The organism is Hwanghaeella sp. LZ110 (assembly GCF_048892525.1).
Taxonomy (GTDB): domain Bacteria; phylum Pseudomonadota; class Alphaproteobacteria; order UBA8366; family Aestuariispiraceae; genus Pacificispira.
Window position 1 is genome coordinate 228,784 of record NZ_JBLZHT010000003.1, and the last position, 115,343, is coordinate 344,126.

Here is a 115,343-nt window from a genome sequence, read left to right on the forward strand (position 1 = left end):
TTATCATCCTTATAGAGTTGTTTTATCGGCGTTTAGCATTACGGGCGTTTGGCATTACAGGCGTTTAATCGTGCGAATCTCATGGCCTTCGATGCGGATAATATGCGCCTCAAAATCGCTTAAGGTCCAGACCCTTACAGCCATGTCGGTCGCATTGGCATGGATCATCCTGTCACGATCCATCATCATCCCTACATGACCTGGCCAGAATATTAAATCTGTTGCCTGCAGGTCTGCGCGGTCAATCGCGCTGCCCAGTTCTGCTTCCTGCATGTCACTGTCGCGCGGGCAGGGGATGCCGCAGGCTTCCAATGCGAATTGTACCAGGGCGGAACAGTCCATTCCGTCACTGGACCGGCCCCCCCATAGATACGGGACACCCAGGAACCGCATGGCTTCTGCAACCGGGTCCTTGGCTGTTTGTGAAGCCGGTACCAGATGCGCCAGGGCAACCCATTGTCCATCGGCCAGTTTCGCCCATTTTTCGGTTCTATCAATCACTGTCACCAGCGCACCATAGGGCAATGCGGCAAGGGCGAAGCGTTTCAATTCCGGTGCGGGATACAAATGACTGCGGATCGTGTTGACCCGGTGGGTTGGGGCAGGTGCCCCGAATATCAGTGCCCCCTGATCAATATAGCCGACATAGCCATCGCGCTGGGACTTAACCCAGGCCCAATTATCGGCCCGGTCAAAGACCAGGACAGGTTCCCCCATTAAAAATTCAGTGTCTCGGGGTTTTGCGTGATTGGGCGTCAGGCGGGCAGGGACGATCGGTTGGCAGATTCGTGCTGGCGCACCTGTAACATAGCGGTCAGCGGGCACAACCCCTTCCAGGCCAGCTTCTGCAAGGTCGCTGCGATAGAGATTGCGACGTCGATCCGGTAAGGGCGATACGGTTTCAGCCACCGCCGCCTCAGAAGGCCTTGAAGGCCAGTGTCGTGAAAGTATCGCGAACACCGGGCAGTTTTTGAATCTGGTCGGTCACAAAATGCCCGACATCGAGCTCTTCCGGCAAATAGCATTTCATCAGCAGGTCATATTGTCCGGACGTCGAATAAACCTCAGACACATGCTCCACTTCCTCAATGGCGGCTGCAGCGGTGGTATAGGCGACCCCAAGGTCGCATTTTACCTGAACAAAGAGCGTGCGCATGGATGACTCACTTTCCTAACAATCCAAAAATCGGCCCGGCGATTACCAGCAATACCAGACAAAACAAGAATGCCCCGCACCAGGGTTCCGGTGCAAGTGAAACCCTGTTAAGGGACTTGGATTATCGTGCGCGCAGCAAAAAGGCCGGGACCTGCTCTGTCTTACCAAAAGGTTGATCAGAGATATCCGGCAGCGGATCTTCATTCGCCTCTACGCCCGGATTGCGGGACCGCCCACGACCACCCTGGCGGTTTGAGGTCGAGTCAGATTTCGACTGACTTTCCTTCGCCGGACGGTCATTGCCCGAACGGTCATTATTTGAGCGCCCCTGACGTGGAGACTCGGACGCATCGTCAGATTTTGCCCGGCTTCGTCCTCGTTGGCCACGGGTGCGGCTGGGGGCTTTGTCTTCGGGTTGATCCTGCGAGGCTGGATCCTGGGCACCTGAATTCTGGGCGCCTGTATCTTGATTACCGGCATCATCGTTGGACGATGCACTCTGCGACGACTCTGTCTGTTCGTCGGAGGCACGCTTGCTGCGTGATCTGGACCGGCGTTTGGGGCGGTCTTGTGATGGTGCATCATCTTGCTGTTCGGGGGATGCTTTTGTCTCGTCGACAGGTGCATCGCTGCCCAACGCTTCCGTGACCTCAGTCACAACCGGAATTTTCTTACCGATCAGCTTTTCAATACCACCGACAAGGCGCATTTCCGATTCTGTCGCCAGTGTAATTGAAATGCCGGATCGTCCTGCACGGCCCGTGCGACCGATGCGATGGACATAATCCTCCGAATGGGTTGGGACGTCATAATTGAAGACGTGGCTGACGCTTGGGATGTCCAGGCCTCGGGCGGCGACATCGGAACAGACCAGAACCTGGATTTCGTTGTTCTTGAATTTCTCAAGCCATTCCAGGCGCTTGTACTGATCCATATCGCCATGCAATGCGCCAGATGAAATCCCAGCCTCTTCCAGGGCGCGATACAGGGTCGCGACATCACGCTTGCGGTTACAGAAAACCAGCGCGTTGGAAATGGTTTTATCCTGCAACAGGCGATACAGAACCTTGCGTTTCTGGCGGCCATCCACTTTCAGCAGGCGTTGTTCGATTGTGTCTGCGGTGCTGGCCGGGGCGGATACGGTGATTTCTTTTGGATTGCTTTGGAATTTAGAGGCCAGCTTGCGAATTTCCGGCGGCATGGTCGCGGAAAACATCAAGGTCTGGCGTAGCGGCGGCATCAGGGATACCAGCTTTTCCACATCAGGAATAAAGCCCATATCCAGCATCCGGTCGCCTTCGTCGATGACCAGAATTTTCACGTCGGTCAGGATTACCTTGCCGCGTTCGCAATGGTCCATCAGGCGGCCCGGGGTTGCGATCAGAACGTCAACGCCGCGGTTGATCTTGGCTTCCTGTTCACTGAACGATACGCCACCAATCAGCAGGGCCATGTTTAGTTTGCAGTATTTGCCATAGGTTTCAAAATTATCCGCAACCTGTGCCGCCAGTTCGCGCGTCGGTTCCAGAATAACCGTGCGTGGCATCCGGGCGCGGCCGCGGCCCTGGCTTAGAATATCAATCATTGGCAGTGTGAAGGAAGCCGTCTTGCCAGTTCCCGTCTGGGCACAACCCAGAATGTCCCGATTCATCAAGACATACGGAATTGCCTTTTCCTGGATCGGCGTCGGATGTTCATATCCTGCATCGGCAATGGCCCGCAGGAGTGCATCACTTAAACCTAAATCTGCAAATGTTGTTGTCATGCTTTCCTTCTTCGTCGGCCCTCAAAAAGGCCGGGATTTCTGCGCTTTCGATTGCCGCGGACTATAGGCCTCATGCTTACCCTGTCAATCTATGCCGACATCAGGAGGCCGCAATTACCCGGCGAGTTGCCCAACTGTTGCCGGAAGGCTACGTTTTCACCAATATTTGGGCCTTTTGGGAACAGGAGTGACGAAAATGCTGATGAAACGAGAACGCGCGTCGCTGTGCGTCATAGACATTCAGGAACGGTTGCTACCCGTAATGCATCAGGGCGACCATGTGCTGAACGCCAGTTTGAAGCTGATCGAAGCCGCGCGGCGTCTCTCAATCCCAGTTTTGTGCAGCGAACAATATCCAAAAGGACTGGGTCCTTCCGTTGCGCCCCTTGCAGCGGCCCTGACAGAGGTGGAGATTTTCGCCAAGACCCATTTCTCCTGTGCCGATGAACCGCTGATAACGGAGGCCTTAAGCCGGTCGCGGCGGCGTCAGCTGGTGCTGTGCGGGGTTGAAGCGCATGTCTGCGTCCTGCAATCCGCCCTGGGCTTTCAAGCCGCCGGATATGAAGTCTTCGTTGTCGGTGACGCCATATCCAGCAGGTCGCCCGACAGTGTTCAGGCAGCAAAGGCCAGGCTATTGCAGGCCGGTATTTCTGTCGTCACCTTGGAAATGGTGGTGTTCGAGTGGCTGGGCCAGGCCGGAACACCAGAATTCAAGGACCTCCGTGGATTGATTTCCTAACTGCCAATCATCTGCTGGCAATTGAAATCGCACCGATCCCGTCCTTCTGGATTAACAGGCAGAAGCATGCGCGTTGCGAATGCAAAGGCATCTTCAAAGGCCTTGTCCCCCGGCTTTGCGCCCGCAGGAATTGTCACCCAGACATCGCTATACGGTTTGCCATAGCGGCAATAGGCCAGCAGGGCGGTATTGGGATCGCCTTTCGCACTGGAAACGGCGGTTCCGTCACACAACTTAAAGGCCAGGGCATCCGGGGCGGGCTGAAACAACACCGCAGCATGATGATCCTTGTCCCAGTTTTCCACTGTTCTGGCGTAAAAGCGCAGGGGCGGGCCTTCATTGTGTTGATCCATCGCAGAGGCCACAGATTGGCCTAAATCTGGCGAGGACATACCCGCAAAACTGCCGATTGTCTCAACGCTGACCCCGGTCTCGTAATGCTTGGCGATGATTTCCTGTTGGCGATACAGCGCGGCATAGCTTTGTTTGTAAACCGTGGCCCCGGTTCCTGCGCAAGACGCTAGAATCATAGCAGCACAGAGAAGTGAGACAGTGCGGGAGGTCAGACGAATCACATCGATTTCCTTTCGGATTGAGCCCCCCAACAGAATAACGATCTGGGCGGTCGAATGGATCACGTCAAGGGCAGGGTGCTGTCAAATCCCCGATCAGACATCCAGATCATCGATAAAGCGGGCGTGATCCTGGATATATTGGAAGCGTAATTCCGGCTTTTTCCCCATCAGGGTTTCCACCAACCGCGCGGTGCGGCGGCTTTCCTCCAATTCGTCTTCCCGGCTGCGATCTGGCAATTGAACGCGCAGCAGGGTGCGACGCGCCGGGTCCATTGTGGTTTCCCGCAATTGCGCCGGGGGCATTTCGCCAAGACCCTTAAAGCGGCTGATATCGACCTTGGAATTCGGTTTGAATTCAGATTTCAGCAGCGCGTCTTTCGACACGTCATCCATGGCATAAACCGACTTCCCGCCCTGGGTCAGACGATATAGCGGCGGTTGCGCCAGGAACAAGCGCCCGGATTCGATCAACCCCGCCATTTCGCGATAGAAGAATGTCATCAACAAAGAGGCGATATGTGCGCCGTCGACATCGGCATCGGTCATGATCACGACCCGTTCATAGCGCAGCTTGTCCAACTGGAAATCCGCCCGCGTGCCACAGCCCAGCGCCTGGATGATATCTTTAAGTTCCTGATTCTGCTTTAACTTATCCGCAGAGGCGGAGGCGACGTTCAGGATCTTGCCCTTCATTGGCAGGATCGCCTGGGTCTTGCGATCCCGGGCCTGTTTCGCACTGCCGCCCGCGCTATCGCCCTCAACCAGGAAGATTTCCGTGCCTTCAGCACTTTCAGAGGAGCAATCGGCCAGTTTGCCCGGCAGGCGCAATTTGCGGGTCGGGGTTTTGCGGCGCTGTTCCTTCTGGGCCTTGCGCTTCTGGCGCTCATCCACCCGCTCCAGAATCCGCTCCAGCAGGTCATTGGCAGAGGCGGGATCTTCCGCCAGCCAATGGTCAAAACGATCCTTCAGCGCCGGTTCCACCATCTTACCGGCATCGGCGGAGACCAGTTTTTCCTTGGTCTGACCCTGGAATTGCGGATCGGGGATAAAGACTGACAGCATGATGCTGGCTTCGCCCGTGATATCATCGCCGGTGATCTGTGTGGCGCGCTTGTTGCCAACCAATTCGCCATAGGCCCGCAATGATTTCGCCAGGGCAGAACGCATCGCGCTTTCATGGGTGCCGCCCTGGGGCGTTGGCACGGTGTTGCAATAGGTGTGGCAGAAGCCGTCGCCATCGGCGGGCCAATGCATCGCCCATTCCATCTGGCCGACGCCATCGCTGGCCTTCCAGGCACCGGCAAAGGCGCGCGGTGTTATGGTGACCCGGTCGCCCAGCGTATAGGTCAGATAGTCCTTCAAGCCACCAGGGAAATGCAGGACACCTTTTTGTGGAACCTCTGATCCTTCCCGCAACATGGAGGCGGGGCAGGACCAGCGAATCTCCACCCCTTTGAACAGATACGCTTTGGACCGCGCCATGCGATAAAGCTGTTCCGGTTCAAAGTGGATCTTGGTGCCGAAAATCTCTGTATCCGGGGTAAAGGTGATCGTCGTGCCGCGCCGGTTCTGCGCATCGCCAACCTTTTCCAGCTTGCCCAAAGGCAGGCCGCGGCTGAAGGACTGGCGATAGACAACGCGGTCCCTGGCAACTTCAACCATCAAGCTTTGAGACAGGGCATTTACGACAGAAACACCAACCCCGTGCAGTCCGCCCGATGTGGCATAGACCTTGCCGGAAAACTTACCCCCGGAATGCAGCGTGGTCAGGATGACTTCCAGCGCGGATTTGTCTTTGTATTTCGGATGCGGATCAATCGGAATGCCACGCCCGTTATCCCGGACCGTGCAGGACCCGTCTTCGGACAGTTCCAATTCGATCCGGCTGGCGTGACCGGCCACAGCTTCGTCCATGGAATTGTCCAGGACTTCGGCGACCAGATGGTGATAGGCGCGCTCGTCCGTGCCCCCGATATACATGCCGGGGCGGCGGCGCACAGGCTCCAATCCCTCAAGAACTTCAATGTCCTTGGCGGAATAGTCGTCTTGCTGCTTAACAGTGCTTTGGAATAGGTCGCTCATAGTGTCATTATACGGGCTGGACGGGCGCTCGCAAGCTTATAGAGTGTAGCGAATGGCATTTAACCACAAGATATAGGATTTGACAGAGATGACCACTGATTCCAAGGCGACTCCGCGCGGTGAATTGCAGATTCGCACAATCGCTATGCCCGCTGATACAAACCCTGCGGGCGATATTTTCGGGGGCTGGGTCCTGTCTCAGATGGATGTCGCTGGGGGCATCGCCGCGCGGGACTGCGCCAAGGGACGCGTGGTCACGGTCGCTGTCGATACGATGACCTTTTACTTGCCGGTCTTTGTTGGCGATGTCGTGTGTTGTTACACGAGCATTCTAAAGAAAGGCCGGACGTCCATTTCGGTCAATATTCAAACATGGGCCTTGCGCAGCGAAACCATGGAACGGGTGTTGGTGACGGAGGGGACTTATACTTATGTGTCCATCGGCAGTGACCGCAAACCCCGCCCGATGTCGGAATAGGCCGGTGTTCGTTTTGGCCTATACCCACATATGCTGGTCCTAGGCTGGTTGCAGGTCTTCGACAGTCTCCGTCTTTGGGTCTGGCCCGAATCTGTTGGGGCCTTCCGTACCGTTAAGGCAGAACAGGACCAACAGCGCGAGCCCGCCCAGAATTGGAATAAAGATCAGAAGATACCACCATCCGCGGCGATCTGTGTCATGCAGTCGACGGACGGAGACGGCAAGTGTTGGGATAAAAAGACCGAGCGAGAATATGACGTAAAACAGGCCGACACTGTACTGATAGTCATAGGTACCAACCACCATATCGAAAATCGTTACGATAATAGTGGCAACCATAAAACAAAGATAATACAGCCAGAATTCTTTACGGCGGGCGCGGCCTGAAAAATCTGCGTATTTCTTCAGTGGTTGAAGTGCGTAATTCATGGTTTTGTCCTCCCCAATGCCATGGTGTTCTGATGCTACATTGTTTATCTTTAAAAGATCAACAATGATTGTATTTTATTCATATTCACTATTTTTAAAACAGGTGGGGTTCAGAATTAAGGTTAGAGAAATGCCGAGATCCTAACCAAAACTGTAATAATTCATAAATACCACCTTTTCGCGTTTTTTTGATATAATCACAGTGAAAACGACAGCGAATGGGGTGGGCCATGCCGTTTTATCATCCTTTGAAAACCATGAACCAGGTGGATCGTCGACGTACAATTGCGGGGATTGAGCGTTTGCGCGCTGCATTGGATGCCAATATTCCAGAACGCACAGATTCCCGAACGCTGATTCTGGGCACCTGGAATTTGCGCAATTTCGACGACAATCGCTTTGGCAATGGCTATCGGACTCTGGAGGATTTCACCTATATCGCCGAAATCTGCGCCCGGTTCGATGTCATTGCGCTGCAGGAGATATGCGACGACTTGCAGCCATTGAAGGAACTGATGCGGTTGCTGGGGCATTGGTATGATTACATCATCACCGATGTGACCGAAGGCACGGGGGGCAATGGGGAGCGGTTGGGATTCGTCTATGACACCCGTAAAGTTCAATTCAAGGGCGTGGCGGGGGAGATTGTCCTGCCGGACTCGCAATTGATCAAGGATGGGGAGCGCACGCTGCAATTTTCCCGCACCCCCTTTATGTGTGCATTCCAGGCCGGATGGTTCAAATTTGAATTCGCAACGGTTCATATCTACTTCGGCAATGATTCCGGACAGAAGTACCGACGCCGGGTTTCGGAAATTGATGGCATCGCCAAGTTCCTGAAGAAGCGGGCCAAGGCATCGGATTCAAACTATATTCTGGTCGGTGATTTTAACATCAAGGCAGCGGGCAGCGATGGCTTCAACGCACTGGAGAAAAATGGGTTTACGGTCGCTCTTAATCACAAGGGCAGCACCAAGGATCAGACAAAATTCTATGATCAGATTTCCTTTCTGACGCGCAAGGACGAATTACGCCCCGCAAATCCAGATCATTTTCATGATGTTTTTCAATTCTTTGACTGCATTTTTAGGGAAGAAGATTTCCCGGCGCATCGTGCACGAGTCAAAGAGACCATTCGCGATAAACTGGCAGGTTTCGCGGAAGAGCAAGCGGAGGCACAGGGGAAGTTGGATGCGGGTGAGTTGTCATCTGCGGCAACCACACGCTGGCAGAAAAAACTGCAGACGGCACAGGATAATATCGCAATGTGGAGCGCTCGCCTCGACAGTGATACCGATCTCAAGGACTATTATATGGATGATTGGCGCACCTTCCACGCCAGCGATCACTTGCCTTTATGGGTTGAATTGGAAATCGACTTCAGCGATGCCTATCTGGAAAAATTGAAAGAGTAAGGGGAGAGCGTTCGCCAAACAGGCTGCTTTTTTTACGTGGGGTCCTGGTCTAGGGTTTCTGGCAAGAAACCGGAGGACCCCCATGCCCCAACCCTTGAAAATGACAAGCGCCCAGATGGTTGCCGACGCCAAGGCCCGCATTCGGGAGATCGATGCGCCCGAAGCGATTGAAATGGCACAGCGCGATGACGTGGTGATTGTCGATCTGCGCGACCCCAGAGAGCGGGAGCGGATTGGATATATTGAAAATGCCTTCCATTGCCCGCGCGGCATGGTGGAATTCTGGGTCGATCCCGACAGCCCTTATTTCAAGCCGATCTTTGGGGAGGATAAGACGTTTATCTTCCACTGCGCGTCCGGCTGGCGGTCTGCGATCACGGTCGCGACCTTGCAGGATATGGGCATTGAAAATGTCGCCCATATCACTGATGGCTTCACATCTTGGATTGACGCCGGCGGCCCTATTGTGGGTCCGAAGCCCAAAGAGGGATAAGCCTCACCCTGCCTTCTTTTGAGAGGCCTTGTTCAGGTAGGGGGCCAGATAGGTCCCGGTGTGGGAGCGGGCGACCTTGATGATTTCTTCCGGGGTGCCCTGGGCGACGATTTCGCCGCCGCGGGTGCCGCCATCGGGGCCCAGATCAATGATCCAATCGGCGCATTTGATGACTTCCAGATTGTGTTCGATCACCACGATTGTATTGCCGCTGTCGACCAGGGTTTGCAGCACTTCCAACAGTTTGCGCACATCATGGAAATGCAGACCCGTGGTGGGCTCGTCCAGCACATACAGGGTGCGGCCCGTGGCTTTTTTGGAGAGTTCCTTGGCCAGTTTGACCCGCTGCGCCTCGCCGCCCGACAGTGTGGTCGCCTGTTGTCCGACCTTGATATAGCCCAGCCCCACGCGCTGTAGCGTGATCAGCTTGTCGCGGATGGCGGGGACGGCCTTAAAGAAATCCGCGCCCTCATCAACGGTCATGTCCAACACATCGGCAATCGACTTGTCGCGATATTTGATTTCCAGCGTCTCGCGGTTATAGCGATGGCCGTGGCATTGATCGCATTGCACATACACATCGGGCAGGAAGTGCATTTCGATCTTGATCATGCCATCGCCCTGACAGGCCTCACAGCGGCCGCCCTTGACGTTGAAGCTGAACCGGCCGGGCTGATAGCCCCGCGCCTTGGCTTCTGGCAGGCCGGAGAACCAATCCCGAATGGGGGAGAAGGCCCCGGTATAGGTCGCCGGGTTGGATCGCGGCGTGCGCCCGATGGGCGATTGGTCGATATCGATGATCTTGTCCAGGAACTGCGTGCCCTCGATCTTGTCATGCAGGCCGGGATGCGCCCGCGCCCCCATCAGGCTGCGCGCCAGGGCCCGCTGCATGGTCTCGATGATCAGGGTGGATTTGCCAGACCCGCTGACCCCGGTCACCACAGTCATGGTGCCCAGCGGGATCGTCGCGTCGACGGTTTGCAGATTGTTTTCCCGCGCGCCAAAGATCTTCAGGAACTGATTCTTGTGTCCCTTGCGGCGCGCCTTGGGGATCGCGATTTCCTGCGCCCCGGTCAGATATTGCGCGGTCAGGCTATTGGGATTGGCCAGCACTTCCTGAGGGGTCCCGGCAGCCACAACATGGCCGCCATGGATGCCCGCGCCGGGACCCATATCGACAAGATAGTCGGCAGCGCGAATGGCGTCTTCGTCGTGTTCCACAACGATCACGGTATTACCCAGGTCCCGCAGGCGCCTCAGCGTCTCCAGCAAGCGATCATTGTCCCGCTGGTGCAGGCCGATGGAGGGTTCGTCCAGCACATACAAAACGCCTGTCAGGCCCGACCCGATTTGCGAGGCCAGTCGGATGCGCTGACTTTCCCCGCCGCTCAATGTGCCGGAATTCCGGCTGAGCGCCAGATAGTCCAGGCCGACATTGTTCAGGAATCCCAATCGCTCATTAATCTCTTTCAGGATGCGATAGGCGATTTCTTTCTGCTTCTCGCTTAGTTGCTCGTTGAGGGCGGAAAACCAGGTTCCAGCCTCAGCAATCGACATTTGAGAGACTTCGCCGATATGACAGCCGCCGACCTTCACGGCCAGGGCTTCTGCCTTCAGGCGATAGCCGTTACAGGCCGGGCAGGGGGTGACAGCCTGATACTTTGCCAGTTCTTCCCGGGACCAGCTGGATTCTGTTTCCCGAAAGCGACGTTCCATATTCGGGATAACGCCTTCGAACGGCTTGGTGGTCTTGTAAGAGCGCAGGCCGTCGTCGTACCTAAACTCGATTTCCTCGTCGCCGCTGCCATGCAGGATGCAGGTCGCAACCTTCTCATCCAATTCCCCAAAGGGCGTTTTCAGGGAGGCGTTGTAGTGCCGTACAATGGCTTCCAGTGTCTGCTTGTAATAGGGGGAAGTCGAGGTGGACCAGGGCGCAATGGCGCCTTGCCAAAGAGATTTCGTCTTGTCGGGCACGATCAGTTCAACATCAAATTCCATATCCGTGCCCAGACCGTCACAAGTCGGGCAGGCACCGAAGGGATTGTTGAAGCTGAACAGACGCGGCTCAATCTCCTCAATCGTAAAGCCGGAGACGGGGCAGGCGAATTTGGCTGAAAAGATCACCTGGTCGCCATCATCGGCATTTTCTGCGAACAGCAATCCATCTGAAATCTGCAAGGCAGTCTCTATCGAATCGGCCAAGCGCGATTGCAGGTCATCGCGCACCACAACGCGGTCCACGACCACATCAATCGTATGCTTCAGCTTTTTGTCCAGAGCGGGGACTTCTTCGATCTCATAGAATTTGCCATCGACTTTCACGCGCTGGAAGCCGCGCTTCTGCAATTCAGCGAATTCCTTGCGGTATTCTCCTTTGCGCCCGCGCACCAGCGGGGCCAGCAGATACAGCCGCTTGCCGTCGCCCATATCCATGATGCGATCCACCATCTGGCTGACCGTCTGGCTTTCAATCGGCAGGCCTGTTGCCGGGGAATAGGGGATACCCACCCGCGCCCAGAGAAGGCGCATATAGTCATAAATCTCGGTTACGGTGCCGACGGTGGAACGCGGGTTTTTCGAAGTTGTCTTTTGTTCAATGGAGATTGCTGGCGACAGCCCTTCGATCAGATCCACGTCCGGCTTCTGCATCATTTCCAGAAATTGCCGCGCATAGGCAGACAGGCTTTCGACATAGCGGCGCTGACCATCGGCATAGATCGTATCAAAGGCCAGCGAGGATTTTCCAGACCCGCTGAGCCCCGTGATCACCACCAGTTTGTCCCGGGGCAGGTCGACATCCACATTCTTTAGATTGTGCTCACGTGCGCCGCGCACGGAAATTGTCGTATTGGACATGGAACCCCGCTGTTGGATTTTCATCGTCGGAAGAGAGGGAATATAGGCTGCCCAAGGGGGAACTTCGAGTCTTGATCTGCGGATGATGGAAATTACTTGCTGCAGCGCGGCATTGTTCCGGGGTGACCAAAATTTTTCGACAAAGGGGATGCTATTTCAGCGATCCTATGGTCATCTAGGTACAGAGTTTGGTGAAAAGTTTTCGTGAAGGAGAGAGCAATGAAGGGTCACCCAGCCGTCATTGAGCATTTGAACAAGATTTTGAAGAATGAGCTGACTGCGATCAATCAGTATTTCCTGCACGCCCGCATGCTGAAAGACTGGGGCTTCAAGCGCCTGGCCGAAACGGTATATGAAGAGTCCATCGGCGAGATGAAGCACGCGGACTTGATTGTCGAACGTGTGCTGTTGCTGGATGGCCTGCCCAATCTGCAGGATCTGGGACGCTTAAGGATCGGTCAGACGGTACCGGAAATGCTGGAAAGTGATCTGGGACTGGAAACGACGAATCAGACCGAATTGAAGGCTGCCATTGTCGTGTGCGAGGAAAACCAGGATTATGTATCCCGGATCATTTTCAGCAAAATCCTGGATGACACCGAAGAACATATCGACTGGTTGGAAACTCAACAGCATCTGATCAATCAGACCGGTCTGCAGAATTATCTTCAGGAACAGATGTTCGATAACTCCTGAACGGGTTCTGGTCTAAGCGTCAGGGTATCAGTGTTTTGAAGGCGACTTCTCAGGAAGGGCACGCGGGGCTTTCGCGCGCTGTGTTTTCGTGTCCGCCTGTTCAGAATGGGCATTGTCTTTGGTCAGTCGTTCCGCCAAGGAGACCCATTTGCTCATGGATTTGACCAGAAACATCTGATTACTCCGCCGCGACCGGCATGCGTGATTTACAACGGTGATCGAAAATCATTTCTTCTATGGTTTCTACGCATTGACCGCATTGCGGCGCGACGCCCAGAGCCTCATAAACGGCGTCCGGATCGCAATGACCATCATTGATGGCCTTGGATACGCATTTGTCACCGATCGCGTTGCACACACACACAAACATAATCCGTCCTTTCACACATCGCGTATTAGAAAGATGATGATGTTAAGAATGATTGTCAATCGCATTTTTTAGAATATTTTCTGTTTCAGCCATTCAAAAGCAGCGTTTCAATTGGCTCCATAGACCTGCCCGCGCGTATGACGGGGAGTGGAGGTCCCATTCTCATCCTGAGGAGGCGCTGCATATGCGTGCTTCCAGCGGGCTCCCCCTTCGAGACGCTGCGCTCCTCAGGGTGAGGGTGCATTTGTTGATACATCGTCACCCCGGACCTGATCCGGGGTCCAGGGCGGCAGGCGCGATTGGTGTTTGTGGCTCAGGGTACCCGCCTGCGCGGGTGTGACGAGATGGTAAAGATTAACCGCAAAGAGCGCAGAGAAGGCGCGAAGGACGCTGAGGGGATGGTGCGTTATGGCGTTGCACGTCTGACCTTCAGCTTCGTTCTCATCCTGAGGAGGCGCGATAGCGCCGTCTCGAAGGATGCGCTGTAAGTGCGGTGGTTACAGTGGGCTCACCCTTCGAGACGCTGCGCTCCTCAGGGTGAGGGCGCGTTTGTTGACACATCGTCACCCCGGACGTGATCCGGGGTCCAGGGCGGCAGGCGCGATTTCTGCGTGTGGCCCTGGATATCCGCCTACGCGGGTGTGACGAGATGGTAAAGATTAACCGCAAAGAGCGCAGAGAAGGCGCGAAGGACGCTGAGGGGATGGTGCGTTATGGCGTTGCACGTCTGACCTTCCGCTTCGTTCTCATCCTGAGGAGGCGCGGTAGCGCCGTCTCGAAGGAGGGGCTGTAAGTGGGGTGCTTCCAGCGGGCTCCCCCTTCGAGACGCTACGCTCCTCAGGGTGAGGGTACATTTGTTGACACATCGTCACCCCGGACGTGGTCCGGGCTCCAGGGCGGCAGGCGCGATTTCTGCGTGTGGCCCTGGATATCCGCCTACGCGGGTGTGACGAGATGGTAAAGATTAACCGCAAAGAGCGCAGAGAAGGCGCGAAGGACGCTGAGGGGATGGTGCGTTATGGCGTTGCACGTCTGACCTTCCGCTTCGTTCTCATCCTGAGGAGGCGCGATAGCGCCGTCTCGAAGGAGGGGCTGTAAGTCCGGTGCTTCCAGCGGGCTCCCCCTTCGAGACGCTGCGCTCCTCAGGGTGAGGGTACATTTGTTGACACATCGTCACCCCGGACCTGATCCGGGGTCCAGGGCGGCAGGCGCGATTGGTGCGTGTGGCCCTGGATAACCACCTGTGCGGGGGTGACGGGGATGTTTTGGGTGTTTCCGGTACAGCCGGCTATAGGGGGCTCACCCCGCCAGATAATCCCCAATGCGATCAATGGCCTTTAGGATGTTTTCCTTTGAATTGGCATAGGAGACACGCAGATAGCCCTCTCCGTAGGCGCCAAAGCTGGTGCCGGCGATGGTTGCGACATGGGCCTGTTCGATCAGGTCGTTCTGCATCTGCTTGGCGGATTTTCCGGTCTTGCTGATATTGGGGAAGGCATAGAAGGCACCGCCCGGCTCGATACAGCTGACGCCGGGCAGGTCATTCAGGGCGTCGACGGTGGCGCGGCGGCGCGCGTCAAAGGCCTGAACCATTGCGATGGCGGCATCCTGTGGGCCATCCAGGGCGGCGATGCAGGCATATTGGGTGGCGGCATTGACACAGGAATGGTCATTGATCGCCAATCGCGTCGCCTTTTCTGCCAAAGCCTCCGGCCAGACAGCAAATCCGGCGCGCCAACCGGTCATGGCATAGGTCTTGGACCAGCCGTCCAGCATGATCGCCCTGTCTGCCATTTCCGGATAGGTCAGGATAGAGCGGTGCTGACGCCCGTCATACAGCATGCAGGAATAAATCTCGTCCGACATGATCGCGACAGTGGGATGATCCGCCAGACCCGCGACCAGCTTGTCCATCTCCTCAACCGGTGTGACGCCGCCTGTCGGGTTGGCGGGGCTGTTGATGATGATCAGGCGGGTGCGCGGCGTGATCAGGGACAGCAATTCCTCTGCGGAGAAGGCAAAGCCATTCTCCTCCCTCAGCGGCAGCGGCACGGCCTTTGCCCCGGTGAAATCAATGGCGGAGCGATAAATCGGAAAACCGGGATCGGGATAGATGATTTCCGCCCCAGGCTCGCCAAACATCAGCATGGCGAAAAACATCGTCACCTTGCCACCGGGCACGACAACGATTCGCGCCGGATCGATCTCCACGCCATGGCGGCGGTGCAGATCGCGGCTGACAGCCTCTCTCAGCGGTGGGATGCCATTGGCGGGCGTATAGCCATGATGCCCGTCGCGCAGTGCCTTGATCCCGGCTTCGACGATATGGGGCGGCGTGGGGAAGTCCGGCTGGCCGATCCCCAGATTGATCATATCCGCGCCCTGGGCCGCCAGGGCATTGGCTTTCGCCAGAACATCAAAGGCGGTTTCGGTGCCAAGACGGCTCATTCCGGAAGCAAGGGTCAGCATGGCAGGCTCTTTCATGAAAGGATGATGACAGTTTGTGGCAAACCATAAGCCCGCATCGCTTGACGGGAAAGGGGGGAACACGTAAAAGCGACGCCGTTACGAGGGTTCGGTGCATCCGCATACGAATTTTCACGGTGGTGGCTGTAGTTCAGCTGGTTAGAATGCCGGATTGTGATTCCGGAGGTCGTGGGTTCAAGCCCCATCAGCCACCCCATTTTTCCTTTTCCCTCAGAGACTCAGCTATCCTGATTATCAATGCCACGTTTGGCATTCGGGAAGGGAAACCATGCTTAAGACAATCCGATGCCTGTCCAACAATAACTATGCGCCGTTCGCCTCTGTTGAGACGATGCAGATTGATATTGCCGATGCATTGCGGGCGCGAGACGTGTTGGTGACGGAGCATCTGCATAGTGAATTTCCCAATCCGGCGCTGTTTAAGGGGCAATTGTCGGATCTGGCCCTGTTCAAGGGGCGGAAGTTTCTGTTGGATACCAATCTGAGCCAGAACCACAATACCGCGGGCCAGTCGATCTATGATGCCTGGTCACTGCCCCGGTTTTCCTTCCTGACCGATTCGCCCCTGCGGAAACTGGCGGAGTTGAAGCAGTTTCCCAATCTGGGGCTGATCGGCGTGGTGGATGATGATTTTCATGACATCCTGACCGCCTTTGACGCGCCGGGCCAGGGCAGCGTTTTCTTTCCCCATGCTGGGCCCGCCCCGCTGCAGGACCAGCCGGACTGGAGCGACCGGGTGATTGATGTCCTGATCGTCGGCAATGTGTCGTCCCCCCATACGACGGCCAGTTGGCTGAAGGCGGCATCCGGCGGCGATGCGGCGGTTAAGGGGGTGCTGGACAAGGCATTGGAGCGCTGTCGCACCGGCACGGAAAGCCTGTGGTCGGTGGTTGGGCTGGAATGTCAGGCAGCCGGGCTGGACCTGTCGCGGGAGCGTCGCGCGGCGCTGGTTCTGGAATTGGAGACACAGTTGATCGCCGGGCGGCGGCGCGATCTGCTGGCCGCCATCACCCACAAGAATGTGCATTACTGTGGTGAGGTTCAGCCCGGTGCGGATTTGAAGATGGGCGCGAATGTCACAGTCCACGGAAAGGTGCCATTCCTGGATATCCTGGATTTCATGCGGGCGGCCAAGGTTGTGATCGATGTCAGCCCCAGTTTCCGCAATGGCGCGCATGAGCGGGTGTTCTATGCTCAAAGCCGGGGGTCCTATATCCTGACAGAGCCGTCCCGTTTTCTGGCGGCGGAGGTCGAGCAGGATCTGGGGATCGGCTTTATGCCCTATGACAGCGGCCAGATTGATGCGGCGCTGTCTGCGATATTCGACCGGGGCGCTGAGGAGATGGACACAATCCGCCATCGCGCGTTGCCGCATTATGCGGCGACCCATACATGGCGACAACGGGTGGATAGGATGCTGGAGTCTCTGGGCAAGTCGTTTTGGGGTGCATAAGGGGACTAGCCCTTGCGCAGCTGTCTGATTTGGAAGCGACAGGGCAGCAATGCCTCAGCCGTCGCGGCGGGCAGGGGGCTGATCCGGCCGTCCAACAGCGCGGTTAAGTGGTCTGCCAGCAGAAATGCCGCCTGAAACCCGCGGGAGCCAAGACCTGTCAGCGTATAGAGTCCTGGCAGATAGTGTGCGGGGTCCATTCGACTGGGCGGTTTTCCCTGCCTCAGCCCACCATATAAGGCCTCAAAGGCGGTGATATCCTGTACTGGCCCACAGAGCGGCAGGTGATCCACCGTATCACAGCGCAATCCGGTCCAGGGGGTCAGCGTCTTATCCTCAATGCTGGGCAGCAGCGTGCCCAATCGCTGCTGCAATGCTGTTGTCTGCGCCGGGTCAATGGCAACCGGACCCAGGCTTTGCATGCCCTGCATTGTTGATCCGGCGGTCAGGCGTCCGTCTGGCTCAATGGCTGTGACATACCCATCGGCCATCACGGCGCATCCCGGTTGGCTCTGACTATCGGCAGTGAACAATTGCCCCGATCCGATGCGCAGGCCAAACCCATCTTGAAGATCGGGCAGCAATGGTACTGCACCAGGGCCACAGGCCAGAATGACGGTATCTGGCCGGCAGACCGTGTCGCCATTGGTATCACTCAACCGCCACTGGTCTTCGTGTCGCGCGATCCGGGCGATATCGGCCCGCAAGGTTGGCGGGGGGGTAAGGGCGCGGCACAGGGCCTGTGGATCGATGGTTCCGGCTTTTGGGACATACAGGCCACCTGGGCAGGGACGTCCCAGAAGATCGCTGGCTTGGTTACTTGAAACGGGCCGAAGATCATCCAGCGGCCAGTTCAGATGCTGCAGCAACTGGTCCTGCTGATCTTTCAGGGTGTCCGACCCCGCAGGCATCACAACGCCACGGGGGCCCTTCCAGATATCGCCGTCCAGCCCGTCCAGGACGCGGATGGCATCCAGAAAGGCCTGACGCCAGAAAACCGGGAAGGGTTGATCGCCGCGCACCAGCTTTGGGGAGATCACGGCGCGGGGCAGACGGCTGGCGGCATAATCACGGCTGTTCATTCCGCCAATATGGATTGGATCGCGCCCGGCGAGGCGCAAGGCGCGCACCATCGCACAGCCAGCAATGCCATCCCCGATCACAGCCATGCGCGCCTGTTTGGGAACCGGCGGCGGCAGCACATACCAGGGGTCAGATACGGGGCCCTGTTTCGGGGTTTGGGACAGCCGTGCGGACAGGCAGTGGCGTTTGCGCCCGAAGCCGGGTCTCTTTTCAACCTGAAATCCAACCGTACGCAGGCCGTGCTTTACAATGCCAGCCGCACTGAATGTGGCAAGCCGTGCACCCGGTGCACTTAATCGCGCGATGTGGTCAAAGACTTCCGGTCGCCACATATCTGGATTCTTTGCCGGGGCGAAACCATCCAGAAACCATGCATCAGCCTGAAATTGATGCTGTTGGAATTGCTGTGCGACATCGCCGATCAGCAATAATAGGCGCACACGACCGGCAGCGAAGGTCAGCCTGTGCGCGCCGGGCAGGGCGCCTGGCCATTGGTGCTGCAGGGCCGCGGCACGGCTTGCATGCTGGGGAAAGGTTGCATGGGCGCGGGCCAAATCCGCGCGGGGCATGGGAAAGGCTTCGACGGAGACGAAATCAAGCGTTGATCCGGGTGGGGCTGTATTTTCCCACACGGCCCAGGCTTCCAGAAAGTTCAATCCGGTGCCAAAACCCGTTTCCGCTGCGGTCAGCTTTGGCTTTTGGCACAGGGTTTCGAAACCCGTGCCATTCAGAAAGGTATGTTGAACCTCTCCACAGGGATCATCGGCGGAAAAGTACAGATCATCAAAACGGCTGGCATAGGGCGTGCCGTCCCGCCAATCGATTGCTGAAAGGGGGGAAGGTTCAGACTGTGATGGAGGTCCGGCTGTCGTCATTGTCTGGATGATATGCCCAGCCAAAGGCGTTCAGGCAAAAAAAAACGACGCTACGATCTTCTGCCTACACTTAATCTCATCGGCATCGGTCGTTGCGTCGCCAGTGTGCTCTCGCCCAATGGGGTTCGGGGGAGAGCGGTTGGTCGATGGCCCAGTAGTATCGCTTGGGTGTTACAAGTTTCTGACTCTGCGATGTTTTTTGCGTGACGATCAGTGTGGGCCTTATTTGGGACTGTGATCTTCTTTGATCAGCACCGTAGGCAATGTCTGTTTGATCAACTCATCATACTGTGCTGTCAGGTTCGAGGACGTGCGGGGCAGAGTGCCCATCACCTGCACCAGCAGGTTCGATCCCTCACAGACGATCATGTTGAAGGTCAATGCATCATCCTGTTCCACCGGCTCATAGGGCTTTCCCTGGCAGGCCGATATCCCGGAATAGCCCGTGGGCATGTCGTTCAAGATCAGGATGCGGGTATCCGTGCTGTCCCAGGGCAGGGCATCCCCACCGCCGTGAAAACGCAAGGTCGGGTCTTTTTGCGCTAACATATCCGAAACGGCTTGGGCGAGGGCCTGGTCGCTGCGCAAGGGCGCAGCAAAGGCATAAACAGGAACGCTATTGCCCGCTCGTGCGACCGATTGCAGCGGGGCATAGCTGCCGGTGGTGCTGGCATAGATTACAACGGTTTTCGGGACGGTCTGGTCACAGGCCGCCAAAAACAACGCCACCAGCGTCAGGAAGGCGAGACGAGGGCGGGTAAATCGCATGATCGTTTTTCTTTCCTGAAATTCTGTATCACGTAAATTAAAGTAAGGGTCGCGTCGAAAGGATTTCAATACCTCCCTAATTGCGTAAGACTATACCAATGACAGATATGGATACCTTACTGACGATTTTGCCGGACTCGCTGGACGCTGATGCCTGGCGCAAATGCTGCCTTTTGGGCGTGGGGGAGATGGCGCAGGCGGATCGTCTGGCAATCGATGGCGGGATACCGGGATATGATTTAATGCGCGCGGCCGGGGGGGCGGTTATGCGCACTATCGTTGATCGATATGATCCCGGCACTGTCGCCGTCCTGTGTGGACCGGGAAATAATGGGGGGGATGGCTTTGTCGTTGCGTCCTTGCTGGCAGATCGCGGCTGGACGGTGCGCGTGGGGCTGTTGGGGGACAGGGACGCCCTGACAGGCGATGCAGCCCTGGCGGCAGCGGATTATGCCGGGCCCTGTCAAGCATTGGGCCCAGATATTCTGACGGATGCGACCCTGGTGGTTGATGCGGTATTTGGTGCTGGTCTTAATCGTGACATTGACGGTGTGGCAGCTGCTACACTGGCGGCGATTGGTGACGTGCCGGTCATTGCCATTGATATGCCCAGCGGCGTTTCCGGCGATAGCGGTGAAATACGATCCGGGGGATTGGCACAGGCAACGGCCACAATTTCATTCTTTCGGGGAAAGGCGGGGCATTGGCTGCTGCCCGGCCGCGTGGCCTGTGGAGACTTTGTGATCGCTGATATCGGTATTCCAGACACTGTTCTGGATAAGGTTGATCCGAAGCTGGCGCTCAATCATCCGTCCCTATGGGCCCGGGCGCTGCCGCGCGTATCGCCGACATCCCATAAATACAATCGTGGCCATGTTCTGGTTACAGGTGGTGCGGAATTGCTGGGCGCGGCGTTTCTGGCAACCCGCGCGGCACAACGCGCCGGGGCCGGTATTGTCACGGTCGCAGCGCCCGTTCAGCAGGGGCCGCTGTATCGCCTTGCCCTGGAAAGTGCCGTCATTCGGTCCGTCAAGGATACCCGTGCTTTCATAGAATTGCTGGAAGATCCGCGTATTGGATGTACCGTGATTGGGCCGGGCCTGGGGGTGATAGCCGCAGGGTCGCATGAAAAGGTTCTGGCTGTGTTAAGGGATGGTCGTCCCGTGATTATTGATGCGGATGCGCTGGTTCTTTTCGAATCTTCTCCTCAGACCTTGTTTGATGCGATTAGGGGTCCGGTACTGCTGACGCCTCATGAAGGGGAGTTCCGGCGATTGTTCCCAGACCTTGCTGATGTTCCCAACAAACTGGATCGGGCGCGGCGTGCGGCAGAACGGTCAGGGGCGACGGTTCTGCTAAAGGGCTATGACACGGTCATTGCGGACCCGGCAGGCTATGCCGTGATCAACGGAAATGCGCCCGCCGGTCTTGCAACAGCGGGGGCCGGGGATGTTCTGGCAGGCACTATTGCGGCATTTGTTGCCGGCGGCATGTCGGTCTTTGCCGCGGCCTGTGCCGGGACTTATGTTCATGCGGCTGCTGCTGCTGCCTTTGGGCCAGGACTGATTGCCAGCGATCTGCCCTGCCTGTTACCAGCTGCGATTGAAAAGGTTCGTTCGCAGACAGTCATTTAGTAACAATTGTCTCGAATTTAATTTAGTTACGTTTTGTAAAGGATTGACCTATATCATGTTTTTGATGAAAAACTATCCAGGGGCGTTTCGCTGAGACTTTTTCGGGTTTTCGGCGAGTTTTTTGAGAGGTTGGAACATGTTTTTTCGGAAAGCTGTTTCACAGGATCGTGTCGCGGTTGGGCGGTCCTTTTTTCGACGCCTGAACAACAGAGCCGTCGAAACTGCGGAAGTTTTGGGAATTGCCTCTGATGGCTTTGGAATTCCGCATGTGCGCTATGAACTGACCGTGGAACATACACAGTCCCACGCAGTGTATCCTGCTGGTACAAAGGTTCTTTCGCTTGCCACTTTTAATGAAACATACTCGCAAAGCGTCGCCTGAACGGACCAATTCCACAGATTAGTGCGACTTTACTGGAATTGACGCTTTGACGCGGGGTACCGCGTTTGCTATGACGCGCGCGCTTCGGCAACGGTCGGAGCGCGCGATCCGTTTTCGGAAAGAACGGTCCGAGCAGTGCGGGCGTGGCGAAATTGGTAGACGCGCCAGATTTAGGTTCTGGTAGGGCAACCTGTGGGGGTTCGAGTCCCTTCGCCCGCACCACCGACCCTAAAAGGTCAGGCGCTTGGATCATTTCGTCGGGTATGTATCGCGATTTCATAAACACAAATTGAGCCGGGGCCCAATCTCCCATGCAGGTAGTCGAAACAAAGAACGAAGGTCTGAGCCGCGAATTCACCATCACGGTCGCCGCGGATGAACTCGATCAAAAGGTCGAAACGAAGCTAATCGAGGTCGGGCAGACTGTAAAAATGCCAGGCTTTCGCCCGGGCAAAGTGCCCATGAAGATCTTGCGTCAGCGGTTCGGTCAATCCGTGCTGGGCGAGATTCTGGAAGGCACTGTTTCTGAAAGCAGCCAGGCTGTCTTGACGGAACGCTCGCTGAAGCCAGCCATGCAGCCGAAGATCGAAATCTCAAGCTTCGATCCAGGGTCTGATCTGGTCTATACGATGGCTGTGGATGTTATGCCGGAAATTGAGCCGGTTGATTTCTCTACGCTTTCTCTGACGCGCTATAAACCGGAGATCACGGACGAAGAAGTCAATAACGCCATGGATGAACTGGCGCGCAACAATCGTGCGACCCAGAAGATCGAAAAAGACCGCAAGACCCAGTCGGGCGATGTCGTGATCATGAATTTCAAGGGCTTTGTCGACGGCGAAGCATTTGAAGGCGGTGAAGCAACCGATTTCCGTCTGGAACTGGGCAGCGGTCAATTCATCCCGGGGTTTGAAGATCAGTTGATCGGTCAAAAGGCCGGTGAGGACCTGACGGTCAACGTATCCTTCCCTGAAGAGTATGGCGCGGCGAATCTGGCGGGCAAAGCCGCTGTGTTCGAATGCAAGATCAACGAAATCCACGAATATACCGATCGCGTTCTGGACGATGAATTCGCCAAGGAACTGGGTCTGGAATCACTGGATGATCTGCGCGGTCAGATGCGCAGCCGGATTGAAGGCGAATATGCGGAACTGGCCCGTGCCAAGACCAAGCGCGAATTGCTGGATATCCTGTTTGAAAAGCATGACTTTGAAGTGCCGGAAGGCATGGTGACAGGCGAATTTGACCAGATCTGGACGCAATTCACCAAGGCCAAGGAAGAAGGCAATATCGACGAGGAAGATAAGGAAAAGGACGAAGAAGTCCTGAAATCCGAATATCGCGATATCGCCAAACGGCGCGTGCTTCTGGGACTGTTGTTGAGCCATGTCGGCGACACGGCCAAGGTCGAAGTCACCCAGGAAGAACTGCAACAGGCGGTGTTCCGTCAGGCCCAGCGGTATCCGGGTCAGGAACGCGAAGTGTTCGAATACTTCACCAAATCGCCGGAAATGATGAACAGCCTGCGGGCGCCGATCTTTGAAGAAAAGACGGTGGATTACATTTTGGAACTGGCGACAGTGAAGGATGTGTCCCTGCCGGTCGAGCAGTTGCTGGAGTCTGATGACGACAGCACAGATGGTGCAGAGGGTAAGAAAGCCAAGAAAACGGCAAAGAAATCTTCCGCGAAAAAGGCCGCCTCCAAGAAGGCCGCGGCGAAGAAATCTGCTGACTAAAACCTGCCGTTCAATGCGGTGAGTGCAGCGCCCCGGATGCCAGATACGCGTCCGGGGCGTTTGTTTCCGCATCGCCCGGTGCAGATTTCCATAGACGGGGGCTTTACATCCCGGCCTGAGCCATTAACTCTGAGGCTCGCAATCGTCACGGGGACGATGCGATGCCTCTGAATCCTGGTCACAGTCGGTGACCGTTGGATTTCACGAAAATAGCTTTAGGGAGCAGTGAGTATTACCATGCGCGATCCGGTCGATCTTTACATGAACACGCTGGTGCCGATGGTGGTTGAGCAGACCAACCGCGGTGAACGCGCCTATGACATTTATTCGCGCCTGTTGAAGGAGCGTATTATCTTTCTGACAGGGGGCATTGATGATCATGTCGCCAGCCTCCTGTGCGCTCAGTTGTTGTTCCTTGAGTCAGAAAGTCCCGCCAAGGACATTTCCTTCTATATCAATTCACCAGGCGGCGTCGTGACATCTGCGATGTCTGTCTATGATACCATGCAGTATATCCGCTGTGACGTTTCAACCGTATGTCTGGGACAGGCCTGTTCCGCCGGGTCGTTGTTGCTGACGGCCGGGCAGGCGGGCAAGCGTTTCTCGCTGCCATACAGCCGAATCATGGTGCACCAGCCATCCGGTGGTGCCCAGGGGCAGGCAACAGATATCGAAATTCAGGCGCGGGAAATCCTGCGCATGCGGGAAACCCTGAACGGAATCTACGTTCATCATACCGGTCGCAGTCTGAAAGAAATTGAAGCCGCAATGGACCGTGATAAGTTTATGAGCGCGGAAGAGGCAAAGAGCTTTGGCTTGATTGATGAAGTCGTCAATGAACGCCCTTTGCCGGAAGGTGATTCTGATAAGTAAGCCCGATTCTCCTCAGGGGGCCGATATTCGACCCTCTGAGGGATTTTCGCATGAATTTGGCTGATGAACAGGGATGCAGGCCGTTTATACCCTAGTATCAGGGTGTTAATAGGTGCTTTCATCATTGTGGTCACACGTTTGATCCGCCTGTGTATGACAGAATCGCGACACACCTAAGGGAATCCGTGATTTTCCGTTTGAGGGGGTGGGTCGCTAGGTCTACGATACGGTTTGGATACGAGGTCAGTGGGACGCATTGACGGTATGCATGACTGAAAAGATCGGCAAGATCGGTAAGGAACCGGAAAGACGATGAGCAAATCCAGCGGCAGCGACGGAAAGAATACGCTCTACTGCTCCTTTTGCGGTAAGAGCCAACACGAAGTGCGCAAGCTGATCGCCGGACCAACTGTGTTCATTTGCGACGAATGCGTCGAATTGTGCATGGATATTATCCGGGAAGATCACAAATCCAGCGTTTCGAAAACATCGGACGGGGTGCCTACACCTCAGGATATCCGTCAGGTTCTCGACGATTATGTGATTGGTCAGGACTACGCCAAGCGCGTCCTGTCGGTCGCGGTGCATAACCATTATAAACGTCTGGCCCATGGTCAGAAGCAGAATGATGTCGAACTGCAGAAATCAAATATTCTGCTGGTTGGCCCAACCGGGTGCGGTAAAACCCTGCTGGCCCAGACCCTGGCGCGCATTCTGGACGTGCCGTTCACCATGGCGGATGCAACGACGCTGACTGAAGCCGGCTATGTTGGGGAAGATGTCGAAAACATCATCCTGAAGCTGTTGCAATCTGCGGATTACAATGTCGAACGCGCCCAGCGCGGCATCGTGTATATCGATGAGGTCGACAAAATTTCCCGCAAATCTGACAATCCCTCGATCACGCGGGACGTGTCGGGCGAAGGTGTGCAGCAGGCCTTGCTGAAAATCATGGAAGGCACGGTGGCTTCTGTACCGCCGCAAGGGGGGCGCAAGCATCCGCAGCAGGAATTCCTGCAGGTTGATACAACCAATATCCTGTTCATCTGTGGCGGCGCCTTCTCTGGTCTGGAAAAGATTATTGCGTCGCGCGGTAAGGGCTCTTCCATTGGATTTGGCGCGGATGTTCGATCCGAAGATGACCGCAAGGTCGGCGTGATCCTGCGGGATGTCGAACCGGAAGATATGGTTAAGTTCGGCCTTATTCCGGAATTCGTTGGCCGTGTGCCGATGATCGCAACCCTGGAAGACCTGGACGAAGAGGCATTGGTCGACATTCTGACCAAGCCCCGCAATGCGCTGGTCAAACAGTATGCGAAACTGTTTGAAATGGAAGATGTCGGTCTGGAATTTACCGCTGATGCCTTGCTGGCAATTGCCAAACGGGCGATTGAGCGTAAGACCGGCGCGCGTGGTTTGCGCTCCATCATGGAAGCGATCCTATTGGATACGATGTATGACCTGCCCAGCCTGGAAGGGGTGGAGGAAATCGTGATCAATAAGGAAGTCGTCGAAGGTCGGGCAGAGCCGCTCTACATCTATTCTGATCGCAAGAATGAAGTCGAAAGCAATGCTTCTTAATTGAGCTTTGCTGATGCATTTGGACCGCGCCTGATGGACTTGTCCACAGCGCGGTTCTTTTGTTTTCATAATCCGTATTCAAATGAGCAAAACTGCGAAAAAATGCCGGAATTCCGTTATGCTTTGCTTGAAGTGTGGGGCAAACAGCCCCACTATTAGTAAGGCCCGGCTGGCGTGGGTCTTTGAGTTCAAGATGGCGCCTTCAGCCGTTTGGTCTCCGGGTAAGGACACGCACAATCTCTGTGATTTTGTCTCACACACCCGATTATAAAAACGCGCGGGATTTCATTCCCTGAATGACCCCGCGCCATGGAGAGAATGATTATGCAAGAACTCAAAACCGCCGTGGAATTGCCTGTCCTGCCATTGCGCGACATTGTGGTTTTCCCTCATATGATCGTGCCGCTGTTTGTGGGTCGCGATAAATCTGTGCGCGCCCTGGAAGATGTCATGCAGGATGACAAACAAATCCTGTTGGTCACCCAGAAGAATGCGGGCGAAGACGATCCCAAAGCGGATGATATTTATGATGTTGGAACGGTCGCGACTGTTCTGCAGCTTTTGAAATTGCCCGATGGCACCGTGAAGGTGCTGGTCGAAGGGGTGCAGCGCGCCCGGATCACACAATTCACCGCCACGGATGATTTCTTCCAGGTTCAGGCGGAAATGATTGATGATCCCGAAGAACCCGAAGCGGACCTGCAGGCCCTGAGCCGCGCCGTGGTTGGTCAGTTTGAACAATATATCAAACTGAACAAAAAAGTTCCGGCAGAGGTGATGATTTCGATCAATCAGATCGAAGAAGCATCCCGCTTGGCCGATACTGTCGCGCAGCACCTGACGCTGAAAATTTCTGACAAGCAGGATTTGCTGGAACTGGAAACGGTTTCGCTGCGCATGGAAAAGATCTTCGGCTTCATGGAAGGCGAGATCAGCGTTCTTCAGGTTGAAAAGCGCATCCGCAACCGCGTCAAGCGGCAGATGGAGAAGACCCAGCGCGAATATTATCTGAACGAACAGATGAAGGCGATCCAGAAGGAATTGGGTGAGGGCGAAGACGGTAAGGACGAACTGTCCGAACTGGAAGAGCAGATTGAAAAGACCCGACTGTCCAAGGAAGCGAAAGAAAAGGCGCTGGGCGAGTTGAAGAAACTGCGCTCCATGAGCCCGATGTCTGCGGAAGCAACGGTGGTGCGGAACTATCTGGACTGGCTGTTGTCGATCCCGTGGAAGAAGCGGTCCAAGGTAAAAACCGATCTGCGCGAAGCGAAGGAAACGCTGGATACCGATCACTATGGCCTGGAGAAGGTTAAGGAACGGATTCTGGAATATCTTGCGGTTCAGGCGCGCCAGAAGAAACTTAAAGGTCCGATCCTGTGCCTTGTTGGCCCGCCGGGTGTGGGTAAAACGTCACTGGGTAAATCGATTGCGAAGTCGACGGGGCGTTCCTTTGTGCGGATGAGCCTGGGCGGCGTGCGCGACGAGTCGGAAGTGCGCGGACACCGTCGGACCTATATCGGGTCAATGCCGGGCAAGGTCATCCAGGGCATGAAGAAGGCGAAAAAGTCCAACCCGCTTTTCCTGCTGGATGAAATTGACAAACTGGGCGCTGACTGGCGTGGGGATCCATCTTCGGCTCTGCTGGAGGTCTTGGATCCTGAACAGAACAGCACGTTCAACGATCATTATCTGGAAGTGGATTATGATCTGTCCGACGTCATGTTCGTGACGACCGCCAATACCTTGCGGATGCCCCAGCCTTTGATGGACCGCATGGAGATCATCCGCATTCCCGGTTATACCGAGGATGAAAAGGTTGAAATCGCCAAGCGCCATCTGATCAGCAAACAGCGCGGTGAAAACGGTCTGACCGAGAAAGAATGGTCGATCACAGACGAAGCGCTGCGGGATCTGATCCGCTATTACACGCGGGAGGCCGGCGTTCGAAGCCTGGAACGGGAAATTGCGAATTTGGCCCGTAAATCCATCAAGGAAATCATGATGGGTGAGCGTGATTCGGTTGCCATTGATGTGGACAATCTGGGCACCTATGCCGGAATTCGGAAATTCCGCTTTGGCGAGATTGAAGATGAAGACATGGTCGGTGTCGTCACTGGCCTGGCCTGGACCGAAGTCGGCGGTGAGTTGTTGTCGATCGAAGGGGTTCTTGTGCCTGGTAAGGGCCGCGTTACAAAGACCGGGAAACTGGGCGATGTGATGCAGGAATCCATTCAGGCAGCTGAGAACCTGATCAAGAGCCGCGCTGTCTCTTTCGGGATCAAGCCAACCATCTTCAACAAGAACGATATCCATGTTCACGTTCCGGAAGGGGCGACTCCGAAAGATGGTCCTTCGGCCGGTGTCGCGATGGTCACAGCAATCGTTTCCATTCTGACCAGTGTTCCGGTGAAACGGGATGTGGCGATGACCGGAGAAATCACCCTGCGGGGTCGCGTTCTGCCTATCGGTGGTCTAAAAGAAAAACTGTTGGCCGCTTTGCGTGGGGGAATCAAGACGGTCCTGATTCCGAAAGATAATGAAAAGGATCTGGCCGACATTCCCGATAATGTCCTCAAAGGCATGACCATTATTCCGGTCAGCACGGTCGATGAGGTTCTAGGCCATGCCCTGGTTTCCTCTTTGGTGCCGATTGAATGGTCCGCCGAAGATCAGGAACGGGCGGATGCGCCGGTTTGGTCTCGCGAATCGGGGGACGACCGCGATGGAGCAATTGCCCACTAGAATGCCAGATTTTGGGGTGTTTCCCCTAATGTTCGGGTGAAAATGGTATAAAACAGGGCGTCGGTGCTACTACACCGACGCCCTGTATTTTATTTCGGTCTCCCGACACCGAATTTACAAACAAGATATCTAAAAATCCGCAGAAAACCGGGGGAAATTGAGTGTTTCGCGTTGACGGATATCCTCAATTACCCTTACACTTTGCCTCGTTCGGATAATCCTATCCAATTTTTAACATCCCGAAACATTAGGGGGGTTCCTGTGAATAAGAACGATCTCGTCGCTGCCGTTGCCGATTCAGCCGGCCTGTCCAAAGCCGATGCCGCTAAAGCGGTTGACGGTGTACTCGAAGCCATTACCGGTCAGCTGAAAGCTGGTGGTGATGTGCGTATCGTAGGATTTGGTACATTTGCTGTTAGCAAGCGTGCAGCGTCTAAAGGCCGCAATCCTCAGACCGGTGCGGAAATCAACATTCCGGCATCCAATCAGCCGAAATTCAAGGCTGGTAAAGGTTTGAAGGACGCCGTCAACTAAGACCGCGAATCGAAGCAGGCAACTGTTTCAACGAATTAAAACCAACCGCTCTCATAAATTTTGAGGGCGGTTGATTTTTTTTGAAAGCAAGGTTTGATCCTTCGCCAAAGGCACGCTATAGACCCCCTCACACATGGGCGGTTAGCTCAGCTGGCAGAGCATCTCGTTTACACCGAGAGGGTCGGCGGTTCGATCCCGTCACCGCCCACCAGCCTTTTAAGGCTGGTATTCATGTTGAACCCGATTATGGTGGTGTGCTTTATCTGCACGCTTTCGTGATAAGGTAAATATTTTTTCCATACGAAATCATTTTGAATTGCCAGACTTAATGTGTTGCCATTTCCCGCTTAAGCGGGAAATGCATTTAAGTTTTTCTAATCAGGTAATGAGCTACGTTTGCTAATCGGAGTTTCCAAAAGAACCCCCTTTAGAAAAAGTTATACTACTCGTTTCGTTAAATTCATTTATGCTGCATGTGAAACGGAAAACTAATCGTAGGTCTGGATGATATGAATAACAGAGGGATTATGACTTATGAGGAAAAGAAGGAACTCTCTAAAGCCGATTACCGCGCTCAACAGGGTATTCATACTACCGAAACCACACCTACTACTATCACTCAAAAACACATCGATTTTGCAAAGGAATTGGGAGGTGAGATTGAATTGATTACGGTAGTAGCAGACCCATACGGCTTGTACGGTTGGTGTTCGGATGGTGTAGAAGAAAAAATATCAAATGAAGGCGGCGATATCGTTTTCGGTTGGACGATATGGGAATGGCCTAAGTTAATGCTCACCGCAGAATTTCATGCGGTATACAAAAATGAAAATGAGCATATTTTTGATATTACACCGAAGCCACATGGAGAGAAACACATCGCCTTTGTGCGGAATAATCAATACAAACGAGACTTTGATTTTGATTTACGTCCAAGAAACCAGAGAATCCGGATTTATGAGCCGATAGATGTCAGCAAAGTGGTTGATGAACAAATTGAACAGATGTCTTCTCTTCAGCGGAGTTACGAAGAGAGAAGGGCAACCAAGAAGGGAATGGATATAAAAAGTTGGATGATGTCAAAGCAAAAAAAGGATGATGTTCCATACCTTGTAGATGAATTGATATGTTGTGTTAATGAAAGAGACGAGTTAATGGACGCCATCCAGGGATATGGTGCAATTGAAGTTAATGGAAAACTAAAAGATTTATTTATTAGATCGGATAAAATAGTAAAAAAATTGCGTTCTGTAAGGATTTACTGAATTTTTATAGTGATATATATTAAATTTATATAAATATAGAAATTTTTATTATAATATTTATTGACTCAGATTAAGTTTTTTCAAATTTCTATACAGTCTTGTTATTCTTCAGAATATGGCGAGGGATGTCCTCCTAGAGGCTGGAGATTTATATGTCGTGCCAAAAGGTGTTGAGCACCGACCAGTGGCGGAAGTGGAATCACATCTGCTGTTGATTGAACCTCAGGGGGTACCCAATACCGGTGACGCGGGAACCGCGGCAAAAAAAGAAAAACTATAAATGCCCGATTTTCGCACTCCCCCGCTTTTTCTTGCAAAAAATATGTCATGCGCGTCGTTGGTTGCTTGACAGGGGGGAGGTGGTGCAATATCACCCGTCTCGCTGAGGACGGATCGTTGCTCAGCCACCCATGCGGGGGTGTAGCTCAGTTGGTTAGAGTGCCGGCCTGTCACGCCGGAGGTCGCGGGTTCGAGCCCCGTCACTCCCGCCATTTTCTTAAATAATTTCAAATGTTTTGCGGAACTCCATCAGGGGTTCCGTATTTATATGCTGCGGCGCGTCAATTCGTCATGTTTGGAGACTTTTAAGTCCCACCAACAGCTACTATAGTAAACCATCGTCAGGGGTTGGGATGGCACGCGAAGCCTTGACCGGACCGGTCCGGCGTGCGAAATGGCGTTGCGTTAGAAGGGCGTGTTCAGTCTTCCCTGGTTTAAAGGGTGATCAGCTGAACCGTTTTGGGACATGGGGATTGTGGGGCGTTATTCAAGCTGCCTCGTATCCCCCTTTAACTGGTGCGGAGACCGCGATGGAAGAGCTGCTGAGCCAATACTTCCCAATCTTGGTTTTCCTTGGGATCGCGATGGGCATTGCGATACTCATGGTGGGTGGCAGCATGATTGCCGCGAAACAGCATCCCGACTCCGAAAAATTATCGGCCTATGAATGCGGCTTTGAGGCGTTTGACGACGCGCGGTCGCGGTTCGATGTCCGGTTCTACCTGGTCACATTGCTTTTTATCATTTTTGATCTGGAAGTTGCATTCCTCTTTCCCTGGGCTGTCGCCTTAGGGGATATCGGATTGTTCGGTTTCTGGTCGATGGTGGTCTTTCTGGGCGTGTTGACTGTTGGTTTTATCTACGAATGGCGCAAAGGGGCACTGGAATGGGAGTAACCACCGGTCAACGAGAAACCGTGCTGCCGCCTGGCCCCGGTCAGGATCTGGCGCTGGATGCGGTTACCGACGCACTGCAGGACAAGGGCTTTGTCGTCGCTAACCTGGACAAGCTGGTCAACTGGGCGCGTACAGGGTCGCTGTGGCCGATGACCTTCGGTCTGGCCTGTTGCGCTGTAGAAATGATGCATGCCTATATGCCGCGCTATGACCTGGACCGGTTTGGTGTCGTTCCGCGGGGCAGTCCCCGTCAGTCAGATGTCATGATCGTTGCCGGAACGCTGACCAATAAAATGGCACCGGCGCTGCGCAAGGTTTATGACCAGATGGCAGAGCCACGTTGGGTGATTTCCATGGGGTCTTGTGCGAATGGCGGTGGCTATTATCACTATAGCTATTCTGTCGTGCGGGGCTGTGACCGAATCGTCCCGGTCGATATCTATGTGCCTGGATGCCCACCCACCGCTGAAGCTTTGGTCTATGGTGTGCTGCAATTGCAAAAGAAAATTCGGCGTACTGGAACGATCCTGCGATAAGCGGTGTCGGGATGGCATGTCAGTCCGTTTTGATATGATGTTAGGGTGATCATGAGCGCGACACGCGAAGCCTTGAGAGACCTTGGGGCGTATATCGAGTCCAAATTCGGTGAGCAGATGCACAGCCAAACCCTGATCAATGGGGAACTGGTAGTGACAATCTCGTGCCAGAATTTACTGAAACTGTGTAAGTTTCTGCGCGATGATTCGCATTGCCTGTTCAGCCAGTTGGTCGACATTTGCGGTGTTGATTTTCCAGAGCGGGAAAAGCGGTTTGAAGTCGTCTATAACCTGTTGAGCATGAAGCATAATATCCGCTGTCGCGTGAAGGTTATCGCCGATGCGGATACGACGGTACCGTCCGTTGTGTCGATCTGGCCGGCGGCAGATTGGTACGAGCGTGAAGTCTGGGACATGTATGGTGTGTTCTTTGGCGATCACCCGGACCTGCGCCGCATTCTGACGGATTATGGTTTTGATGGGCACCCTCAGCGTCGTGATTTCCCGCTGACCGGCTTTGTTGAATTGCGGTATGACGAAGAACAGCGTCGGGTCGTCTATGAACCCGTCAAACTGACACAGGAATTCCGTAGCTTCGACTTTATGAGCCCGTGGGAGGGGATGACCCCGAAACTGCCGGGTGATGAGAAAGCCGAAGAGCAGGCGGAAGGGGATAAGGCATGAGCCTCACCGAGCCGTTCGATAGAAGTCTTGCAAGCAAGGCCCTGGGTGGGACCGATCAGGATCCGACCATCAAAACTCTGACGATGAATTTCGGCCCCCAGCATCCTGCGGCCCACGGCGTGTTGCGCATGGTGATGGAGATGGATGGAGAGGTGATCGAGCGCCTGGATCCGCATATCGGCCTGTTGCATCGTGGCACGGAAAAGCTGATCGAGTATAAAACCTATCTTCAGGCGATACCGTATTTTGATCGGTTGGACTATGTGGCCCCGATGGCACAGGAGCATGCCTTCTGTCTGGCGACAGAGCGTCTGTTGGGTCTGGAAGTGCCCTTGCGTGGCCAATATATGCGCGTCTTGTTTGACGAGATCAGCCGGATTTTGAACCATCTGCTGAACGTGCCCGCCTATGCCCTGGATGTCGGGGCCATGACGCCGATGTTGTGGGCGTTTGAAGAGCGCGAAAAGCTGATGGAGTTTTATGAAGGCGTTTGCGGTGCGCGGATGCACGCTGCCTTCTATCGTGTCGGCGGCGTTCACCAGGATATGCCGCCCCTGATGGCGGAGAAGATTTCCGAATGGGTCGATGGTTTTCCGAAATTCATCGACGATCTGGAAAACATGCTGACGGAAAATCGTATCTTTAAACAGCGGTCCGTCGATATCGGGATTATTTCGCCAGAAGACGCCATGGCCTGGGGCCTGACCGGGCCGGTATTGCGGGCATCCGGAATTGCCTGGGACTTGCGCAAGTCGCAACCTTACGAGGTCTATGACCGCTTGAATTTTGATATCCCAACCGGCAAGACCGGGGATTGCTATAGCCGGTATCTGGTTCGGGTTGAGGAAATGCGGCAATCCCTGTCGATTATTAAACAATGTCTGCGGGATATGCCCAGCGGGTCCGTCTTAACGGAAAACACGAAGGTTGCCCCACCACGACGGGGTGATATGAAGCGGTCGATGGAAGCATTGATCCATCACTTCAAACTGTATACCGAAGGCTTCCACGTGCCGGAGGGGGAAACCTATACTGCCGTCGAAGCACCCAAAGGGGAGTTTGGCGTCTATCTGGTCTCCGATGGGACGAACAAGCCGTATCGCTGTAAAATCCGGGCACCGGGCTTTGCGCATCTGCAGGTAATGGATCACGTCTGTAAGGGACATATGCTGGCCGATTCGGTGGCCGTGCTGGGCTCTTTCGATGTCGTGTTTGGAGAGATCGACCGTTAATCACGGTTTGTCCTGTAAGGGTAGGTTAGACGATGAGTGCTGAGAGCTTTGAATTCACCGGCGACTTCCTGAAGGAAGCCCAGCGGAATATTGCGAAATATCCGCAAGGGCGTCAGCAGTCTGCCGTGCTCGCCTTGTTGTTCCTGGCGCAGGAGCAACGCCACGATCAGGGCCACTATTGCGACGAAGCAGTTATGCGCACAATCTCTGAAATGCTGGATATGCCCTATATCCGTGTGATGGAGGTTGCCAGTTTCTTCACCCAGATCAATCTGGAACCGGTTGGCGAATTTCACATTCAACTGTGCGGAACAACGCCCTGCATGTTGCGTGGTGCAGAAGACATCAAGTCCGCGATTGAAACGAAGCTTGGCATTCATGCGGGACAGACCACGCAGGATAAGAAATTCACCCTGACAGAGGTTGAATGCCTGGGGGCCTGCTGTAATGCGCCGATGGTTCAGATCAATGATGACTATTTCGAAGATCTGACGCCTGAGATCATGACGGGCCTGATCGATAAATTGGCTAAGGGGGAGGCTGTGACGCCCGGCCCTCAGAATGGACGCTCCGGCTCTGAGCCAGAGGGTGGCCCGCAAACCCTGCAAACCGGCCCTGCGCCGCAAATCAGAAGTTAAGGGGGCCGACAGATGCCAGATTGGTCGCCACTTCAAGACGAAGACCGGATTTTCAAGAATCTTTACGGATATCATTCGTGGAACTTGGAATCGGCGAAAAAGCGCGGTGCCTGGGACAATACCAAGGCGTTGATTGACCTTGGTCGTGACAAGATTGTTGAGATCGTGAAGGCATCCGGCCTGCGCGGGCGCGGTGGGGCAGGGTTCCCGACCGGCCTTAAATGGTCGTTCATGCCCAAGGCCACGTCGGACAAACCGTCCTATCTGGTCGTGAATGCTGATGAATCAGAGCCCGGCACCTGTAAGGACCGGGAGATCATGCGCAATGATCCCCATACCTTTATCGAAGGCTGCCTGTTGGCTTCCATCGCGATGGGCGCGCATCATTGCTATGTCTATATTCGCGGCGAATATCGCTATGAATATAACATTCTGGAAAAGGCCGTCGCCGAAGCCTATGAGGCCGGTTTGGTCGGCCCGAAAGCCTGTGGTAGCGATTATCCGTTTGATATCTATATCCATCATGGCGCCGGCGCCTATATCTGTGGTGAAGAAACCGCGCTGTTGGAAAGCCTGGAAGGTAAGAAGGGCCAACCGCGCCTGAAACCGCCTTTCCCGGCAATGGCGGGCCTGTATGGTTGCCCGACCACAGTGAATAACGTGGAGAGCATCGCTGTTGCGCCGGCCATCCTGCGCCGTGGGGCCGAATGGTTCCTGGGCTTTGGTCGCGAAAACAATGCTGGTACCAAGCTGTTCTGTGTGTCCGGCCATGTAGAGAAGCCCTGCAACGTTGAAGAAGCCATGTCGATCCCGCTGAAAGAACTGCTGGAACGGCATTGCGGCGGCGTGCGCGGCGGCTGGGATAATCTGAAAGCAGTGATCCCGGGCGGATCCTCCGTGCCGCTGCTGCCCAAGGATATCTGTGACACGGTGCTGATGGATTTCGATGCGCTGAAGGAACAGAAATCCGGCCTGGGCACGGCGGCTGTGATCGTGATGGATCAATCCACTGATGTCATCAAGGCGATCGCCCGGTTGAGCTATTTCTACAAACACGAAAGCTGTGGCCAATGCACACCGTGCCGCGAAGGCACAGGCTGGATGTGGCGCGTGATGGAACGCCTGGTTAAGGGGCAGGCAGAGATCGAAGAGATCGACACCCTGCTGGAAGTCACCAAACAGGTGGAAGGTCACACGATCTGCGCGCTTGGCGATGCAGCAGCCTGGCCGATCCAGGGGCTGGTCCGCCATTTCCGCGACGAAATCGAAGATCGCATCAAAAACCGCACCCGCGTCGCCGTTGGCGCGGTCGCGGCGGAGTAGGGATGATGGGCATAGTATCAGTTTGGCATTGGTTTATCGTGCTGATTTTTATCATGATATTTGTTGTGCCTAGTTGGATGATTGCTAAGAAAGCTGGTCGCAGTGGAGCCTTGGGTCTTTTGAATATTTTCCCAGGAATTGGAACAATTATTTACATGGTTATTCTTGCTTTTGGGAAATGGCCACATGTTGATGGAGAGCAATAGGCGATGGAACATGTTATAGAAGTCGCTATAGCTGCGCTGTATATTTATTTAGCTTGGCGAATTGTATCTCGAGCCGGTTATAAAGGTGTATGGAGCCTTGTTCTACTTATCCCCGTTGTTAACATACTAATGATTTATGTGTTTGCCTTTTCCAATTGGCCGGTCTTGCGAAATAGAATTTCTTCTGCGCAGTAATGATTTTCAAGGGAATGGGTGAATGGCGACGATAACGATCAAGATTAACGGGCAAGAGCAAGAGGTCGAGCAGGGCATGACCGTGCTGCAGGCCTGTGAGCAGGCCGGCGTTGAAGTGCCGCGCTTTTGCTATCATGAGCGTCTGTCGGTCGCGGGCAACTGCCGTATGTGCCTTGTCGAGGTGAAGCCGGGCCCGCCGAAACCTGCTGCCTCCTGTGCGCTGCCGGTGGCCCCCAATCAGGAAATCCTCACCGAATCTGAAATGGTGGTGAAGGCCCGCAAGGGCGTGATGGAATTCTTGCTGATCAATCATCCGCTGGATTGCCCGATTTGTGACCAGGGCGGCGAATGTGACCTGCAGGATCAGGCCATGGCCTTTGGCCGCGACGGGTCTCGCTATACCGAGAATAAGCGCGCGGTGAAGGACAAGTATATGGGCCCGCTGATCAATACGATCATGACCCGGTGTATTCATTGCACGCGCTGTGTGCGTTTTGTCGCGGAAGTTGCTGGTGCAGAAGAAATCGGCCTGTTGAATCGCGGTGAGAATGCAGAGATTTCCAGCCTGGAGCAGGCTGTCGACAGCGAATTATCCGCCAATGTCATTGATTTGTGCCCGGTCGGTGCCCTGACGTCGAAACCTTATCAATACAATGCACGTCCCTGGGAATTGAAAAAGACCGAAAGCGTGGATGTGATGGATGCCGTTGGCTCCAACATCCGCGTCGATGCGCGGGGCAATGAGGTGCTGCGGGTCCTGCCACGTCTGAACGAAGACGTGAACGAGGAATGGATTTCCGACAAAACGCGCTATGCCTGTGACGGGCTGCGGCGTCAGCGTCTGGACAAGCCCTATATCCGGGGCATGGACGGCAAGCTGAAACCGGCAAGCTGGCAGGATGCCATGGCTGCGGTGGCAAAGGCGGCTAATGGTTTGAAGGGCGAGCAGATGGCTGCCCTAACCGGCGACCAGGCCTGTGTGGAAAGCGTCTATTCTCTGAAGATGCTGATGGAGATGCTGGGATCCCCCAATCTGGATTGCCGTCAGGATGGGGCTAAGTTGGATGCTGGCGTGCGTGCTGGTTACATTTTTAACACCACCATTGCCGGGATTGAACAGGCTGATGCGCTGTTGATCGTGGGGGCCAATATTCGGTGGGAAGCCCCGATTATTAATGCCCGCATTCGCAAGCGGTGGCTGACCGGTGCAATGCAGGTTGCGACCATAGGCGAACAGATCAAAACAACCTATGACAGCGATTATCTGGGGGCTGGCCCTGAGACTTTGAGCGAAGTCGCCGATGGCAGTCATCCTTTTGCAGAAATTTTGAAATCTGCTGAGAACCCGATGATCATCGTGGGGCAGGGGGCGCTTGCGCGTAAAGATGGCGCGGCGGTTCTGGCCGCAGCAAAGAAAATTGCCGATATGTGCGGCATGATTAAAGAAGACTGGAACGGCTTTAACGTTCTGCACACAGCGGCCAGCCGCGTTGGGGCGCTGGATGTTGGATTCGTCCCTGGCGACAAGGGGGCTGATCGTGACGGCATTCTGGCTGGTGCGGCAACGGGCGCGATTAAGCTGGTCTATCTGTTGGGAACCGATGAAATGGACCTGGCCCCGTTGAAAGACAGTGGTGCCTTTGTCGTCTATCACGGTCACCATGGGGATAAGGGTGCGCATGTCGCCGATGTGATCTTCCCGGGCGCGGCCTATACGGAAAAGAATGCGACCTATGTGAACACGGAAGGGCGCGTTCAACTGGCCCGCCGGGCGACCTTCCCACCAGGCGAAGCAAAGGACGACTGGGCGATCATAAGGGCCCTGTCCGAAACAGTGGGTAAACCTTTACCTTGGATCAGTTTTGACGAATTGCGCATGGCGATGCGCGGGGCCCATCCGCATCTGTCGCGCATTGATGATGCGGAAGCTGCAAGCTGGGCTGATTTTGGCACACCCGGCGCAATGGACGCGGCCGCATTCACCACGCCGATTGAGAATTTTTATATGACCGACCCGATTTCGCGGGCGTCGGAGACGATGGCGGAATGCACACAGACATTTGTGCTGGACCGCAACGGGAAGGGGACCGGGACCCATGGCTGACCTGTTTGACGGCATTTGGTGGTCTGGCTATGTCTGGCCGACGCTGATCACGGTTCTTCTGATCCTGTGCATCATGATTCCGGTTATGCTGTCGGTTGCCTATCTGACGCTGGCAGAGCGTAAGGTCATCGGCTGGATGCAATTGCGCAAGGGCCCGAATGTGGTGGGACCCTTTGGCCTGTTACAGCCCATCGCCGATGCGTTAAAGCTGCTGATGAAGGAAACCATCATCCCGGCAGGTGCCAATCCGGTCCTGTTCCTGATTGCACCGATGCTGACCTTTGTACTGGCACTAATCGCCTGGGCGGTTATACCGTTTGATGACGGTATGGTGCTGGCTGATATCAATGTCGGGGTTCTGTATCTCTTCGCGATTTCATCGCTGGGCGTTTATGGCATCATCATCGCGGGCTGGGCGTCGAACTCCAAATACGCATTCCTAGGCGCATTGCGCTCTGCGGCGCAGATGGTGTCTTACGAAGTCTCCATCGGATTTGTGATCGTAACGGTGCTGATCTGCGTCGGGTCGCTGAACCTCAGTGACATTGTGCGGTCCCAGGCCGGGGGTGGTTTCTGGAACTGGTACTTCCTGCCCCTGCTGCCGATGTTTGTGGTCTTCATCATTTCGGCACTGGCGGAAACGAACCGCGCCCCGTTTGATTTGCCGGAAGCGGAAGCAGAGCTGGTTTCAGGTTATAACGTCGAATATTCGGCGATGGCCTTTGCTCTGTTCTTTCTGGGTGAATATGCCAACATGATTTTGATGAGCGCGATGACCGTGGTTCTATTCCTGGGGGGCTGGTTGCCGCCGGTGGATGCGCAACCCTTCACCTGGGTGCCTGGACCGATTTGGTTTGCCATAAAGGTTGCCTTCGTTTTGTTCATCTTCCTGTGGGTACGCGCGACATTTCCGCGCTATCGATATGACCAATTGATGCGTCTGGGCTGGAAGGTATTCTTGCCCCTGTCGCTGTTCTGGGTCATTGCAACCGCCGGGTTCCTGGTCGCGTTTGACCTGTTACCCCAAGGCATGAATTAAAGGAAAGGAGAGACGCTGGATGGCAAGCCTCGACAGAACTGCCCGATCTTTCCTGCTGGCTGAATTGCTCAGCGGTATGGCGCTGACTCTCAAGATGATGTTCAGCCCCAAACACACGATCAATTATCCCTATGAAAAAGGGCCATTGAGCCCCCGTTTCCGGGGAGAGCACGCCCTGCGCCGCTATCCCAATGGGGAAGAGCGCTGCATCGCGTGTAAGCTGTGCGAGGCCGTATGCCCCGCCCAGGCGATCACGATTGAGGCTGAACCGCGCGCGGATGGTTCGCGCCGGACGACTCGCTATGACATTGACATGACCAAATGCATCTATTGCGGCTACTGCCAGGAGGCGTGCCCGGTGGATGCAATCGTTGAAGGACCGAACTACGAATTTGCGACCGAAACCCGCGAAGAACTGTTCTATAACAAGGATAAGCTCCTTGCGAATGGGGACCGTTGGGAATCGGAGATCGCTGCTAACCTTGAATTGGACGCGCCGTACCGCTAAACCGCTTGCGGGTCTGCGTACCGATTGATTGAAACCGAGGGGGGAACCAATGGCATTCGCCGGGTTCATGTTTTACATATTTGCCGCGATCTGCGTGGCGTGTGCCGTGATGGTGATAACATCGCGCAACCCCGTGCATTCGGTCCTGTTCCTGATCCTGGCTTTCTTCAATGCGGCGGGATTGTTCGTGCTGATCGGGGCTGAGTTTCTGGCGATGATCCTTGTCGTCGTTTATGTCGGCGCGGTCGCGGTCCTGTTCCTGTTCGTCGTGATGATGCTGGACGTCAATTTCGTCGAATTGCGACGCGGCGTTAAGAACTATGTCTATCTGGGTGCAACATTGGGCGGCATCCTGTTCCTCGAACTGGCGCTGGTGGCGACATCCTGGACCCTGGGCCCGCAAATGTCTGAAATTACCCTGGGGCCTGTCGTTGGCGCGGTCAGCAATACACGCAGCATCGGCCAGATCATCTATACCGACTACATCTATCTGTTTCAGGGGGCCAGCCTGATCCTGTTGGTCGCGATGATGGGGGCGATTGTATTGACCTTGCGTCAGCGCGCCGGTGTCAAAAAGCAGGTTATCGCCGATCAGGTGTCACGCTCTTCCAAGGATGAGCTGATCGTGGTCAAGGTCGACTCTGGCAGCGGCATATAGCGGGGAACGACGGATATGGAAATCGGACTTTCACATTATCTCGCTGTTGCGGCCGTGCTGTTCACATTGGGGCTGTTTGGCATCTTTTTGAACCGCCGGAACGTGATTGTGATCTTGATGTCGGTCGAATTGATGCTGTTGGCCGTGAATATCAATCTGGTCGCTTTCTCGGCCTTCCTGCAGGACCTGACGGGTCAGATCTTTGCCATGTTCGTCTTGACCGTGGCGGCGGCAGAGGCCGCAATCGGCCTTGCCATCCTGGTCGTCTTCTATCGTAACCGCGCGTCTATCGCGGTTGACGATGTCAGCAACATGAAGGGTTAGGGGCGGTACTCCCATGGAATCACTCATCGTATTTCTGCCGCTGATCGGGGCATTGGTTGCTGGCTTTGCCGGGCGCGCCATTGGCGGGCATAAGGGGGATGTGTTCGCACAGATCGTCTCTTCCGGCCTGTTGGTGCTGTCGGCCATTCTGGCCTGGATCGTCTTTATCAAGGTTGGCATTCTGGCGGAAGATCCGACCGACAAGGCCTATACGGTTGAATTGCTGCGCTGGGTGACGGTCGGGAATTTTTCTTTTGATTGGGCGCTGCGCATCGATACGCTGACGGGCGTCATGCTGGTGGTGATCACCACGGTTTCGTCCCTGGTGCATATCTATTCCATCGGATACATGCACCATGATCCCAGCATTCCCCGGTTCCAGGCTTATCTGAGCCTGTTTACCTTTATGATGCTGATGCTGGTGACGGCCGATAACCTGGTTCAGATGTTCTTTGGCTGGGAAGGCGTCGGTCTGGCGTCGTATCTGTTGATTGGGTTCTGGTACAAGAAGCCTTCTGCCAATGCGGCGGCGATTAAGGCATTTGTCGTCAACCGCGTCGGGGATTTCGGGTTTGCGCTGGGCATATTCGGTGTGTTCATTCTGACCGGATCGCTGTCTTTTGACAGTGTTTTCAATGCGATCCCAGGCATTGTTGGAGATGGTGGTACAGCGACCAGCTTCAATTTCCTGTGGTTCACGCTGACCGGACAGGAAGCCGTGACGGCGGTCTGTCTGCTGTTGTTCATGGGCGCGATGGGGAAATCGGCGCAATTGGGGCTGCATACATGGCTGCCCGATGCGATGGAGGGGCCAACGCCCGTTTCCGCGCTGATCCACGCCGCGACCATGGTGACGGCTGGCGTCTTCATGGTGTGCCGTCTGTCGCCGATTTTTGAATATTCGGAAACCGCCCTGATGGTCGTGACCTTTGTCGGGGCTTCGACGGCATTCTTTGCCGCGACAATCGGGCTGACGCAAAACGATATCAAACGGGTGATTGCTTATTCTACCTGCTCTCAGCTTGGCTATATGTTCTTTGCCGCTGGGGTATCGGCTTATCCCGCAGCGATGTTCCATCTGTTCACGCATGCCTTCTTCAAGGCCTTGTTGTTCTTGGGCGCAGGCGCGGTGATTCATGCCGTCTCCGACGAGCAGGATATGCGCAAGATGGGTGGTCTCGCCCCCTATATCAAAAAGACCATGCTGATGATGTGGATTGGCTCCCTGGCGCTGACGGGGATTGGTATTCCGGGCACATCCATCGGCTTTGCAGGCTTTTTCTCCAAGGACGCTATACTTGAAAGCGCCTATGCGGCGGAGACAGGGATCGGCCGTTATGCCTTCTGGTTGGGCATTGCTGCAGCCATAATGACAGCCTTCTATTCCTGGCGCCTGTTGTGGATGACGTTCCATACCCCGGCGCGCGGTGATGAGAAGGTCATGGCCCATGTTCATGAATCGCCCAATGTCATGCTGGTGCCATTGTATGTATTGGCGATTGGTGCCGTCTTTGCAGGCGTTGTCTTTGCACCCTATTTCACGGGTCATCATTTCCAGGAATTCTGGGGGGATTCGATCCTGATTCTTGAGAGCCATCAGGCGCTGGAAAATGCCCACCATGTGCCGATCTGGGTAAAAGTGGCACCCTTGGTGGTCGGGCTTATCGGGATCTTTGGGGCGATTTGGGTCTATCGCGGCGGTTTGGAGCGCGGCAAGTCCATCGGCCGCTTCTGGGGTCCGTTCTACCAGTTCTCGTTTAACAAATGGTACTTTGATGAATTGTATGACTTCCTCTTCGTCCGGCCATGCTTTGCCCTTGGGCGGCTGTTCTGGAAACGGGGGGATGGCGACGTCATCGATGGCCTGGGCCCTGATGGCGTGGCAAAGAGCACGTCAATCCTCGCCGGGCGGATCAGCCTGCTGCAAAGCGGTTATCTGTACCATTACGCATTCGCCATGTTGATCGGTGTTGTTGTGCTGATCAGCTTCTATTTGTTGGCTCACTAAGGCCGTCGGGAAGGGACCGAACCTCAAAATGTCGGAAGCCTCGTTTCCTCTTCTCAGTTTGACGACATTCGCTCCTTTGGTTGGGGCGCTGTTTGTCATGATCATCCGTGGCACGCCAGAAGAAGTGGCACGCAATGCCCGATGGGTTGCGTTTGTCGCTTCGGTGACAACCTTTCTGTTGTCCTTGCTGGTGCTGGCTAATTTTGACGGGTCCTCCGCTGATTTCCAACTGGTTGAATATCAGCCCTGGCTGGAATCGGTTGGGATTGGCTATAAGATGGGCGTGGACGGGATTTCGATCTGGTTCGTGTTGCTGTCGACCCTGTTGTCGCCGCTGTGTATCCTGGCAAGCTGGCGCTCCATCAAAGTGCGCGTGCGTGAATACATGATCGCCTTCCTGGTACTGGAAACCATGATGGTTGGCATGTTCTGCGCCCTGGACATGCTGGTATTCTACATCTTCTTCGAAGGTGTTCTGTTGCCGATGTTCCTGATCATCGGTGTCTGGGGCGGCGGGCGTCGGATTTATGCGGCGTTCAAGTTCTTCCTGTATACGCTGCTGGGATCTATCCTGATGCTGGTCGCAATCATCGCAATGTATTACGGCGCGGGGGGAACGACCGATATTCCCACATTGATGACGACACAGTTCCCGCGTGACCTGCAGATGATCCTCTGGCTGGCCTTCTTCGCAAGTTTCGCTGTGAAAGTGCCGATGTGGCCGGTTCATACCTGGTTGCCAGACGCCCATGTTGAAGCACCAACGGCGGGGTCTGTTATTCTGGCCGGCGTGTTGTTGAAGATGGGGGGCTATGGTTTCCTGAGATTCTCCATCCCAATGTTGCCGTTGGCGTCCGAAGCCTATGCGCCACTGGTTTTCACGCTGTCTTGCATCGCGGTTGTTTACACCTCTTTGGTGGCCCTGGTGCAGGAGGATATGAAGAAGCTGATCGCCTATTCCTCCATCGCACATATGGGCTTTGTGACGGCGGCGATATTCTCCATGAACGAAACCGCGATTGCGGGGTCGATCATTCAGATGTTGAGCCATGGCCTGGTCTCAGGCGCGCTGTTCCTATGTGTGGGCGTGGTTTATGATCGGCTGCACACCCGCGAGATTTCCCGCTATGGCGGGTTGGCGACCAATATGCCGCGCTATGCCCTGGTGTTCATGCTGTTCACTATGGCCTCAGTCGGCCTGCCGGGTACCAGCGGTTTTGTTGGGGAATTCCTGATCCTGTATGGGGCGTTTGAACACAACACCTATGTCGCGGCCTTCCTGGCAACGGGGATGATCCTGGGGGCAGCCTATATGCTGTATCTATATCGCCGGGTCGTCTTTGGGGCGCTGACAAAGGATGATGTCAAAGGCATGTTGGATATGAGCCCGCGAGAGATTGCGATCTTTGTTCCGCTGATCATTCTGACCCTGTGGATGGGGATATACCCATCGACCTTCCTGGATCCGATTGAGGTGTCAGTGACGAATCTGGTGGAAAATTATGATGCGGCACTGGCCGCGGCCCAATCGGGTGCCGCGCTGGTTACCGGTAACCAATAGAAAGAGGGGGGAGACCTAGTATGTTCGAAACCTCCGCATTCGCACCGGCCCTACCGGAAATCGCATTGGCCGCCAGCGTGATGGCGCTGATGATGGTTGGCGTCTTTTCTGATGCCAAGAAAGCCCTGGGCCGTGTTTCCTTTCTGGCGATCCTGGTGTTGCTGGGCACGGCTGTCTTGGTGGTCATAACCGGGACAGACAATCGTGTCGGCTTTGGCGGATTGTTCATTGTCGACAGTTTCGCCGTCTATATGAAACTTCTTGTGCTGATCGCGGCCCTTTGTGGTCTGGTGATGAGCGATCGCTATATCCGGCGCGAAGGCATGGCCCGGTTTGAATATCCGATCCTGCTGTGTTTTGCGACTTTGGGCATGCTGATGATGGTTTCAGCAAATGACCTGATGTCGCTGTATATCGGCCTGGAATTGCAAAGCCTGTCGCTGTATGTCGTCGCCGCGTTTCAGCGTGACCAGTTGCGCTCGACAGAGGCCGGTTTGAAGTATTTCGTGCTTGGTGCTTTGAGTTCCGGCCTGTTGCTGTATGGCTGTTCGCTTATCTATGGCTTTGCCGGAACCACCAGTTTCACCGCATTGGCGCAGGAAATGGCCAATATGGATGCCGCGCCGACGGGCCTGATTGTTGGTCTTGTCTTCCTGTCGGCCGGGTTGGCGTTCAAGATTTCCGCCGTCCCTTTCCATATGTGGACGCCAGACGTTTATGAAGGCGCCCCGACATCTGTGACCGCCTTTTTTGCGGTTGCCCCCAAGATCGCGGCGATGGCGCTTATTCTGCGTGTCATGCTGGGCCCGTTCGGGGACCTGATCGCGGAATGGCAGCAGATCATCTGGATGATTTCCGTCGCCTCCATGATCCTTGGGGCCTTTGCCGCCATTGCACAGACCAATATCAAGCGTCTGATGGCCTATTCCTCCATCGGTCATGTCGGCTATGCCCTGATGGGCCTGGCGGCGGGGACCGAGGCCGGGGCCGGGGCTGTCATGATGTATATGGCAATCTATCTGGCGATGAATGTCGGAACCTTCGCCATTATCCTGTCCATGAAGGTCAAGGACAGGATGGTTGAAAACATCTCTGATCTGGCTGGTCTGTCAAAGACACGACCGGGCATGGCGCTTGCGCTGATGATCTTCATGTTCTCCATGGCGGGCATTCCGCCACTGGCAGGGTTCTTTGGTAAGTTCTTTGTTTTCAGTGCGGCAATTGATGCGGGATTGATCTATCTGGCGGTCATCGGGGCCGTTACCAGTGTTGTCAGCGCCTTCTATTACCTGCGCATCATCAAGGTCATGTATTTTGACGAAGCGGATGAAACGCTGGATGCGATGGAAGGGCGTGCGATGAAGGGAATATTGCTGGTATCGTCGCTGGCGATCCTGGTCTTTATCCTGTTGCCTCAGACTCTGGCGGACTACGCAGCTTACGCGGCGACGTCCTTGTTCGCAGGTTGATCCAGCGCCCGTGCCACACGCCAGTGACTGAAACAACGCTCTATCCGCCCGGTTGGTCCGTTCAGCGGTTCCAGGTGGTTGGATCGACGATGGATATCGCCCGGGATCTGGCCGACCATGATGCCCCCGACAGAACCGTTGTCCGGGCGGATATTCAAACCGGCGGTCGCGGGCGATTTGGCCGCCAATGGGTATCAGAGGCCGGCAATCTGTATATGACATTGCTGCTGCGGGAGGATCGCCCCCTGGCAGATTGTGCACAGCTTTCCTTTGCAGCCGCCCTTGCGCTTTATGATGCAATCGGCCTGCCCGACGTCACCTTGAAATGGCCTAATGATGTCCTGATCGGGGGCAAGAAGACGGCAGGCATCCTGCTGGAGGCAGGCGGTCCCTCAGCAGCCCCGTGGATATTGATTGGCATGGGGGTCAATGTGGCCCACCATCCACAGGATGCGCCTTATCCCGTGACACATGTGGCGCAGGAGGCTTATCCCCATGGAGCAGATACACTGTGCCGCAGTGTGCTGGAAGGAATCGACCATTGGCGCGGAATTTGGCATAAACAGGGAGCCACATCTATTCACGCTGCCTGGCTGGACAAGGCGCATGGGCGCGGTCAGGACATTCGTGTACGCCTGACATCAAAGGAAATTGTCGGGCGGTTTGAGACATTGGATGCAGATGGCGCATTGGTCGTTCTGGATAAGGCGGGCACGCGACACAGGATCTCTGCCGGCGATGTATTTTTTGCGTGATATTGAAGGATGACGTGAATGCTGCTTGCAATTGATTCCGGCAATACAAATGTTGTCTTTGGCGTGTTTGATGGGACAGATTTCGTAAAGGCCTTTCGTTGCGCCAATGATCCAAAACGCACCGCAGATGAGTATATCGTCTGGCTGAGTGAGTTGATGACGTTAAACGGGCTGGATCACACGAAAATCACGGGCACGGTGATCGGGTCGGTGGTACCGGAAACCGAATTCAATCTGGTAAGCCTGTGCCGGCGTTATTTCGACGGTGAACCAATCGTTATTGGTGATCCCGGTGTGGAATTGGGGATTCAGGTCTTGATCGACCGACCGGAACAGGCCGGGGCGGATCGTCTGGTGAATGCGGTAGAAGCGCATCGCACCTATGGCGGGCCATTGATTTGTATCGATTTTGGCACGGCCACAACATTTGATGTGGTTGACGGAGATGGAAATTATCGCGGCGGTGTAATTTCACCAGGGATACGCTTGTCATTAGAGGCCTTGTATCTGGCCTCAGCCAAGTTGCCCCTTGTGGAGGTTGCGCCGTCAGAGACAGTGATCGGAAAGTCCACGGTGCATGCCATGCAATCGGGTATTTTCTGGGGCTATGTCAGTATGATTGAAGGCATGGTGGACCGAATCCGCCGTGAATATGGAGAAGATATGAAAGTTATTGGTACCGGTGGATTGGCAGAGCTATTCGCCGAGCGCACGGATGTTATTGAACATACGGATCGATCCCTGACCCTGCGTGGACTTGTTGAAATCTATCAGCGGAACGGGGGTATTGTATGACCGCGCCTGGTTTCCGCGACACGGACACACCGGGTCCTGATGAGTTCCTGTTCCTGCCGCTGGGTGGCACGGGCGAGATCGGGATGAATCTGAACCTGTATGGACATGATGAAAAATGGTTGATGGTGGATTGTGGCATCACCTTTGGTGATGAGCGAACCCCTGGCATTGATGTGATCATGCCGGATCCGGCCTTTATTGAGGAGCGTATCGAAGATTTGTGCGGGCTTGTTCTGACCCATGCGCATGAGGATCATTTAGGCGCTGTTCAGTATCTTTGGCCCAAATTGAAATGCCCGATCTACGCGACGCCCTTTACTGCAGCGGTTCTGCGCCGGAAATTGACTGAGGTTGATTTTGGTCGAAAGGTGGAAATTATCGAAGTGCCGATGTCAGGCACTTTCGATGTTGGTCCGTTCAATATTGAACTGATCACCCTGACCCATTCCATTCCCGAACCCAATGCTTTGGCAATCCGGACATCTGCCGGGGTTGTCCTGCATACTGGCGATTGGAAGCTGGATCCCGATCCACAGGTTGGTCCGACGACGGACGAGGCCCGCTTGATCGCCATCGGGGAAGAAGGCGTGATGGCCATGGTCTGTGATTCGACCAATTCGCTGAATTCCGGGCGCAGCGGATCCGAAGGGGATGTGCGCAAGAATCTGGTGGATGTGGTGCGCGACTGTCAGGGTGGCGTTGCGATTGCCTGTTTCGCATCCAATGTTGCGCGCCTGGAAAGCGCGGCCAAGGCGGCGATTGCCTGTGGCCGTCAACCGGCATTGGCGGGTCGGTCCTTATGGCGCATGAATGAATGCGCCCGCGAATGCGGCTATTTACAGGATTTGCCGCCTTTCCTGAATGATGAGGCGGCGTCCCGCCTGCCAGCAGAGAAGGTTCTGTGGATCTGCACCGGCAGTCAGGGGGAGCCACGCGCCGCCCTGGCCCGAATCGCCCGAGGGGATCATCAGAATATCAAGCTGGGGCAGGGGGATACGGTGATATTCTCCAGCCGCGAGATACCGGGCAATGAGGTGTCGATTGGCGAATTGCAGAATTCTCTGACTGAATTGGGGTGTACAATCATCACCGCCAATGATGCGGAAATTCATGCATCGGGCCATCCAAACAGGGATGAATTGGCGGATATGTATTCCTGGATACGCCCTCAGGTGGCCGTCCCGGTTCATGGCGAACACCGGCATCTTCTGGCCCATGCTAGATTGGCGCAAAGCTGTCAGGTACCCCATGGCATTGTGGCCCAGAACGGGATGTTGATGAGCCTGACCAATAACGGCGCGGAAGTGATTGATCAGGTCTATTCCGGTCGTCTGGCGGTGGATGGGGATCGTTTGATTCCCATGGATCATGGATCGATTCGCCAACGCAAGCGGTTGGCACAGAATGGGGCTGCGGTGGTTTCTATCGCCCTGGATAAGTCCGGTCGTCTGGCGGATGAGGCGCAGTTGACCCTGGCGGGCTTGCTGGATTCCGACGGGCCGGAATGGGATGATCTGCTGGATCTGGCCGAAGAAACGGTAGAGAATCTGTCCAAGGCCCAATTGAAAGATGACGGTCAGGTGGTCGAGGCCGTGCGAATCGCACTGCGCAGGAAGCTGCAGGCAATGACCCGGCGTCGCCCGCAGGTAGACGTGCATTTGTTAAGAGTTTGAATGGATTAGATGGGAGAGTTGCGATGATTGGAAAACTAAATCATGTCGCTATCGTAGTGCCGGATTTGGCGGCAGCCAGTGCGGTGTATCGCGATACATTGGGTGGTGACGTTTCTGATCCGCATGATCTGCCAGAACATGGTGTGACGACGGTTTTTGTCAACTTGCCCAATACCAAGATTGAGCTTTTACATCCCTTTGGGAATGACTCTCCAATCGCAAAGTTCCTGCAAAGCAATCCATCCGGCGGCATGCATCATATTTGTTATGAGGTAGAAGACATCATAGCAGCCCGCGATAAATTGCAGGCGGATGGTGCGCGGGTACTGGGCAGCGGAGAGCCGAAGATCGGGGCCCATGGCAAACCGGTCTTGTTCCTGCATCCCAAGGACTTCTGTGGCACATTAGTGGAACTGGAACAGGTGTAAGGCAGGGGCTATGAGCATCGCATCCTTTATCGTTGTGTACATTATCGCATGGTGGCTGGTGTTTTTTATCGTCTTGCCGATTGGGGTGCAGCGGGATGACAACCCGAAAGAAGGGCATGATGTCGGTGCGCCGGTTAACCATATGATCGGAAAAAAGGCCCTGTGGTCGACCCTGGCAGCCTTCGTCATCCTGTTTGCCTATTGGGTGGCGGCCGACGTGATTCACGTTCATTTGGTGTAGGATCGATGGGCTGGTATTGCGATTATGCGATTGGGGACCCGGTACACGGGGACTACCATGATACGGAATATGGCTTCCCGGAAACTGACGAGCGTCGGTTGTTCGAACGTCTGGTCATGGAAATCATGCAGGCCGGATTGAATTGGGGCCTGATCCTGAAGAAGCGGGAAGGGCTGAACGCGGCCTTCCACGGCTTTGATGTCGATACGGTCGCCCAGTACGGGGATGAGGATATTGTCCGGTTGCTGAATGACCCCATGATCGTGCGCAATCGCTTGAAGGTGAACGCCGCGATCCATAATGCGCAGGTCATTCAACAGCTGCGCGGCAGTCACGGCAGTTTTGCAAATTGGATCGCCGGCCAGCATCCGTTGACGAAATCTCAATGGGTGAAACTGTTTAAGAAGACTTTCAAATTTACCGGGGGCGAAATCACCAACGAGTTTTTGATGTCTATCGGATATCTGCCCGGAACCCATCGGGAAGACTGTCCTGCCTATCAGAAACTCACCGCCCTATCCCCACCCTGGCGGGCGCAAGGCCTGGCATTCTATCAGGAACCCTGATCACGCCTTGGGTTTGGCGATCTCTACCACTTTCTTGTAAAGCAGGGAGTGCGTGTCAGCCAGCGCTTCAACCACCGTGAAATGGTTCAGATTCGGCAGTTCCAGATAGTCGATATCTTTGCGGCGGTCGCGCCAATGGTCGGCGTAATCCTGGCTTTGCCGGCGAAATTCGTCACTTTCCGCACCGCCAACAGCCGCAACAAATGGCGCATTGGATACCAGATTGAGCAATATAGGGCTGAGTGTGCGGGCATCCTCTTCCGTCAGACGCAGGGCATTGTTCAGCCCGATATGGCGCAATGGCTCCAGGTCAAACAGGCCAGAAATTGAAACGGTACCCTTAATCAGGTCGCGTGGAAGATCTGGATCAATCTGCGGCCAATGGGTGGCGGCCAACATTGCGACCAGATGCCCCCCGGCGGAATGGCCGGAAATTGTGATCCAGTCCGCATCATATCCGTTCCGATCCGCCGTCTGATACAAATGCGCCAGGGCGGTGCGGCAGTCCGTGACGATATCACCGATGCTGGCGGGCGGGCACAGGGGATAGTTCAAGGCGGCGACCGCAATTCCAGCCTCTACAATTTTTTTGCAAAGGTGCGCATTGTCCTTTTTGTCCAGTGCCTGCCAATAGCCCCCGTGAATATAAACATGCAAGGGGGCATTCTTGATCCCCTGTGGAAGGTATAGGTCTATTGTGTGGGCGCTGTCCGGCCCATAGCTGATTTCCGCGGTACGGGTTTTTTGATGCGCGGTGCCGTCCACACGCCAGGCGGCCATGATCTGGGCTGCTTCTGGCACAGAAACACGCGGGCTGTATTCCATTGAAAGTTTGGCTGCATCATAATCCAGATAGACTGGATCCTTAGAGGCGGGTGGCACATGGGCAACAGCCGTGAAGGTCACGGAATCGCCCTTGACCAAGGCGATATCCCCGAAGTTTCCCCCCAGAATTTCACGGTATAACAGATCGATTTCCGGCAGGGCCGCGTCAAATGCATCCGGGTCCGGGGTCGTGATCGTCAGGGTGCGGATATGGGGGGGCGCCGCACCCTGTCGCGCCAGGTCCAGGCCCAACGCCCGTGCCGCATCCAGAACGCTATTCGCCAGGGTCTGACCATCAATCGGGCCTGATGTAGCAGTGACGGCTGTGTGTTCGGGGTCAGCCTGGACCGCAGGGGCGGGTTGGTCACGCCAAGTGAAATGCATCAGAAACTCCCGAAGAGAAGGGTCGCGGAAAGAGTGCGACATGCCGATCCATAGACCGGAAAGTCGCACACACGTCTATCTTATCAAGGTGTATACTCATGCCTGGTGTACGGCAATCCGCGGCACCCAATAAATTATCTGGTTGCGAAATTCGGACTGTTGCGCAGGGCACGCCACCGACCCATTGATGTCCCGTCAGCGTTGCATCGCCCGGGCCAGGATGGCGCTGGCCAGGACTTCGACCCCGGCGGCCAGGTCTTCTGCGGTGGCGGATTCCAGTTCATTATGGCTGATGCCATCCTTGCAAGGGACAAAGACCATTGCGGTTGGTTGGTCTTGCGACAGGTAACAGGCATCGTGACCGGCCATGGAAAAGATATCCATCACCGGGATATCCAAAGACGCCGCCCCCGCCTTCAACAGCGCCACAAGATCCTGATCAAAAGTCAGGGGAGGTTCCTGATCCAGTATTGTCCAGCAAACAGTCACTTTCCCCTTTGCTTGCTCCGTCTGCATGGCATCGTCGATCGCAGCCCGCATTGCTGTGATTCCGTCTTGCGTTGGATGGCGCAGATCTATGGAAAACGTGACGGTGCCCGGGATGGTGTTTCTGGAATTGGGATATACGCTCAGGGCCCCTACGGTGCACACACCCTGGGGCGGGTGATCCTGACCAATCTTTTCCAGCGCCACGACCAGGCGTGCGGCGGCAGTCAGGGCGTCCTGGCGCATCGTCATTGGCATCGTCCCGGCATGGCCCTCTGCGCCGGACACGGTCACATCATAGCGCACCTGACTGCGGGCCCCGGTGACAATGCCAACCGAATAACCTTCTCGTTCCAGGATCGGACCTTGTTCGATATGGGCTTCGAACAGACTGTCATAAGGGCGGTTGCCTAAAGGCAGGGGGCCTTTTGCCTCGATCGCGGTCAGCGCGTCTTCAAATCGTATGCCGGTTGGGTCTGTCGCATTATAGGCCTGTTCCAGATCGGCCTTTCCCGCGAACAACGCGGATCCGCTATGGGCAAAGCGGGTTCCTTCCTCATTCGTCCAGGCGACGACCTCAATACTGCGTTCGGTTTCAATTCCCGCATCATTCAGGGCGCGAAGAATTTCCAGCCCGGCCAGAACACCATAGGCACCATCATATTTTCCGCCCGTGGGCTGGGTATCCAAATGGCTGCCGGTGCAAACGGCAGGCAGATCGGGATCACGCGCCAGACGCCGGGCAAACAGATTGCCAACACAATCGGTCTCAACGATGCATCCTGCCGCCTGTGCCCACTGGGTGAACAGCGCGCGGGCCTGTTGATCCTGGGCGGTCAGGGCCTGGCGATTGACCCCGCCTTTCGGGGTTGCACCCAATTGCCCCATCTCTTCATGGCTGCGCCACAGGCGGTCCGCATCAATCGGCAGGCTGGGATGGTTTCTCATTTTAGTGTCATCCCGCCAGCCCGTTGATCGTATCGACCAGAGAGCGCGGCAGGACGATACCGGTGGTCGGTGTCTCCGTGCGGGCCTTGCGGCGGCGCTGTCCGGGCAGGCGTACGCCATCCATCGCAGTCAATTCACTGAACAAAGCCTCGCAATGCTGCGCCCAATGATCCGCGTCGCCGAAATGGGATGGGTCAATCGCCATGATGAATTCGCCGCCAATCGGGGGGCCGCCATCCTTGTTGTCCAATCGGCCAGCCTCAGCGGAAAAGACCGATCCAATCAGGCCGCCCGCCAGCAATTCGACCATCAGGGCGATATTCGACCCTTTGTATCCGCCGAAGGGGGATTGTGCGCCTTTCAGGACTTCTGCCGGGTCCGTGGTTGGGTTCCCATCAACATCAATCCCTGTTCCCGGGGGGACGGGATGCCCGTCGCGTGCATGGATCATCACATCCCCGCGCGCCATCGCTGCGGAGGCCTGATCAAAGACATAAGGGTCCTTGCCGGGGCGCGGCCAGGCAAAGGCCATCGGATTGGTGCCAAAGAAGGGTTTGATCCCCCCAGCCGGCGCGACCATGGGGGAGGCCTGTGTGAAGGCGAAGGCACATAGGCCCTGTTCCGCCAGGGTCTCAACCTCCGGCCATAGGGCGGCAAAGTGATAGATATCCACCAGCCCCATTCCGGCAATCCCCTGAGACTTTGCCTTCTTCGCAAGGACGGGAAGCCCAACTTCCAGGGCAAGGGGTGCAAAGCCGCCGTCGCCCGTCACGCGGACCGCGCCAGGCGCAATTTCAGAGGCGATAGGGCGCGCCGTTCCCTTGACCTTTCCGCTTTTTAAAGAGGCGCAATAGCCCGGCAGGCGGAACAATCCATGACTGGCGCAGCGATCCCGTTCCGCCCGGATCATAATATCAGTGACGGCGCGGGCATTCTCTGCATCTGCGCCATTGGCGGTCAGGGCGGCGGTGGAAAGGGTGGTGGCTTCGGTCAGGCTTAACGTTACGGTGTCGCTCATACTGCGGGCTCCTCTTGATTAATAAGGCAGCCTATCGGGCGTCACAGCATTTGTCAGGGCTTTACGCGAATTTCGGGGGGGACTTCTGGAACATTGCGCTGGCGTTCCCGATAGATTGTGTAAAGCCCGCTGGCGACAACGACCGCGCCGCCGATCAAGGTCCACATATCGGGCAGATTATTAAACACGATATAGCCCATCAACGTTGCCCAGACCAACAATGTGAAATTGAACGGTTGCAGGACAGAGGCCGGGGCACATTCCAGGGCCTTGATCAAAAGCAGGTGCCCCACCGCCCCGGTCAGCGACAATAGCGCCAGCAGACGCCAGGCTTGGGGCGTTGGTTCAATCCAATACAGGGGCCCGATACAGGTCATGATCGCCGCACCGATCACAGCCATATACAGCATGGAGGTGTTGGAACTGTCATTCCGGCTAACGATGCGGGTCAGCACGTGATAGATGGAAAACATCAAGGCGGCGGATAGCGCGATCAGGGATTCCAATTGGAATACGCCAAAGCCGGGCCTTAGGATGATCAGCACGCCCGAAAACCCCACAAGGACCGCAGCCCAGCGCCGAATGCCGACTCTTTCCCGCAAGATCAAGGCGGACATGGCCGTCACCATCAGCGGGAAGCTGGCAAAAAGGGCATGTGTTTCCGCCAGCGACAGAACGCGGATTGCCAGAACGAAGGCACTGATTTCCAGTACAATCAGCAGAGACCGGACAATCTGCAACCAGGGTCGATGTGCCTTGACGACTTGTTTCAGCGGCTGGTTCCAACTGCTGAGGATGACCGCGAAAACCCCGAAAAACAAAAACCGCACCCATAATATCTGTGGCGCGTCATAGGTTTGGGCCAATTGCTTGGTCACAGTGTCCTGACAGGCGAAGATAAACATCGCCATTACAATCATCAGGATACCCTTGGTGGGGTTGTCAGTTTTGTCGGTCATGATCCGGGCATATACTGAAAATGCGCCCGGCTCAACGGGTGTTTATGGTTTCGGCACCGCGGCGTTGACCGCTTTGACGATGTTAATCACCTTGTTCGAGGCACTGATCAACGCATCGGCGCTGGCTTGCTGGGCGTTTAACTGGCTCACCTCCTCTGTCGCGCGACCAATGGCGTCGATTTGTGCTTGGGTCGGTGGCTGCAGAACACTGTGATGATCCATAAGGATCTGCAATCGCGCCTCCAGCTTTTGCAAGTCAGCGGCCAATTCAAGCCGCTCGATCTGTATCTTGTTACGACCCGCATCATTTGGGTTGAGAACCAACCATTTTGATAGTTCCGCCATCAAGGCACGGACTCTGGTTGCTGCGGCGGTTATTTTAGCGGCCAGTATAAGTGTGTCTTCTTGAGACATTGGCATTGTCGTTCCCCCTGTAGTGTTTAAGCGAGACTGCGTTTGCTATTTCGAATCTTTCATTGCAGGGCTGCGACGGTGGAAGACTCTATTTCAGGTCCTGGTTTCTGTTGGGCTTCCAGGGCATCCCGTCGGGTGTCGATTTCTTTTTTCAATGTTTTGCCGAAGGCGAACAGAAACTTGATCTGATCCGTCGTCTTTCGCTGCTTGCCCAAGCCATACAGGCCTTCGGCAACTTTGATCAGATCCGCACCGCCATTGTTGATGGGACCGAGAGAGCCGACCAATTGCGTATTTGTTTCTGACCAGACAGTTTCGAAACGAAATTCGTTCAGGTTGAGTTCTTCGGCAATCTTAAACACCTTGTCTAAATTGGTGTAGATCAGCTGTTCCTGTTTTCCACCCAGCGCAAAGACTTCCTTTCGCTCGCGTTCGAAGTCCTGTTCGGTTTCCTGCAATGTTGTGCGCAGCCGGGCAATACTGGCGGCGCGGTCCTTGCCCTGCTGTAGTGCGGTTTGTTTGATGTCCCCCATGGATCCCGCCAGGGCGGTTGCGGTGTCTCCCGTCGTCACCGAAAGATTTCGCACGGGTTCGGAATTGGAACAGCCCGCCAGACCCAATGCCAAAAGTCCGAACCCGAAAGACATGATAAAACGACATATGATGCGCATAGGGCGGTTTCTCCTTAATCATCCACGGCTTTGACGCCGATGAAGCCGAAGGTCGCAATCTGTCCAAGTCCAACGGCCAGATCCGCAAGGGTTTCCGGCTTGATCCCGCCTTCCCAATAGGTTGCGATTTCTCCGATGGGACCATCGATCAGGGCCTTCCAGGATTTTGCGGCATATTCATTCAACAGCACGACTTCGCGATGCTGTATATCCACCAGGCTCATTTCAAAACTGGTGGCGTCGGCTCTTGCGATTGTTTGTGCCTGAACAAAGGATGTGATGCCGCGCGTCGCATAGATCTTATCGCGGCCGTTGGGTGCAGCAAGAATCTGGGTCAATGATGCATTTGCCAGCGCGCCGCCATGGTTCGTCAGGGCGTCATATCCATTTCGATACAGGACAACCTCGCGCAGCAATGCCTCCAATCGACCGCGTGCGGCCGTTGCCCGTGTTTCCAACAGCGCCTTGCGGGCTTTTAGGTGATCCAGCCGCAACTGTTCCTGTGTTAATTGCGCAAGCAGCAGTGCGCGGCCTTCGGGTCGGTTCAGAATGTCCTGTAGGGTTTCAATATCTGTTCCGATGGCGGGCAAACCGGCAGCGACAATTACTGCCTGTCGCAGGGTTTCATTCTCCGCCCCCGCTGCGGATGTTGTTGAGACATCGCTGGAGCCGGTTTTGAAGGCGATCAGGACGGTGTTGATCGCGTCAATGCGTTCTTCGGAAAAGGCTAGATCTTCCCCCAGTTTCCCCAGGGCATCATTCGCTTTGCCGACAAGTTTCCCAACGTCTTCGGCCTTTTCCTGCAACTTCGCGACGGACGATTCCGATGGCTTTACAGCGGTCGCCTTAGTCAATTGTTTGATGGATTGTTTGGTTGATTTTTCAGTAGCAGCAACCTCGTCAAGCGATGCCAGGGTCGTCATCCAGGTATTGAAGGCCTCCCCAATCTCTCCGTCGAATTCTTTTAATTCTTTTAATTCAGGGGTTTGGGTTAATTTGCAGGTGTCATACAAGCTTTGAAGAAAACTTAGCATGGCGTTCTGCGCGGCTGGGCTTGCATCCGCCAGAACGCCTTGCGGCAAGGATGCAGGACGAGGGTTCGACATTAAATTGGCGCAGCTTGGAATGGGTGCAGTTTCGGTGGGCCAGCCGAAAGTGGCCATGTTTATCCGTATTCTCAGGAAATCATCTCCTTTCGTTTCAAATGGTTCAAGGCGCGATAACAAGGTGGAATAGGCGGTCGCTGCGACTTTCATTTTCGTCATTGCTTCATCAAGGGTTGAATTCTGAACCCCCAACTGGGTCAAACGTGTCGCGACGAAAGAGGTTGGGTCATTGGTGCCATTGCCATCGTTCAAAGACGTCGGAGATAACCAATGATGTAACGGTGTGGTTGTTGGCAGGGCGGCGTCGACCCGAAGAATTTCAAAGACCTGACGTTTCGCAATATGCGCGCGAACATCGCGATGAACCTGCTTTTCCGCGGTTTGCAGCGTATTGAGGTTATCCCGAATGTTGCTGAATATCGTCGTAAGGTCGACGGCTTCATTATTTGTAACGACAGATTTTGCGACAGCGTGATTTTCCGCGTCATAGATATGGACGCCGCCGCATCCAGCCAGAAACACAGCAGGCAAGATAACCCGACAAATGACTTTAAGGACCAGATATCGTTTCATCATCCGCACCCGCCTAAAGTTCTTAATAGTAGTATTATACACAAAACACTATCAAATGGAAGAATATGATGAATTTCCATTGCTTGATCCATAAGGTCGTGCGCTTTAAGACAGCGCACCGTTACATCATAAGGTTCCGATAATGTCTCAACTCTCTGATCAGGTCGCGCATCGGCGCACCTTTGCGATCATCAGCCATCCGGATGCGGGTAAGACCACGCTGACGGAAAAACTGTTGCTGCGCGGCGGTGCCATACATCTGGCGGGGGAGGTTAAGGCGAAGGGCGATCGCCGCCGCGCTCGGTCTGACTGGATGAAGATTGAACAACAACGCGGTATTTCGGTTACCACGTCGGTCATGACCTTTATCCGCGACGGGGTGATCTTCAACCTGTTGGATACGCCGGGCCACGAAGATTTTTCTGAAGATACCTATCGCACGCTGACAGCCGTTGACAGTGCGGTCATGGTGATCGATGCCGCGAAGGGGATTGAACCCCAGACCCGAAAATTGTTTGAAGTCTGTCGCCTGCGGGACATGCCCATCGCGACCTTTATCAATAAGCTGGACCGGGAAGCCCGCGACCCGTTCGAACTGATGGATCAGATCGCCGATGAACTGGCGCTGGATGTCGCCCCTGTGGCCTGGCCAATCGGGTCTGGTCGCGACTTCAAAGGGTGCTATGACCTGATCAATGATCGCGTACTGCTGATGGGGGAAGACCGGACCGAGATGGTACAGGTCGGTGGTCTGGATGATCCCAAGCTGGCCGATGTAATTCCGGCAGCGCAACTTTCCAAATTACGGGAAGAGGCGGAACTGGTGCGCGCGGCCTGTCCTGAATTTGATCTGACAGCCTATCTGGAAGGGCATATGACGCCGGTCTATTTCGGCAGTGCCTTGCGCAATTTTGGCGTCGGACATTTACTGTCGGGGATCAGCCTGTATTCTCCGCCGCCCCGATCCCTGCCGACGGATAAGCGTGCAATTGACCCATCTGAAGAGAAGGTGACAGGGTTTGTCTTCAAGGTTCAGGCCAATATGGACCCGAACCATCGGGACCGCATCGCCTTCGTGCGCCTGTGTTCCGGCAAGTTTAAGCGCGGCATGAAGCTGAAGCATGTGCGGTCGGGGAAACCGATGGCGATCTATAACCCGATCCTGTTCTTTGCCCAGGACCGTGAAATCGCTGATGAAGCCTATCCGGGGGACATTATCGGGGTCCCAAATCACGGCACACTGCGCGTCGGCGATACGCTCAGCGAAGCGGAAGATGTGCGCTTCACGGGTATTCCGAACTTCGCACCGGAAATTCTGCGCCGCGTGCGCCTGGATGATCCCATGAAGGGCAAGCATCTGAAGAAAGCGCTGGAAAGCCTGGCAGAGGAGGGCGTGACCCAGGTCTTCAAGCCGGAATTGGGCGCGAACTGGATCGTGGGTGTTGTCGGCCAGTTGCAATTGGACGTACTGCAAACCCGGATTGAAGCTGAATATGGGATCAATGTGACACTGGAACCCGCCCCCTATGAGACGGCGCGATGGGTGTCTGCGGAGGATCCAGCCGTGTTGGATAAATTCATGGGCGCGATCCGCAGCGCGATGTCGACGGATCGCGATGGGGCACCTGTATTCCTGGCACGGAATTACTGGGAACTGAATCACCAGTTGCAGAACAATCCGGATGTCAGGTTTTCCAAGGTTAAGGAACGCTCTTAAAATATAAGTTTAGGTAATAATCTCTGTTGCTGGAATATGTTGGGGCATGGATAGCAAATTCGCTGCGCGCGATGTTTTGTCGCTATTGCATCACAGGATTTTCAGAAATATAACTCATATTCATAATAAGTAGTGTTTCAGGATACTGACTCCTCATTTCTTGGGATTTGAAGGCTGGCGGATTATGGCTGCGGAATTATCGCTTGTTGAGCAACGGGACCGTTTCGTCGCCTTTGCCTTTGCCGCCTCGGATGTCTTGATGGAAGTGGATCAGGACGGGGTTATTGTATTCGTATCGGGTTCTGTAAAAAGCCTTTTGGGGCATTCTACGAATGAATTGATGGGCACGAAAGTCGCCGGTTTGGCGTCTGATGAAGATTGGGTTGTTCTGACCGAATTTTTGAAAAAGCTTCAGGTCACGGGGCGTGCATCGGATCGGTTGATTACCCTGCGTCATGACGGCGATCAGATTCATCAGGTCAGCGTGTCGGGGATGAGCAGCCCACAGCGGCGCGGCATTCACCATCTGGCGATAAAGCGGGTTCCGCTGGCGTCGCGCCGTTCAGAAGCCCTGATCCCAGAACAGCCGATGAGTGTTCTTGATTTTGCCAACAGTTCGGCCGCGATGGGCGTTGCGGCGCGAAAATCCGGCGAGGGTGTCAATCTGGCCATGTATGATGTTGGTTGGGACGCTGTTGAAAATGCGATCAATCCTGAAGACGCCAGAGCTTTGAATGACACATTGGTTCATACCATGCGCGCCTGGGCTGCTGGTGGCAGTGGCGTTGGACAGATTGGGAAGGGGAAATACTCCCTGCTGCTGGATGAAGGCATTGATCCCAAGTCACTATCCAACCGGATTGCGGAAGTTACGAAGGAACGCCACAGCAATTTGGACTTGAACATTAGTGAGACGGCTTTAAGCCTGTCTGACGTGATAGACACGGATGATTTTGGAAAGAAATTTGAAGAAGCCATGGCACATTTTGACATGGTCGGTGGGGAAAAGTTCGATCTCAGCAATTTCTCTGAGGTTCCCGCCAAGAAAAAGACTCCGCCGCCCCGCCCAGCAAAAACGGCGCCGGCTGCTCCCCCTCCATCTCGCACTCAGACCGCAAGTCAGCGTGCGCGCCGTAAGGGAACCACAGAAGGGTGGGGCTAAAGTCCCTTCATCTTCTCACAGGTCCAACACATCTTCTGACAGCTGCGTGATACGGCGTCCCGGTGGCTGGTAATGATATCCACAACCGCTAAGATATGGATCATATCGATATCTTTGGAGGATGAGTGTCATGCGCAAAGATCAGTTTTTGAGAGTGCTGTGGACGATGGTTTTCATGCTGACAGTGACGCTGGGCGTGAATGGCATACCCACGGTTGCGACAGCGGGAGAGGTCAATGCCACCAGCATTGGGGGCGTTGCCATTGATGGTACGGACCCTGTTGCGTATTTCACCGAGGGGAAAGCGGTCGAAGGACGCAGCGACTTCAGTTATGACTGGATGGGGGCGACCTGGCGCTTTGCAAGTGCTGAAAACCTGGAAAAATTCAAGGCCGATCCAGAAGCCTATGCGCCGCAATATGGCGGATATTGTGCCTGGGCTGTTAGCCAGGGCTATACGGCCGCTATAGACCCGGATGCGTTCCGGATTGAAGGCGGTAAGCTGTACCTGAATTATTCCAAGGGGGTTCAGGATCGCTGGTTGTCGGATGTTGCTGGGCACATTGCCGCCGCAGACCGCAACTGGCCGGATGTGAAAAAGGGGCTGTAACAGGTGCCTTTTGGATGCTGAAGTTCCAGTCGCGCCTGGACGAAAATCACGCTAGGCTGAGAGCCATTCAGGGTCACAGCGTTCAGGGTGAGGATTGGTATGCCGCGTATCGCCATTGGCGGGTTTCAGCATGAAACCAATACTTTCGCGCCGGTAAAGGCGGATTTCAATGCCTTTGAAGAGCCAGGCGGCTGGCCCGGACTGGTGCGGGGGGAGGCGATGTTTCCCGCCGTGGACGGGGTCCATATTCCAGTTACCGGTGCACTGGATATCCTGCGCCAAGCGGGGGCGGATATCATCCCTTTATGCTGGTCCGCCGCGACACCGTCGGCACATGTAACGCAGGATGCGTTTGAGCGGATATCGGAAATGATGCTTGCGGATCTGGCTGTGGCCTATCGCGCGGGACTGGATGGATTGTATCTGGACCTGCATGGCGCGATGGTCTGTGATCATCTGCAGGACGGGGAAGGGGAATTGCTGCGTCGCATTCGGGCGCTGGTCGGGCTCGACCTGCCTATCGCAGTCAGTTTGGATCTGCATGCCAATATTACACAGGCGATGGTGCATCATGCCGATGTGCTGGATATCTATCGGACCTATCCGCATGTCGATATGGGGGAAACCGGCGCGCGCACAGCGACGCATTTGCTTAAAATGATCGCCCAGGGGGGCCGCCCGGCAAAAGCCTTTCGGCGCACGGAGTATCTTATCCCATTGAATTTTGGCTGTACGGATATCGAACCACCGAAGAATTTGTATGGCTCGGTGCTGCCCAGCCTTTTAGCGGGTGACAAAAAACTGATGGCACTGGCGCTGGCGATGGGTTTTCCCCTGTCAGACATTGCCGAAATCGGACCGGGCCTTGTGGCCTATGGGACGGATCAGGCGGCAGCGGATCGTGCGGCCGATGCCCTGATGGATCAGATGGTTCAGCACGAGGCCGGGTTTGGGGACCGTATCTGGTCCCCGGTGGAGGCGATCGATCATGCCAGAGCATTGTTACAGCAACCGGGATCAGGTCCGGTCGTGTTAGCCGATACGCAGGATAATCCAGGCGGTGGCGGGCCCGGCGATACGACAGGCATGCTGCGTGCGCTGTTGTCTGGTGGCGCAGGACAGGTGCCCGGTGGCGCGACAATAGGCGTGTTTAATGATCCGGAGACTGCCCAGCGCGCCCATCGCCATGCGGTCGGGGCGGTTGTGGATTTTGATCTTGGGGGCAAATTGTTTCCCGGGGATAACCCGATATCAGGACCGTTTGAAATCAGGGCCTTGGGCAATGGCGCCTTTACCGGCACAGGACCCATGTGGGGTGGCGCGCGCTATCAGATGGGCCCCTATGTGCGTCTGCACCGCGATGGTGTCGATATCGTTGTCGCCTCGCGACCGGAACAGGCGGGCGATCAGTCTATGTTTCGCCATGTTGGGATAGAACCGTCACAGACTGGCATTCTGGTCGTAAAAAGCTCCGTCCATTTTCGGGCTGATTTCGCACCCTTGGCCCGTGCGGTGCTGACCGTTGCCGCACCGGGCCCTGTCTATGCAGATCCGGGCAGCCTGGATTTCAGAAACATCCGCCCCGGCCTTCGCCTGCGGCCTGGGCAACCAGACTAGAACAGGCGGCGCTTTTCCAGCAGCAATTGGACAATCCTGTCCATGCGCCCCGATGTTTCGGGTGACTGCAGGGACGCGCGCAGATTGGCGGCTGTGGGGGTGGGCAATTTGTCTTTTAGGACAGCCCCTTGCAGGGCGTCCAGGGCGGGTCCGCCGCCGCTGGCGATATCGTGCAATACCAGCGGGCTTAGGGCACCAACCGAATTCATGCGGCCAAATCGGGTGATATTATCCAGGGCGGTCAGAAATTTTGGGCCAACAATTTGCGGGGTGATCTTATCTGGCGCGACCTCGTTTACGATATTTTCCGTCGCATGGATCAGGAAGGGCAGAACAGGATCACCCTTTCTGAACAGGCAGGCAGCGTTGTGAATATTGCGCCAGGTCTTCAATCGCTTGCCGACATCGGTATCGACCCATAATTCACGCCCAAAGGCATTGGTTTCCGGGATGCTGTCGATTTCCAGTAAGTCCGGCGCGAAAACCAGCAAATCCGCATCAAACCAGACGGCACGGTCATAGCCGTTGCTTAACGCATCGCGCAACAATACCAGCCGCGCCAGATCCGCCTGAATGGGCAGATGGTCCTGAAGTTTCAGGCGCAGATCATCCGGCAGCAGGTCAAAGATTTCATCGCCCAGAAACCGGTAGTCATATCCCCGTTGTTCCGTCCAGCGACGCACGCTGTCAACGCAGGGGCCGATCCAGCCGCGCAGGACCTGGAAGTTATGGCTTTGCAGAATGATGGTCCTGGATGCCGCCACGGCTAAACGCTCAATCGGCACCAGACAGGGGTATGATCCGACGGCTTTTCCTTGCCGCGCGGGCTCTTATCAATATCGCATTCTTCCAGCATATCCGCTGCGCGAGGGGACAGCAGAAGATGATCGATGCGCAATCCTTCATCCTTTTGCCAGCGACCCTTAACATAATCCCAATAGGAATAGCGGTGGGCTTCATGGGGATGCAGCGCGCGATAGGCTTCCGTCAGGCCCAGATTCAGCAACTGGCGGAATCGGTTGCGGCTTTCCGGTTGGCACAGGGCGTCATCGGCCCAGCCTTCAGGGTCATATATGTCATCATCGGTTGGGCACACATTGTAGTCGCCCCCCAGAACGGCGGGCATTTCCATGGGCAGGATCGTGTCGCGGGCATGGGCGACCAGACGATCCATCCAGCGCAGCTTATAGGGAAACTTATCGCCTTCATCGACAGGATTGCCATTGGGCAGATAGATGGAGGCAACCCTTACCCCCTTGATCGTTGCTTCGATATAGCGGGCCTGTTCGTCGCCATCGTCCTGCCCCGGCAATTGTGGCAAACCCCGGCGCACATCCTCAATGGCATGGCGCGACAGAATGGCAACACCGTTATAGGTCTTTTGGCCGTGGACTTCCGCCCGATATCCCAGTGCATCCAGCTCTAGGCGTGGAAAATCATCATCGACGCATTTCAATTCCTGCAACAGGACAACGTCGGGCTTGGCCTGTTCCAGCCACTCCGTAACACGGGGCAGGCGGGCCTTAAGAGAATTTACATTAAAGGTCGCGATCAACATGCGCGGACTATATCGCGCACCGCTTGGGATGGACAGACTTTCGAGCGCGATCTGACCAAATTTTCTTTAGTTCTTTAAACTTCGGCACAGCATGATAATTGGTCATGGACAAGACGGTATTGCTTGAGACTAAATACATGGTGCATTGCAACAATTTCAGGAATGGATGGTCTTGCAATGAATGCTGTGTGGGGTAACGGGGCGTGATGGCTGATCCTAGCGATTTCTTTTGCGCTTGTCTGAATGGGGGCGACAGGATTAGACAAATTGTCATGTCCTGACTCAAAATCATAAAAAGCGAGTGTGTCGATGCCTGGGAATTTATCATTTGAAGATTTGAAGTCCGCCGTTCAACGCGGCGAGATTGATACCGTGTTGGCCTGTATCGTTGATATGCAGGGCCGCCTGATGGGCAAACGCTTCCAGGCCGAGTTCTTCGTGGAAAGCGGATGGAACGAAACACACGGCTGTAACTATCTTCTGGCAACAGATTTAGAGATGGAAACGGTTCAGGGCTATGCGTCGACCAATTGGGCCGCAGGCTATGGTGATTACACATTCAAGCCGGATCTGACGACATTGCGTCATGTTCCCTGGCTGGAGGGAACCGCCCTGGTTCTGTGCGATGTGCAGGATCATCACCACAATGATATCGCCCATTCCCCGCGCGCTATTTTGAAAAAGCAGGTGGCGCGCCTGAAGGATATGGGGCTTCAGGCATTCATGGCGACAGAGCTGGAGTTCTTTCTGTTCGAACCCTCCTATGAGGAAGCGGCGGAAAGCGGCTATCGCGGGTTGCAGACGATCAGCAACTATAATGAGGATTACCACATCTTCCAGACCACGAAGGAAGAGCATGTCATGCGGGCGATCCGCACAGGCTTGCAGGGTGCCGGTATCCCCGTTGAAAATTCCAAGGGTGAGGCGGATGCGGGCCAGGAGGAAATCAATGTGCATTATTCTGATGCCCTGGATACCGCTGACAATCATGCTTTTGTCAAAAATGCCTGTAAGGAAATCGCCTGGACGCGTGGGCGCGCACTGACCTTTCTGGCGAAATGGCACACGGACAGGGCGGGAAATTCCAGTCATGTGCATCAGTCGCTTTGGAACCTGGATGGCACGTCCGCCTTTTATGACCCCAAGGCCCCGATGGGGATGTCGGACCTGATGCGCCATTACATGGCTGGCCTGTTGGCCCATGCCAGTGATATCACCCTGTTCCTGGCCCCCTATGTGAACAGTTACAAACGGTTTCAGGAAGGAACCTTTGCGCCCACCAAGGCGATCTGGTCTCGCGACAATCGCACGGCGGGGTATCGGCTGTGTGGCGAGGGGACAAAGGGCATTCGTGTTGAATGTCGCGTTGGCGGGGCGGATTTGAACCCCTATCTGGCGATGTCTGCCCTTTTGGCGGCGGGGATCGATGGCATTGAACGCAAGCTGGAACTGGAGGAGCCCTATACAGGTGATGCCTATAAAGGGCGCAAGTTACGGCATATTCCCAATAATCTGCGGGATGCGATGGCGGTCACCAACAAGTCCAAAATGCTGCGGGCGGCTTTTGGCGATGGGGTAATCGATCATTATCTGCGCGCGGCGGATTGGGAATTGTCTGAATACAATCGATGTGTCACAGACTGGGAAGTCGCACGCGGCTTCGAAAGGGCCTAAATCAGCATGTCTCAAACGGTTCAGTGTGTTTCTCCGATAGACGGTTCCGTCTTTGCGGAGCGCCCGATTTTGTCCCTTGAGGCGGCAAAATCAGCAATAAAGAATGCCCGGAAGGCTCAGAAGGATTGGGCGGCGAGACCGCTGCAGGATCGGATTGATCTTGTTCGCGCCGGGGTCGCCCGCCTGGGGGAGATGTCCGATCAAATCGTGCCAGAATTGGCACATATGATGGGGCGTCCTGTACGCTATGGCGGTGAGTTTCGCGGTGTGGATGAGCGCGCCAGTTATATGGCCGATATTGCAGCCGAAAGCCTGGCTCCTATGGTTGTTGAGGAGAGCGATCGTTTCGAGCGTCGCATCCTGCGCGAGCCTCAGGGGCTGGTCCTGGTGATTGCGCCCTGGAATTACCCCTATATGACAGCGATCAACACTGTTGCACCTGCCCTGATCGCAGGAAATGCCGTGATGTTGAAGCATGCCAGCCAAACCCTTCTGGTGGGGGAGCGTATGGTCGCTGCCTTTACCGCTGCGGGCATTCCAGCAGACGTGTTCCAGAATGTGTTTCTGGATCATCAGACCACGGCGGATCTGATCGCGGACAGGCAGTTCAATTTCGTGAACTTCACCGGATCTGTTGGCGGGGGGCAGGCAATTGAACGCGCTGCGGCGGGAACTTTTACCGGATTGGGGCTTGAGCTGGGCGGTAAAGACCCGGGCTATGTGATGGAAGATGCCAATCTGGAGGCTGCTGTCGATACCCTTATCGATGGGGCGATGTTCAATTCCGGCCAGTGCTGTTGCGGGATAGAGCGGATTTACGTGGCGGAACCGTTGTTTGATGCCTTTGTGGAGAAGGCTGTTGCCATTGTTTCCGGCTATACACTTGGGAACCCGCTAAATTCAGAAACCACGCTGGGCCCAATGGCGCACCGGCGGTTTGCGGCAGAAGTTCGCGCCCAGACACAAGACGCCCTTCAAAAGGGTGCCCGTGCCCTGATCGACCCGGCCCTGTTTCCACAGGATGATGGCGGCGCGTATCTGATGCCTCAGATTCTGGTCGATGTGACCCATGACATGCGGGTGATGCGCGATGAGAGTTTCGGGCCCGTTGTTGGTATCATGAAGGTCAAAGATGATGCTGAAGCCATCGCGTTAATGAATGACAGCGAATTTGGTCTGACCGCGTCTTTGTGGACCCAGGATGTCACCCGTGCGGCGGCTCTTGGTGCACAGATTGAAACCGGAACCGTGTTTATGAATCGCGCTGATTATCTGGATCCTGGCCTGTGCTGGACCGGATGCAAAAACACGGGGCGGGGCGGGGCCCTGTCGATCATCGGGTATCAGTCGCTGACCCGTCCGAAATCTTACCATTTAAAGAAAGCCTGAACTATGAGCACTACAGCCAATTGGTCCTATCCCACAGCCATCAAATTCGGGGCCGGTCGCATCGCGGACCTGGCAGAGTCCTGCCGTGCGGCGGGTATGTTGCGCCCCTTGCTGGTTACAGATCGCGGGCTTGCCAATATGCCCATCACACAGGATGCGCTGGATCGCCTGAATGAGGCTGGCCTGGGACGCGCCTTGTTTTCTGAGGTCGACCCGAACCCGACCGACGCTAATCTGGAAGCCGGGATCAAGGCATTTCGGGCCGGGGATCACGATGGCGTTGTCGCCTTTGGCGGAGGGTCCGGCCTGGATATCGGCAAACTGATCGCCTTTCAGGCGGGTCAGACGCGCCCGGTCTGGGACTTTGAAGATATTGGTGATTATTGGACGCGGGCAGATGCCTCTGCGATTTATCCAATCGTTGCGGTGCCGACGACGGCGGGGACCGGGTCGGAAGTGGGGCGCGCCGGTGTCGTGACCAACAGTGAAAAACAGGTTAAATCGGTCATCTTTCATCCCAAAATGCTGCCTGCAGTCGTGATATCGGACCCGGCGCTGACCGTTGGCTTGCCGCCTGTCCTGACCGCCGGGACAGGATTGGACGCCTTTATTCATTGCCTGGAGGCGTATTGTTCGCCGTTCTATCACCCGATGTCGGAAGGCATTGCGGTTGAGGGAATGCGTCTGGTCAAAGACAATCTGCTGCGAGCCTATAAGGATGGGTCGGATATTGAGGCACGAGGGCATATGATGTCTGCCGCCGCCATGGGTGCCGTCGCCTTCCAGAAAGGCCTGGGCGGGATACACAGCCTGTCGCATCCAACAGGCGTTTTGTATCATACCCATCATGGCCTTACGAACGCGGTCTATATGCCCTATGTCCTGAGGCATAATCGCAGCGCTATTGAAGGCAAGATCGACCGTTTGTCGGCCTGGCTGGGTATTTCCGGTGGGTTTGATGGCTTTATGGAGTGGGTGCTTGATTTCCGCGCCAAGCTTGCGATACCGGAAACCTCTAAGGATCTGGGTATCGACGATGCACAGTTCCATCGCATGGCCGAAATGGCTGTGGTCGATCCAACGGCGGGGGGTAATCCCATTCCGCTGACCGTGGCGGATTGTGAAACCCTGTATCAGCGTGCCTATGATGGGGACGTCTAGGTGCTGACATTCGCCGCAGCGGTATTCTTTCTGATCATCACACCGGGTCCAGGTGTTCTGTCGACGGCGGGGGTCGGCGCCAGCTATGGGGCCGGGGCGGGTTCTCGGTATCTCCTGGGGTTATGGCTTGGCACCAATCTGGTCGCCCTGGCGGTCGTATCGGGTATGGCGGCAGTCATACTGGCTGATCCACGCATTCGCACCGTCCTGTTGTTCGCATCGGCGGCGTATCTGTTGTATCTGGCGGCCAAGATCGCCTTTGCCGGGTCGAAAATTGCCTTTATCCAGCGCAGCAAACCGCCTGGCATTATTGGTGGATTGGCATTGCAGGCAATTAACCCAAAGGCTTATGCGGTCAATACAGCGCTGTTTACCGGCTTTGCCTTTATGCCCGACAGTACCTTAACGGAAACCCTGATCAAATTTGCCATTATGAATGCGATCTGGGTTCCGATCCATTTCCTGTGGCTTTGGGCGGGGGTCACCCTGCATCGGTTGGACCTGTCAGACCGCACACAATTCATCATCAATGTGGCGATGGCCCTATCGATGCTGACCGTGGTCGGCCTGGCGGTGTATTCTCAACTGTAGTTGGCGTCACGGATCGATAGGGCTGGGCGGAACACCGCCGCTTTCGATAACAGCCCCGGCGGCGAACAGCAGGTCTTCGCGATAGCGGGGCCCAACCAGTTGCACGCCAATCGGTGCCGTTCCGCTGAACCCAGTGCTGACCGTCAGGGCGGGCACCCCAAAGAAGGGCAGCGCGACCTGGGTTAACTGTGCTTCAAAAACACGATCAAACCCTGAGGGTGAGGACACATCCAATTGAACCGGGAAAGGGGGCTCCAGGGATACGGGCAGAATGACAATCGGGTTCTCCTGCAAAAACATCTGCCATTCACGGACCAACTGTGCGCGCAATTGCAGCGCATCCATCACAGAATTGAAATCAGGCACACCGCCGTGGCGTTCCAGTTGCGCATAGACGAATTTAGAATCCGCCTCATCCTCTTTCTCCAGGGCCTTCAGGGCGCCACGTTTGAATTCCGAAAGCCACAAGGTCACCTGAGCTGCCACAGCGGCGCGCAAGGGTGGGCAGGGGCCTTCGACCACATCCCATCCGGCATTACTCAATTGATCGGCGGCCTTGCGTAAGGCAGCAATGACATCCGGGTGAACAGATGTATTCTCCGGTGCGCTGGCCAGGACCACACGCTTTGGCAAATCCGGCATTGCTGCTGGCGCAGGGACATACCAGCTATCGCGAATATCTGGCGCACTCATCGCTTTAAAGCCAAGCTCTAAATCTTTGATTGTGCGCGCTATTGGGCCAGATACAGCCATCAATTGTCCGCCAATATGACGATCGGGGGCGGTGAAGTTCACGGCTGGAACCCGTCCTACTGTCGGGCGCAGGCCATGAATGCCACAGGCATAGGCGGGATAGCGTATTGATCCTGCGATATCCGTCCCATGCGCCAGGGCACCGATCCCGGAGGCTACGGCTGCCGCCGCGCCCCCGGAAGATCCTCCCGGCGTCAGGCCAGGATCGCGCGGGTTTTTTGTTGTGCCATGCAGATTGTTCTTTGTGAACCAGCGCAGAGAGAAGGCCGGTGTGTTGGTGCGCCCGATGATGACAGCCCCGGCCTTGCGCAAGTTGGCGACAACAGGGCTGTCTTCCTGTGCAATCAGGTCTTTCTGCTGGGTCAGGCCATTGGTTGTTGGATGACCCTTTTGATCGACATTGACCTTCACCGTTACGGGAACCCCTGCAAGGCATCCCACCGGGTCGCCCTTCGCAACGGCTTGATCTATGGCTTTCGCTGCGGCTATAGCCTCGTCGGGCATTTCTGTCACGACGGCGTTCAGCTTGGGATTTACTGCGGCCAGTCGCGCTAACGCACTTTCTGTCGCGGCCTGTGCTGAAAATGTGCCGCTTTGTATTCCAGATGCCAGGTCCGCAGCAGACAGCCGCCATAGATCGGATGTATCGGTCATGTAAAATCCTTCACTGCGCAAAACGCGACAGGCGATAGGGGGCCAGCAGGGGGGACTCCTCGTTATTTAGAATTTCCTGCGACAAGAGCTTCGCGGTAATCGCTGCCAGCGTAAAGCCGGAATGCATCATGGCGATATAGGCGCCGTGAAGGGACGGAATCGCGCCGATTACCGGGAAACCATCCCCCGGGATGGGGCGTGTTGCAATCGTGGTGCGTTCCACACTCAGCATACCAAGGGCGGGCAATAGTTTCTGCGTCGTTTCAATCATTTGAGTAATGGTCGCTTCTGGGTTGTCCAGCGCACCGGGAGCGTGATCATTCTCACCAATTACCAGCCGACCATCGGACAATTGCTTGACATGCACCGTGTCGGACCACAACGCGCGGGTCATTCGTTTGGTAACCGGGGCCGTGGTAATCAAAAGACCGGCCCGATTCGCTGTTGGCAGGGGGATAGCGTGCTCGGCCAGCAGATCCGAAATTCCAGTTCCCGCCGCCAGGACGGTCACATCCGCATAGAGGGCACCGAAATCAGTTTGGACGCCGGTGATGCGGTCATTCTCATGGATCATTGACTTAACGCGCCGACCAAAAGCGCAGCGTGCCCCGATAGATTGCGCTGCCTCAATCAGTGTTCGGGTCGCATATGCACCATCGACCAAACCATCATCAGCTGAAAACAGAGCACCATCGGGTGGGGATGTCAGGAGGGGCTCCAGCGCACGAATTTCATCGGCTGTGACAGTTTTAACATTTCCGCCCCAATTCTTTTGCGGGGCGTTTACAACCTTGGGGGAGTATAGGCCAGGATCCCATATCAACGCGCCTGTCCAATCAATCTTCAGGCGCCCCGATAGTTCTTTTTCCAGATCGTGATAGGCAGCCAGGCTGGCCTGACGCAGGTCAAAATAGGATTTATCACCGGCTGAAACGGCATTCAGCCACGCCCAGGAGCCACCTGAGGCCCCATTATGAGCCTGTCCGGCGTCTACGATCGTCACATGCAGTCCTGCACGCGCCAAACGATAGGCCAGACATGCGCCAATGATTCCGGCACCAACAACGATAGCGGTTTTTGTGGTCATACAAGGCATCCTTAGCAGAAAATTACGACCTCAGCCTAGCATGCGGAAGGGGTGCGATGAAAAGTACCAAGTTGCATTCAAAATAAAGAAAGACATTTTTCCCAAGCTGGTGTTACACTTACACCAATCGAGCGATCTGGTTTAACAGTTCGTATCGAATAAATATCCGCACAAAGTTGCGGGAACGGGATGAATGCTGGGAATTCATAGATGACATCGCATCGCGGTGTTTTTGTATAAGTCGCCTAACTTCAGGCGATGGTAGCGCCTATTTGCTTGGGGGAGATTCGAGCAGATGGATAGAGTTTTTATAACGATTGCTCAACGGCTTGGACTTGGTGTGGCCACGCTGTTTGTTGTCAGTTTGATCATTGCTGGCATGTTAGAAACCCTGCCAGGTGATTTTTGTCAGGCTTTCTATGGGCAACAGGCGACAGAAAAAACAGTTAATGAATGTCGCCTTCGCAATCACCTGGATGAATCCTTCATCGTCCGATACGGCATATGGGTAAAAGACGCGGTTCAATTCGATTTTGGGGAATCGTTATCCAACAAGCGTGATGTTGCCCAAGTCATTGGTGTGCGACTGGAAAACACATTGTTTCTGGCGGGTTTCGCGGCTGCGATTTCAGTGCCCCTGTCATTGTTACTTGGTATCCTGGCTGCGCTGTATCGGTACAGCTGGTATGACAGACTGGTGAACGTTTTCACCCTGACCTCGATTTCTTTTCCGGAATTTTTCGTCGCGTACATTTTGATTCTGTTGTTATCGATTTCGGCCATTGGCGCAGATGGGACGCCATTGTTTCCAGCTATGGCCACGGTGAATGTGGATACGCCGTTCTGGACAAGGGCGCACATGATGTTCCTGCCCGCCCTGACGCTGACTCTTGTAGTGGTTGCCCATATGATGCGCATGACGCGGGCGGCGATCATCAATCTTCTGGCCAGTCCTTATATTGAGATGGCCCGGCTGAAGGGCATTTCGAATTCCAGAATTATCGTGAAACACGCCTTGCCCAATGCTCTGGCGCCCATCGTCAACGTGATTGCCCTGAACCTGGCCTATCTGATTGTCGGTGTGGTGATTGTCGAAGTTGTCTTCAATTATCCAGGTCTTGGGAAAATTCTTGTCGATGCGGTGAAGTTCCGGGATTTTCCCCTGGTGCAGGCCAGCGTGATGATTTTTGCTGCGACCTATGTTCTGCTTAACCTAACGGCCGATATTGTGACGATTGTCAGCAATCCGCGCCTTCTGCACCCAAGATAAGGAGGCGCTAAGATGTCTGCGACCGATATCATTCCGCCGCCGGAACTTGCCAAACCAGCCACGATGGCCTGCCGTTTGGGAAGTGCCCTGACAGTGCTGATACCTCTTGCGGTGTTTGCCATTTCGTTTTCCGCTGACAGCGCAAGCGCGATTGCCGGAATGGTGGCTTCCGTCGTATTTGGCGGTATTTTGTATCGTTTTTGGGGACGGCTCAGTCTTCCTGCCATGCGTGAGCAGGCACTTGTGTTCTGTATCGTGGTTTATGGTGCATTTGTCGCTGTGTATCTGGAAGGCTTCAGCCTTTATCCCTGGTCGACTTTTTCGGGCTTGGTCAGCGTTGTCTTGATATCCATGATGGTGGCCGTGACCTGGAAAGAAACACGCAAAGCGCCGATCACGGCAAAATTCGGACTGATTATCATCGCCCTGAATATTCTGATGGTGTGTATTGCCCCAATTTTGGCACCGCATGGACAATCACAGGTTTTGGGCGGGTCATACCTGGTATGGGGAACGCCCTTTTCAGACGGTGGCACAGCATGGCTTGGAACGGATGAACTGGGTCGCGACTATCTTTCACGCATGATCTTTGCAATCCGCAATACAGTCGGGATTGCCATTGTGACGACGGCGCTGACCTTCATTGTAGGCGCTTTTGTCGGGCTGTTGGCGGCCTCTTTGCGGGGCTGGGTTGATCAAGGTCTCAGCCGTATGGTCGATGTTCTGATGGCAATTCCCCCGCTGATCTTCGCCTTGCTCATTCTGACCGTGGTGGGGACCGGGGTTGTTAAGCTGGTACTGGTCATCGCCCTGTTGGATTCAACGCGGGTATTCCGCCTGTCGCGCTCTGTCGCCATGAATATTGTCGTGATGGATTACGTCGAAGCGGCTAAGTTGCGGGGCGAGAAGCTGATGTATGTGATTTGGCGCGAAGTATTGCCAAATGCCGCAGCGCCCTTGATTGCGGAATTCGGATTGCGGTTCTGTTTCGTCTTTCTGTTTATCAGTTCGCTCAGCTTCCTGGGGCTTGGCTTGCAACCGCCGACGGCTGATTTGGGGTCCATGGTCCGCGACAGCGCCAATCTGATCAATTTCTATCAGTTTAACAAATTGATGGCCATCACCCCGCTGCTGCCGGCCTGCGCGATTGCCTTGCTGACAATCGCGGTGAACTTCGTGGTGGACTGGTTCCTGCACAAGACAAGTGGATTGAAAGAATGACCGACCAAGAAAACCGCGGTTCCAAAGGGGATATCCTGCTGGAGATCAAGGGCCTGAAAATCGAAGGCCGCGCAGACGAGGACTGGATCGAGATCGTCCATGGCGTAGATGTGACGCTGAAGCGGGGGGAAGTCCTGGGCCTGATTGGTGAGTCCGGGGCGGGCAAGTCAACGATTGGACTGGCAGCCATGGGTTATGCCCGGGACGGCTGTCGTTTGAGCGGCGGGGAAATCTGGTTCGACGGGTTGGAATTGCGTGGGGCATCCGATGAACAGCGCCGTAAATTACGCGGCCATCGCATCGCCTATGTCGCCCAATCGGCGGCGGCGTCCTTCAATCCGGCCCATAAGCTGATAGATCAATATTGCGAAGGACCGGTTCAACACGGTGTGATGTCTCGCGATAAGGCGGAAAAGGATGCCAAGGATCTGTTTCGGCGGTTGCGCTTGCCCAATCCCGATACGATTGGCTACCGATATCCGCATCAGGTTTCCGGTGGACAGCTACAGCGCGCCATGACGGCCATGGCGATGGCCTGTCGCCCGGACCTGATCGTGTTTGATGAACCGACAACCGCCCTGGACGTGACAACACAAATTGAGGTTCTGGCGGCCATCCGGGACATTGTTGAACAGTTTAATACCGCCGCGATCTATATCACCCATGACCTGGCGGTCGTGGCCCAAATGGCGGATACGATCAAGGTCTTGCGTCATGGTCATACAGTAGAGGAACGCGATACAAGAACCCTATTGTCCAAGCCGCAAGAGCAATACACATCGGATCTGTTGGCCGTGCGCAGCTATGCACGGGAAGAGCGCCAAAGGCCCGATGATGAAGGACCCGTCCTGCAGGTCCGCGGCGTCGATGCGTCTTATGGCACGGTGCCTGTATTGTTTAATGTCAGTTTTGATGTCTACAAGAAGCGCACTGTCGCTGTGGTGGGCGAATCCGGAAGTGGCAAGAGCACGACAGCGCGCGTCATAACCGGCCTGTTGCCCCCCAAAAAAGGCGATGTTCTCTATAAAGGTGAAGTTCTGCCTGTCGACTATCGTGCCCGCAGCAAGGATCAACTGCGCAAGATGCAGATGATCTATCAGATGCCCGATACAGCCCTTAATCCCAAATCGCGTATTCGCGATGTGATCGGGCGGCCTGCCAGCTTCTATTTGGGGCTCAGTGGTAAGGCACTGGAAGCCCGCGTGAAGGATCTTCTGCGCTTGGTCGAGCTTGAGCCGGATCAATATTACAACCGCCTGACCACGGAACTGTCGGGGGGTCAGAAACAGCGTATCTGTATCGCCCGCGCCCTGGCGGCGGAACCCGAAGTTATCATCTGTGATGAAGTTACCTCGGCCCTGGATCAGTTGGTGGCTGAAGAAATCTTGAAGCTTTTGCAGCGGATGCAGGATGAATTCGACCTGTCCTATATGTTCATCACCCATGATCTGGCAACGGTGCGCGCCATTTCAGATGAGGTGGTGGTGATGCAGAATGGCAAGGTTGTCGAGTCGGGGCCCAAGGGGGAAATGTTCACCCCACCGCATCACGACTATACCGATCTGCTGTTGTCATCTGTGCCGGAAATGGATCCGGATTGGCTGGACCATCTCCTCGCCGAACGCGAAGAAATGGCCCGCCAGGGTCGCGTGCTGAAAGCCGCTGATAACTAAGATTTACCCAACAACAATTCAGGCAGATATAAGACAATTCCTGGCCAGGCGATCAGGCCCGCGATTGTCAATGCATCTGCGATGAAGAAGGGGGTGGCCCCCTTGAAGACCTGTTGCACCGTAATATCAGGCCGCACGCCCGCAACCACGAAGCAGTTTAATCCAATGGGGGGCGTGATCAGACACAGCTCCGCCATTTTCACCACGATGATCCCAAACCAGATCGCACAGCCAACGCCCGACATACCAAAGGCACTGTCTGCGGCGCTGACGTCCAGGCCACCATTCAGGGCCATGACCGCCGGATAGACGACAGGCAGCGTCAACAGCAGCATGCCAATCGCATCCATGAACATGCCCAGCACGGCATAGGCCATCAGGATGATGATCAGGGTCAGAATCGGGCTTTGATGCAAGGATCCGATCCATTCTGAAAAGGCACCTGGCAGGTCTGCAAACCCCAGGAAGCGAACGTAAATCAACACGCCCCAGATGATTGTAAAAATCATCACAGACAATTTTGCTGTTTCCAACAGGGCGCTTTTTAGCTCCTTCCACCGCATGCCGCGATACAGTGCCATCAGGAAGACAACGAAGGCCCCCAAGGCACCGCCTTCTGTTGGCGTCCCCCAGGCGTCCCCGCCGAACGGGTTATAGACAAAGAAGATAATGATCGCGATGACGAAGAAGATCGGGAAGGCGCCGGGCAGGGATTTAAATCGCTGAACCCAGGTAAATCCGCCGACGGGCGGCCCAAAATTCTTGAAGGTCATGGCCAGACCAATGACCAGACTGCCATAAATCACGGCGGAAAAGGCACCCGGCAGAAACCCGGCCAGCAGAAGCGCGCCGACATCCTGTTCCACAATAATGGCATAGATCACCAGAATGGCAGATGGCGGGATCAGGGAGGCAAGCGTGCCTGCTGCCGCGACAACGCCTGCGGCAAACCGTTTGTCATAGCCAACGGCCAGCATTTCAGGAATCGCCACCCGCGCGAAAACGGCAGAGGTTGCCACCGATGCACCGGAAACCGCTGCGAAACCTGCTGTCGCAAATACGGTAGAGACCGCCAATCCGCCCGGCAGCCAGCCAACCCAACGCTTGGCGGCTTCAAACAAGGCCTTGGTCAGGCCCGCGTAATAAGCCAGATAGCCGATCAGGATAAAGGTTGGGATCAGCGATAAAGCCTGTGAAGAAATCTTTGAATGGGGGACCTGGCCTGCGGTCTTTACGGCAACCGTCAGGGCCCAGAAGAACTGATCGCCCGCCATGCCTTTCTTGGCCCAGAAGATCCAGACCAGACCGATCAGGCCAGCCAGAGCAGCCGCAAAAGCAACCCGCATACCAATCATGACCATGATCAACAGGACGATGGTTACCGCAATACCGATATCGATGCTGCTCATTGTTTTGTACCCTTTTCATCAACATCGAAACCGGAAACGGTTTCCGCTTCACGCGCTGCAACGGTGCTGGCGTCTTCGATCATGGGCACTGCGACAGGATCGTTTGTCCCGCGTATCAGGGCCGCGCCATAGCCCCAGATTTGTAAGACCAGGCGCAGACACAAAACACTGAAAGCAATAGGTGCCAAAAGCTTCGCGGGCCAAATCGGCAAGCGAATGTCCAGTGTCGAATCGCGGCTCCACATCGGGGAGGCAAAGTCGAAGGAGCGTTCAAAATGGGCATAGCTGCCCCAGACCATCAGCATCATCAATATCAGCATGACGACGCAGGAAACGACTTCCGCCAACCAAAGCGGGCGTCCTTTTAGGCGTCCGATCAGGATATCCATGCGAATATGACCGCCAAGGCGCTGACAATACGCGATCCCGATGAAGGCGATCAGCGGCATCGCTTGTTCGATCCAATCGACATAGCCGGGCAGGGGGGAATTAAAAAAGTGGCGGCCGGTCACACTGACTACGGCCAGTAACATTAACGAAAAAACAGCAATTCCGCCGATCAGGGCAAAAAACTCTTCCAGCCGATAGAGGCTGCGATCAATTTTGCTTAAGGTTGAATTGTCGGTCAGTATCGATGTCGCGCCGGACATGGTGCCTTGCTCCCCAATGGAAACCATAGAAATTGCAAGAAGGGACCGCCACCGTTTCACCTGATGGGGCTGAAACGGTGGCGGACAATGTGACCAGCCCGATAGGGGCGTGTCAGGCGTAATCCTTACTTGGCAATTACACTATGCACCAAATCCAGCAGTTCTTGTGCGGGAAGGCCGCGGGCGTTGTTTTCTTCAACCCAGGCTTTGGCCGCCGGACCGGCGACTTTTTCACGGAACGACGCCAGAGTGGCTTCGTCATAGGTGATCCGCTCGACCCCCTTGGAATCCAGCAACGGACCCCATTTGGCCATGGTTTGGTTATTGTAGTAATCGATGTAGTAAGCCAAGGCTTCGTCCACTGATCCCAACAAGGCGTCGCGTTCCTTATCGCTGAGGGCGGCAAGGGCATCTGTGTTGACGACGACTGGGCAATTCACGGTGCCGGGATTCAGATTCGTCGTCCACCATTTGGCATTTTCAACGGTGCCAAAGGACATATGGGCATGGGGGGCAAATGCAACCGCCTTCACGACGCCGCTGTCCATTGCCTGGCGGGTTTCTGCGGCAGGAACTGAAGTCGGGATTGCGCCAAGTGTGCTCATCGCTGCGCCGATCCCACCGGTTGCCCGGACGCTCAAGCCGTCAAACCCGGCCAGTGTTTTTGGCGCATCGCCAACGCCGACAATGTTATATTGTGGCATCGGGGTTGGCATCAAAAGCGTTGCATTCCAGCGCGCTAAATCTGCGACAACCGCTGGATGGCTGTAGACCGCTTGAGACACTTCAACTTCTTTTTCCAATGAATCAACGCCCAGGAATGGAAGCTCAAGCACAGTGATCGATGGGTTCTTATCTTCATGATAACCGGCACAGAACTGTGCCATTTCAAAGGCGCCGATGGAAATGCCATCCAGGTTTTCTTTTGCCTTGGACAGGCCGCCATAGGAAATATTCAGGGTAAATTCACCGTTCGTCTTTGCGCTGACCAATTCAGCGATTTTTTCGACGTTTTCGGTGAAGGCGCGGCGTTTGCCCCATACAGAGACATTCCATTCTGTCGCCAAGGCTTCGCCGGCAAAAGCAAATACCAATGTGGTTGTGGCCGCAAGACCGAGCAGGTTGCGTTTCATTGTTACCTCCCAAAGGTTATAGATACGCAGTTGATGCGTTTATAGTCGAACTATAACGGGTTCCTGCCGTTCAACCCATGAAGGAATCTGCCAAACAGCCATTTTTGCCCTGCGGATTTCCGCAGGGCTTCAAGAATGACTGATTACATCACTTATTCTGGAATTTAATTTGCGGCAGACTTGGCACGGGCCATAAGGGTTTCTGGGGTATCCTCAGGCTCCAGCGCGGTCGCTCCCCCTATGGCCCAGGCCCGAACGGACTGCATCACATCTTCCCCCAGATTGAACTCTGAGTTATGCAGGATACCGATAATGCGCTGGGTAACACCATTTGCCTCTGCGCGCGGTGTTTCTGGAAGCAGGATGCCAAATGCATCGGGCCCAATACGCGCAACCGTATCTTCAATACGGGTCATGCTGGTGATCCAATCGGCCAGTTGATGGGCCAGTATTTCAGCATTTTCGGTACCGTATTCTTCCTTGATACGGGGCAATGTTGGGATGGACAGATAGGCCATCGCCAGGCGGGCGTTACGCGCCTGGGCGGTTTCAATGGTTCTGGCCAGATGCGCATCCCAGAAATCTTTGGAATAGGCGACGCCGCTGATATCGGCTGTTTCATCCTTCAGCAATGCCTTGAAAGGATCGCGCAATGTCCAGCGCAGCCGTTGGCGGCCAACCAGCATATGGATATAGGTGCACAGCCGATCCGCATCGGACAGGCCAGACAGAACGATTGCGGCACCCCCCCGATAGAAATCCTTGGCGCGATCGCGTGTGGCTGGGGCCGTCAGCACAAGTGTTGGCAAATTAAACAGGCGTGGATTGTGTCGAATATGCCCACACAGATATTGCGTGCGTTCAAAATCATCGGCACTGGCGGTCATGATCACGGCGGCATCGAACCGACCATTGTCCAATGCATCCGCCGCGCGGAAATACCCGGTTTCCGGCACGCATTCGAAGCCACCATCATTCAAGGCTTCGACCAGATCGATCATCGACGCATCATCGGGGGCAACGGCAAGCACCAGGGGCCGCACCGGATAGGCGCGGACAAAATCCTTTGGATCAACTGTTAACCCAAAATCTGCCGCCGTTTTGATGCGCCGGGACAGTTCTGCCTGCATGACCGACGAGCGGGTTAATCTGGGCAGGCGTAACAGCAGTTCCTGATTGTCATCATTGGGTCCCAGAATGTCATCGACATCTTCATCCCGAACCAGGGTCAGCAAGTCTGCCTGGGGCGGCAGATCCAACAGGACGATGGGAATGGATTGCGTCGCGTCTGCTGTTTTCAACGCCCTTACAATATTCAATGAATCCACGGGGGCGCTGAATTGCCCCATAAGGATGACGTCTGGCATTCGCGATCCGGCCAGCCCGATCAGCGTGTGAGCATCAGAAGCCTGGATACAGCGATAGCCTGCCGCATTCAGAAATTCTGCGCGCGAAAGCGCGCGTTCCGGGTCCGGGTCTCCGATCAGGATGTAAGCCAGATGTGGCATTGCCTTTTAAACCCTTCCCCAACAGTCTTGTTCTGTGACTATAAAACCCGTCATTCAATCGCAATCGGTCTTGACCAAGGCGCTTCACTAAACAACAAAGATAGGAAAATCAAACCGGTGTGGCGAGCAAAATCAGGCATAACTCGCAGTTCCGGAGAATGATCTGCGTTTTGGAGGAGCATCAATGTCACAAAGGCATGAATCGATATATGATCGAGACCTGGATCGGGGGGAGGCGAATTATGTGCCCCTGTCGCCAATTAGCTTCCTGAAACGCGCGGCAACGGTGTTTCCGAACCGCACGGCCATCATTCACGGCGATCTGCGCTATACCTATGGAGAATTTTATTCCAGGGTTCGTCGGTTTGCGTCCGCCTTGAAGGCGCGGGGCATCGGGCGCGGGGATACGGTATCTGTGTTAAGCCCAAATGTGCCTGCCTTGCTGGAGGCGCATTATGCGATCCCGATGATCGGTGCGGTGCTGAATGCCCTGAATACAAGGCTGGATGGCGCGACCATCGCTTTTATCCTGGAGCATGCGGAAACAAAGGCTGTGCTGTCGGAATGTTCCCTGAATGGGGTGATGGGGGAGGCCTTAAGGCTGACCAAGAACCGACCAGAGATCCTGATCGACATTGTTGACCCGATGGAACCGGAAGGGCCGCGCATTGGCACGACGGATTATGAAACGATGCTGGTGCAGGAAGGGGATCCCACCTTCACCCATAGTCTGCCTGCCGATGAATGGGATGCGCTGGCCCTGAACTATACGTCCGGCACGACGGGCAATCCGAAAGGCGTCGTCTATCATCATCGTGGGGCCTATCTGAATGCGATGTCCAATGCCCTGACCTTTCAGCTCAACAGCCGATCAGTATATTTGTGGACTTTGCCAATGTTCCACTGCAATGGCTGGACCTATACCTGGGCCGTGACGGCGGCATGTGGCACGCATGTATGCCTGCGCCGTGTCGATCCGGCACTGATTTTTCCCATGATCCGCGATTACGCGGTCACGCATATGTGCGGCGCACCGATTGTGCTGACCATGCTGATCCACGCCCCGGCTGATCAGAAGGTTGAATTCCCGCAACGGGTCGAGGTCTGCACAGGGGGGGCAGCGCCGCCATCCTCCGTGATCGCGAAGATGGAGGGTATGGGCTTTAACGTCACCCATATGTACGGCATGACGGAAAGCTATGGTCCAGCCACGGTCTGTTCCTGGCAACCGGATTGGGACGGGCTGGAATTGTCGGAACGCGCGCCCCTGATGGCGCGCCAGGGTGTTGCGATGGTCGCCCTGGAAGAACAGCGCGTTGCTGATCCTGAAACCTTCATTGATGTGCCCAAGGATGGGGAGACGATTGGAATGCTGATGCTGCGATCCAACACCATCATGCGCGGGTACCTGAAAAACCCGACAGCGACACAGGAAACCCTGAAGAATGGCTGGCTGAATACCGGTGATCTGGCGGTCATGCATGAGGATGGCTATGTCGAGATCAAGGACCGTGCCAAGGACATCATCATTTCAGGGGGGGAGAATATTTCCTCCCTGGAAGTTGAAGAGGTGCTGTTCCGCCATCCGGACATCATGGAAGCTGCCGTGGTCGCGGCACCAGATGAAAAATGGGGGGAGACCCCTTGTGCCTTTGTGACGCTGGCGCCCGGCAAGGAAGGTACGGTGGACGACATTGCGGTGATCGAATACTGCAAACAGAATATGGCCCGCTTTAAGGCACCCACCCGGGTGGTATTTGGCCCTTTGCCGAAGACAGCGACAGGGAAGATCCAAAAATTCGTACTGCGCTCTCAAGCAAAGGACATGTAAGACGATGGAATTACGGTTGGATGGCAAACGGGCCCTTGTGACAGGCGCTTCCAGCGGCTTTGGACAGCATTTCGCGCGGACATTGGCCATGGCGGGGGCGGATGTCGCCCTGGCTGCGCGTCGCATTGACCGGCTGGAAGCAGAAGCGGTCTCTATTGCACAGGATACCGGGAAACGGGCTGTTGCTGTTGCATTGGATGTTGCCGATGTTTCGTCGATTGAAACCTGTGTTTCTGCCACTGTCGATGCGCTGGGCGGCATTGATCTGCTGGTTAATAATGCTGGTATCGTCGTCACCAAACCATCCCTGAAACAGACGGAAGCCGATTGGGATCAGGTGATGGATGTCAATTTGAAGGGGGCGTTCTTTGTTGCCCAGGCCTGCGCCCAGCATATGGCGGATGGGGACGGGGGCGCGATCGTCAATATCGCCAGCCTGTTGGGGGAGCGCGTTTCGAAGACGGAAATATCCTATTGCGTGTCCAAGGCGGGACTGGCGCATATGACCAAGGCGCTGGCCTATGAATGGGCGAAACATGGCATACGGGTCAATGCGATATCGCCTGGCTATGTTAAAACCGATCTGAACCGTGCTTTTCTGGAAGGGGAGATGGGGCAGACAATGATGCGCCAGATTCCAATTCGACGCTTTGGGGAGCCGGAAGACCTGGACGGCGCATTGCTGTATCTATTAAGTGACCTCGCGGCCTGGACAACAGGCCATATCCTAACCGTCGATGGGGGCCATTCTCTGGCGACCCCCTGATCAGAAAGGTGACATATCATGATTATCGACCACCGCACCTATACCGCCCATCCTGGCAAGCTGCCGGCATTCCTGAAAGCCTATGAGGAGCTGGGTTTTGCCCTGCAGACCAAACATCTGGGCAATCCCGTCGGCTGGTATATCTCGATGGATATCGGGGAGCTCAATCAGGTGATCCATATGTGGCAGTATGAAGATCTGGCGGATCGCGCCGCGCGGCGCGCTAAATTGGCGGCAGAACCTGGCTGGGCCATTTATCTGAAGGAAGCCACCCCCTTCCTGCAGAAGATGGAAAACAAGATTTTGACGGTTGCTCCCTTCTTCAAACCATAATTGAGAGATAATACGTTATGGATTTCACATTACCGGCTGAGGTCGATCGCCTGCGTCTTCAGGTGCGCGAATTTGTTGATACACATCTGATCCCTATGGAATCGGATATAACCACATATGACGCGCATGAAAACATTGCAGATGTCCCATTGGCGGCCATGCGGGCCAAGGCCAAGGATGCCGGTCTGTGGGCCCCGCAAATGCCGGTGGAGAGCGGTGGTCTGGGCCTGAACACCCAGGGCATGGCGGCGTTCTATGAAGAAGCGAACAAGTCGATCTTTGGGCCGGTCGTATTCAACTGTGCGGCACCGGATGACGGCAATATGTTCATCCTGAACCGCATTGCGCGCGACGATCAAAAGGAAAAGTGGTTACAGCCCATTGTGAATGGGGATGTGCGTTCTGCCTTTGTCATGACGGAACCAGCCCCTGGCGGCGGATCAGATCCGTCCATGATCCGAACCCGCGCGGAAAAGCAGGGTGATAAATGGATCGTCAACGGCCATAAATGGTTCATCACCGGGGCCGGTGTTGCCAGTCATTTCATCCTGATTGCCAGAACATCCGATGACACACGTAAAGGCCTGACAGCCTTTATGTTCCATAAGGACCAGCCCGGCTGGGAAATCATCCGGCGGATCGCGATCATGGGACCGGAAGAACATGGCGGGCATTGTGAGCTGAAATTCAACGGGCTGGAAATTCCGGATGAAAATCGCCTGATGAATGTGGGGGATGGGTTGAAGCTGACCCAAATCCGCCTGGGCACGGCGCGCCTGACCCATTGCATGCGGTGGCTGGGCCTGTCACAGCGGGCCCTTGGCATTGCGCGGGATTATGTTGAAAACCGTGAAGGGTTCGGCATGCGACTGGCAGATCGTGAATCCGTGCAATTGATGCTGGGCGATGTCGCCATGCAGATTGAACTGGGGCGTCTGTTGACCATGCGTGCGGCCTGGACACTGGATCAGGGCGACAAGGCCCGCAAAGAAGTCTCCATGGCCAAGATTCAGGTGGCCGATACGCTGCATACGGCGGTGGATACTGCCATCCAGTTGAATGGCGCGCGGGGATATTCCAAGGACACGGTGCTGGAATGGATATATCGCTATGCCCGTCAGGCCCGCTTGGTCGATGGTGCATCGGAAGTTCACAAAATGGTGCTGAACCGTTTCCTGACGGCAGAGGGCGATGATTTCTGGCGGTGGGGCGTTTGATCATGCAGGGATTGTCCGCACAGGATAAGGAACGCCTGTGTCAGTGTTTGGCGGACGTATTTTCCGCCCGGTCAGTATCAATAGACGCAATGTCAATTCTGTCTGGTGGCGCGATCCAGGAAAACTGGGCACTGGACCTGACCATTACCGGGGGCCAGCGGGACGGGCATTTGTCGACTGTTTTGCGCACCGACAGCCCCACAGGGGTCGCAGTCAGCCTGTCACGGGCGCAGGAATTTTCGTTGCTTCAGGCGGCATGGGATGCGGGGGTTACTGTTCCCGAACCCTTGCTGTGCGTCACGGATATGGCTGTGATTGGCAAGGAATTCTGCCTGATGCGCCGGGTGGGCGGAACCGCCTTGGGACAGCGCATTACCCGCGATATGACCGTTGGCGGCGACCGGGAGGCCTTGACGGAACGTCTGGGGCGAGAGATGGCGCGTATTCATTCTATCACCCCACAGACCCATCAATTCGCATTCCTGGATGCACCACCTGATGATCCGGCGGCGGCGGAATTGGCGTCCATGTGCCGGTTTCTGGATGAAATGGACCGGCCGCGCCCTGTTCTGGATTGGACAATCCGGTGGCTACAGCGCAATCGGCCCGAACCGCAGGGCACTGTTCTGGCCCATCATGATTTCAGGACCGGAAATTATATGGTCGACGAATCTGGATTGACCGCCATTCTGGACTGGGAATTCGCAGGCTGGTCGGATCGGTGTGAGGATATCGGCTGGTTTCATGCCATGTGCTGGCGTTTTTCCGGTCGCGATAAACCAGCCGGTGGTATTGGCAGCAGGGAGGCGTTTGCCCGTGGTTATGAGGCCGTCTCAGGAATTAAAATTGATCAGACACGTGTCTATTATTGGGAAGTTTACGCGCATCTGCGCTGGGCCGTGATCGCTCTTCAGCAGGGGGACCGGTATTTGGTCGGCGGGGAACGAACCCTGGATTTGGGACTTACCGGACGACGGCCGGCTGAAATGGAATTGGAAATGTTGCGCATGACTGCGCCTCACACTCTGGGAGAGGCCGCATGACGCCCGATAAGCCAGAATCGCAGGATTTACTGAAAGCCGCCCAAGACGTGATGAAATCGGTCCTGATCCCGGCGTTGCCAGAGGAAAACCGCCTGGATGCGTTGATGGTCCTGTCCATTATGGCAGGCGCACAACGGGATCTGGCGGATCATGGTGGATTGGCGGAACGACAGGCCGCGCGATTGCAAAAGATTCTGCCTGACGGCGGAACTGTTCGGGATCTGTGTGCAGCGATACGCAAGGGTGACTTCGATCAGGGGGAGGCGGCACAGGCCTTACACGCCGTGTTGATGGAAGATGTCAGGGACCGCCTTGAACTGGTCAATCCGAAATACCTGAAAGCAGCGGGTTAGGACGGCTGCGGGTTAGATAAAAGCATCTTCCATCTCAACCCGACGCTCTGGTCCTTTGTATCTCGGGTCGATGCGGCGACGTCGATCCGGTCCGAAATATGTCGGGGACCTGACAAATTTCTTCGGGTTCTTGAAGGTAGCATCCACCCGCTGTTTAATGGACTGCATGGTCAAGGGTTTGACCAGGAATTCAGAAACACCGGCGTCGCGGGCTTCATAAACCACCGGCAGGGAGGTTCTTTCGCTCATAATAATGATCGGAAGATAGCGGTTTGGACTTTCATCTGACAATCGAATGTATTTGGTCAATTCGATGCCATTCATGGGTTCCATATTCCAGTCAACGATCAACAGATCGGCGGTGTTCAAGGACAGTTCATCCAGAACGTGATGAGAATGGGTTACGGTCGTGATTCTAGAAATGCCGAATCCCCCCAGAATGAACCGTGTCATGCTGAGGATCGAACTGCTGCCATCGGCAATCAGGACTGAGAGATCGTCATAACTGTTAGGCATATCTGGCCAGCGCCCTTTGTATTCGGTTTAAAGAGTGCCCGATTGATTAAGGACAAAATGGTTCGCAACCGCCCAAGATGATTGATCATACAATCGTGCCCCGAATGATCGAGTTTGTCATCCAATAGGTTTCGTCATTTCGCAAATAGTGACTGGGATGCATGCGTGTTAACTGTTCCGAGGGGCGGTGTTTAGTTTGTCGAACTGCGCTGCTTGGTCCCTGGGGCTTGTTTTTCCGGGCGGAATGCCTCATACCCTTCGCCACGCAGTCGAATGACCCTCTCTCTTGAGGGTTTGTGCTGATGTAAAGTTTCATAGATCAGGTTTTGCGGCAGTGTGCCGTTTCACTTAAAATTCGAAAATAAGGCCTGGATGGCGCATAGATGTCAAAAGAAGAACTGATTGAATTTCAAGGAACTGTTGTCGAAAAACTGCCCAATGCAACATTTCGGGTAGAGCTGGAAAACGGGCATGAGATTATTGCCCATACGGCCGGCAAAATGCGTAAGTTTCGCATTCGGGTTATGGTTGGCGACAAGGTCGACGTGGAAATGACCCCCTATGACCTGACAAAGGGACGGATTACCTTCCGCCACAAGTAAGTTCCAATTTCTGTTATGAATAACGTTATGATCCCTTATTTTTAAAGGGGTTATTATGTCTATGCGATTGTCGAAAATTTTACTTTAAATCGTACTCTTTCTTCCTATCTGATGATGAATCATGAATAGGAAGGTAAGCACATGAAATATTTATTAAAATCACTGATTGTATTAGTGGTGATAATGTTTGGAAACACCACTTCTTTCGCACAAGACCAAGCCGTCATTGGAAAGGTTACGCGCCTGCAAGGCAGCGCAAGCGAACTGCGTGGGACAGCAGCCCAGTCGCTAGAGGCTGGGTCGTTAATTCACGCCGGGGCGGTGGTCGAAACCGGCGCGGAGTCGAGGCTGGAAGTCGTTTTCATTGATGCTTCTCAATTAACCATGGGCGGTGATGCGCGCATCCAGATGGATGAACTGGTATATTCCACATCCAACCCTGACGCTAGCGGCCTTCAGGCATTTGAGGTTCTTGCCGGAACCTTCCGGTTTCTTAGCGGGGCGGTTGGTCGCAATGACCCCCAATCTGTTCGGATCAGCACACCTGTGGCCACGATTGGTATTCGCGGGACGGATTTGTTCGGCGGGCCCTTGGAGGCTGGAATGCCGCCGGGACAATTGCATTATGGTTTCATGCTGATATCAGGTGCCATCGATGTTCGGGGGCGGCAGGGCACGGTCACTCTGGATGAACCCAATGAGGGAACGTTCCTTCCTATGTCGGGAGAGGCCGCGCCAACAGAACCGACCATATGGTCACAGAATGCCATTGATGAGGCCTATGCCTCCGTCGCCTTTGAATAAGGTTTAACCTGTTCAGGATGTCAGCTTGATCGATGCTTCGATCAGATGTGTCCGTAACAGTTTCACAGCACGGCGCGCGTCTCGTTGCTCTATGCAGCGATACAGCGCGTCGTGCTGCTCCAACCAATGGGGCTCGTTTGTCGCAAGGGTGGAATACTGTGCCCAATAGGCCTGAACGCTGGCCCGCAGCGACTCTATGATCTCCACCTGTTTAAGACGTCCTGATAGGCGATAGATCGTTCTGTGGAACTCATTATCTGCCGCCCGCCAATCACCACCATCCGCTTCCAATCGACACAATCTTAGCGCCCGTCGGATGGCAGGAAGGTCTTCATTCTTTATGGCCTTTATCGCCCGGTCTAATGCGTCACATTCCAGGATCAGTCGCAGGTCATAGATTTCTGTTATCTGGTCGGTTGTCAGCTTTGTGACAACTGCGCCGCGATTGGCTTCTATGCTGACCAATCCTTCGGAACTGAGCTTGAACAGGGCATCGCGTACCGGGACTCGGCTTACGGCGAACCTTTTTGCCAAGTCTTCCTGATGCAAATGGGCGCCGGGCAGGATCGTTCCCGCCTGAATATCCGCTTTTAGTGTTTCCACAATAGCATCTGCCAATGAGACCGATTTTCTGAGCATTGACAATGGCTTCATCCTGCATGTATAAATGTATACATTGCTTTATAATCGATTCTTGCTTCTGTGCAACCATCCAGATGTGAAGGGAGGCTGAGGCAAAAGGCGGTTCATAAGGATCATCATGGCCGGAAAAACACATCACTATGAAATTACCGTTGAATGGACCGGCAATCGCGGGCAGGGGACGTCAAGCTACACGTCCTATGGCCGGGATCATGAAGTAAGAGCGCTGGGCAAGCCGCCAATATCGGGATCCGCGGACCCGGCCTTTCGAGGCGATAGCGATCGCTGGAACCCTGAAGACCTGCTGGTCGCGTCCCTATCAGCCTGTCACAAGCTTTGGTACCTGCATCTGTGTGCTGTCGCGGGAATCGTAGTTACTGCGTATGAGGACACGGCGACCGGTCGGATGGTGGAAGACCCCCAAAAGGGTGGCTACTTCACGGAAGTGACTTTACGCCCCAAGGTCACAGTCACGGGATCGTGCGATATGGACCAGGCTCGGTCCCTGCACCATCAGGCCCACGAAAAATGTTTCATCGCGAATTCTGTTACATTTCCAGTTCTGTGTTATCCCGAAATCGTGCAGGCCTGACAAACCGCATTCCGTATTATTGGCGCAGAAAGAATTGAACCGGCAGAACCAGTTCCATTTGTTGCATCGGCATATCGTCGGGTATGCTGGGAAGCGGCTGGGCCCGCTCGATCATCGCCATCACTTCCTTGTCCAGCACACGATAGCCTGAGCTTTGTCGCAGTCGGTGCTCCAGCACTCGACCGTACCGATCAATGACAAAATACAACAGCGCGGTTCCTTCCTGGCCCCGTTTCTGGGCCGATCTGGGATATTCCTTGTGTCGCGCCAACCAGGCTTGCAGCGTAGCAATGTAATCGGCCGTGCTGCCAGGAATACCGCCAGCAGCCTGGGCATCCGCACTGCCTGCCTCTCGGCTGTTTTCGTGACCGGCCTTTCCCTGATTGCCCGAAACTGCCGCGGGGGCCGACGCGGTCTGCACCTCTTGTACCGGGTTTGGTTCGGCTGTCTGCACCGCTGGCGCTTCGACAGGCTTCGGCGTTTCTGGTTGTTCTGTGACCGGCTTTTGTGCAACCGGCTTTTCCTGCGGTTTGGGTCGCTGAGGCTCCGGCGGTTTTTCCGGCATGACAGGCAGCTCTTCAGATATGATTTCGATCACCTCCTCGGGTTCCGGCGGGGTGATCGGCTCCTGAACATCAACAACATCAACAGCCTCAGCGATTTCAATCACCTCTTGAGGGGGAGGGGGCGGCTCTATTGTTTGCACATCGGGCGGAGGATCCTGCGGGGTTACCGTTTCAACAGGCGCCTCGACCATTTCGGCCTCTGATACGTCAGGTTGGACGGGAACTGCGCTGCCCGGTGATCCCCCGATTGGCCCCAGGGATACCTCGATGCCGCCTGTCCCGGCACTAACCGCCCCAGGGGGTGGGTCGTTTTGCCATAATACTGCCCCCGCAACCCCGGCATGCAGAACCACAGCAAGACAAAGGCCCAGGGACCATTGATGCGGTTTGATCCAGTAGGTAGGCGCGGAGTCTAACGTTACGCTCATTGAAGCACTTCCGTTTCAGGGACAGGAACCGTCAGCAGTTTCAGGCGAGTGACACCGATTTTATGAAGCTTTTCCATCACACTGATAACTGCCGTCGCGTTGATTCCGCCATCGGCCCGCAACCGCACCAGAGTTTCCGGGTTTTCCGCAAGGCGTGGCGTCAGCGTCGCGATCAGGTCCGACTGTGACACAACCACGCCATCCAAGGCGATCTGGCCGTCTGATCCCATCAGGATCTGGACATCCATTTCCCCAGGAGAAGCCTGGCTGGCGGAGTGTGCCGGATCAATCTTGAAGGGATCACTGGCGCTCAGGCTGCCTGCCAACATGAAGAAAATCAGCAGCAGGAATACCACATTGATCAAGGGTAGGATGCGGTCATCCTCATTCTTTGGGCGTGGGGGGGTAAAATGCATGGCTTTATTGCCCCTGGCTCTGGATCAGGGACATATCCACCACATTGCTGGCCGCAATACGATCCAACAGATCAATGGCCTGTTGATAGGAAATTCCGGGCGCGGCCTTGACGATGACTTTCTGTTCCGGATTCTTTGCAACACGCGCGGAAATTTTCTCGCTCAAGACCGCCATAGAAACACGTTCCCCGGAAAGGCGAATGCCATCGGGGCGCAACTCAACCATCAGGGCCCCTTCCGCTGACGACCGCCCACGCGCATCACTTGGCGTATTCAGGTCAATTGCACGCCAATCCAGAAAGGAAGAGGCCAGCATGAAGAACACCAACAGGATGAAGACAACATCGATCAACGGCGTCAAACTGATCATGGGTCGTTTTCGCTGACCCTGTGCCGCAAGCGATGTTGGGATACCGGTATTCATGGACCCTATTCTCCTGCCAATGCGGGTACTGTATGGAATCTGGGCTGTTGACGGGATGAATTGGCCGCAGAAGCCGGCACCACCTCATCGGTGGACAGATCCTGTGTGAAAAGCTGGGTGACATAATTGTCCATGTTATGCGCCAGTCGGTCGACGCGGCGTTCCAGCCAGTTCAAAATGACAACAACAGGCATCGCCACGGCCAGGCCAACGGCGGTGGTCAGCAGGGCAACCCAGATACCACCGGACAAAATTGCCGGATTTACCTGATTTCCAGCAGATTCCAATTGTTGGAAGGCGGTGATCATGCCCAAAACCGTGCCAAACAAGCCCAGCAGGGGCGCCAGGGAGGCGATTACTTCGAGCGGCCGGAACCAGGCCCGCATATTCTGTAGAACATCGCCGCCATAGCGCATGACCTCTTCCCGGATCATGGTGTCGGGCAGGCCCCGATGATGCCCCCTGAGACCACGCGCGATTGCTTGTGCAACAGGGTTCCGCGATTTCCCTGCCGTCGAAATAGCCTCTTCAATGCGACCGGCGCGCCATAACGCCAAAGCGGTCTTTGCGGGTTTTAGGTCATTCAGGCGCGCATTTCTGAACTGCAACAGTTTCACCAGGATAATCGCAAGCGCTATGACCGACATTGCGACCAGAATCATCACAACCGGGCCGCCTGCCTGCAGGAAGTCATATGCCCGGTCCAGAAGGGTAGTATCCATCGCACCGTCTGGCACGGATCCATCCAGTGCGGGCGTCCCATCCAACGTGGTGGCATCTGCGCCAGTCCCCTGAACTGGGTCCTGTATCTCGGGAACAGGGGCGGGCGTTTGTGTTTCGGTTTCCATTGCGAATGATCCTCAGTTGCACATTTCGTCCGCACCATATTGTGACTGAGAAGCATTATCAAGGTAGGTTGTTGTGATTGATACTTTTTGTCGAAAGATCAAAATTAATAATGATCCAACAATCGAGCCTGTAATAATTGCCCGCGCCGTTCTGTCCCATTGATTGCGTTGCCTGTCCTATAGGGGCGGCAATGGTTTTCGCAGATCATTTAGGAAATTCGTGCATTTTCAGCATAAGACCACTGACATTTTATCCTGCGGTGCATGCATTGTGATTGTCCGCAAGGGGGCCACTTATGGGACGACGCCTATGGGGACTTTTTAAAGATCTTGGAGATATGACATGGACCACAGCCTTCCCTTGAGCACGGATATCCTGTTCCGGCCCTTGACGCTTAACGGCCTGGCGCTGAAGAACCGGATTGTGATGGCGCCGATGACGCGCAAGTTGAGCCCGAATGGGGTTCCTGGCGCAGCAGTAGCGGACTATTACCGCCGTCGCGCCGAAGGCGGCGTTGGTCTGATCCTTACAGAAGGCACCACAATCAATCGGCAGGCCGCGTCAAATGACTCTGGCATTCCGAATTTTCATGATCCGGAAAGTCTCGCAGGCTGGGCCAACGTCGTTTCTGCGGTTCATGCTGCAGGTGGGCGGATCGCCCCGCAACTGTGGCATCAGGGATTGGTGCGCCAGGCGGGCACGGGCCCTTATCCGAATGCACCTACAGAGGGGCCATCGGCCACCGTGCCGGGAAGCAAGGCGATGACGGACACGGATATTGCCGAGACAATCGATGCCTTTGCCACGGCGGCGGCAGCGGCCAAGAAGATCGGCTTTGATGCGGTGGAGCTGCATGGCGCGCATGGCTATCTGATCGATGAGTTCCTGTGGTCTGGCACGAATAGCCGCACTGACGGCTATGGCGGCGATGCCATCGCCCGCACGCGCTTTGCCACAGAGGTTATATCGGCCGTACGTGCTGCCCTGGGACCGAACTTCCCGCTGATATTCCGGTTCTCCCAGTGGAAGGGCCAGGATTACGATGCGCGTCTTGCGGAAACGCCAAAAGAGCTGGACGCCCTGCTGACCCCTCTGGCCGATGCGGGTGTTGATGTATTCCACGCCTCAACCCGTCGTTTCTGGCAGTCAGAATTTGAAGGGTCTGATCTGAATCTGGCTGGCTGGACCCGCAAGCTTACCGGCGTACCAACCATCAGTGTTGGCTCCGTCAGCCTGGGCGGAGAAGATTTCTTTGGCCAGATCCGGGGAGATTCCACCGGTGCCCCCATCGCCAGCCTGGACGACCTTGTCCAGCGGATGAGCGACGACGAATTCGACCTGATCGCCGTCGGCCGCGCCCTGATCAGCAACCCCGACTGGGCCAATCTGGTCCAGACCGGCAACGCGGACCAACTGCGCCCATTTGAGAAGAAGATGCTGGCGACATTGGACTGATGTGGTGGGAGTGCAATATGAATATCGATCCCGAGCCATGTCGTGGGATATCATCATAATTGGGAAAGTTCAGGAGAAATGGCGGGCCGTGCGGGATAGCGATGAGAACTATCTCTACTCCATAGCCCTCCATGACCCTGCAAAATAAATGTAAGCATGAAGTAATGGCCTTGACGACGCCTGACCGATGCCAACGGCCTGACGGTAGAAGGTGCGGATGATCTGGATCAGCTTTGCCCGGTACAACGGCTTTCTTGAGCCGGGGTTGGACGTGAAGTTCACAACGAGGTTGCGCCGATGCTCCGATACCGGCGCTTGATCAGTTGACTTGGATCAAACCCACCCGCGCTGCGTATGAGTACAGTCCATCCCACTCGATCCAAACGACGCACGCGCTCTGCCGCGCGCCGGGAGAAATCGAGTCGTCGCGCGGTTCGGTCGTGTTCCTTGTGCATCTTCTGGCCGATGCCACAGGAAGACGAAGGGAAGGCTGCGGCAGTTCGACAAGACAATAGCGTCAAGCACCTAGAAGGAAGAAGCGACATGCTGACAATCCACCACCTTTATCCGTCGCGCGCCGAGCGCATCCTGTTTCTGGCTTATGAGCTGGACATCGAACATGAGGTCGTCGCCTATCACCGGGATCCCGAGACACGGCTTGCGCCGCCCGAACTGAAGACGATCCATCCGCTGGGATCATCGCCAGTGATCGTGGACGATGGGCTGTGCATCGCTGAGTCGGGGGCGGCGGTGATGTATCTGACACGAAAATATGGCGGCGGCCGGCTGTTACCCGAACCGGGCAGCCCCGAGGCGATCCGCTGCGAGGAATGGGTGCATTTCAATGAAGCCACGCTCATGGCCTGGGTCGTGAACGTGATGATCCTGCAAATGGCGGGCGCGGCAGGAACGCCAACCCACGAATTCGCGACTTTACGGGTCGGCCGCTATATCGCCTATATGAACGATGCGCTGGAGGGGCGTGATTTTCTCTGCGGCGACGCGATGACCATGGCCGATATCATGACGGCCTTCTCGCTCGATTTCATGATGAATGTCTCGATGCCGGGCCTGTTCGATTTTCCCGGCATGGCCGAGGCCACGGCATTGACCGCCTACGCCGAGCGCCTGCGCGCCCAGCCCGGCTATCTCTACAGTCAGCGTCGGGACTTCTGAAGTCCCGGCGTCAGCACCGGAGGTGCTACGCTACCTGGTTTGGAGTGCGAGAACCGCGCTTGCGACGCAATGATCAGAAAACTCTATCTTATTGGTATTCAATAAAATACTTGACTTGGCATGCGGTAATCGGCGGAATTTGGCGGACAGGGTGTCCGCTTTAATGATTTGTAATATATAAATAAAAATACATGAGGCTATAATTACCCATATAATTACCCATATACAAACTCACCATAGTGCAAAATCTAAGTTTTGAATCTTTGGGTATACGGATTTAATGGTTGATGGGGCACCTTCACCCCATCAATCTGATACCACCCTCAGATGGTTGATAGATCGACTCCGTAGTTGAGTTCCTCTGCGAAGTCCGGCAGTCCGTAACCGATGGTTTTCTTGTAGAAAGGAGAGACCTTCGCAGTCGGTGCCTTCTTCTTGTGCTTCGTGGTGTAGAGCATTCGTGCCCGCATCACCTCGAAGGAGTAACCGCGCCCTTCACGGTTCTTGTCCTTGGCCAGTCGGTTGATGGACTCCGTGTAAGCGTTGGTGACGGGCATGTCCGTCTCGAAGTAGGTCATGGTCTCTTCGCGCCAGTTTCCCACTGCCCTGACCAGATCGCTCCAGACTTCCTTTTGGCCCTTCGGGATGGTGGCTATCCACTCGTCCAGGGCGGCTTCTGCCTGGAGCCGTGTGGTGGCGTCCCAGATGCCGTAGAAGCGCTCCTTGTGCTCGTAGGCGGCCAGCAGTTGCGGGAACGCGCCTGTCCAGGTCTCCATGATGAGGCGCTCCCGGTCTGAGACTTCGTGAGCGCGTTTCAGCAGGATTTTCCGGTCTCCCTTGAGAGTCCGGCTCTGGGACGGTTTCAGCTCCTTTCTGAGGCCCTTGCGCACTCTCTCTAGGGCATCGTTGGCCATGCGCACCACATGGAACTTATCGACCACGATACGGGCCTGGGGCAGCACAGCCTTGACCGCTGCCCGGTAGGGGTTCCACATGTCCATGCTGACGATCTCGACCTTCTGCCGGTCTTTCAGCTTCATCAGGTAGTTGGTCACCACGTCCTGGCGGCGGGTGGCCAGAAGGTCGAGCAGGGTTCGCTCCTCAATGTTGGTCAGAATGCAGCGGTAGCGCTTGTTCAGGTATAGCTCGTCAATGCCCAGGATGCGGGGCGTCTCGAAGCGGTGCCAGCGCCCCAGGAACTCGGCGCGGGCGTTGAAGATGTCGCGCACCGTCTTCTCGTCCAGGCCGGTCTGTGCCGCCACAAAGGTGTAGGGGTGGTTGAAGGATTCCTTCTCCACGTACTCATGCAGCCGCAGTGTCATACGGAATCCGTCCACCATCTCCGGTAGCTGGGGCCTGAATGTTGTCTTGCAGGCCCGGCAGGTGTATCGGCGGCGGACCACCCAGAGAGTGACCCGCTTGCCGTGGATGGGCAGATCACGATAGGGAACGTCACGCTTGCCGAACCGTACGAACTCACCCTGCACGCCGCATTCCTCGCAGGCGATGGGATCGGGCACGTCCACCTGGAAGTGCATTTCGTCGTCGGTTGATTTGCAGCCCAGTACTTGGTATTGCGGCAGGTGAAGGATGTTGTCGGGAAGTTCGGTCATGGTGTTGTATAGGCGTAGGTGTCAGTCAGATCCATCCGGCTCGGCATTGGTGTTTGCTTTTTTACCCAACAAGCTGCTGGAAACGAAAAGTAAGGCACCGAGGACAATTGCAATATCAGCCAGGTTGAAGGCCGGCCAATGCCAGTCTCGCCAATAGAAATCAAAGGAATCCACAACATAGCCGCGAAAGACCCGGTCAATCAGGTTGCCCATGGCGCCACCGAGGATAAGACTGTAAGCGATGGCTTCTCCTTTATGACGATTTTCAAGGATCAGCTTGATCAGAAAAATCGAGACCACTACCGCGATTCCGATAAAAAAGTAGCGCTGCCAGCCTCCACCATTCGCAAAAAGACTGAATGCGGCACCGGTGTTCCATAGGTGCACCCAGTTAAAGAACGGGGTCACCGAAACATACTCGCCATAGGCCATTGATTGCTGCACCAGCCACTTTACAGCCTGATCAGACGCTGCCAGCAGGCCCGATATGGACAATAGGGCATACGGCGAGAGCTTTTTGCCAATAATGAGCATTATTTAACCCTTCAACGCCAGAATGCGTCTGGCACCGTTAAGTACAATGACCCCCGCGATGGTGCCGATAATCAGATCCGGATAATTGGACCCGGTCCACGCGACCAGGGCGCCGGCGGTGATGACCCCCAGGTTGATCACCACGTCGTTGGCCGAAAATATCCAGCTAGCCTTCATATGAGCTCCGCCCCCTCGATGTTTGGATACCATCAGCAGACAGGCGGTATTGGCAATCAATGCGACGAATGCGATGGCTATCATCACCAGCGATTCAGGCTCACTACCGAATACAAAGCGCCTCACGACCTCTACGAGTACGCCAACAGCCAAAACCAGTTGGACCACACCAGCAACGTGCGCAACACGGACCTGCCTTTTCACGCTATGCCCAACCGCATAAAGAGCGAGTCCGTACACTGCCGCATCAGCAAAATTGTCCAGGGACTCTGCAATGAGGCCAGTTGACTGAGCCATCAGACCGGCAGTCATTTCCACCACGAACAGAAGTGCATTGATGCCGAGCAACCAGCGCAGGGTCCCGGATTCTTGCTTAGCAGAAGCTGCCGAAAACTCGGCGGCCTTGATGGTCTCCGGATTTGCAGCGACGGTTTCCTGAAGCGAGGCGCCTAGCCCCAAGGTCTTCAGTTTCGAGGTGACGGGCTCGACCTCGCCGTCATGCACGACCTTCAGCCGGCGGTTCGACAAGTCGAAGGACAGCGCCCGAATCTCCTCAAAGCCGTTCAGGGCTAGGCGAATCATTCGTTCTTCTGATGGACAGTCCATCTTCGGCACGGCATAAACACTGACCCATCTCCCTGGCGCCTCGGAGGAGGCCTGTATATCGGTATCCGCTGCGGACGTTGCATCACCGCCACAGGCGCCACCACAGGATTTGCTCATGATACGACTCCACTTGAACAATGTTGTGGTACCATTTAAAACTATAAAGCTACTATAAGGTCAATAGAGTAAAGAATCCGTTGGGGAGGAGGCTGATGCGCATTGGTCAGTTGGCGCAGTTGGTAGGGGTCGAAACACAGACGATCCGCTTCTATGAACAGCAGGGCTTGTTGCCGCCGCCTGATCGGCAGGACAACGGTTACCGTGTCTATACCGAGAAGCATGGTGAGGGGCTGGCCTTCATCCGTCGCTGCAGAATCCTGGGCCTGTCACTGGCTGAGATTCACGAACTACAGAGCTATCAGGACGACCCTCATCAGCCTTGTACCGCCGTCAACGCCTTGCTCGATGATCACATCTCTCATGTGCGGTCGCAGATAACCGCTCTGCAAGCGCTTGAGAAACAACTCGTTTCACTGAGAGCGAGTTGCAACGATGACCGGGAAGTTGAGGCGTGTGGGGTTCTTGCTGGAATTAGCGAAGGAAACATGCACCAGCAGTAGGTGAAGCATCAACCAGATAATCCGATGAGATGCCGGTCTGTCTCACTCTCATGCAAAGGTAAGATCAACCATTTAATCCGCTTACCCGAATCTTTATGCTGAATTAGGTGATAGACAGACAACGCTACAATAAAATCCATTGACTAAAGACAGTGTTAGTTAAGTGAACCTATAGCCGCCCATAAAGTTAATAAAGAAACAAGGTTTGCCGTTTTTGTGATGACTCTGTTTCGACGTTCAATTGAATTGACGGATTGCTCAATATTGTAATTCGTACCTTGCGACCAAAAACGATTGAATGCTATAGAAAATTAATTGTATAAATCTACATCTTGCCAGCATGGATTGTTCTCAGCATTGGCAAAAGTGTTTAATACAACAGCCCGATGCAGATAAAGGGTTCAAACACATTTGTTCAGGAATTTTAATGCAAAGGTATTGAGAAAAAATTGAAAAAACTAACAAACATTCAGATTGATAGAAAAGAGCGTTTAAGAAGAAAACGCCAAAGAAGAAACTTAAAACGTAGGCTTCTTGCAATAGCGAAAAAGTTTGCACGTGTCGACTTTATCAAAAAATCCCACAAACACGTTTCTCAAAATATTGAAATTGAACCAAATAGGGTATCAATCGAGCTACCAGAGAATATTTCACTTACAACAAATTACAAAGAAACCATTGAATTTATAAATAAACTCCGAGATTTTGTCATAGTAAAAAACATGCCGGTTATGTTGCATTTTGATAATGTTGTTTCCGTTAGCCCAGCTGCAGCGCTTGTTATGACTGCGGAAATTTATAGGTGCAGGAACCTTAGACCTGGCAGGAATGGTGTCGTTCCAGTCAACGGCAATTGGCCAGAGGACCCTCGAGCGAGGAAAATTTTGAAAGATATGGGTTTTTATAAACTCATGAATCTTCCAGATCGAGCGCCCACCGAAGAAAGTGAAGAACAAGATCTTAAGATACATTTAGGGTTTGCATCTCTTAACACCGTGAACGCCAGCGCTATTGCTGAGTTCCATGAGAAGATACTCGCTGGCTTCGATGTTTCATTGAGTAAAACTGATAAGAAGAAGCTTCAGGGTGCCATTATTGAAGCGATTGGAAATGCGACTGAGCACGCATACAAGTCACCGACAGATCTTCAATCAATGAAAAAGCGTTCTTGGATGTCTGGTTATATCGATATTGCCACAAATGAGCTTATGTTTATGGTTATGGACCAGGGCGTCGGCATTCCAAACACTTTAGATCCAACACTAGTTGAGAGGATGATTTCGCTTCGTCGTTTAAAGCCGCAGCCAACAGATTCGGATCTTATTGGAATTGCAGCTACTTTGAGACGCACATCCACTCAAGTTTCCGGGCGAGGAAAAGGCATCGATACAATGAAGCGCTTAATCACAACTGTTGGGAATGGAGAGTTAAGGATTTTTAGCAACAAAGGCTTATATATGTTCGACAGCAGCTCTAAAGAAAGCCGCTTCGAACAAGATGGATCAATTGGAGGAACACTGATACAATGGAAGCTCAAACCTTTAAAGCGACCAACTCAAAATGGTTTGCCGGACAGCAATTGATGGGCGAAAGCACTTTCGAAATTTCTATAGCTAGGGACTTTTCTCGAACGCCTGGACCAAGGTTTATTCGGCAAGGTGAGGCAAGTGGGGAAAAGTTTCGTAGGTCGGTTCTTCAACCGGCTCTTGAGAGATACCAATTCATAACAGTTATTTTGGATGGTACAGCCGGATATGGTTCATCATTCATTGATGAAGCTTTTGGTGGATTAATTCGAGTTGATGGTTTTTCTGCGGATGAGTTGAGGAAGCGTATTCGAATAATTTCTAATGAAGAAGTTGAACTAATACGCGATGTAGATGAGGCTTTTAGTGATGCGGTCCACAAGACGTCTTAGTTTTTGAGGTTGTTTCATGGGACTTTCGTCTTCTTTGAATTGTTTGAATTATTGCCCTAGCCACCTTTTATGCGAGGTTTCAGGCGTAGCCATGTCGGATGTGTCACATCACTGTGCGCATGGAACCTCATTTTTTGACAGTGACAGTATTTTTTTTACGACTTTTTTGCCGACTGCAGTTCCTGCCTTAGTCGCACTCGTGGGTTTTTTTGTTTTTCATAAGTTAGCAAGCAAGCGACAGAGAAAATCAGAGGTTTTTGAGACTTTTAAGAATCTAAAGGTCGACATAGATGAAATTTGCACCTTGTCTGGGAAGCTTTGGCGGATGAATGGCAAGGATGCCGTTGAAAGTGGTGAAGTTACTGATTTAAGGCAAAAATTGAGCAGGGCTCGCGAGGAACTTCGATTGCTTGTAAATTTTGAGTTTGTTTTTAATGGTTGTGATGAAAAATATACAAATTTTAAAAAATGTATCGATGAAGAGATTGATCAATCAGGTAATCCCATTACGACAATTGATGACATTGTCAGACAATCTGGAAATAGCTGGTATCAAAATGGAATTTTACCAGCGGCGAATTCGCTGTATAGTTCTTTGAATAAGGCATTTAAAGATATGTATTAAATGATTTTTTGCATACTAGGCTAATAGGGAAGGGTCATTTATTACATCCCTTAACATTTCGATTAAGTCTGTAGTTTTTTTGTTTGGAAGTTTTATTGAATTTAATCTTTGTATAATTTCTTCCTGTCGATCTGCCTGGACAGCTCCGTAACTCATTAGGGTTGTCATAACTCTTTCATGACCAATGTTTTGGCTCCACGCCTTAAATTCTTCTGGTGTACGACAGAGCTGTTCGCCCATCTGCGTCAAAGTATTGCGAAAACTATGAGGGTTGGCATAGGGAATATCTGCACACCTAAATGCCTTCTTAAAAGTATCTCGGATTGGTGATGCCGTTTGCCAATGCTCTCTTGAAAGGCCATCCGCTTGGAATCCATCATTGTGTTTGCTTACTACCTTCGTGGCTGGGAACAACGGATCCTCTGGACCAAAAAGCTGGGTCTGCTTTAAATAGCTCAACCAGTCGATGAAAATGATCTCGATGTCTCCGCCGACTGGAAAAAACCATGTCGTGAACGATTTGCTGAACTTGGTAGCAACCTCACGCCCATCGAATATTACTTTCCTCTTCGCTATATCAATGTGCTTTAGCTTCAAGGAGGCCGTGGCTCCGTCGCGTGATCCAGTAAGGATCGTGAACGCCACTAGTGCACGATCTCTCTTTTGGCAGTCGCTTTCATCTGGCATGAGATCCAGAACTTTTCGGATTTGTTCAATTGTCGGGATTGAACGGCTGGTATTCATTTTTGCAGCCCTTGTATCCTTTTCAGACATGTTGAAATACTCTGAATCTGAATAATTTAGCAGCGAGCGATAGCCAGGTTGATCTGCAAGCCAGAAGAAAAATGCTTTCAGGGCATTTAGGGTCGAAAGCCTCGTGCTTTTGCTAAGCGGTTTTCCAGTGGATTGGTTTCGTTCCATTGCCAAGTATGTCTTGAATGCGATTGCCTTCTGACGATGGAATCTCTTAAACGACTGGAATTTTGTATGCCGTTCGAACCGTGTAAGCGATAAAGCAATACCGTCTACAGTTTGTGAACTGTAACGCTTTGCTTCGCATAGATACTGAAAATAGCGATGCTTGATTCTCTCGTTTTCGGCATTGTGTCGAACCATGGGTTCCAGTCCTTCCTAAATGTCACAATTGAGGGAGAGGGATCACATCCCCTCTATTCTCTGTTGTGGCTCTCTGATCGTAATAGTCATTTCGGGCATCACGATGAGAATCTGGTCCAATCTCGTCCGTCGATTCATTGTGGTCTCGCAGGCTTCACACAAGGCTATGAGATCCCCCACTGCTTCCGTCTTTGGAACATAATCGACCATGCCCAGGGCCGGTGTTCGGCTTGCCCGGCATTTTAGGCAGTACATGTGTCCAGGCTTAGAAGGGACGCGACGCTTCTTTCGCATTGCTTCCACATGGTCCTGGAGATCCTGACCATGAATGAGATACGGTTGGTTTTGATCGATGGTCTGCAAGCCGCTCTTCATCCAGGCGCGAATGGTGTTCTTGTGAACATCGAGCAAGCGAGCAGCTTCATCCACTGTGTAGCTGCGGTGAATTTTTACCCGCTTTGGATTGATGCGTTTGGCAGCCATTGCTAACGAACCTATTCAGAGAGTTCGTTAATCAATTTCCGGAGTGACGCCACCTTGACCAGAGTCCTCCGCCCAAGCTTGACTGTCTCTATGCGCCCTTCACCAATCAAGGCGTAGATTGATGTGCGTCCAACTCCAAGCGCCTTGGCTGCGTCATTTACTGATGTGGTAAGTGGTTCCATGATCGTTCTCCTGTGATTTGGCATGTGCCGGTGTGTTCAGGAGCACTTGATCTTATTTTTTGGGTTCAGAAGCAGCCGCTTTAAGCCACAATTGGCCACTAATTTAATTAGTGGCGCTACGCAAACGGCGCAAAACAGCGGCTAAATAGGGTTGAACAGTGGTTCGGCCAAGCGTTGGTTGGCCTCTTTCAATTAGGCGGCCATCAATTGCAGAATAAACGAAATCAACCCCAGATGTTCCTTCTCCTTCTGGAATACCCTTTTCGTGCACATAGGCAGCGAGTTCCGCAGTCCAGGCTATCCAGACATCCGAGCGTTTTCGCCCTCGCTTACTGTCTCCAACAATTGCTTTATCAGAAACAGACGTTAACTGCTCAGAACCTTCAGGAAGCATCTTCTCAACATCTGATTTGAAGAAGCTGACCCCAAAAGCTTGCCAATGATATCGTTGGTCAATCCAAGTATCAAAATCTCCAGTATGCCAGTTTTGTGTGAGCGCCGCCTGACCTTCAGCCCACCAGAACGTGGCTGGAAGTTCGACATCCACAAGGACCTCTCTATCTTTAATGAACTTCTCCGCTTTCGTTCGGATCATGCTGGCATGGCATCTTTTGCTGATCGTTCTGTTCGACCCAAAGGCACCAATAGAGGAATTAACCAAATCTAAAGTGCTACGGGCGCTTAACCATTCAACATTATCTGTTTCAGGCATTTGGCTTCAAACCTTTACAGTTGTGATCAACGCAGTAAAGGCTCTGGACCTTCTTGGGCACTATAAATGTAAACCTCCCAATCTCTCATCATCAATCGCCGTTTTTCGAATAAGTCACCCCGACGGTACGCCGCTTCCACCCTGGACGGTATAGCATGGGCGAGAGCCATTTCGGCGACATCACTAGGGTAGGCGGTCGTTTCCGCAACCCAATCCCTAAAAGCACTGCGAAAACCATGCACGGTGATTCCTTTGTGCCCCATACGTTTGAGCAGGGCTAAAAAGGCCATGTTGCTGAGCGGGCTTCGTCGACGCATTCCAGGAAACACATTGTCAGATTGGCGCAGAGATCGCATCTGTTCAATAATCTTGAGGGCACTTGGCGATAACGGGACGCGATGCTCTTTACCTGCCTTCATCCGATTCCCAGGGATCACCCATACTTCATTCTGTTCGTCTATCTCGTCCCAGGTCGCTCCTATGACCTCGCCTGTTCGCGCAGCCGTCAGTATTAAGAACTGCAAACCAATGGCGGCAATCCCTTCTTGCTCAATAAGTTCTTTCATAAACGCCCCTACCCGCACGTAGGGGAGAGCCGCTAAATTATTGAGTGTTCCTTTTTTTCTCTTGGAAAGAAGCTTATCAAGATGCCCTTTCCAACGTGCTGGGTTCTCGCCATCACGCCAGTCGCGCGCTCGTGCCCAGTCTAACACAGCCTCAATGCGTCCACGTACTCGGCTTGCCGTTTCAGGTTTTGTCTTCCAAATTGGCTCAAGCACTTCCAAAACCAATCCGACATCGATCTCCGCGACGGATAACTGACCCATTACCGGATAAGCATAGGTCTCAAGGGTAGAGCGCCACTGGTTAGCATGCTTTAGATTTTCCCATTCGGGACCCTTTGACGCCATCAAACGCTCAGCACATTCCTTAAAAGTATGAACCTTCGCTGCATTTGAACGTCTTGATGCTCTTTCCTGTCTGCGGGCTTCAATGGGGTCTATGCCTTGATAGACGGATTTTCGGCACGTCTCTGCTGCGCGCCGTGCCTCCGCCAAGGAGATGGTTTTCAAAGAACCAAGCCCCATTTCACGGGTCTTGCCAGCACTAGAAAACTTAAAAAGCCAGGATTTTGCACCTGATTCTGAGATTTGAAGATAAAGCCCTCCACCATCCGCATGGAGTCCGGGCTTGATTTCAGTGGCTACCCCTCGCGCTGAGAGGCGATTGCTTGCACGGGCCATTTTCCCTGTCCATAAGATTAACCCATAATCCTACCCATATATTAGACACGGTTTTGCGCGGACACAAGCGAACGTGCATGAACGAATAAACGCATTTTATTCAGCTAATTAAGCAGATTTTAAGGATGTCTACGTTCGGAGGGAAACAAGAAAATGGCGGACAGGGTGTCCGCTGACAATCTGTCCAGTATGATCCATTCAGTATATTTTATTGATTATTTTCTGATAGATAATTGAAAATTGGTTCAATGTTGTCCATCTACGTCCTATATAATTGGGGGACGTATTGGGGGACTTACAGTCCTCGGCATTGATGGAGAGAACCTATGGCAATCCATAAACTGTCGTCGCGCAAAGTAGAGACTGCGTCACCCGGTAAGTATGAGGATGGTGGCGGGCTACGGTTGGTTGTGAGCAATTCGGGCGCACGAAAATGGGTACTACGCTATACGCTTAGGGGTAAACGACGAGAGATGGGGCTGGGAGGCTTTCCAGATGTTGGCCTAAGCGATGCTCGGAGCAAAGCAGCAGATTTTCGGGCTATGGCGACAAATGGTGTAGACCCCATTACGGCACGGCGGGTCGCGCCAAAGAAAGTCCCCGACTTCACATCCTGCGCCGCTCAATATATTCGCGCCCATCGTCGCAGTTGGAAGAATAGCAAACATGCCCGTCAATGGGTAAGCACTCTGAAAACGTATGCCCGTCCGGTGATTGGTAACACGCAGGTGGATGAGATCGGGACTGACGACATCTTAAAAATTCTCACCCCGCTTTGGACTACCAAGACTGAGACTGCAAAACGGATACAAGGTCGGATCGAAAACATCCTCGATTTCGCTGCTGCAAGGAAGTACCAGGCCCCTATTAACCATGCGCGCTGGCGCGGTCATCTGGACAAACTCCTTCCTAAGCCGTCTCGCGTCCGCACTGTTACACACCATCCCGCAATGCCCTACACAGACCTTCCAAAGTTTATGGATACCTTGCGGGAAAATGACAGCATTTCGGCGCAGGCTCTAAGATTCCTGATCCTGACGGCAGCAAGAACCGGTGAAGTCCTGAATGCCACATGGGATGAGGTGGACATCGATTCTTGTGTATGGGCTATTCCAGCGGCGCGAATGAAGACACGGCGGGAACACAGGGTTCCTCTTTGCGACGAAGCAGTCTCAATTCTTACCAATCTTCCCCGCGTTGCTGGAAACCCATATCTGTTCCCTGGGTCTCGGCATGGCAGACCCTTATCCAACATGGCTCTCCTTCAATTGATGAGAGGCATGGGATACGGCGTAGATGGCTCAAAAGGGCCATATGTTCCGCATGGATTTCGGTCGAGTTTTCGGGACTGGTCGGGAGAAGTCTCCAGTTTTCCTAGGGATGTCGCGGAAATGGCGCTCGCGCACGTGATCGATAACAAGGTCGAAGCAGCCTATCGCCGTGGTGATCTTTTTCAGAAACGGGCTAAATTGATGGACGCTTGGGCAAACTATCTCTTGGTTAGAAACGCATCATCGAAAATTGTAACATTGGCACACTGAGAAGCTCTTTCAGATTGTACTCGTGCTCAAGGGGAAGGGTTGCAGTTGATAAAATTGACTTGCCCATCGTAACCTCCTTACCTCAAACTAGGGGCGAGGGGTGAATGCAAATTTAAGATCTTTTTAGCACAGTGGACGAGCCAGCATATTGGTCGCGATGCAAACCCTAAGAGTGTTAGTTGGGGAGGCATCGGTAGGGCCTCTCTAATGGATAGAAACCAATATAAAGAAGATTTGAGGATCCATTGTACGAGAACGCATTTAAAAAGATCGAACAAGACCTTCACGCCGAAGAGGGCATTTCGAACGAGTTGGACTATGTCGAACAGACCTCCTGGGTTCTGTTCCTGAAATACCTCCACGACCTTGAGACCGAGCGTCGCGACCGTGCCGAGCTTGATGGTTTGGCGTATACACCGATCATCGACGGTGACTACCGTTGGGACAGATGGGCCGCGCCGAAGGTTGGGGGCGAGTTTGACCATAATGCGGCCCGCGTCGGTGACGACCTGATTGCCTTCGTCGATCAGGAGCTGTTCCCCTATCTGGCAGACTTCCGTAAATCCGCCACCGGCCCCCAAACGATCCAGTACAAGATCGGCGAGGTGTTTACTGAGCTGCGCACTAAGTTCCGCTCCGGTTACATCCTGCGCGACGTGCTGGAGACAGTGGGCGGGCTTTCCTTCAACACCCAGGCTGAACGCCACGAACTCTCCCAGCTTTATGAATCCCGCATTCGCCGCATGGGCAACGCGGGCCGCAATGGGGGGGAATACTATACGCCACGCCCTTTAATCCGAGCCATGATCAAGGTCACAGACCCCAAGATCGGTGAGACGATTTATGACGGTGCGGTCGGCTCTGCGGGTTTCTTGTGCGAGGCCTATGACTACATGCGCACCGACAAGCTCTCTGCATCCGACTACGAGACCCTGCAAACCAAGACCTTCTACGGGCAGGAAAAAAAGGGCCTCGCCTATATCATCGGGATCATGAACATGGTCCTGCACGGCATCGAGGCCCCGAATCTTGTCCATGCCAACACGCTCAATGAAAACGTGATGGATATTCAGGAGAAGGACCGCCACGACATCATCCTCGCCAATCCCCCTTTTGGTGGCGGCGAGCGGCGCGAGGTTCAGCAGAACTTCCCGATCCGCACGGGTGAGACGGCCTACCTGTTCCTGCAACACTTCATCCGCAAGCTGAAAGCAGGCGGGCGCGCCGCCGTGGTGATCAAGAACACCTTCCTCAGCAACACTGACAATGCCGCCGTCACCCTGCGCAAGGAATTGCTGGAGGCGGCGGAGCTGCACACCATCCTTGATTGCCCGTCAGGCACGTTTCAGGGGGCCGGGGTCAAGACCGTGGTGCTGTTCTTTGAGAAAGGCGCACCGACGCGGGACATCTGGTATTATCAGCTCGACCCAGGGCGCAGCCTTGGCAAGACCAACCCGCTGAACGACGACGATCTTGCGGAGTTCGTTGAGTTCCAGCGCACCCGCCCGAACGGACCGCAAAGCTGGACTGTGAACCGCGCCGATCTGGACGAAGCGACTTTCGATCTGTCGGTCAAGAACCCCAACGCCCCTGAGGCCGAGGCGCTGCGCGCACCCGAAGAGATTATCGCCGACATGCTGGCGCGGGATGCCGAAACGGCGGACATTCTGGAGAGTATCCGGGGGATGCTGTGAAGGTTGGGTGGAGAAACGCAACGCTCGACGAAATCTTCGAGATTGGTTCTAGCAAACGTGTACTTCAGAAACAGTGGCAGAACGAAGGTGTTCCTTTCTACCGTGCACGTGAAATCGTGAAATTGGCGAAGCAAGGTTCTGTTGAGAACGATCTCTTCATTTCAGAGGAACTCTTTGCAGATTTGAAAGAGAAACACGGCGTCCCGAGCACAGCGGACCTTATGGTTTCCGCAGTTGGTACGCTTGGGGCTTGTTACGTCGTACAGCCAGAAGATCGGTTCTATTTTAAAGACGCGAGCGTATTGCGCTTCCATCCAAAAGTGAATGTCTGCTCGAGGTTCTATCAGTACGCTTTTCAATGGGATGGTTTGCTAGATACCGTCAAAAAGAGCGATGGTGCGACAGTAGGTACATTGACGATTTCGCGTGCTAAAGGCATTTCAGTGCCCCTCCCGCCGCTCGAAGAGCAACAGCGGATTGTTGCGGTTCTGGATGAGGCCTTCGAGGGTCTGGCCCGCGCCCGCGCCCACGCTGTAGCCAACCTCCAAAACGCGCGGGATTTGTTCACTGCTAATGTTGATGAGCTACTCTCAAGAGTCGGTGACGATTGGAGTGTTGGTCCACTTTCAAAACTGGTCGGACCAGTGGCAACAGGCCCGTTCGGATCACTTCTGCATAAGTCGGACTACGTTGAAAATGAAACGCCATTGGTCAATCCTGCCAATATTGTTGACGGCCAGATCGTCCCCGACATGCGGAAGACGGTAAACAAGTCCGCTTTAGAACGGTTGTCCTCGTATATCCTTGATGCTGACGATATTGTCATAGGGCGGCGGGGCGAAATGGGTCGCTGTGCTGTTGTAGAGGTTGAACAGGCCGGATGGCTTTGCGGAACAGGGAGCTTTTTTATCCGCCCCAACTGCGGTGTAGTGTCCAGGTTCGTTGCTCATGTTCTAAGATCACCTTCCTATGTAGCGAAACTTGAAGCGGTTTCGACCGGCGCGACGATGGCAAACCTCAGCAATCGCGTGATGGGTGATTTGGAAATTGCGTTGCCTAACCGTGAACAACAGTTTGGGTATCTCGAAGTGATTGAAGGCTTCGATGAAGCGGCAATCAGATTGGAAAGCTTGTTCACCACGAAGCTCCAAGACCTCGACGACCTCCGCCAGTCCCTTTTGCAGAAAGCCTTCGCGGGCGAATTAACATAGAAGACAGGAGAAATGAATGAAATGGGGTAAAGATGGAAACGGTAGCGATTACATTGAATGGGCGCAAACTGAGGGTGGCTACAAACGAGCCTGGATTAAGCACCTTGAAAAAAGTGATGAGAAAGACTGGGCAGGTACGCAACGCTATCTGCTGGTTGTTCGATGCAACGATCCTGGAAAGCCTGGCGGCAACCCCGCGGATTTTCCAATATTTTATACGGAGCAGGAGAGCAGCGACCGTCAGATACTGCTCAACTTCGTAAATTCTGTGAATTCCATTACCGGCTGCTTGCCATCCGGAGATTGAATATGAGCCTGCACGACGAAACCGAAGCCGATACCCGCGCCGAGCGCATAGACCCCGTCCTTGCGGCGGCGGGCTGGGGACAGAACGGCTCTAAGGTTCGGCGTGAAGTCATCTGCCCTGGGCGCATCCAATCGGGCGGCACGCGCGGCAAGGGGCTGTCTGCTGATTACGTATTGATCCATAAGGGCCAGAAGCTTGCCGTGTTGGAAGCCAAACGCGCTGGCGTCAGCCATCGCAACGGCGTCGGTCAGGCTAAGGACTACGCTACCCGTCTCGGCTCGCGCTATGCCTACGCCTCGAACGGTCTGAACTGGTATCAGATCGATATGGCCAGTGGGGCTGAGGGTGACATGGACTTGCCCTTTCCGACTCCCGAGGAGTTGTGGGACCGCACCTTTGTCGATCAAAATGATTGGCGCGAGCGTTTCGGCGCGGTGGATTTCGAGACGGATGGCGGCAAGTGGGAGCTACGCTATTACCAGCACAAGGCCATCAATGAGGCGCTTGAAGCCGTCGCCAAAGGCGACCGTCGCATCCTGCTGACACTCGCGACAGGGACAGGCAAGACCTCCATCGCGTTCCAGATTGCGTGGAAGCTGTTCCAGGCTAAGTGGAATCTGACGGGCGAGCCTGTGCGCCGCCCGCGCATCCTGTTCCTTGCCGACCGCAACATCCTCGCCGATCAGGCTTACAACGCCTTTTCCGCCTTCCCGAACGATACTGTAACACGGATCGACCCTGACACGATCCGCAAGAACCGCGGCAAGCCGCCCAAGAACGCGAGCCTATTCTTCACAATCTTCCAAACCTTCATGACCGGTGACGGGGACCCGGTTTATACCCAGTACCCATCCGACTTCTTCGATTTCATTGTGATCGACGAGTGCCATCGGGGCGGGGCCAAGGACGAAAGTGAGTGGCGGCGTCTGTTGGAATATTTTGAACCGGCTACTCAGCTTGGCCTGACCGCTACTCCTAAACGCAAGCTCAACGCAGACACCTACGCCTATTTCGGCGAACCGGTATACACCTACGCGCTGCGCGATGGGATAGAGGACGGTTTCTTGACACCTTTCAAGGTGCGTCAGATGGCCAGCACCATTGATGAATATGTCTATGATGGCACCGATGATGTTATCGCGGGTGATATAAATGTGGGAGATTCGTTCACCGAGGATGACTTCAACACCCGGATCATCATTGAAGACCGCGAGTTAAGCCGCGTTAAGGAGTTTATGAGCCAGATGGATCAGCGCCAGAAGACCTTGGTCTTCTGTGCGACGCAGGATCATGCGGCATTGGTGCGCGATTTGATCAACCAGGTGAAGGACAGCACGAACCCCAATTATTGTCATCGTGTGACAGCGAATGACGGCGCTGTGGGAGACCAGCACCTCCGCAACTTCCAGGACAACGCAAAGACCATCCCCACGATCCTGACAACATCCCAAAAGCTGTCGACCGGGGTCGACGCGCTCAATATCCGCAATATCGTGCTGATGCGCCCGATCCGCTCAATGATCGAGTTCAAACAGATCATTGGCCGGGGGACGCGGACCTATGAAGGCAAGGATTTCTTCACAATCTGGGATTTCGTGAAGGCGCATATGAACTTCAGTGATCCTGAATGGGATGGCGAACCACTGCCACCTGACGAACCGCCGAATGGCCCTCGACTACCTCCAACAGGTCCACCCGAGGACGAGCCATCGGGTGGGGACGGAGGAGGCCCGGATGATCCGCCGCCACGCGAGAAGATCGAGGTGAAGCTGTCTGATGGCAAAGTTCGGAAGATTCAGTACATCAAAACGACGACCTACTGGAGCGCCGATGGCAAGCCGATTTCAGCGGCGGAGTTCCTGAAATGTCTCTTTGGCGAGTTGTCAGGAATTGTTGCTGATGAGGATCAGCTTCGAACTGTCTGGAGTGACCCTGACAACCGTGAGCACTTCCTTAGGCAGCTTTCGGACCGTGGATACGACGCAGACCGTCTCAGCGACATACGAAGGCTTGTGGACGCCCCTGACAGCGATTTATTCGATGTTCTAAGCTATATCCTGTTCATGAACCCACCTAAGACGAGACAGAACAGAGCTGAAAATGTCCGGTCAGGCGGGATGGCCAAAACGGATGGCGAATTGAAAGACCTCTTGTTAGCCATTCTTGCAGCCTACGAGGCAAGCGGTGAAAGCGAACTTGCATCGAAAAAACTAGGCACATTTCTGACTGCCCGATATGGAAGTGTGAACGAGGGTAAAGAGAAATTAGGAGGCCTCGCTGCAATCAAAGATGCGTTCCGATCAATGCAAGCAACGCTCTATTCTGATTGAGCGGTTTACTAAGAGAACCGGTCAGTTGTGTATGAGTGCATTTCACCCAAGGAAATTTCCTGGGATGAGTTGCCACTTCGAACGTAGAATCGTTCCTGAGGTTGGCCGTTCTTGTCCTTCAGTTTGATAATCACCGGATTTGAAGCAGGTTGCACGTCGACCTGGCAGATTTCTAGCTCGCCGAACTCGGGGAATGCGACACGGATCTTGCTCGTCACGAAGCTGGTTCCGAAGGAATTGTTTAGCAGGTTCCTGAGATGCAGTTCGTACTTGTCGCGGTCAGCTTGGCCGAGGGAGTGATAGTCCCCTTCAAGGCCCAGTATCTCACCATCGTCTTTGACTCCAATTAGCAGGGTGCCGCCCTGGCTGTTCGCAAATGCGGCAACCGTTTTTAGCACAACATCTTCGAGCTTCTTGTTGACGGTTCCTTCAACGTAATCCCAGCGCAAGGAAGACTTAAATTCGAGCTCTTCTCCTTCACCTTCGGCGATCATATCCTCGAGCGTGATCGGAGTTTCTGAAGGTCTTGTATCAGTAATCCCCTCCAGGAAAGCATTAAGTTCCTTTGCTAGAATTTTGCGTCGCTCTTGTAAGAACTGTTCATAATTCTCAATTTTCCATAGTTCCGGGTCCTCTGGAATGCATTGTAACTTTAGCCCATTGGGGAACCTTTGTTTTACATCGGCTAGATAATCCTCTGCAGCCTTCATCCCTTTTGATCTGTTGGCATACTTTGTAATAATTGCCCGGTTCGTGAGTTCCTGCGCTAAGGAGTACTTCAACCGATTGTCCCTGCCATAACCTTCGGCCTTGAGACGTGAATATGGAAATATGTGATCGTTCTCAAGTGAATACTTCTTCCCCATCGTCTGCCTCAACTCGACGCCAGTTGTGAAGCAAAACGCCCCTTTGCTTTTCAAATACCAGCGCAACAATCCGAACAGTGGGTGCGAGATCGAGCGCGCAACAAACTCCTCAGGGGTGATTTTAAGTCGACGTTCCTCTTCAATGACTGCCAGCAATTCATCGAAGGGGTTCTCGATATCCCTCACAACTCTGAGGTCCCGGTCCAACTTTTGCTGAAGCTGGCTAATATAGCGGGTTCGGATTTGTGAATAGAAGAACCACTTTATAGCCTTTCGGATCTCGACATCGTTAAGATGCTTCCCCTTCTTTCCGAAACAATAAGTGATAATTGGAACTAGCGCGTAGACCGAGTTTATTTCGTCTGTGTGATCTATGTAGGCATGGGACTTCATTAAACTAACAACATAGTCGAGGACGCTATCGTCCAGGAGTTTCCAGGCATCCCGGATAGTTGCGCTGTTTTCCACGCCATGTAGTTTTTTCATATCCGAGCCGAGGTGGTACATGCATCCCAGCAGAACATAAACTACGAAATCGAGCTTGAGTACGAACCCTTGCTTTTGGAGTTCGGTCAGTTTGCGTTTGAAGATATCTCGCGCTTCGGGCCAGTAGCCTGAGATTTGTGCCAAGGCCAATTCAGCGTCCGTCAGTGACACTCCGCTAGCATTGACCTTATAAAAAATGTCTATGGCTTCCCGCACTGTTGCTCTTACCGGAACTGTTTGCTCTGGAAATTCGCGGGCAAGAATGTTTTCGATGGCGCGCATGTTGTCATCCAAAAGGTCGTCCCTCGCGCGATTGACATCTTCCCCCTTTTCCTCGAGGCCACGGATAATATCCTTGGCCCTAACTTTGCGTTGAAAGACATCTGTGATGTTCTGCCATCGTGGATCGTTCTCCATTTTGGTCTTGGAGAAGTATTCCAATTCGAGTGTCTCAACATTTACGTGGAGGCCTCGAGTGTCATTCAGTATCTCTGCTGCCGTGTAGTAGGGAGGAACCTCCCCTTTGATGAGCATGTAGAGTGTCGTTAGGCGCTGCTGGCCATCCAGTAGTATGCGGACGGCGCCCTGTTTCTCATCATACTTGTACGGCCCTTTGAGTTCTGGGGGATTGCTCGTTTCCCAGGTCAGCATTGTCCCTGTCGGATAATCCTTAATTAGGGAGTCGATAAGTTGTTTGGCATCCTCTCTCTTCCAGACGTATTCCCGCTGAAAGGCAGGAACAAACAATTGATGCTCATCGATCTTATCTAGTGCCGTCGAAATTTTCATTTTGCCCCCCGAACAGTCTTCCCTTATCCGTCAGACCTTACCGACTAAACTACCTATAGTCTACGGTGAGCTATGGCAGCGTGGTTGAGAGCAACGCAAAACTTGGTGGAGTGCTAGTGGTGACGAAAGCATTTCGAAAGACTCAATGAACGCTTTATGCGGAATAGTGTCTGAAGTGCTCCATGAAATCTAAACTTGTTGTTAAAAACACTAGTAACCCTGCCGTTGAGGGTTTCTTTGATCTGGCAAAATGAGCAGGAATTTGTCCTCAGCCATGCAGAACTGATGGCAAAGCTAGGTATGATGCTTTTGAACAGATCGATATATTTTATGACAAAAGGCAAAAGAAATTGCAGAACTGCTCCCCACTCACGCATTCTTTAACCGGCAAATTTTACTCATTCCGCCAAGGGCCCAAGTGATTGAGCCGCCGTGTACTGGCCTGTTCTCGGAGGCGAACTTTAAGAATTTCGCGAATCCCTTCGATCCATAAAGATCCGATGGAAATCGGATTATCGTTGTCTTCTAACTCCCAGATGGCAAAAGCTGAAATTAGTACGGCTGCATGCCGAGGAACACGATCGATTACGTCGTCGAGGATAGGATAGAATGTCTGATCCCATGCACGATCGACTTGGTCATCATGCGGCCTTTCCTGAACTTCGTGGCACCATTCATCCCAAAGCGTCTTGTAGGCGTAGTCATCGCCGTAGATTCCCGATGCATGAATACGTTGAAGTCTGTAGACCACGCGTCGAACAAGCGCCTCAACTTCAATTCTTGAATAAGCTCGCAGAGCTTCATGCGCGTTCTCGAATGCCACAAGCCAGTCGTTGTTTTCCACTATTCGCTCTCCAAAGAGATAATGTGGACGCCGCCTAGCCAGCGTTGCTCAAATACTCGGCTAGCCGCGCCCCAAAATGCCCTTCGGTAGATACCGCTGATTGCGACATATGATCAAATTATCTATTTCCCAGTTCGTCTGGCAACCTCACGCAGAATCGCGTCCGTGGGAACGCTCGCAAGTTCGGTATGCGCTGCTCCAATGTTCTCGATTACACGGAACTGTTCGTCTACTGACAGACCACCATAGGCATTGTAGGTCGTCATTGCGTGATCGTGGCCAAGGTTTTGGCTAATCGCCTTGAACTCTCGCTGGGAGCAATTTTCCTGCGCCCAAGCGACAATGGTTTTTCGGAAGATGTGTGGATGGTAGTAGGGTAGATCGACTCTATGGAATGCCGCTTTGAAGATCTCCCGGACCGGTTGGGCATTCGCCCAATGCGCCCGTGATAGACCGTTGACCTTGAAGGTCATCGTATCCGGGTCGTTTTCAACCAAGGTTTTAGGGAACAGCGGATCGTCTGGCTTCATGAAAAGCACCTCGTGGGTATGCTGAAGCCAATCCAATACAACTTCCTCCGCCTCCGGCATAACCTGACCAACAAAGCGCGTATGGATGGGCTTTCGACG

General features: G+C 54.3%; 109 protein-coding genes and 4 tRNA genes (1 of these 113 running past the window's edge). 70 read left to right on the plus strand and 43 right to left on the minus strand.

The annotated features are described in order from the left end of the window. Positions 1-54: 54 nt before the first annotated feature. The 3 genes from ACOSDM_RS07280 to ACOSDM_RS07290 form a co-directional block, all read right to left on the minus strand. Positions 55-909, minus strand: a complete 855-nt coding sequence (locus ACOSDM_RS07280; protein WP_420723841.1) for a C40 family peptidase — start codon at positions 907-909, stop codon at positions 55-57. Positions 910-916: 7 nt separating this feature from the next. Beyond that, on the minus strand, positions 917-1,156 hold the full coding sequence (locus ACOSDM_RS07285) for an Lrp/AsnC ligand binding domain-containing protein (RefSeq protein WP_420723842.1): 240 nt from the start codon (positions 1,154-1,156) through the stop codon (positions 917-919). 121 nt (positions 1,157-1,277) lie between these two features. Then, positions 1,278-2,921 carry a DEAD/DEAH box helicase gene (locus ACOSDM_RS07290; RefSeq protein WP_420723843.1) on the minus strand — a complete coding sequence of 548 codons (1,644 nt, stop codon included), beginning with the start codon at positions 2,919-2,921 and terminating at the stop codon, positions 1,278-1,280. A 196-nt stretch (positions 2,922-3,117) separates the two neighbouring features. Here ACOSDM_RS07290 and ACOSDM_RS07295 point away from each other — a divergent pair, with 196 nt between their 5' ends. Continuing rightward, positions 3,118-3,660 carry a hydrolase gene (locus ACOSDM_RS07295; protein WP_420723844.1) on the plus strand — a complete coding sequence of 181 codons (543 nt, stop codon included), beginning with the start codon at positions 3,118-3,120 and terminating at the stop codon, positions 3,658-3,660. Here ACOSDM_RS07295 and ACOSDM_RS07300 read toward each other — a convergent pair. Next, a complete protein-coding gene (locus tag ACOSDM_RS07300) occupies positions 3,657-4,235 on the minus strand; it encodes a hypothetical protein (protein ID WP_420723845.1) in 579 nt (192 codons plus the stop codon). The genes ACOSDM_RS07295 and ACOSDM_RS07300 overlap by 4 nt on opposite strands. Before the next feature lie 93 nt (positions 4,236-4,328). Beyond that, positions 4,329-6,317 carry a DNA topoisomerase IV subunit B gene (gene parE, locus ACOSDM_RS07305; protein ID WP_420723846.1) on the minus strand — a complete coding sequence of 663 codons (1,989 nt, stop codon included), beginning with the start codon at positions 6,315-6,317 and terminating at the stop codon, positions 4,329-4,331. 88 nt (positions 6,318-6,405) lie between these two features. On the opposite strand from parE, the gene ACOSDM_RS07310 reads away from it, so the two are divergent. Beyond that, the gene (locus ACOSDM_RS07310; RefSeq protein ID WP_420723847.1) at positions 6,406-6,795 is read left to right on the plus strand and encodes an acyl-CoA thioesterase; all 390 of its coding nucleotides are present in this window, start codon (positions 6,406-6,408) and stop codon (positions 6,793-6,795) included. A gap of 39 nt (positions 6,796-6,834) precedes the next feature. Here the strand turns inward: ACOSDM_RS07310 and ACOSDM_RS07315 are convergent, their stop codons facing one another. Beyond that, positions 6,835-7,224, minus strand: coding sequence for a DUF805 domain-containing protein (locus ACOSDM_RS07315; RefSeq protein ID WP_420723848.1), 390 nt, complete (start codon positions 7,222-7,224; stop codon positions 6,835-6,837). A 230-nt stretch (positions 7,225-7,454) separates the two neighbouring features. Here ACOSDM_RS07315 and ACOSDM_RS07320 point away from each other — a divergent pair, with 230 nt between their 5' ends. Both ACOSDM_RS07320 and ACOSDM_RS07325 read left to right on the plus strand, forming a co-directional pair. Beyond that, positions 7,455-8,639 (plus strand): endonuclease/exonuclease/phosphatase family protein, encoded by a 1,185-nt coding sequence (locus ACOSDM_RS07320; protein ID WP_420723849.1) that lies wholly within the window; start codon positions 7,455-7,457, stop codon positions 8,637-8,639. Positions 8,640-8,721: 82 nt separating this feature from the next. After that, positions 8,722-9,132 (plus strand): rhodanese-like domain-containing protein, encoded by a 411-nt coding sequence (locus ACOSDM_RS07325; protein WP_420723850.1) that lies wholly within the window; start codon positions 8,722-8,724, stop codon positions 9,130-9,132. Between the two features lie 3 nt (positions 9,133-9,135). Here ACOSDM_RS07325 and uvrA read toward each other — a convergent pair whose 3' ends face one another. Continuing rightward, positions 9,136-11,988, minus strand: a complete 2,853-nt coding sequence (uvrA, locus tag ACOSDM_RS07330) for an excinuclease ABC subunit UvrA (protein WP_420723851.1) — start codon at positions 11,986-11,988, stop codon at positions 9,136-9,138. A 219-nt stretch (positions 11,989-12,207) separates the two neighbouring features. Here uvrA and bfr point away from each other — a divergent pair, with 219 nt between their 5' ends. Further along, positions 12,208-12,684: a bacterioferritin gene (bfr, locus tag ACOSDM_RS07335; protein WP_420723852.1), complete on the plus strand. Its 477-nt coding sequence runs from the start codon at positions 12,208-12,210 to the stop codon at positions 12,682-12,684. 178 nt (positions 12,685-12,862) lie between these two features. Here bfr and ACOSDM_RS07340 read toward each other — a convergent pair whose 3' ends face one another. Both ACOSDM_RS07340 and ACOSDM_RS07345 read right to left on the minus strand, forming a co-directional pair. Then, positions 12,863-13,054 (minus strand): (2Fe-2S)-binding protein, encoded by a 192-nt coding sequence (locus ACOSDM_RS07340; RefSeq protein ID WP_420723853.1) that lies wholly within the window; start codon positions 13,052-13,054, stop codon positions 12,863-12,865. A 1,299-nt stretch (positions 13,055-14,353) separates the two neighbouring features. Further along, positions 14,354-15,523 carry a pyridoxal phosphate-dependent aminotransferase gene (locus ACOSDM_RS07345; protein ID WP_420723854.1) on the minus strand — a complete coding sequence of 390 codons (1,170 nt, stop codon included), beginning with the start codon at positions 15,521-15,523 and terminating at the stop codon, positions 14,354-14,356. Between the two features lie 137 nt (positions 15,524-15,660). Between ACOSDM_RS07345 and ACOSDM_RS07350 the strand changes: the two genes are divergently transcribed. After that, positions 15,661-15,737, plus strand: a tRNA-His gene (locus tag ACOSDM_RS07350). A gap of 72 nt (positions 15,738-15,809) precedes the next feature. After that, positions 15,810-16,994, plus strand: a complete 1,185-nt coding sequence (locus ACOSDM_RS07355; protein ID WP_420723855.1) for a glycosyltransferase family protein — start codon at positions 15,810-15,812, stop codon at positions 16,992-16,994. Positions 16,995-16,999: 5 nt separating this feature from the next. Here ACOSDM_RS07355 and mnmD read toward each other — a convergent pair whose 3' ends face one another. Together mnmD and ACOSDM_RS07365 are read right to left on the minus strand one after the other, a co-directional pair. Continuing rightward, positions 17,000-18,949 carry a tRNA (5-methylaminomethyl-2-thiouridine)(34)-methyltransferase MnmD gene (mnmD, locus tag ACOSDM_RS07360; protein ID WP_420723856.1) on the minus strand — a complete coding sequence of 650 codons (1,950 nt, stop codon included), beginning with the start codon at positions 18,947-18,949 and terminating at the stop codon, positions 17,000-17,002. Positions 18,950-19,171: 222 nt separating this feature from the next. Next, positions 19,172-19,717, minus strand: coding sequence for a hypothetical protein (locus ACOSDM_RS07365; RefSeq protein WP_420723857.1), 546 nt, complete (start codon positions 19,715-19,717; stop codon positions 19,172-19,174). A 98-nt stretch (positions 19,718-19,815) separates the two neighbouring features. On the opposite strand from ACOSDM_RS07365, the gene ACOSDM_RS07370 reads away from it, so the two are divergent. The 32 genes from ACOSDM_RS07370 to ACOSDM_RS07525 all read left to right on the plus strand — a co-directional run bounded on the left by ACOSDM_RS07370 (position 19,816) and on the right by ACOSDM_RS07525 (position 50,582). Continuing rightward, entirely contained in the window at positions 19,816-21,351 is a 1,536-nt protein-coding gene (locus ACOSDM_RS07370; RefSeq protein WP_420723858.1) for an NAD(P)H-hydrate dehydratase, read from the plus strand. A gap of 136 nt (positions 21,352-21,487) precedes the next feature. Continuing rightward, positions 21,488-21,733: a hypothetical protein gene (locus tag ACOSDM_RS07375; protein ID WP_420723859.1), complete on the plus strand. Its 246-nt coding sequence runs from the start codon at positions 21,488-21,490 to the stop codon at positions 21,731-21,733. A gap of 137 nt (positions 21,734-21,870) precedes the next feature. Continuing rightward, positions 21,871-21,955 (plus strand) — tRNA-Leu (locus ACOSDM_RS07380). An 89-nt stretch (positions 21,956-22,044) separates the two neighbouring features. After that, positions 22,045-23,469, plus strand: coding sequence for a trigger factor (tig, locus tag ACOSDM_RS07385; protein ID WP_420723860.1), 1,425 nt, complete (start codon positions 22,045-22,047; stop codon positions 23,467-23,469). Between the two features lie 231 nt (positions 23,470-23,700). Further along, positions 23,701-24,342, plus strand: coding sequence for an ATP-dependent Clp endopeptidase proteolytic subunit ClpP (clpP, locus tag ACOSDM_RS07390; protein ID WP_420724110.1), 642 nt, complete (start codon positions 23,701-23,703; stop codon positions 24,340-24,342). A 312-nt stretch (positions 24,343-24,654) separates the two neighbouring features. Next, positions 24,655-25,923 carry an ATP-dependent Clp protease ATP-binding subunit ClpX gene (gene clpX, locus ACOSDM_RS07395; RefSeq protein WP_420723861.1) on the plus strand — a complete coding sequence of 423 codons (1,269 nt, stop codon included), beginning with the start codon at positions 24,655-24,657 and terminating at the stop codon, positions 25,921-25,923. A gap of 324 nt (positions 25,924-26,247) precedes the next feature. Then, a complete protein-coding gene (lon, locus tag ACOSDM_RS07400) occupies positions 26,248-28,665 on the plus strand; it encodes an endopeptidase La (protein WP_420723862.1) in 2,418 nt (805 codons plus the stop codon). Between the two features lie 261 nt (positions 28,666-28,926). Next, the gene (locus ACOSDM_RS07405) at positions 28,927-29,199 is read left to right on the plus strand and encodes an HU family DNA-binding protein (RefSeq protein WP_420723863.1); all 273 of its coding nucleotides are present in this window, start codon (positions 28,927-28,929) and stop codon (positions 29,197-29,199) included. Between the two features lie 135 nt (positions 29,200-29,334). Continuing rightward, positions 29,335-29,410, plus strand: a tRNA-Val gene (locus ACOSDM_RS07410). A 316-nt stretch (positions 29,411-29,726) separates the two neighbouring features. After that, entirely contained in the window at positions 29,727-30,464 is a 738-nt protein-coding gene (locus ACOSDM_RS07415) for a hypothetical protein (protein WP_420723864.1), read from the plus strand. Between the two features lie 414 nt (positions 30,465-30,878). Continuing rightward, a tRNA-Asp gene (locus ACOSDM_RS07420) sits at positions 30,879-30,955 on the plus strand. A 318-nt stretch (positions 30,956-31,273) separates the two neighbouring features. Beyond that, positions 31,274-31,639 (plus strand): NADH-quinone oxidoreductase subunit A, encoded by a 366-nt coding sequence (locus tag ACOSDM_RS07425; RefSeq protein ID WP_420723865.1) that lies wholly within the window; start codon positions 31,274-31,276, stop codon positions 31,637-31,639. Next, entirely contained in the window at positions 31,630-32,175 is a 546-nt protein-coding gene (locus ACOSDM_RS07430) for a NuoB/complex I 20 kDa subunit family protein (protein WP_420723866.1), read from the plus strand. The genes ACOSDM_RS07425 and ACOSDM_RS07430 overlap by 10 nt, the downstream gene beginning before the upstream one ends. A 51-nt stretch (positions 32,176-32,226) precedes the next feature. Further along, on the plus strand, positions 32,227-32,859 hold the full coding sequence (locus tag ACOSDM_RS07435; RefSeq protein ID WP_420723867.1) for an NADH-quinone oxidoreductase subunit C: 633 nt from the start codon (positions 32,227-32,229) through the stop codon (positions 32,857-32,859). Between the two features lie 83 nt (positions 32,860-32,942). Then, positions 32,943-34,091 carry an NADH-quinone oxidoreductase subunit D gene (locus tag ACOSDM_RS07440; RefSeq protein WP_420724111.1) on the plus strand — a complete coding sequence of 383 codons (1,149 nt, stop codon included), beginning with the start codon at positions 32,943-32,945 and terminating at the stop codon, positions 34,089-34,091. A gap of 32 nt (positions 34,092-34,123) precedes the next feature. Beyond that, positions 34,124-34,729: an NADH-quinone oxidoreductase subunit NuoE gene (gene nuoE / locus ACOSDM_RS07445; RefSeq protein WP_420723868.1), complete on the plus strand. Its 606-nt coding sequence runs from the start codon at positions 34,124-34,126 to the stop codon at positions 34,727-34,729. 12 nt (positions 34,730-34,741) lie between these two features. Continuing rightward, positions 34,742-36,052, plus strand: coding sequence for an NADH-quinone oxidoreductase subunit NuoF (gene nuoF, locus ACOSDM_RS07450; RefSeq protein ID WP_420723869.1), 1,311 nt, complete (start codon positions 34,742-34,744; stop codon positions 36,050-36,052). Between the two features lie 2 nt (positions 36,053-36,054). Further along, positions 36,055-36,258, plus strand: coding sequence for a hypothetical protein (locus tag ACOSDM_RS07455; RefSeq protein WP_420723870.1), 204 nt, complete (start codon positions 36,055-36,057; stop codon positions 36,256-36,258). Between the two features lie 217 nt (positions 36,259-36,475). After that, positions 36,476-38,557, plus strand: a complete 2,082-nt coding sequence (gene nuoG, locus ACOSDM_RS07460) for an NADH-quinone oxidoreductase subunit NuoG (RefSeq protein WP_420723871.1) — start codon at positions 36,476-36,478, stop codon at positions 38,555-38,557. Continuing rightward, on the plus strand, positions 38,550-39,596 hold the full coding sequence (nuoH, locus tag ACOSDM_RS07465) for an NADH-quinone oxidoreductase subunit NuoH (protein ID WP_420723872.1): 1,047 nt from the start codon (positions 38,550-38,552) through the stop codon (positions 39,594-39,596). Before nuoG ends, nuoH begins: the two co-directional genes overlap by 8 nt. Before the next feature lie 19 nt (positions 39,597-39,615). After that, the gene (gene nuoI, locus ACOSDM_RS07470; RefSeq protein WP_420723873.1) at positions 39,616-40,104 is read left to right on the plus strand and encodes an NADH-quinone oxidoreductase subunit NuoI; all 489 of its coding nucleotides are present in this window, start codon (positions 39,616-39,618) and stop codon (positions 40,102-40,104) included. A gap of 49 nt (positions 40,105-40,153) precedes the next feature. After that, positions 40,154-40,762: an NADH-quinone oxidoreductase subunit J gene (locus ACOSDM_RS07475; RefSeq protein WP_420723874.1), complete on the plus strand. Its 609-nt coding sequence runs from the start codon at positions 40,154-40,156 to the stop codon at positions 40,760-40,762. Between the two features lie 15 nt (positions 40,763-40,777). After that, complete coding sequence (nuoK, locus tag ACOSDM_RS07480; protein WP_420723875.1) at positions 40,778-41,086, plus strand: NADH-quinone oxidoreductase subunit NuoK; 309 nt, start codon at positions 40,778-40,780, stop codon at positions 41,084-41,086. A 13-nt stretch (positions 41,087-41,099) separates the two neighbouring features. Next, positions 41,100-43,094 (plus strand): NADH-quinone oxidoreductase subunit L, encoded by a 1,995-nt coding sequence (nuoL, locus tag ACOSDM_RS07485; RefSeq protein ID WP_420723876.1) that lies wholly within the window; start codon positions 41,100-41,102, stop codon positions 43,092-43,094. Positions 43,095-43,122: 28 nt separating this feature from the next. Then, positions 43,123-44,655, plus strand: a complete 1,533-nt coding sequence (locus ACOSDM_RS07490; protein WP_420723877.1) for an NADH-quinone oxidoreductase subunit M — start codon at positions 43,123-43,125, stop codon at positions 44,653-44,655. Positions 44,656-44,675: 20 nt separating this feature from the next. After that, the gene (gene nuoN / locus ACOSDM_RS07495) at positions 44,676-46,124 is read left to right on the plus strand and encodes an NADH-quinone oxidoreductase subunit NuoN (protein ID WP_420723878.1); all 1,449 of its coding nucleotides are present in this window, start codon (positions 44,676-44,678) and stop codon (positions 46,122-46,124) included. Positions 46,125-46,147: 23 nt separating this feature from the next. Further along, a complete protein-coding gene (locus tag ACOSDM_RS07500; RefSeq protein ID WP_420723879.1) occupies positions 46,148-46,879 on the plus strand; it encodes a biotin--[acetyl-CoA-carboxylase] ligase in 732 nt (243 codons plus the stop codon). Between the two features lie 18 nt (positions 46,880-46,897). After that, complete coding sequence (locus tag ACOSDM_RS07505; protein ID WP_420723880.1) at positions 46,898-47,674, plus strand: type III pantothenate kinase; 777 nt, start codon at positions 46,898-46,900, stop codon at positions 47,672-47,674. After that, entirely contained in the window at positions 47,671-49,347 is a 1,677-nt protein-coding gene (locus ACOSDM_RS07510) for a ribonuclease J (protein ID WP_420723881.1), read from the plus strand. The genes ACOSDM_RS07505 and ACOSDM_RS07510 overlap by 4 nt, the downstream gene beginning before the upstream one ends. A gap of 23 nt (positions 49,348-49,370) precedes the next feature. Next, complete coding sequence (mce, locus tag ACOSDM_RS07515) at positions 49,371-49,775, plus strand: methylmalonyl-CoA epimerase (protein WP_420723882.1); 405 nt, start codon at positions 49,371-49,373, stop codon at positions 49,773-49,775. Between the two features lie 10 nt (positions 49,776-49,785). Next, positions 49,786-50,016, plus strand: a complete 231-nt coding sequence (locus tag ACOSDM_RS07520) for a DUF1467 family protein (RefSeq protein WP_420723883.1) — start codon at positions 49,786-49,788, stop codon at positions 50,014-50,016. Positions 50,017-50,021: 5 nt separating this feature from the next. Beyond that, positions 50,022-50,582 (plus strand): DNA-3-methyladenine glycosylase I, encoded by a 561-nt coding sequence (locus ACOSDM_RS07525; RefSeq protein ID WP_420723884.1) that lies wholly within the window; start codon positions 50,022-50,024, stop codon positions 50,580-50,582. Here ACOSDM_RS07525 and ACOSDM_RS07530 read toward each other — a convergent pair whose 3' ends face one another. From ACOSDM_RS07530 to ACOSDM_RS07560, 7 genes are all read right to left on the minus strand, one after another. Continuing rightward, positions 50,583-51,791, minus strand: a complete 1,209-nt coding sequence (locus tag ACOSDM_RS07530; protein WP_420723885.1) for an alpha/beta hydrolase — start codon at positions 51,789-51,791, stop codon at positions 50,583-50,585. A gap of 195 nt (positions 51,792-51,986) precedes the next feature. Next, positions 51,987-53,225, minus strand: coding sequence for a Zn-dependent hydrolase (locus ACOSDM_RS07535; protein ID WP_420723886.1), 1,239 nt, complete (start codon positions 53,223-53,225; stop codon positions 51,987-51,989). 7 nt (positions 53,226-53,232) lie between these two features. Continuing rightward, positions 53,233-54,243 carry an Ldh family oxidoreductase gene (locus ACOSDM_RS07540; RefSeq protein WP_420723887.1) on the minus strand — a complete coding sequence of 337 codons (1,011 nt, stop codon included), beginning with the start codon at positions 54,241-54,243 and terminating at the stop codon, positions 53,233-53,235. A 53-nt stretch (positions 54,244-54,296) separates the two neighbouring features. Beyond that, positions 54,297-55,202, minus strand: coding sequence for a DMT family transporter (locus ACOSDM_RS07545; protein ID WP_420723888.1), 906 nt, complete (start codon positions 55,200-55,202; stop codon positions 54,297-54,299). Between the two features lie 42 nt (positions 55,203-55,244). Further along, on the minus strand, positions 55,245-55,622 hold the full coding sequence (locus ACOSDM_RS07550; protein WP_420723889.1) for a hypothetical protein: 378 nt from the start codon (positions 55,620-55,622) through the stop codon (positions 55,245-55,247). Positions 55,623-55,675: 53 nt separating this feature from the next. Beyond that, on the minus strand, positions 55,676-56,287 hold the full coding sequence (locus ACOSDM_RS07555) for a hypothetical protein (RefSeq protein ID WP_420723890.1): 612 nt from the start codon (positions 56,285-56,287) through the stop codon (positions 55,676-55,678). 14 nt (positions 56,288-56,301) lie between these two features. Next, a complete protein-coding gene (locus tag ACOSDM_RS07560; RefSeq protein ID WP_420723891.1) occupies positions 56,302-57,969 on the minus strand; it encodes a hypothetical protein in 1,668 nt (555 codons plus the stop codon). A gap of 139 nt (positions 57,970-58,108) precedes the next feature. On the opposite strand from ACOSDM_RS07560, the gene ACOSDM_RS07565 reads away from it, so the two are divergent. The 4 genes from ACOSDM_RS07565 to ACOSDM_RS07580 all read left to right on the plus strand — a co-directional run bounded on the left by ACOSDM_RS07565 (position 58,109) and on the right by ACOSDM_RS07580 (position 63,072). Further along, positions 58,109-59,683, plus strand: a complete 1,575-nt coding sequence (locus ACOSDM_RS07565; RefSeq protein WP_420723892.1) for a peptide chain release factor 3 — start codon at positions 58,109-58,111, stop codon at positions 59,681-59,683. A gap of 184 nt (positions 59,684-59,867) precedes the next feature. Beyond that, the gene (locus ACOSDM_RS07570; protein ID WP_420723893.1) at positions 59,868-60,845 is read left to right on the plus strand and encodes a PAS domain S-box protein; all 978 of its coding nucleotides are present in this window, start codon (positions 59,868-59,870) and stop codon (positions 60,843-60,845) included. Between the two features lie 130 nt (positions 60,846-60,975). Then, positions 60,976-61,455, plus strand: coding sequence for a YHS domain-containing (seleno)protein (locus ACOSDM_RS07575; RefSeq protein WP_420723894.1), 480 nt, complete (start codon positions 60,976-60,978; stop codon positions 61,453-61,455). Between the two features lie 99 nt (positions 61,456-61,554). Next, on the plus strand, positions 61,555-63,072 hold the full coding sequence (locus tag ACOSDM_RS07580; protein WP_420723895.1) for a M81 family metallopeptidase: 1,518 nt from the start codon (positions 61,555-61,557) through the stop codon (positions 63,070-63,072). On the opposite strand, the gene ACOSDM_RS07585 is transcribed toward ACOSDM_RS07580, so the two are convergent. Both ACOSDM_RS07585 and ACOSDM_RS07590 read right to left on the minus strand, forming a co-directional pair. Then, complete coding sequence (locus ACOSDM_RS07585) at positions 63,069-63,836, minus strand: hypothetical protein (RefSeq protein ID WP_420723896.1); 768 nt, start codon at positions 63,834-63,836, stop codon at positions 63,069-63,071. The two genes, ACOSDM_RS07580 and ACOSDM_RS07585, sit on opposite strands and share 4 nt — an antisense overlap. Before the next feature lie 2 nt (positions 63,837-63,838). Continuing rightward, positions 63,839-64,630 (minus strand): exodeoxyribonuclease III, encoded by a 792-nt coding sequence (locus tag ACOSDM_RS07590; RefSeq protein WP_420723897.1) that lies wholly within the window; start codon positions 64,628-64,630, stop codon positions 63,839-63,841. A gap of 309 nt (positions 64,631-64,939) precedes the next feature. On the opposite strand from ACOSDM_RS07590, the gene ACOSDM_RS07595 reads away from it, so the two are divergent. Genes ACOSDM_RS07595 through ACOSDM_RS07610 form a run of 4 tightly spaced genes read left to right on the plus strand, consistent with a single transcriptional unit; the run spans position 64,940 to position 69,445 of the window. Further along, a complete protein-coding gene (locus ACOSDM_RS07595; RefSeq protein WP_420723898.1) occupies positions 64,940-66,304 on the plus strand; it encodes a glutamine synthetase family protein in 1,365 nt (454 codons plus the stop codon). 6 nt (positions 66,305-66,310) lie between these two features. Next, complete coding sequence (locus tag ACOSDM_RS07600; protein ID WP_420723899.1) at positions 66,311-67,693, plus strand: aldehyde dehydrogenase family protein; 1,383 nt, start codon at positions 66,311-66,313, stop codon at positions 67,691-67,693. Between the two features lie 3 nt (positions 67,694-67,696). Then, complete coding sequence (locus tag ACOSDM_RS07605) at positions 67,697-68,854, plus strand: iron-containing alcohol dehydrogenase (protein ID WP_420723900.1); 1,158 nt, start codon at positions 67,697-67,699, stop codon at positions 68,852-68,854. After that, on the plus strand, positions 68,855-69,445 hold the full coding sequence (locus tag ACOSDM_RS07610; protein WP_420723901.1) for a LysE family translocator: 591 nt from the start codon (positions 68,855-68,857) through the stop codon (positions 69,443-69,445). A 6-nt stretch (positions 69,446-69,451) separates the two neighbouring features. On the opposite strand, the gene ACOSDM_RS07615 is transcribed toward ACOSDM_RS07610, so the two are convergent. Both ACOSDM_RS07615 and ACOSDM_RS07620 read right to left on the minus strand, forming a co-directional pair. Next, positions 69,452-70,852 (minus strand): amidase family protein, encoded by a 1,401-nt coding sequence (locus tag ACOSDM_RS07615; RefSeq protein ID WP_420723902.1) that lies wholly within the window; start codon positions 70,850-70,852, stop codon positions 69,452-69,454. Between the two features lie 10 nt (positions 70,853-70,862). Continuing rightward, complete coding sequence (locus ACOSDM_RS07620) at positions 70,863-71,939, minus strand: NAD(P)/FAD-dependent oxidoreductase (RefSeq protein ID WP_420723903.1); 1,077 nt, start codon at positions 71,937-71,939, stop codon at positions 70,863-70,865. Between the two features lie 295 nt (positions 71,940-72,234). Between ACOSDM_RS07620 and ACOSDM_RS07625 the strand changes: the two genes are divergently transcribed. Genes ACOSDM_RS07625 through ACOSDM_RS07635 form a run of 3 tightly spaced genes read left to right on the plus strand, consistent with a single transcriptional unit; the run spans position 72,235 to position 76,103 of the window. Further along, on the plus strand, positions 72,235-73,209 hold the full coding sequence (locus tag ACOSDM_RS07625; protein ID WP_420723904.1) for an ABC transporter permease: 975 nt from the start codon (positions 72,235-72,237) through the stop codon (positions 73,207-73,209). A 12-nt stretch (positions 73,210-73,221) separates the two neighbouring features. Next, positions 73,222-74,430 (plus strand): ABC transporter permease, encoded by a 1,209-nt coding sequence (locus tag ACOSDM_RS07630; RefSeq protein WP_420723905.1) that lies wholly within the window; start codon positions 73,222-73,224, stop codon positions 74,428-74,430. Next, complete coding sequence (locus ACOSDM_RS07635) at positions 74,427-76,103, plus strand: ABC transporter ATP-binding protein (RefSeq protein ID WP_420723906.1); 1,677 nt, start codon at positions 74,427-74,429, stop codon at positions 76,101-76,103. The genes ACOSDM_RS07630 and ACOSDM_RS07635 overlap by 4 nt, the downstream gene beginning before the upstream one ends. Here the strand turns inward: ACOSDM_RS07635 and ACOSDM_RS07640 are convergent. The 4 genes from ACOSDM_RS07640 to ACOSDM_RS07655 form a co-directional block, all read right to left on the minus strand. Next, entirely contained in the window at positions 76,100-77,512 is a 1,413-nt protein-coding gene (locus ACOSDM_RS07640) for a TRAP transporter large permease (protein WP_420723907.1), read from the minus strand. The two genes, ACOSDM_RS07635 and ACOSDM_RS07640, sit on opposite strands and share 4 nt — an antisense overlap. After that, complete coding sequence (locus ACOSDM_RS07645) at positions 77,509-78,162, minus strand: TRAP transporter small permease subunit (protein ID WP_420723908.1); 654 nt, start codon at positions 78,160-78,162, stop codon at positions 77,509-77,511. Before ACOSDM_RS07645 ends, ACOSDM_RS07640 begins: the two co-directional genes overlap by 4 nt. A 125-nt stretch (positions 78,163-78,287) precedes the next feature. After that, positions 78,288-79,295 carry a C4-dicarboxylate ABC transporter substrate-binding protein gene (locus tag ACOSDM_RS07650; RefSeq protein WP_420723909.1) on the minus strand — a complete coding sequence of 336 codons (1,008 nt, stop codon included), beginning with the start codon at positions 79,293-79,295 and terminating at the stop codon, positions 78,288-78,290. 164 nt (positions 79,296-79,459) lie between these two features. Continuing rightward, positions 79,460-80,803: a diguanylate cyclase domain-containing protein gene (locus tag ACOSDM_RS07655; RefSeq protein ID WP_420723910.1), complete on the minus strand. Its 1,344-nt coding sequence runs from the start codon at positions 80,801-80,803 to the stop codon at positions 79,460-79,462. A gap of 184 nt (positions 80,804-80,987) precedes the next feature. Here ACOSDM_RS07655 and ACOSDM_RS07660 point away from each other — a divergent pair, with 184 nt between their 5' ends. Genes ACOSDM_RS07660 through ACOSDM_RS07685 form a run of 6 tightly spaced genes read left to right on the plus strand, consistent with a single transcriptional unit; the run spans position 80,988 to position 86,346 of the window. Then, positions 80,988-82,634 carry an acyl-CoA synthetase gene (locus tag ACOSDM_RS07660; RefSeq protein WP_420723911.1) on the plus strand — a complete coding sequence of 549 codons (1,647 nt, stop codon included), beginning with the start codon at positions 80,988-80,990 and terminating at the stop codon, positions 82,632-82,634. Positions 82,635-82,638: 4 nt separating this feature from the next. Then, positions 82,639-83,400: an SDR family NAD(P)-dependent oxidoreductase gene (locus tag ACOSDM_RS07665; RefSeq protein WP_420723912.1), complete on the plus strand. Its 762-nt coding sequence runs from the start codon at positions 82,639-82,641 to the stop codon at positions 83,398-83,400. A gap of 18 nt (positions 83,401-83,418) precedes the next feature. Continuing rightward, positions 83,419-83,733 (plus strand): NIPSNAP family protein, encoded by a 315-nt coding sequence (locus ACOSDM_RS07670; protein WP_420723913.1) that lies wholly within the window; start codon positions 83,419-83,421, stop codon positions 83,731-83,733. A 17-nt stretch (positions 83,734-83,750) separates the two neighbouring features. Next, positions 83,751-84,950: an acyl-CoA dehydrogenase family protein gene (locus ACOSDM_RS07675; protein ID WP_420723914.1), complete on the plus strand. Its 1,200-nt coding sequence runs from the start codon at positions 83,751-83,753 to the stop codon at positions 84,948-84,950. 2 nt (positions 84,951-84,952) lie between these two features. Then, positions 84,953-85,993, plus strand: a complete 1,041-nt coding sequence (locus ACOSDM_RS07680) for a phosphotransferase family protein (RefSeq protein WP_420723915.1) — start codon at positions 84,953-84,955, stop codon at positions 85,991-85,993. Beyond that, a complete protein-coding gene (locus ACOSDM_RS07685; protein ID WP_420723916.1) occupies positions 85,990-86,346 on the plus strand; it encodes a DUF6285 domain-containing protein in 357 nt (118 codons plus the stop codon). Before ACOSDM_RS07680 ends, ACOSDM_RS07685 begins: the two co-directional genes overlap by 4 nt. Positions 86,347-86,358: 12 nt before the next feature. Here the strand turns inward: ACOSDM_RS07685 and ACOSDM_RS07690 are convergent, their stop codons facing one another. Then, entirely contained in the window at positions 86,359-86,862 is a 504-nt protein-coding gene (locus tag ACOSDM_RS07690) for a response regulator (protein WP_420723917.1), read from the minus strand. 383 nt (positions 86,863-87,245) lie between these two features. Between ACOSDM_RS07690 and infA the strand changes: the two genes are divergently transcribed. Together infA and ACOSDM_RS07700 are read left to right on the plus strand one after the other, a co-directional pair. Then, positions 87,246-87,464, plus strand: a complete 219-nt coding sequence (infA, locus tag ACOSDM_RS07695; protein WP_169624207.1) for a translation initiation factor IF-1 — start codon at positions 87,246-87,248, stop codon at positions 87,462-87,464. A 141-nt stretch (positions 87,465-87,605) separates the two neighbouring features. Beyond that, positions 87,606-88,268, plus strand: coding sequence for a FecR family protein (locus ACOSDM_RS07700; protein ID WP_420723918.1), 663 nt, complete (start codon positions 87,606-87,608; stop codon positions 88,266-88,268). A gap of 12 nt (positions 88,269-88,280) precedes the next feature. On the opposite strand, the gene ACOSDM_RS07705 is transcribed toward ACOSDM_RS07700, so the two are convergent. Then, a complete protein-coding gene (locus tag ACOSDM_RS07705; RefSeq protein ID WP_420723919.1) occupies positions 88,281-88,907 on the minus strand; it encodes a GntR family transcriptional regulator in 627 nt (208 codons plus the stop codon). A gap of 121 nt (positions 88,908-89,028) precedes the next feature. On the opposite strand from ACOSDM_RS07705, the gene ACOSDM_RS07710 reads away from it, so the two are divergent. Next, the gene (locus tag ACOSDM_RS07710; protein WP_420723920.1) at positions 89,029-89,502 is read left to right on the plus strand and encodes an OsmC family protein; all 474 of its coding nucleotides are present in this window, start codon (positions 89,029-89,031) and stop codon (positions 89,500-89,502) included. Positions 89,503-89,518: 16 nt separating this feature from the next. Here ACOSDM_RS07710 and ACOSDM_RS07715 read toward each other — a convergent pair whose 3' ends face one another. The 4 genes from ACOSDM_RS07715 to ACOSDM_RS07730 are packed head-to-tail and all read right to left on the minus strand — an operon-like array spanning position 89,519 to position 92,184. After that, on the minus strand, positions 89,519-90,496 hold the full coding sequence (locus ACOSDM_RS07715; protein ID WP_420723921.1) for a TonB family protein: 978 nt from the start codon (positions 90,494-90,496) through the stop codon (positions 89,519-89,521). After that, entirely contained in the window at positions 90,493-90,912 is a 420-nt protein-coding gene (locus ACOSDM_RS07720) for an ExbD/TolR family protein (protein WP_420723922.1), read from the minus strand. The genes ACOSDM_RS07715 and ACOSDM_RS07720 overlap by 4 nt, the downstream gene beginning before the upstream one ends. A 4-nt stretch (positions 90,913-90,916) precedes the next feature. Then, complete coding sequence (locus ACOSDM_RS07725; RefSeq protein ID WP_420723923.1) at positions 90,917-91,336, minus strand: ExbD/TolR family protein; 420 nt, start codon at positions 91,334-91,336, stop codon at positions 90,917-90,919. 5 nt (positions 91,337-91,341) lie between these two features. Continuing rightward, positions 91,342-92,184 carry a MotA/TolQ/ExbB proton channel family protein gene (locus ACOSDM_RS07730; RefSeq protein WP_420723924.1) on the minus strand — a complete coding sequence of 281 codons (843 nt, stop codon included), beginning with the start codon at positions 92,182-92,184 and terminating at the stop codon, positions 91,342-91,344. Between the two features lie 343 nt (positions 92,185-92,527). Here ACOSDM_RS07730 and ACOSDM_RS07735 point away from each other — a divergent pair, with 343 nt between their 5' ends. Beyond that, positions 92,528-93,640, plus strand: coding sequence for an NADH:flavin oxidoreductase (locus ACOSDM_RS07735; RefSeq protein WP_420723925.1), 1,113 nt, complete (start codon positions 92,528-92,530; stop codon positions 93,638-93,640). A gap of 543 nt (positions 93,641-94,183) precedes the next feature. Then, positions 94,184-94,816, plus strand: coding sequence for a glutathione S-transferase family protein (locus ACOSDM_RS07740; protein ID WP_420723926.1), 633 nt, complete (start codon positions 94,184-94,186; stop codon positions 94,814-94,816). A gap of 323 nt (positions 94,817-95,139) precedes the next feature. Here ACOSDM_RS07740 and ACOSDM_RS07745 read toward each other — a convergent pair whose 3' ends face one another. The 3 genes from ACOSDM_RS07745 to ACOSDM_RS07755 are packed head-to-tail and all read right to left on the minus strand — an operon-like array spanning position 95,140 to position 97,863. Continuing rightward, entirely contained in the window at positions 95,140-96,429 is a 1,290-nt protein-coding gene (locus tag ACOSDM_RS07745; RefSeq protein WP_004574636.1) for an ISL3-like element ISPpu12 family transposase, read from the minus strand. 21 nt (positions 96,430-96,450) lie between these two features. Next, complete coding sequence (gene lspA / locus ACOSDM_RS07750) at positions 96,451-96,963, minus strand: signal peptidase II (protein WP_004863699.1); 513 nt, start codon at positions 96,961-96,963, stop codon at positions 96,451-96,453. Between the two features lie 3 nt (positions 96,964-96,966). Further along, entirely contained in the window at positions 96,967-97,863 is an 897-nt protein-coding gene (locus ACOSDM_RS07755; RefSeq protein WP_072676343.1) for a cation transporter, read from the minus strand. A gap of 95 nt (positions 97,864-97,958) precedes the next feature. Between ACOSDM_RS07755 and cadR the strand changes: the two genes are divergently transcribed. The 4 genes from cadR (at position 97,959) to ACOSDM_RS07775 (ending at position 100,909) form a co-directional block, all read left to right on the plus strand. Beyond that, positions 97,959-98,366, plus strand: a complete 408-nt coding sequence (cadR, locus tag ACOSDM_RS07760; protein WP_004364961.1) for a Cd(II)/Pb(II)-responsive transcriptional regulator — start codon at positions 97,959-97,961, stop codon at positions 98,364-98,366. Positions 98,367-98,815: 449 nt separating this feature from the next. Then, positions 98,816-99,949: an ATP-binding protein gene (locus tag ACOSDM_RS07765; protein ID WP_420723927.1), complete on the plus strand. Its 1,134-nt coding sequence runs from the start codon at positions 98,816-98,818 to the stop codon at positions 99,947-99,949. Next, a complete protein-coding gene (locus ACOSDM_RS07770) occupies positions 99,892-100,284 on the plus strand; it encodes an STAS-like domain-containing protein (RefSeq protein ID WP_420723928.1) in 393 nt (130 codons plus the stop codon). The genes ACOSDM_RS07765 and ACOSDM_RS07770 overlap by 58 nt, the downstream gene beginning before the upstream one ends. Before the next feature lie 91 nt (positions 100,285-100,375). Then, positions 100,376-100,909, plus strand: a complete 534-nt coding sequence (locus ACOSDM_RS07775) for a hypothetical protein (protein WP_420723929.1) — start codon at positions 100,376-100,378, stop codon at positions 100,907-100,909. 15 nt (positions 100,910-100,924) lie between these two features. Here ACOSDM_RS07775 and ACOSDM_RS07780 read toward each other — a convergent pair whose 3' ends face one another. The 5 genes from ACOSDM_RS07780 to ACOSDM_RS07800 all read right to left on the minus strand — a co-directional run bounded on the left by ACOSDM_RS07780 (position 100,925) and on the right by ACOSDM_RS07800 (position 104,646). Next, positions 100,925-102,025, minus strand: a complete 1,101-nt coding sequence (locus ACOSDM_RS07780) for a tyrosine-type recombinase/integrase (RefSeq protein WP_420723930.1) — start codon at positions 102,023-102,025, stop codon at positions 100,925-100,927. 42 nt (positions 102,026-102,067) lie between these two features. Continuing rightward, the gene (locus ACOSDM_RS07785) at positions 102,068-102,508 is read right to left on the minus strand and encodes a helix-turn-helix domain-containing protein (RefSeq protein ID WP_420723931.1); all 441 of its coding nucleotides are present in this window, start codon (positions 102,506-102,508) and stop codon (positions 102,068-102,070) included. A gap of 11 nt (positions 102,509-102,519) precedes the next feature. After that, positions 102,520-102,714, minus strand: a complete 195-nt coding sequence (locus tag ACOSDM_RS07790) for a helix-turn-helix domain-containing protein (protein ID WP_420723932.1) — start codon at positions 102,712-102,714, stop codon at positions 102,520-102,522. A gap of 79 nt (positions 102,715-102,793) precedes the next feature. Then, positions 102,794-103,402: a hypothetical protein gene (locus ACOSDM_RS07795; RefSeq protein ID WP_420723933.1), complete on the minus strand. Its 609-nt coding sequence runs from the start codon at positions 103,400-103,402 to the stop codon at positions 102,794-102,796. Between the two features lie 26 nt (positions 103,403-103,428). Continuing rightward, on the minus strand, positions 103,429-104,646 hold the full coding sequence (locus tag ACOSDM_RS07800) for a tyrosine-type recombinase/integrase (RefSeq protein WP_420723934.1): 1,218 nt from the start codon (positions 104,644-104,646) through the stop codon (positions 103,429-103,431). Between the two features lie 326 nt (positions 104,647-104,972). Here ACOSDM_RS07800 and ACOSDM_RS07805 point away from each other — a divergent pair, with 326 nt between their 5' ends. From ACOSDM_RS07805 to hsdR, 5 genes are all read left to right on the plus strand, one after another. Continuing rightward, the gene (locus ACOSDM_RS07805; RefSeq protein WP_420723935.1) at positions 104,973-106,187 is read left to right on the plus strand and encodes a tyrosine-type recombinase/integrase; all 1,215 of its coding nucleotides are present in this window, start codon (positions 104,973-104,975) and stop codon (positions 106,185-106,187) included. A 245-nt stretch (positions 106,188-106,432) separates the two neighbouring features. Next, on the plus strand, positions 106,433-107,881 hold the full coding sequence (locus tag ACOSDM_RS07810; RefSeq protein ID WP_420723936.1) for an N-6 DNA methylase: 1,449 nt from the start codon (positions 106,433-106,435) through the stop codon (positions 107,879-107,881). Next, positions 107,878-109,092, plus strand: coding sequence for a restriction endonuclease subunit S (locus tag ACOSDM_RS07815; protein WP_420723937.1), 1,215 nt, complete (start codon positions 107,878-107,880; stop codon positions 109,090-109,092). Before ACOSDM_RS07810 ends, ACOSDM_RS07815 begins: the two co-directional genes overlap by 4 nt. Positions 109,093-109,108: 16 nt before the next feature. Beyond that, positions 109,109-109,399 (plus strand): hypothetical protein, encoded by a 291-nt coding sequence (locus ACOSDM_RS07820; RefSeq protein WP_420723938.1) that lies wholly within the window; start codon positions 109,109-109,111, stop codon positions 109,397-109,399. 2 nt (positions 109,400-109,401) lie between these two features. After that, on the plus strand, positions 109,402-111,729 hold the full coding sequence (gene hsdR / locus ACOSDM_RS07825) for an EcoAI/FtnUII family type I restriction enzme subunit R (RefSeq protein WP_420723939.1): 2,328 nt from the start codon (positions 109,402-109,404) through the stop codon (positions 111,727-111,729). A gap of 8 nt (positions 111,730-111,737) precedes the next feature. Here the strand turns inward: hsdR and ACOSDM_RS07830 are convergent, their stop codons facing one another. The 3 genes from ACOSDM_RS07830 to ACOSDM_RS07840 all read right to left on the minus strand — a co-directional run. Continuing rightward, the gene (locus tag ACOSDM_RS07830; protein WP_420723940.1) at positions 111,738-113,870 is read right to left on the minus strand and encodes a GmrSD restriction endonuclease domain-containing protein; all 2,133 of its coding nucleotides are present in this window, start codon (positions 113,868-113,870) and stop codon (positions 111,738-111,740) included. Positions 113,871-114,264: 394 nt separating this feature from the next. Beyond that, on the minus strand, positions 114,265-114,714 hold the full coding sequence (locus ACOSDM_RS07835) for a hypothetical protein (RefSeq protein WP_420723941.1): 450 nt from the start codon (positions 114,712-114,714) through the stop codon (positions 114,265-114,267). A gap of 122 nt (positions 114,715-114,836) precedes the next feature. Further along, positions 114,837-115,343, minus strand: partial view of a site-specific integrase gene (locus ACOSDM_RS07840; RefSeq protein WP_420723942.1) — the 3' portion only. Its footprint extends 585 nt past the window's final position; only the last 507 of its 1,092 coding nucleotides appear in the window; the start codon falls outside the window, past its right edge; it ends in the stop codon at positions 114,837-114,839.

Coding starts and splice junctions, on each gene's coding strand:
- ACOSDM_RS07285 (WP_420723842.1), bottom strand. CDS start 1,156: ATGCGCACGCTCTTTGTTCAGGTAAAATGCGACCTTGGGGTCGCCTAT.
- ACOSDM_RS07290 (WP_420723843.1), bottom strand. CDS start 2,921: ATGACAACAACATTTGCAGATTTAGGTTTAAGTGATGCACTCCTGCGG.
- ACOSDM_RS07295 (WP_420723844.1), top strand. CDS start 3,118: ATGCTGATGAAACGAGAACGCGCGTCGCTGTGCGTCATAGACATTCAG.
- parE (WP_420723846.1), bottom strand. CDS start 6,317: ATGAGCGACCTATTCCAAAGCACTGTTAAGCAGCAAGACGACTATTCC.
- ACOSDM_RS07310 (WP_420723847.1), top strand. CDS start 6,406: ATGACCACTGATTCCAAGGCGACTCCGCGCGGTGAATTGCAGATTCGC.
- ACOSDM_RS07315 (WP_420723848.1), bottom strand. CDS start 7,224: ATGAATTACGCACTTCAACCACTGAAGAAATACGCAGATTTTTCAGGC.
- ACOSDM_RS07320 (WP_420723849.1), top strand. CDS start 7,455: ATGCCGTTTTATCATCCTTTGAAAACCATGAACCAGGTGGATCGTCGA.
- ACOSDM_RS07325 (WP_420723850.1), top strand. CDS start 8,722: ATGCCCCAACCCTTGAAAATGACAAGCGCCCAGATGGTTGCCGACGCC.
- uvrA (WP_420723851.1), bottom strand. CDS start 11,988: ATGTCCAATACGACAATTTCCGTGCGCGGCGCACGTGAGCACAATCTA.
- bfr (WP_420723852.1), top strand. CDS start 12,208: ATGAAGGGTCACCCAGCCGTCATTGAGCATTTGAACAAGATTTTGAAG.
- ACOSDM_RS07340 (WP_420723853.1), bottom strand. CDS start 13,054: ATGTTTGTGTGTGTGTGCAACGCGATCGGTGACAAATGCGTATCCAAG.
- ACOSDM_RS07345 (WP_420723854.1), bottom strand. CDS start 15,523: ATGCTGACCCTTGCTTCCGGAATGAGCCGTCTTGGCACCGAAACCGCC.
- ACOSDM_RS07355 (WP_420723855.1), top strand. CDS start 15,810: ATGCTTAAGACAATCCGATGCCTGTCCAACAATAACTATGCGCCGTTC.
- mnmD (WP_420723856.1), bottom strand. CDS start 18,949: ATGACGACAGCCGGACCTCCATCACAGTCTGAACCTTCCCCCCTTTCA.
- ACOSDM_RS07365 (WP_420723857.1), bottom strand. CDS start 19,717: ATGCGATTTACCCGCCCTCGTCTCGCCTTCCTGACGCTGGTGGCGTTG.
- ACOSDM_RS07370 (WP_420723858.1), top strand. CDS start 19,816: ATGACAGATATGGATACCTTACTGACGATTTTGCCGGACTCGCTGGAC.
- ACOSDM_RS07375 (WP_420723859.1), top strand. CDS start 21,488: ATGTTTTTTCGGAAAGCTGTTTCACAGGATCGTGTCGCGGTTGGGCGG.
- tig (WP_420723860.1), top strand. CDS start 22,045: ATGCAGGTAGTCGAAACAAAGAACGAAGGTCTGAGCCGCGAATTCACC.
- clpX (WP_420723861.1), top strand. CDS start 24,655: ATGAGCAAATCCAGCGGCAGCGACGGAAAGAATACGCTCTACTGCTCC.
- lon (WP_420723862.1), top strand. CDS start 26,248: ATGCAAGAACTCAAAACCGCCGTGGAATTGCCTGTCCTGCCATTGCGC.
- ACOSDM_RS07415 (WP_420723864.1), top strand. CDS start 29,727: ATGACTTATGAGGAAAAGAAGGAACTCTCTAAAGCCGATTACCGCGCT.
- ACOSDM_RS07425 (WP_420723865.1), top strand. CDS start 31,274: ATGGAAGAGCTGCTGAGCCAATACTTCCCAATCTTGGTTTTCCTTGGG.
- ACOSDM_RS07430 (WP_420723866.1), top strand. CDS start 31,630: ATGGGAGTAACCACCGGTCAACGAGAAACCGTGCTGCCGCCTGGCCCC.
- ACOSDM_RS07435 (WP_420723867.1), top strand. CDS start 32,227: ATGAGCGCGACACGCGAAGCCTTGAGAGACCTTGGGGCGTATATCGAG.
- ACOSDM_RS07440 (WP_420724111.1), top strand. CDS start 32,943: ATGAATTTCGGCCCCCAGCATCCTGCGGCCCACGGCGTGTTGCGCATG.
- nuoE (WP_420723868.1), top strand. CDS start 34,124: ATGAGTGCTGAGAGCTTTGAATTCACCGGCGACTTCCTGAAGGAAGCC.
- nuoF (WP_420723869.1), top strand. CDS start 34,742: ATGCCAGATTGGTCGCCACTTCAAGACGAAGACCGGATTTTCAAGAAT.
- ACOSDM_RS07455 (WP_420723870.1), top strand. CDS start 36,055: ATGATGGGCATAGTATCAGTTTGGCATTGGTTTATCGTGCTGATTTTT.
- nuoG (WP_420723871.1), top strand. CDS start 36,476: ATGGCGACGATAACGATCAAGATTAACGGGCAAGAGCAAGAGGTCGAG.
- nuoH (WP_420723872.1), top strand. CDS start 38,550: ATGGCTGACCTGTTTGACGGCATTTGGTGGTCTGGCTATGTCTGGCCG.
- nuoI (WP_420723873.1), top strand. CDS start 39,616: ATGGCAAGCCTCGACAGAACTGCCCGATCTTTCCTGCTGGCTGAATTG.
- ACOSDM_RS07475 (WP_420723874.1), top strand. CDS start 40,154: ATGGCATTCGCCGGGTTCATGTTTTACATATTTGCCGCGATCTGCGTG.
- nuoK (WP_420723875.1), top strand. CDS start 40,778: ATGGAAATCGGACTTTCACATTATCTCGCTGTTGCGGCCGTGCTGTTC.
- nuoL (WP_420723876.1), top strand. CDS start 41,100: ATGGAATCACTCATCGTATTTCTGCCGCTGATCGGGGCATTGGTTGCT.
- ACOSDM_RS07490 (WP_420723877.1), top strand. CDS start 43,123: ATGTCGGAAGCCTCGTTTCCTCTTCTCAGTTTGACGACATTCGCTCCT.
- nuoN (WP_420723878.1), top strand. CDS start 44,676: ATGTTCGAAACCTCCGCATTCGCACCGGCCCTACCGGAAATCGCATTG.
- ACOSDM_RS07505 (WP_420723880.1), top strand. CDS start 46,898: ATGCTGCTTGCAATTGATTCCGGCAATACAAATGTTGTCTTTGGCGTG.
- ACOSDM_RS07510 (WP_420723881.1), top strand. CDS start 47,671: ATGACCGCGCCTGGTTTCCGCGACACGGACACACCGGGTCCTGATGAG.
- mce (WP_420723882.1), top strand. CDS start 49,371: ATGATTGGAAAACTAAATCATGTCGCTATCGTAGTGCCGGATTTGGCG.
- ACOSDM_RS07520 (WP_420723883.1), top strand. CDS start 49,786: ATGAGCATCGCATCCTTTATCGTTGTGTACATTATCGCATGGTGGCTG.
- ACOSDM_RS07525 (WP_420723884.1), top strand. CDS start 50,022: ATGGGCTGGTATTGCGATTATGCGATTGGGGACCCGGTACACGGGGAC.
- ACOSDM_RS07530 (WP_420723885.1), bottom strand. CDS start 51,791: ATGCATTTCACTTGGCGTGACCAACCCGCCCCTGCGGTCCAGGCTGAC.
- ACOSDM_RS07535 (WP_420723886.1), bottom strand. CDS start 53,225: ATGAGAAACCATCCCAGCCTGCCGATTGATGCGGACCGCCTGTGGCGC.
- ACOSDM_RS07540 (WP_420723887.1), bottom strand. CDS start 54,243: ATGAGCGACACCGTAACGTTAAGCCTGACCGAAGCCACCACCCTTTCC.
- ACOSDM_RS07545 (WP_420723888.1), bottom strand. CDS start 55,202: ATGACCGACAAAACTGACAACCCCACCAAGGGTATCCTGATGATTGTA.
- ACOSDM_RS07550 (WP_420723889.1), bottom strand. CDS start 55,622: ATGCCAATGTCTCAAGAAGACACACTTATACTGGCCGCTAAAATAACC.
- ACOSDM_RS07555 (WP_420723890.1), bottom strand. CDS start 56,287: ATGCGCATCATATGTCGTTTTATCATGTCTTTCGGGTTCGGACTTTTG.
- ACOSDM_RS07560 (WP_420723891.1), bottom strand. CDS start 57,969: ATGATGAAACGATATCTGGTCCTTAAAGTCATTTGTCGGGTTATCTTG.
- ACOSDM_RS07565 (WP_420723892.1), top strand. CDS start 58,109: ATGTCTCAACTCTCTGATCAGGTCGCGCATCGGCGCACCTTTGCGATC.
- ACOSDM_RS07570 (WP_420723893.1), top strand. CDS start 59,868: ATGGCTGCGGAATTATCGCTTGTTGAGCAACGGGACCGTTTCGTCGCC.
- ACOSDM_RS07575 (WP_420723894.1), top strand. CDS start 60,976: ATGCGCAAAGATCAGTTTTTGAGAGTGCTGTGGACGATGGTTTTCATG.
- ACOSDM_RS07580 (WP_420723895.1), top strand. CDS start 61,555: ATGCCGCGTATCGCCATTGGCGGGTTTCAGCATGAAACCAATACTTTC.
- ACOSDM_RS07590 (WP_420723897.1), bottom strand. CDS start 64,630: ATGTTGATCGCGACCTTTAATGTAAATTCTCTTAAGGCCCGCCTGCCC.
- ACOSDM_RS07595 (WP_420723898.1), top strand. CDS start 64,940: ATGCCTGGGAATTTATCATTTGAAGATTTGAAGTCCGCCGTTCAACGC.
- ACOSDM_RS07600 (WP_420723899.1), top strand. CDS start 66,311: ATGTCTCAAACGGTTCAGTGTGTTTCTCCGATAGACGGTTCCGTCTTT.
- ACOSDM_RS07605 (WP_420723900.1), top strand. CDS start 67,697: ATGAGCACTACAGCCAATTGGTCCTATCCCACAGCCATCAAATTCGGG.
- ACOSDM_RS07615 (WP_420723902.1), bottom strand. CDS start 70,852: ATGACCGATACATCCGATCTATGGCGGCTGTCTGCTGCGGACCTGGCA.
- ACOSDM_RS07620 (WP_420723903.1), bottom strand. CDS start 71,939: ATGACCACAAAAACCGCTATCGTTGTTGGTGCCGGAATCATTGGCGCA.
- ACOSDM_RS07625 (WP_420723904.1), top strand. CDS start 72,235: ATGGATAGAGTTTTTATAACGATTGCTCAACGGCTTGGACTTGGTGTG.
- ACOSDM_RS07630 (WP_420723905.1), top strand. CDS start 73,222: ATGTCTGCGACCGATATCATTCCGCCGCCGGAACTTGCCAAACCAGCC.
- ACOSDM_RS07635 (WP_420723906.1), top strand. CDS start 74,427: ATGACCGACCAAGAAAACCGCGGTTCCAAAGGGGATATCCTGCTGGAG.
- ACOSDM_RS07640 (WP_420723907.1), bottom strand. CDS start 77,512: ATGAGCAGCATCGATATCGGTATTGCGGTAACCATCGTCCTGTTGATC.
- ACOSDM_RS07645 (WP_420723908.1), bottom strand. CDS start 78,162: ATGTCCGGCGCGACATCGATACTGACCGACAATTCAACCTTAAGCAAA.
- ACOSDM_RS07650 (WP_420723909.1), bottom strand. CDS start 79,295: ATGAAACGCAACCTGCTCGGTCTTGCGGCCACAACCACATTGGTATTT.
- ACOSDM_RS07655 (WP_420723910.1), bottom strand. CDS start 80,803: ATGCCACATCTGGCTTACATCCTGATCGGAGACCCGGACCCGGAACGC.
- ACOSDM_RS07660 (WP_420723911.1), top strand. CDS start 80,988: ATGTCACAAAGGCATGAATCGATATATGATCGAGACCTGGATCGGGGG.
- ACOSDM_RS07665 (WP_420723912.1), top strand. CDS start 82,639: ATGGAATTACGGTTGGATGGCAAACGGGCCCTTGTGACAGGCGCTTCC.
- ACOSDM_RS07670 (WP_420723913.1), top strand. CDS start 83,419: ATGATTATCGACCACCGCACCTATACCGCCCATCCTGGCAAGCTGCCG.
- ACOSDM_RS07675 (WP_420723914.1), top strand. CDS start 83,751: ATGGATTTCACATTACCGGCTGAGGTCGATCGCCTGCGTCTTCAGGTG.
- ACOSDM_RS07680 (WP_420723915.1), top strand. CDS start 84,953: ATGCAGGGATTGTCCGCACAGGATAAGGAACGCCTGTGTCAGTGTTTG.
- ACOSDM_RS07685 (WP_420723916.1), top strand. CDS start 85,990: ATGACGCCCGATAAGCCAGAATCGCAGGATTTACTGAAAGCCGCCCAA.
- ACOSDM_RS07690 (WP_420723917.1), bottom strand. CDS start 86,862: ATGCCTAACAGTTATGACGATCTCTCAGTCCTGATTGCCGATGGCAGC.
- infA (WP_169624207.1), top strand. CDS start 87,246: ATGTCAAAAGAAGAACTGATTGAATTTCAAGGAACTGTTGTCGAAAAA.
- ACOSDM_RS07700 (WP_420723918.1), top strand. CDS start 87,606: ATGAAATATTTATTAAAATCACTGATTGTATTAGTGGTGATAATGTTT.
- ACOSDM_RS07705 (WP_420723919.1), bottom strand. CDS start 88,907: ATGCTCAGAAAATCGGTCTCATTGGCAGATGCTATTGTGGAAACACTA.
- ACOSDM_RS07710 (WP_420723920.1), top strand. CDS start 89,029: ATGGCCGGAAAAACACATCACTATGAAATTACCGTTGAATGGACCGGC.
- ACOSDM_RS07715 (WP_420723921.1), bottom strand. CDS start 90,496: ATGAGCGTAACGTTAGACTCCGCGCCTACCTACTGGATCAAACCGCAT.
- ACOSDM_RS07720 (WP_420723922.1), bottom strand. CDS start 90,912: ATGCATTTTACCCCCCCACGCCCAAAGAATGAGGATGACCGCATCCTA.
- ACOSDM_RS07725 (WP_420723923.1), bottom strand. CDS start 91,336: ATGAATACCGGTATCCCAACATCGCTTGCGGCACAGGGTCAGCGAAAA.
- ACOSDM_RS07730 (WP_420723924.1), bottom strand. CDS start 92,184: ATGGAAACCGAAACACAAACGCCCGCCCCTGTTCCCGAGATACAGGAC.
- ACOSDM_RS07735 (WP_420723925.1), top strand. CDS start 92,528: ATGGACCACAGCCTTCCCTTGAGCACGGATATCCTGTTCCGGCCCTTG.
- ACOSDM_RS07740 (WP_420723926.1), top strand. CDS start 94,184: ATGCTGACAATCCACCACCTTTATCCGTCGCGCGCCGAGCGCATCCTG.
- ACOSDM_RS07745 (WP_004574636.1), bottom strand. CDS start 96,429: ATGACCGAACTTCCCGACAACATCCTTCACCTGCCGCAATACCAAGTA.
- lspA (WP_004863699.1), bottom strand. CDS start 96,963: ATGCTCATTATTGGCAAAAAGCTCTCGCCGTATGCCCTATTGTCCATA.
- ACOSDM_RS07755 (WP_072676343.1), bottom strand. CDS start 97,863: ATGAGCAAATCCTGTGGTGGCGCCTGTGGCGGTGATGCAACGTCCGCA.
- cadR (WP_004364961.1), top strand. CDS start 97,959: ATGCGCATTGGTCAGTTGGCGCAGTTGGTAGGGGTCGAAACACAGACG.
- ACOSDM_RS07770 (WP_420723928.1), top strand. CDS start 99,892: ATGGAAGCTCAAACCTTTAAAGCGACCAACTCAAAATGGTTTGCCGGA.
- ACOSDM_RS07775 (WP_420723929.1), top strand. CDS start 100,376: ATGTCGGATGTGTCACATCACTGTGCGCATGGAACCTCATTTTTTGAC.
- ACOSDM_RS07780 (WP_420723930.1), bottom strand. CDS start 102,025: ATGGTTCGACACAATGCCGAAAACGAGAGAATCAAGCATCGCTATTTT.
- ACOSDM_RS07785 (WP_420723931.1), bottom strand. CDS start 102,508: ATGGCTGCCAAACGCATCAATCCAAAGCGGGTAAAAATTCACCGCAGC.
- ACOSDM_RS07790 (WP_420723932.1), bottom strand. CDS start 102,714: ATGCCAAATCACAGGAGAACGATCATGGAACCACTTACCACATCAGTA.
- ACOSDM_RS07795 (WP_420723933.1), bottom strand. CDS start 103,402: ATGCCTGAAACAGATAATGTTGAATGGTTAAGCGCCCGTAGCACTTTA.
- ACOSDM_RS07800 (WP_420723934.1), bottom strand. CDS start 104,646: ATGGCCCGTGCAAGCAATCGCCTCTCAGCGCGAGGGGTAGCCACTGAA.
- ACOSDM_RS07805 (WP_420723935.1), top strand. CDS start 104,973: ATGGCAATCCATAAACTGTCGTCGCGCAAAGTAGAGACTGCGTCACCC.
- ACOSDM_RS07820 (WP_420723938.1), top strand. CDS start 109,109: ATGAAATGGGGTAAAGATGGAAACGGTAGCGATTACATTGAATGGGCG.
- hsdR (WP_420723939.1), top strand. CDS start 109,402: ATGAGCCTGCACGACGAAACCGAAGCCGATACCCGCGCCGAGCGCATA.
- ACOSDM_RS07830 (WP_420723940.1), bottom strand. CDS start 113,870: ATGAAAATTTCGACGGCACTAGATAAGATCGATGAGCATCAATTGTTT.